The sequence below is a fragment of the Streptococcus lutetiensis genome, assembly GCF_900475675.1.
GTDB classification, from domain to species: domain Bacteria; phylum Bacillota; class Bacilli; order Lactobacillales; family Streptococcaceae; genus Streptococcus; species Streptococcus lutetiensis.
In genome coordinates, this window is sequence record NZ_LS483403.1 from 288,358 (window position 1) to 403,700 (window position 115,343).

Consider the following 115,343-nt stretch of genomic DNA (forward strand, 5'->3'; position numbering starts at 1 on the left):
AACGGAGATAATGCGCATGCCGTTTTCTGTAGAAGTCGCAACAAATGAAGCACCAGCAAGTTCAGTTGTACCAGTTTTTAGACCATCAATACCATCACGTTCGTAAGGCATTCCTTTGAGCATGTAGTTGTAAGTGTTCATTGTAGAACCATCAAAGTCAGCAGTTGCTTGGTTACTAATTTTAAGAACATCTGGGTATTCAGTGATTAAGTGTAGGGCAATGATGGCAACATCACGAGCACTTAGAGTATTTTCATCAGTTGAACTAGAACCTGGGTAAATGTTATCACCTAGGTAACTATTGTTAAGACCAGAAGCATTAAATAATTTAGCATCATTGATTCCCCATTCTTGGAGTTGAGCTTGCATCATATCAACAAACTTACTTTCGGTACCACCAATTTGTTCTGCAAGGGCAATTGCAGCACTATTAGCACTAGCTACCATGGCAGCATTAACTAATTGTTCTACAGTATATTCACGTGCTTCCATAGGAACGTTACTAGCATCCGAATTAGCTGTTAAATCATAAGCATAATCAGATATAGGAACTTTAGTATCCCAACTTAGATTCCCTTTGTCGATTTCTTTGTAAGTTAAATAAACCGTTAATATTTTTGTCATTGAAGCAATACCATCAGGTGTAGTTGCATCTTTTTCATATAATACTTTACCAGTAGAAGCTTCAACAGCGATAGCGTGTTTAGCTGCTACATCAAAGGTATCATCAGCAGCAACTTTGTTTCCAATGAAGGCCAAGAGTAGGGCCAAAACAGCAAAAACTTTCTTCATTGTTCCATCCTTTGTTAAAAAATTAGATAATACGATTATATCATATTAATCGCTTACTTTCAGTGTGTCAGAAAACCTGACAAAAAATTCAGAAAAAACTATTCTCTTCAGAAAAAACTATTTTCTTTAAGGAAACTTTATGCTATAATTTTATTTGTCAAATAATATAATTTAGAGAGAACAACTAGGAGGGCGTCACATGTCACTAAATGGTAAAACATGGAAACGCGTCGGTCTTGGGGCTGTAGCCTTAGTCTCAACAGCTGTTTTGGCAGCTTGTGGAGGTAAAAGCTCATCAACTTCTTCAAAAACTGATGAGATCAATTGGTACACTCCGACTGAAATTAGCACTTTGGACATTTCGAAAGTTACAGATAGTTATTCTTCAATTGCTATCGGTAACTCAGGTAGTAACTTACTTCGTCGTAACGAAGATGGCGAATTAAAACCTGATTTGGCTGAGAAAGTAGAAGTATCTGAAGATGGTTTAACATATATTGCCACATTACGTGATGGACTTAAATGGTCTGACGGTAGTGATTTAACGGCAGATGACTTTGTTTATACATGGCAACGTATTGTTGATCCAGCAACTGCTTCAGAGTATGCTTACCTTGCATCAGATGCGCATGTTTTAAATGCTGCAGAAGTTATCAATGGTACTAAGAGCGTTGATGAATTGGGAGTTAAAGCAGACGGTAATAAAGTAATCTTTACATTATCTAGCCCATCTCCACAGTTTATGAGCCTTTTGACATTTGCTAACTTCGTTCCTCAAAACAAAGCCTTTGTGGAAAAAGCGGGAAGTGACTACGCTACAACTTCTGAAAAAGCACTTTACTCAGGTCCCTATACAGTTAAAAATTGGAATGGTTCTAATGGTTCATTCACACTTGTGAAAAATAAATACTATTGGGACGCTAAAAACGTTAAATTGAAAAAAGTTAACGTCCAAGCTGTTAAAAAGCCTGATACTGCCGTGCAAATGTACAAAGATGGTGAGCTTGATACAGCAAACATCTCTGGTACAGAAGCAATTTATAAAGCAAATAAAAGCAACAAAGATGTTGTGGATGTACCAGAAGCAACATCTGCATATCTCGTTTACAACGAAACAGGTTCTGTTAAAGCTTTAGCTAATACTAAGATTCGTCAAGCACTTAACCTTGCAACAAATCGTGAAGGTGTTGTTAAAGCAGCTATTGATACAGGTTCAAAAGCAGCAACTGCTCTTGTTCCAACAGGACTAGAAACCTTAGAAGATGGTACTGACTTATCTAAATACGTATCACAAGATTACACTTATGATGCAAAACAAGCAGCAAAACTTTTCAAAGAAGGTCTTGCTGAAATCGGTGAAAAATCAATTAAATTGACAATTACAGCTGATTCTGACACACCAGTTGCCAAAGCATCAGTAGACTACATCAAACAAACATGGGAAGATGTTCTTCCAGGATTAAAAGTAGAAGAAAAATTCGTAACATTCAAACAACGATTGCAAGATTCTAAAACACAAAACTTTGATGTTGTTCTATCACTTTGGGGTGGTGACTATCCAGAAGGATCTACATTCTATGGATTGTTTACATCAGATTCAGCTTACAACTACGGTAAGTTTAGTGATGCGACATATGATGCAGCCTACCAAAAAGCATTGACTACAGATGCTTTGGATCCAGTAGCTGCTGCAGATGATTATAAAGCTGCTGAAAAAGCACTTCATGATAATGCACACTATAACCCACTTTACTTCCGTAACACAAAAGCACTTCAAAATCCATCAATCAAAGGTCTTGTTCGTAACTCAACTGGTTTGCAAGTTGACTTTACATATGCCTATAAAGACAAATAATCTTTAATAAGTATGAATAATGGGCAAGAATTGGTTGCGGCCAATTCTTGCTTTTGTTGATAGGTAAAACTTTTCCCCTGCCAACAAAAGCAAATACAGAGAAGGAAATATTATGGTAAAATACATTCTTAAACGTGTTGCTATTCTTCTTGTAACACTCTGGGTAGTTGTTACCCTGTCGTTTTTCCTCATGCAAGTTATGCCTGGGACACCTTATAATAACCCAAAATTAACTGATGAGATGATTGCTTTAATGAACAAACAGTATGGTTTGGATAAACCAGTTTGGCAACAATACCTTACTTACCTATGGAATATTCTTCATGGTGATTTCGGTACAAGTTACCAATCTATTAACCAACCTGTTGGACGTTTGATTTCTCAACGTTTGGGTGTATCGATTCAATTGGGTGTTCAAGCTTTAATTGTTGGATTTCTTTCAGGTATTGTTGTTGGTGCGGCTTCAGCGCGTAACAAAAATAACTGGATTGATGGTGTACTTAGTGTTATTTCTACACTTGGTATTTCAGTACCATCATTTATTATCGGTCTTTTCTTATTGGTTACTCTTGGTTTCAAATGGAGCTTGTTCCCACTTGCAGGATGGGGTTCATTTGAACAAACCATTATGCCATCTATTGCCTTGGCAATCCCAGTCTTTGCTCAAGTTACACGTTTCTTCCGTGGACAAATGATTGAAACATTGAGTTCAGATTACATTCAATTAGCAACTGCTAAAGGTTTGAACAAACGTCAAGTTACACGTAAACACGCGTACCGTAACTCAATGATTCCAGTTTTGACTTTGGTTGGTCCTATGGCAGCAAACTTGCTAACAGGTTCAGCTTTGATTGAACAAATTTTCTCAATTCCAGGAATTGGTCAACAATTTGTAACATCAATCCCAGCTAAAGATTATCCAGTAATTATGGGAACAACAATCGTTTATGCAATGATGTTAATGGTTGCTATCTTGGTAACAGATATTGCAACAAGTATTGTTGATCCACGTGTACGCTTGCAATAAGGAGACTATTCATGGCAGAAAAAACAAGAGAATTTAAGCTTGTTGGTGTTGGTTCAGCCAGCTCACAAGAAAAAATTGAAAAGCCTGCTCTTTCTTTTATGCAAGATGCATGGCGCCGTTTGAAGAAAAATAAATTAGCTGTTATTTCAATGTGGTTCCTTGGAATTTTACTTGTATTCTCAATGATTTCAGTAGTTTTGGTACCACGTGATGATGCTAATGCCTTCAATACAAAAGAAGTTACAACTTACCGTAACCTTCCACCAAAACTTAGTGACAACCTTCCATTCTGGAACGGTAAAATTACTTATTCTGGTAATACTGAAGCTAACGATCCTTATGCAGACCAAGGTGTTCCAAAAGGTAAAAAATTTATCCTTGGTACTGATAACCTTGGTCGTAGTGTTGCTAAACGTATCATCGTAGGTGTGCGGATCTCACTTCTTATTGCTATCGTTGCAACATTGATTGACCTTTTGATTGGGGTAACTTATGGTTTGATTTCAGGTTATGTTGGTGGACGTGTCGACATGGTTATGCAACGTATTATCGAAGTTATTTCATCAATTCCTAACTTGGTTATCGTTACAATGCTTGGCCTTTTGCTTGGTAATGGTGTCACATCAATCATTATTTCAATTGCTATCGTTGGATGGACATCAATGGCTCGTCAAGTACGTAACTTAACACTTTCTTACCGCGAACAAGAGTTTGTTCTTGCTGCTCGTTCATTGGGTGAAAGTGCTCCTAAAATCGCATTTAAACATATCCTTCCAAATATTTCAGGGATTATTATTGTTCAAATCATGATGACAGTTCCAAGTGCCATTATGTACGAAGCTGTGCTTTCAGCTATTAACCTTGGGGTAAAACCACCAACAGCATCACTTGGTTCATTGATTACTGATGCTCAAGAGTACTTACAATACTACCCTTATCAAGTAACTCTACCAGCTCTTGCTTTGGTATTAATCTCACTTGCTTTCATCTTGTTAGGTGACGGTCTTCGTGATGCATTTGATCCAAAATCTGGTGATCGTTAGGAGGAAAAAATATGAGTGAAGAAACAATTTTACAAGTTAAAAACCTCCATGTAGATTTCCAAACCTACGCTGGAGAAATAAAAGCCATTCGCGACGTCAACTTTGACTTGAAGAAAGGCGAAACACTTGCTATCGTAGGTGAATCTGGATCAGGTAAATCTGTAACAACTAAAACATTAATGGGGTTATCTGCTTCAAATGCTACTATTACAGGTGACATTGACTTTAAAGGTAAAAAACTTACTGAATTAAAAGAAGACGAATGGATTAAAGTTCGTGGAAATGAAATCGCAATGATTTTCCAAGATCCAATGACGAGTCTTGATCCAACAATGAAAATTGGTCAACAAATTGCCGAACCAATCATGATCCACAAAAAAGTTTCAAAACAAGAAGCTTGGGATCGTGCACTTGATTTAATGAAGAACGTTGGTATTCCAAATGCAGAAGAACATATCAACGATTACCCACACCAATGGTCTGGTGGTATGCGTCAACGTGCTGTTATTGCAATCGCGCTTGCTGCTAACCCGGATGTCTTGATTGCTGACGAACCAACAACTGCCTTGGATGTTACTATTCAAGCTCAAATTCTTAACTTGATGAAAAAAATTCAAAAAGAACGAGGTTCATCAATCATCTTTATCACCCACGACCTTGGTGTTGTTGCTGGTATGGCTGATCGTGTAGCAGTTATGTATGCTGGTAAAGTTATTGAATATGGAACAGTTGACGAAGTCTTCTACAACCCACAACACCCATATACTTGGGGGTTGTTGAACTCAATGCCAACAACTGATACAGAAGCTGGTAGCTTACAATCAATTCCAGGTACACCACCAGATCTTCTTAACCCGCCAAAAGGTGATGCTTTTGCACCACGTAACGAATTTGCTTTGGATATCGATTACGAAGAAGAACCACCAATGTTTAAAGTTAGTGACACACACTATGCTGCAACTTGGTTGTTAGACGAACGTGCACCTAAAGTAACACCACCATTACCAATTCAAAAACGTTGGGCAAAATGGAAAGAACTTGAAGGGAGAAAAGCTTAATGACTGAAAATAGAAAAAAGCTTGTTGAACTTAAAAATGTCTCTTTGACTTTCAACGAAGGCAAAAAGAATGAAGTAAAAGCTATCAACAACGTCAGCTTCGATATCTATGAAGGTGAAGTCTTTGGTCTAGTTGGTGAATCAGGTTCTGGTAAAACAACTGTTGGACGTGCTATTTTAAAACTTTACGATATTAGTGGTGGTGAAATCGACTTTAACGGAGAAACGGTTTCTAACCTTAAAGGTAAAAAACTACATGAATTCCGTAAAAATGTCCAAATGATTTTCCAAGATCCACAAGCCAGTCTTAATGCACGTATGAAAATCCGTGATATCGTTGCTGAAGGTCTTGATATTCACAAACTTGTTAATAGTAAAGAAGAACGTGATGAAAAAGTTCAAGAATTGCTTTCTCTAGTAGGTTTGAACAAAGATCACATGACTCGTTACCCACACGAATTTTCTGGTGGTCAACGTCAACGTATTGGTATTGCACGTGCTCTTGCTGTACAACCAAAATTCATTATTGCTGATGAACCAATTTCTGCGCTTGACGTGTCTATTCAAGCTCAAGTTGTTAATTTGATGCAAAAACTTCAACGCGAAAAAGGCTTAACTTACCTCTTCATCGCTCACGATTTGTCAATGGTTAAATACATTTCAGATCGTATTGGAGTTATGCACTGGGGTAAAATGCTTGAAATTGGAACATCTGAAGATGTTTACAACAATCCAATTCATCCATATACTAAAAGTCTGTTGTCTGCAATTCCAGAACCAGATCCAGAATCTGAACGTGAACGTGTACACCAAGCTTATGATCCGAGTGCAGAACTTGATGGTCAAGAACGTGAAATGCGTGAAATCACACCAGGACATTTTGTACTTTCTACAGAAGCAGAAGCAGAAGAATACAAAAAAGCATTATCATAATTATAAAGAGGGCAAAGAACCCTCTTTTTTGCGCTCAAAGACTCCTAGAAGTTATTTTAGTTGCATTATAAGGGGATAAGTATTAGAATGTACACGTAGTCAATTTGTTGCTGGAAAAACCGACTTTAAAGGGCTCTGATAGCAAAGCCAAATTTCAAGTTCAAATTAGCCAGCCTGTAAAAACTCTTTAGGAGATTTATAATTGAATAGTTTCTTTGGATAGTTGTTAATCCAGTTTTCAATAAATGCGACTTGTTGTTGAGTCGCATTTTTGCTTCCCTTAGGCAACCAACGCCGGATGAGTCTATTATGATTCTCATTAGTACCACGCTCCCAAGAAGAATACGGGTGGGCATAATAGATATGAGTAGGGTCAAAAACTTCCGCTAAACGACTGAACTTAGCCCCGTTATCAGCTGTGATAGAGTTCATTTGATAATCCTTGAGGATTGCTTTCAGAGCTTGATTGACTGAAACCGCGGACTTATCGGGAATGAGTCGAATGATTTGATAACGACTCTTTCTATCGGTTAGAGTCAACAGACACTCGTTTTTTGCCCGTGTTTGAATAACCGTATCAATTTCAAAATCACCGATATTCTCACGCTTATTAATGCTTTCTGGTCGTTCCTCAATAGACTTTCCAGCTGGCTTAAAATTGGGACTAGCATGCTTTTTCTTAGCTTTCTCTTGTCGAGGATAAAGCATATCAGCCTTGGTCAATCCTAAGTGTCCATGATGAATCCAGTAGTAAATGGTGGAGATGGGAACAGGTATCCCTTTTGACTTTACCATCATCTCGGGAGAGTATTTCTGTTCGATGTAGTGAGTTATCTTTCCTTTGAGTCCCTTGGTTAGGGAGACTTGTTTAACAGAACGTTTGCGATTGTTTTGATAGGCTTTTTGAGCAAAATCAGCTGAGTAGATCACTTCAAATTTTCCTTTACGCACTTGTTGTCTAACCTGACCACGTTTGACTTCGTTGTGAATGGTTTGAGGAGCTTTAGCTAATCTCCTAGCGATTTCACGATTTGAGAGCCCTTCTTGAAGCCAACGTTCAATCATTCTACGTTCAGTTAGTGTTAAATGTTTACTTTTTGGTGTATAATAGTTTTGCATCTCAGAGTCTTTCTAATTGTTGTTGTGGTGATTACAATTATATCTCTCTGAGATGTTTTTTGATACCCTTAGGTGGCTAACTTCATTTTAGAACTTTCCGTGCTCATTAGAAAGGTCATTTTTTTTTTTTTTGAAATCGCTTGCAATTTACGGATAATAGTTTTAAAATAAAGATGACTAATTTAGTCGTTGATAAATTTATTGACACTATTAAATGAAAAAGAAAGGAGTGTAGAGAATATGGCAAAAATCATACTTGCATCGCATGGAGGATTATCTAAAGGGATGAAAGATTCAGTTTCTATGATTGTTGGAGATTTAGCTAGGGATATAGAAACATATAGCTTGCTTCCTGGACAAAATCCTGAAGACTTTTATCAAGAAGTTTTGAAAGAAGCAAAAAAGTGTGAAGAACAAATCTTAATCTTGTGTGATATTAAAGGTGGAAGTGTTCACACAGCATTATCTAAACTTGCAATATTAGATAATGTACTGGTCTTTTCAGGAATGAACATGGGACTAGTATTAGATGCAGTAATGAAAGGCTTGAACGGAAAACTTGAACTAGCAGAAGCGAACGATTTGATCGAAGCAGCTAAAGATGGAATGACTGTTATGAATGGAATGACAAGCGAAGATGATGAAGATTTCTAATAGGAGGAGAAAAAAATGATCAGATTATTAAGAGTGGATCACAGATTATTACATGGTCAAGTTGCTTTTTCTTGGAAGAATGCAGTTGAAGCAGATTGTATCTTAATTGCGTGCGACGCAGTTATGAAAGATGATTTAAGAAAAACATCAATTAAGTTGGCAAAACCAAGTGGTGTTAAATTAGTTATTAAAAATATGGATGATGCAGTGAATGCGATCAACAGTGGTGTTACAGACAAATACAAATTATTGGTTGTCGTTGAATCTATTAAGGACGCTGAAAGATTGTGTAAAGAGTGCAACATCAACAAATTAAATCTTGGTGGTACTAAGGCTACTGCGGAAACTCGTAATATTTCTAAAGCAATGAATATTACACCAGTAGAAGAAACAATTTTAAAAGGATTATGTGAAACAGGTGTGGATGTAACAATTCAGATGGTGCCAGAAGATAATCCAGTAAATGTAGAAAAAGTTTTATAAGAGGAGAAATATGTTACTACAAGCAATTTTACTTGGCTTGGTAGCAATGCTTGGAAATGCTGAGTATTTGTTCGGTACAAGTTTACTGTCAAGACCATTGGTTATGGGTACTTTAACAGGTATTGTACTTGGTGATGTTCAAACAGGTGTTACTTTAGGTGCAACATTAGAATTAGCGTTTATGGGAGCTTTCTCAATCGGTGCTAGTATTCCACCTGAAATGATTTCAGGAACTGTATTAGGAACAGCTTTCACAATTACAACAGGAGCTGGACCAGAAACTGCATTAACTGTAGGTTTACCAGTTGCTTCACTAGTATTAATCGCAAAGAACGTTGGAATGGTATTCATCTTACCTCCATTTGTTCACAAAGCAGATAAATATGCAGCTGAAGGAAACATGGCTGGAGTTGCTAGAATGCACTTATTAGGTGGATTCTTCGGTGTTAACTTAATTATCGGTGTAATTGTAGCATGTGGTTACTATGCTGGTGGACCTGCTGTACAGGCTTTATTAAATGTCATTCCTACATGGATTTCAAATGGTTTACAGATCACAATGGGCTTATTACCTGCAATTGGGTTCGGTTTATTATTAATGATGATTATGGACAAAAACGTTGCATGTTTCTTCTTCTTAGGATTCGCATTAAGCGTATACTTAAAGATTCCAGTAACAGCGATTGCAATCTTTGGAGCTATCATTGCTATCGTATTAACTCAGTTACGTAGTAATTCAGCTCTAACAGCTATAGAAGGAGGAATGGATGAAGATGACGACTTCTAATAAATTAACTAAAAAAGAATTAAATCAAGTATTCTGGCGTTCATTCGGTTTGGAATGGTCTTGGAACTATGAAAGACAGATGAATATGTCATACTGCTATAGTATGTTACCAGTTATCAAAAAATTATATCCAAATAAAGAAGACCAGGTTGTAGCTATGAAGCGTCACTTGGAATTCTTCAACACAACTCCACAATTGGCAACATTAATCTTAGGTATTAGTGCTGCTATGGAAGAAAGTAATGCAAATGATCCTGAATTTGATACAGAAAGTATCAACAGTGTAAAAGTTTCATTAATGGGACCTTTAGCTGGTATTGGTGATTCATTCATCTGGGGAACATTACGTATTATCGCTACTGGTGTGGGTCTATCATTAGCAAATCAAGGAAATATCTTAGGACCCATCTTATTCTTATTAATTTTCAACCTTCCAGCTCAGGGATTACGTTATTATTTAATGAATGCTGGTTATAAATTAGGTAGTGGATTCTTGGCTAAGATCCAGCAGAATGGATTAATGGCAAAACTTACTTATGCAGCAAGTGTTTTAGGATTGATGGTTGTTGGTGGTATGACTGCTGAAAACGTATCAATCAGTTTCCCATTGAAGTTTGGTTCTGGTAATGAAGCAACTACATTAAATGATGTATTCAATAATATCATGCCTGGTTTAATGCCGTTATTATTCACATTACTAGTTTACTACTTATTGAAAAAGAAAAATGTTAAGACAACTACATTGTTGTTAATCTGTGTTGTGATCGGAATGTTCGGAGCATTCTTTGGTATCTTAGGTTGTTAATAAATTTAAAATAAATGGAGGAAAATAAAATGGAAATGATTAAATTTAATGAACAGGAAAAAATCGATAGCGTAAATGGCGCATTAGCTCTACGCCCTCAGATCAACGAAATCGTTGATGAAATTTGCGAACGTGGATATTCAAACATCTGCTGGTTAGGTGTTGGTGGTACTTGGGCAAGTGCTATGCAGGCTACAGTACATATGAAAGAAATGAGTGCTATTGAAACTTGGGCAGAAAATGCTGCTGAATACTTAACTACAGGAAACAAACGTATTACTAAAGATACAGTTGTTATTATCTCTTCTGTAACTGGAAACACTAAAGAAGTAGTTGATGCTATCAAAAAGATCAAAACTGAAGTTGGTTCTACAGTTATCTCATTTGTAGATGCTAAAGAAGCTATCTTATTAGATTTAGGAGACTACAAGATCTCTTACCCACTTAACGAACAGTTAAAGTTCTTCATGGTTGCAGACCGTTTCATGTTCAACAATGGTGAATTAGAAGACTACGAAGATATGTATGCTGAATTTGACAAATACTTAGCAGAAGCTTTAGTAGAAGTTGAAAAGAAAGCTGAACCATTTGCTGTTGAATTCGCTAAAAAACATTGGAATGATGAAATGCACTACTTTGTAGGTGCTGGAAATCAGTGGGGTGCTACTTACTCATATGCAATGTGCTATTGGGAAGAACAGTTATGGTTAAAAACTAAATCAATCACATCAAATGAATTCTTCCACGGTATGTTTGAAATCGTAACTAAAGAAACTCCAGTTACTATCTATATTGGTGAAGATGCTCAGCGTCCATTATCTGAACGTGTAGCTAACTTTATTCCAAGAATTTGTGAAAACTACACAATCATCGACTCTAAAGATTACGAATTAAAGGGAATTAGTGAAAAATATCGTAAACACTTATCTCACCATGTAATGCATGCTGTAAACAACAGAATCGATGTTCATATGGAAATCGAAACTCGTCACCCTATGGAAATCCGTCGTTACTACAGAAGATTAGAATACTAAAATATAAGGGGTGGATTCATTCCACCTTTTATATTTTAAGAATTGGGGGATATTATGAATAAATTAACAATGTTTGATTATGTTAAAGAAACACCAGACGTATTAAGAACAAATATTGAACAATATACTACACTAGTTGATCCATTGATGAAAGAAGTGCAACAAAAAGAAATAAAACGTATTTTACTTGTTGCTTCTGGATCAAGTTATAATGCTTGTTATTGTGCGAGAAGTTTTGTGGAAAAAGTAAGTAGTTTAGAAGTAAGAATCATCACGCCATATACATTTACGTATTATGAAAATAACATTAAGGAGAACGACTTAGTTTTAGTGCTTACACAGAGTGGGTTAAGTACAAATGCAATAGAAGCATTAAAAATCATAAAGAAAAAAGAATGTAGAGCTATTTGTTTAACAGGAAATAAAAACAGCGATGTAAAAGATGTTGCGGATATTGTGATTGAATATGGTGTTGGTGAAGAATTAGTTGGCTATGTCACAAAGGGTGTTTCTTCACTTGCGTTATTCTTAGATTTGTTCGCAATTGCGTATTCTGGAAAGACGGAGTATTTGGATGAATTAAAGAAAGCAGCTGATTTAAATGAAGAAATGATTGATCAGGCTACAAACTTTATTCAGCAACATTATAAGAATTTCTCATCTATGTCCTGGGTTTACAGTTGTGGAGCGGGTGCTAATTATGGAACAGCACTTGAAAGTGCATTAAAAATGGGTGAAACCATTCATATTCCAAGTTGCTGCTATGAAATTGAAGAGTATATCCATGGACCAAACCTTCAATTAACGCCACAATACAATGTGATTTTCTTTGATGGAAACGATGGTGCAAGTCGACGTGTAGAACAAGTATATAAGGCTACACGAAAAGTCACAAATCGAGTTTATTTGATTTCAAACAACCCTCAATTATCGAGTGATGAGCATGTTTTAAGTTTGAGTGATACGGTATCAAGTGAATTAAGTCCACTTGTATATCTACCATTTGTACAATTATTAAGTTATATTGTTTCAAATGACTTACACTCTATTTATCAACATCCATTATTAAAAGAATTTAAGGCTATCGCAGCTGCAAAAACGGAGAATTTTGTAAATTATGATGGAGACGATTAAAACGATAATTTTTGATATGGATGGTGTCATCTTTGATAGTGAAACCATGTATATAAATGATTTAATAAGATTTTTTAAACAGCATGATATAGAAATACAAGTAAGTGATTGTATTCCTCTTATTGGTATTGATAGTAAATTATATTATGAACAAGCATACACAATGTGGAACAACAAAACAGATTTCATTACATTTAAAAATATGCTTCAAGAATATTTTCGTTCATTTGATTGTGATTATAAAGCAGTCGTTAGACCACAGATCTATTCTGTTTTAGAAAGCTTAAGTGAACATTATAAAATTGCGTTAGCGTCCTCTTCAAGTTTAAATACTATTAATACTGCATTAGATCAAGCTGATTTAAGAAAGTATTTCACACTTATAGTAAGTGGTGAACAATTCAAAGAAAGTAAACCCAATCCAGAAATATATTTACATACAATCAAAGAATTGAATGTGAATAAAGATGAAGGTATTATTATTGAGGATTCACCTAAAGGAATATTAGCTGCCAATAGAGCTGGTATTAAGGTATTGGCTTTAAAAGATGATAAGTTTGGCTTGGATCAAAGCCAAGCAGATATAATTATTGATGAATTAAATGATATTATAAAGTTGATTGAGAAAGGGGCATAAAAGTATGAATGCTATGTTAGTTGCTGTTATAGTGATTGCTGTTATTGGAATTATTCCAGTGATCATCAGGAAGAAACTCCTAAAAATCTGTCTTGCATTACTCCAAAACAATGATGTTAAGGCAATAGAAGACTTAATAGCAACTAAACTAGCTAAGATATGTATTCCTCCATTTAATAGAGAATACTTACTTTTAAATGTTTATCTAAAACTAAATGATGATAAACAAATAGGTACTCAAGAGCTACTTGATTGAGAGAGTAACCATCAATCAGAACTTTATCAATCATTTCCTGCTTGAGTTCTGGAGGATAATAGGTGTTCTTCCCTTTCTGGATAATGTTTATTCCGTATCGGTCAATCAATCGAATCATATATTTTACGCTGGATTCTGCGATAGCAAACTGCTTTGACAAGGACTTGATAGACTGACCACTTTGCCGTAGTTCATAAATCTTGATTTTATCTTCATAACTTAATTTCATAAAAATAACACCCCAAAAGTTAGATTTTTTCGGTTCTTTGTCAACTGTAGTGGGTTGACTTATAATCACATGCGAGAGAGGACTTTGGTCCTCTCTTTTTTGCTGTTCAAAGTGATAAGTATTTTTGTTTTGAAGTTGTCGAAATTTCTGAATCCAAAGGCTTGTCGTTTGATGTCTTTAATGAGTTTGTTAGTGGCTTCTAGTCTAGCGTTGGAATAAGGCATTTCTAAAGCATTGGTGATGTAGTCTTTATATCTGATGAAGGTCTGGAAAACCTTCTTAAACGCTGGATTGACATAGTGTTTATGCTCTTGTATGAGTGAGAAAAAGTGGTCACGATTCTTTTCTTGGAAATGAAATAAGAGTAGCTGGTAAAGTTCGTAGTAGTAGCTTAGTTCATCTGAGAATGCCAGTGCATTCTCGATGATTTCTTTAGGAGTTCTAGTTTCCCTGAGCGTTCTAGCGTAAAAACGCTTGTCAGAAAGTTTTTGACTATCCTTATGTAAGATTCTCCAGTGATTCTTCATAATCCGATAGGGCAGCTCATGCTTGTCAACCTGCTTCATGATAGCGATTCTAGTAGCCATCATGGCCCGATTAAGGTGCTGGATAATGTGGAAGCGGTCAAGGACAATCTTGGCATTTGGAAAGAGTTGCTTGATAATTGGGATGTAAGCTCCGGACATATCGCAAGTGACGACTTTGACTGCCTCCCTCGCCTTTCTAGAGTATTGGTAGAAATAGTTTTTGATCGTCGTTTGGCGATTATTTTCCAAGATTGTGATGATTTTTCTAGTCTGATAATCTTGAGCAATGAAGGCGAGTTTCCCTTTGTTTCTTGCGAATTCATCCCAAGATAAGGCTTCTGGTAAGCTGTTATAGTTCTCTTTGAAAGTGAACTGGACTAGTTTTCTTTGCACGGTTGAGATAGAAACATGAACTAAATCAGCGATAGCAGAATTGGTCATACTTTTGGTATGGGACTCGGTAATTTTTTTCCAAATAGGCTCAGAGATTTGATGATTTTTCTTAACCAGTGGGATTTCAGAGACAGTCACCCGTTTACAAGCTTTGCACTGGAAGCGTCGCTTTTTGAGTAGGAGTACCGTAGGCATAAAGGCAGTGTCTGGGATAAGGATTTTAGAAGGCTTTTGGAAATCATATTTAATCATTGTCCCTTGGCAATGAGGGCACAAGGGAGGCGTATAATCTAGTTCAGCGTAGATTTCACAGTGGCTGCCACCATCAAGAGCCTTTTGAATGGTAATATTATTGTCTTTAATTCCGATGAGTTCTGTGGTATTATTAATCTGTTCCATAAGATACTTTCTAATGATGGTTTGATCGCTTTTCATTATAAGTCTTATGGGACTTTTTTGATACTCAAAAAAGCCCTATAATCTCCAAAGTGGCATTACCCACTACAGAAATTATAGAGCCAAAAAAACTACGCTTTTCCGACAGTTTAGAGGAATGAAATTTGATGAAGTGACTAGTCTATTTTATGGTGTTAATTGGTGTTAATGCTATCCATTTTTATGGATTTTAAAGGGTTTGGGAGAAGCATTTTTTTATTAAATGTTGATATAAAGGGATTTGTTTGGTGCTGCTCTCCATAAAAAATTAAAGTTTTGTTCTCAAAACGTTAATCCGTTTTTCAGATTTGCACAAAAGAACACTCTTTGGGGTGTTCTTTTGTGCTTTTAAAAAATTTATTGGAGTAGAATTTTAGAGAAGGGACTCAAAATACAGTCATGTGCCTCTTAAAATGCCTGAAAGAGTCTTAGTGTCCTATAAGAGGGAAAAGTAATAGAAGGTGATTTGATGCTTAAATAGAGCCTGTGAGAGAGTCTACTAGAATAAATCAAAAAAACTTAAAAAACATATTGACAGTGTAGATGAAGTTTAGTATACTAAATAAGCTGTTGTTCGAGAGGGCGACAGAAACAAGTTTGAAAAGAGTTTGAAACTTTCTTGAAAAAAGATGTTGACAACGCGCTTCAAATTTGATAGAATATAGAAGTTGTCTCGAGTAAGACAAAGACCTTTGAAAACTGAACAATACGAACCAAACGTGCGGGTTACGGAAGTAACCTGTCAAAAAAAACGATAAATCTGTCAGTGACAGAATGAGAACAAGATTAAATGAGAGTTTGATCCTGGCTCAGGACGAACGCTGGCGGCGTGCCTAATACATGCAAGTAGAACGCTGAAGACTTTAGCTTGCTAAAGTTGGAAGAGTTGCGAACGGGTGAGTAACGCGTAGGTAACCTGCCTACTAGCGGGGGATAACTATTGGAAACGATAGCTAATACCGCATAACAGCATTTAACCCATGTTAGATGCTTGAAAGGAGCAATTGCTTCACTAGTAGATGGACCTGCGTTGTATTAGCTAGTTGGTGAGGTAACGGCTCACCAAGGCGACGATACATAGCCGACCTGAGAGGGTGATCGGCCACACTGGGACTGAGACACGGCCCAGACTCCTACGGGAGGCAGCAGTAGGGAATCTTCGGCAATGGGGGCAACCCTGACCGAGCAACGCCGCGTGAGTGAAGAAGGTTTTCGGATCGTAAAGCTCTGTTGTAAGAGAAGAACGTGTGTGAGAGTGGAAAGTTCACACAGTGACGGTAACTTACCAGAAAGGGACGGCTAACTACGTGCCAGCAGCCGCGGTAATACGTAGGTCCCGAGCGTTGTCCGGATTTATTGGGCGTAAAGCGAGCGCAGGCGGTTTAATAAGTCTGAAGTTAAAGGCAGTGGCTTAACCATTGTTCGCTTTGGAAACTGTTAGACTTGAGTGCAGAAGGGGAGAGTGGAATTCCATGTGTAGCGGTGAAATGCGTAGATATATGGAGGAACACCGGTGGCGAAAGCGGCTCTCTGGTCTGTAACTGACGCTGAGGCTCGAAAGCGTGGGGAGCAAACAGGATTAGATACCCTGGTAGTCCACGCCGTAAACGATGAGTGCTAGGTGTTAGGCCCTTTCCGGGGCTTAGTGCCGCAGCTAACGCATTAAGCACTCCGCCTGGGGAGTACGACCGCAAGGTTGAAACTCAAAGGAATTGACGGGGGCCCGCACAAGCGGTGGAGCATGTGGTTTAATTCGAAGCAACGCGAAGAACCTTACCAGGTCTTGACATCCCGATGCTATTCCTAGAGATAGGAAGTTTCTTCGGAACATCGGTGACAGGTGGTGCATGGTTGTCGTCAGCTCGTGTCGTGAGATGTTGGGTTAAGTCCCGCAACGAGCGCAACCCCTATTGTTAGTTGCCATCATTAAGTTGGGCACTCTAGCGAGACTGCCGGTAATAAACCGGAGGAAGGTGGGGATGACGTCAAATCATCATGCCCCTTATGACCTGGGCTACACACGTGCTACAATGGTTGGTACAACGAGTCGCGAGTCGGTGACGGCAAGCAAATCTCTTAAAGCCAATCTCAGTTCGGATTGTAGGCTGCAACTCGCCTACATGAAGTCGGAATCGCTAGTAATCGCGGATCAGCACGCCGCGGTGAATACGTTCCCGGGCCTTGTACACACCGCCCGTCACACCACGAGAGTTTGTAACACCCGAAGTCGGTGAGGTAACCTTTTAGGAGCCAGCCGCCTAAGGTGGGATAGATGATTGGGGTGAAGTCGTAACAAGGTAGCCGTATCGGAAGGTGCGGCTGGATCACCTCCTTTCTAAGGATAAACGGAAGCACGTTTGGGTATTGTTTAGTTTTGAGAGGTCTTGTGGGGCCTTAGCTCAGCTGGGAGAGCGCCTGCTTTGCACGCAGGAGGTCAGCGGTTCGATCCCGCTAGGCTCCATTGAATCGAAAGATTCAAAAGATTGTCCATTGAAAATTGAATATCTATATCAAATTCCACGATTCAAGAAATTGAATTGTAGATAGTAACAAGAAATAAACCGAAACGCTGTGATTTAATGAGTTTAAGGTCAACAGACCAAAATAAGGTTAAGTTAATAAGGGCGCACGGTGGATGCCTTGGCACTAGAAGCCGATGAAGGACGTGACTAACGACGAAATGCTTTGGGGAGTTGTAAGTAAACATTGATCCAGAGATGTCCGAATGGGGGAACCCGGCATGTAATGCATGTCACTCATTACTGTTAAGGTAATGAAGAGGAAGACGCAGTGAACTGAAACATCTAAGTAGCTGCAGGAAGAGAAAGCAAACGCGATTGCCTTAGTAGCGGCGAGCGAAATGGCAAGAGGGCAAACCGATGTGTTTACACATCGGGGTTGTAGGACTGCGACGTGGGACGACAAGATTATAGAAGAATTACCTGGGAAGGTAAGCCAAAGAGAGTAACAGCCTCGTATTCGAAATAGTCTTTAACCCTAGCAGTATCCTGAGTACGGCGAGACACGAGAAATCTCGTCGGAATCTGGGAGGACCATCTCCTAACCCTAAATACTCTCTAGTGACCGATAGTGAACCAGTACCGTGAGGGAAAGGTGAAAAGCACCCCGGGAGGGGAGTGAAATAGAACCTGAAACCGTGTGCCTACAACAAGTTCGAGCCCGTTAATGGGTGAGAGCGTGCCTTTTGTAGAATGAACCGGCGAGTTACGATATGATGCGAGGTTAAGTTGAAGAGACGGAGCCGTAGGGAAACCGAGTCTTAATAGGGCGCATTAGTATCATGTCGTAGACCCGAAACCATGTGACCTACCCATGAGCAGGGTGAAGGTGAGGTAAAACTCACTGGAGGCCCGAACCAGGGCACGTTGAAAAGTGCTTGGATGACTTGTGGGTAGCGGAGAAATTCCAAACGAACTTGGAGATAGCTGGTTCTCTCCGAAATAGCTTTAGGGCTAGCGTCGATGTTAAGTCTCTTGGAGGTAGAGCACTGTTTGATTGAGGGGTCCATCCCGGATTACCAATATCAGATAAACTCCGAATGCCAATGAGATATAATCGGCAGTCAGACTGCGAGTGCTAAGATCCGTAGTCGAAAGGGAAACAGCCCAGACCACCAGCTAAGGTCCCAAAATATATGTTAAGTGGAAAAGGATGTGGGGTTGCACAGACAACTAGGATGTTAGCTTAGAAGCAGCTATTCATTCAAAGAGTGCGTAATAGCTCACTAGTCGAGTGACCCTGCGCCGAAAATGTACCGGGGCTAAAACATATTACCGAAGCTGTGGATACCTTTTAGGTATGGTAGGAGAGCGTTCTATGTGTGAAGAAGGTGTACCGTGAGGAGCGCTGGAACGCATAGAAGTGAGAATGCCGGTATGAGTAGCGAAAGACAGGTGAGAATCCTGTCCACCGTATGACTAAGGTTTCCAGGGGAAGGCTCGTCCTCCCTGGGTTAGTCGGGACCTAAGGAGAGACCGAAAGGTGTATCCGATGGACAACAGGTTGATATTCCTGTACTAGAGTATATAGTGATGGAGGGACGCAGTAGGCTAACTAAAGCGTGCGATTGGAAGTGCACGTCTAAGCAGTGAGGTGTGATATGAGTCAAATGCTTATATCTCTAACATTGAGCTGTGATGGGGAGCGAAGTTAAGTAGCGAAGTTAGTGATGTCACACTGCCAAGAAAAGCTTCTAGCGTTAATTATACTCTACCCGTACCGCAAACCGACACAGGTAGTCGAGGCGAGTAGCCTCAGGTGAGCGAGAGAACTCTCGTTAAGGAACTCGGCAAAATGGCCCCGTAACTTCGGGAGAAGGGGCGCTGGCTTTAAGTCAGCCGCAGTGAATAGGCCCAAGCAACTGTTTATCAAAAACACAGCTCTCTGCTAAATCGTAAGATGATGTATAGGGGGTGACGCCTGCCCGGTGCTGGAAGGTTAAGAGGAGCGCTTAGCATTAGCGAAGGTGTGAATTGAAGCCCCAGTAAACGGCGGCCGTAACTATAACGGTCCTAAGGTAGCGAAATTCCTTGTCGGGTAAGTTCCGACCCGCACGAAAGGCGTAATGATTTGGGCACTGTCTCAACGAGAGACTCGGTGAAATTTTAGTACCTGTGAAGATGCAGGTTACCCGCGACAGGACGGAAAGACCCCATGGAGCTTTACTGCAGTTTGATATTGAGTATCTGTACCACATGTACAGGATAGGTAGGAGCCTATGAAATCGGGACGCTAGTTTCGGTGGAGGCGTTGTTGGGATACTACCCTTGTGTTATGGCTACTCTAACCTAGATAGGCTATCCCTATCGGAGACAGTGTCTGACGGGCAGTTTGACTGGGGCGGTCGCCTCCTAAAAGGTAACGGAGGCGCCCAAAGGTTCCCTCAGAATGGTTGGAAATCATTCGCAGAGTGTAAAGGTATAAGGGAGCTTGACTGCGAGAGCTACAACTCGAGCAGGGACGAAAGTCGGGCTTAGTGATCCGGTGGTTCCGCATGGAAGGGCCATCGCTCAACGGATAAAAGCTACCCTGGGGATAACAGGCTTATCTCCCCCAAGAGTTCACATCGACGGGGAGGTTTGGCACCTCGATGTCGGCTCGTCGCATCCTGGGGCTGTAGTCGGTCCCAAGGGTTGGGCTGTTCGCCCATTAAAGCGGCACGCGAGCTGGGTTCAGAACGTCGTGAGACAGTTCGGTCCCTATCCGTCGCGGGCGTAGGAAATTTGAGAGGATCTGCTCCTAGTACGAGAGGACCAGAGTGGACTTACCGCTGGTGTACCAGTTGTCTTGCCAAAGGCATCGCTGGGTAGCTATGTAGGGAAGGGATAAACGCTGAAAGCATCTAAGTGTGAAGCCCACCTCAAGATGAGATTTCCCATGATTTTATATCAGTAAGAGCCCTGAGAGATGATCAGGTAGATAGGTTAGAAGTGTAAGTGTGGTGACACATGTAGCGGACTAATACTAATAGCTCGAGGACTTATCCAAAAAAGAAACGAGTCAATATTGACAGCGCGTAGGTTTCTTGTTAGAATATATAGGTATTCAATTTTGATTGGATAATCAATCATAGTTAAGTGACGATAGCCTAGGAGATACACCTGTTCCCATGCCGAACACAGAAGTTAAGCCCTAGCACGCCTGATGTAGTTGGGGGTTGCCCCCTGTTAGATATGGTAGTCGCTTAGCATTTATCCGCCATAGCTCAGTTGGTAGTAGCGCATGACTGTTAATCATGATGTCGTAGGTTCGAGTCCTACTGGCGGAGTTTAAAAGCGGTAGACGGAGAGCAACTCATTGAGTTGCTTTTTTTCTGCTCTCATTTGGACATTTTTGTCATGTTCCTTTTTCCTAAATCTTTTTATAATAAGATTACTTTAAAAATAAAAGGGAAAAAGGAGATAGAAACAGTGGATTTTGAACGCTATTTTCAAACGGTTAAACCAATTATTTTAAAATTACGCCGTTATTATTTTGTCAAACTCTGGGATTATGAGGATTGGATTCAAGAGGGACGTATTATTTTCTTTGAACTTGTAGAGGAACATCCTGATCTCTTAATTAATGAAGGCAAACGTTATAGCTACTTTAAAACAAAATTTTCTAACCATGTTAAAGATATTATCCGCCATCAGGAATCCTTTAAACGAAAATTTAATCATATGCCTTATGAAGAAATTGGTGATATTAGTCACTGTGTACCCCAGGTATCTTTCTTTGAAGTCGCAGATTACGTGGCTTATCAGGATAGCTTAGCACGTTTACGAAGAACATTGGGAAGAGAAGATAGACTGAAGTTGGAAAAAGTGATTCGTGGGGAACGTTTTGAAGGGAAGAAAGACTTCTTAAAAAGCATTGAACCGTATTTCTCAGATTTTAGACCATAAGAAAAGACCAGAGGATTCTGGCCTTTTCTTACTCTTCTGATCGGAAGAAGGATTTGTATAGGGCACGAACTGCCTCTTTTTCGTGTTCTGTTTGAGTAACGAACATAACAGATACTTCACTTGATCCTTGTGAAATCATTTCCAAGTTAATGTGTTTATCTGAAAGTGCTTTGGTTGCTGTTGCGGTTACACCAGTATGGTTTTTCATATCTTCACCCACAATCATGATGATTGAAAGGTTGTGTTCGATATCAACTTCATCAACGCCAAGTTCACGAGTTAAGTATGATGTGATTTCTTGTTCTTTGATTGGTGTAAGTTCACGTTCGCGAACAATGACAGACATGTCATCGATACCTGTTGGAATGTGTTCCCAACGGATGTTTAAGTCTTCAAGAATTTGAAGGACTTTGCGACCAAAACCGACTTCACGGTTCATAAGGTATTTAGACAAGTTGATACTTGCAAATTCGTCATCAGCAGCGATACCAATAACAGGAACTGTAGGCCCACTGTGTTTTAATGTAATACGTGTTCCTGGGTGTTTGGGGTTGTTTGTATTTTTGATGACGAGAGGAATTTTACCTCGGTAAGCAGGAATAAGTGCTTCATCGTGGAGCACTGAAAATCCAGCATAAGCAAGTTCACGCATTTCACGGTATGTTAATTCTTGGATTGTGTGAGGTTTGTGAACCACTCCAGGGTGAGCTGCGAAGATACCATCAACATCGGTAAAGTTTTCATACAAGTCTGCTTTGACACCTGCAGCAACGATAGAACCTGAAATATCTGAACCACCACGTGAGAAAGTACAGATTTGGCCATCAACTGTAACTCCAAAGAAGCCTGGGATAACAAGGATTTCTTCTGAGTCACGCAATTCTTCAAGCTTATCATAGCTTGATGGAAGAATGCGTGCATTTCCTGGTTCACTTGAAACAATGATACCTGCTTCTTTAGGGTGAACATAGCGTGCATTGAGTCCGTTTTTACGGAAAAATTCTGCCACAAGCTTAGCATTATTATCTTCACCTGCTGCAAGAAATGTGTCATAAAGGAATTCGTTACATTCAATTGGGAGTGTCGCAAGATTTGTAATCGTACCTGCAATTTTGCTCATAATTGATGAACTGAGTCCAAGCTCATCTGCAATGGCTTGGTAACGGTTGATAATCCATTCTTGTGCAGCAGTGACATCATCACCTGAGGTGTAGTCCTTGTAATACTTAATAAGAGCATCGGTTACCTTAGTATCTTCTGAGTTACGCTTTCCGGGTGCTGATACAACAACAAAACGTCGTTCGTTATCAGATTTCACAATATTCAAAACTTTTTTTAGTTGGTCAGCCGAAGCCAGTGAACTACCACCAAATTTGATTACTTTCATGACCTTCTCCACTTTTCTAAAATTTGTATACAATTATAACAAAATTCTGAAAATTTGTCAGTAGTTTTTCAAATAAAAAGATAGTATAATAGAGGAATGGAAAAATTTAAAGCAATTATTTTTGATATGGATGGTGTCTTATTCGATACTGAAACGTTTTATTATCGCCGTCGTGAGAAGTTTTTGGCTGACAAAGGGATCAGTATAAAGCACTTACCGCCTAGTTCTTTTATTGGTGGCAATATGAAACAAATTTGGCCAGACATTTTGCGTGACAATTTGGACAAATGGGATACTGATCAGCTACAAAAAGAGTATTCTATTTACAAAAAAACGTATCCGCTTCCTTACAAAAACTTGATTTTTGAAGATACTTTTAAAGTGGTCAAAGGACTTTTTGAAAAGGGGTACCGTTTAGGGCTTGCTTCTAGTTCAACTAAACATGATATTTTGAAAGCTCTTGAAGAAACTCAGTTGTTAGCGTATTTTTCAGTGATTTTATCAGGTGAGGAATTTGAAAAAGGAAAACCACATCCTGCGATTTATCAAGAAGCACGAAAACAACTTGGCTTTAACAGTGACGAAACGCTAGTTATTGAAGACAGCGAAAAAGGTATTCAGGCTGGTGTTTCTGCCGATTTAGAGGTTTGGGCAATTGAAGATCAGTTATTTGATATGAACCAAAGTAAGGCAAGTCGTCTGGTGAATAATCTAACACAAGTTATTGAAGAATTAAGCAAATAATATGATGAAAGTAGGTGTAATTCTACTTTTTTTAAACAATAGTTTGATAGTTTAAATATTAAAAAATCAAACTAAATTAATCAAAATGTGATTTTTTTCTTGATTTATCGAGGAATAGTATGCTAGAATAGCTGGTGCTAAATAGTTTAATAACCAAACTATTTTTATCACATCTGATGGAGGTAGATAGATGTCTTTCGATAATATGATTTATGAAAAGGGAGAAGTTGCAACTTTGACCTTGAATCGCCCAGATATTTCGAATGGTTTTAATATTCCAACTTGTCAAGAAATTCTTGAGGTTTTAGACTTAGTGAAAGCAGATGATTCTGTGAAAATTTTGGTCATTCAAGCAGTTGGTAAAATCTTTTCAATTGGTGGGGATTTGGCTGAGATGCAACGTGCAGTTGAATCAGATAATGTCGAATCGCTAGTTGAAATTGCAAGTTTAGTTAATAAAATTTCCTTTGCCATGAAAAAATTACCAAAACCAGTGATTATGAGCGTAGATGGTGCGGTTGCTGGTGCAGCAGCAAATATGGCTGTTGCGGCGGATTTTGTGGTCGCAAGTGAAAAAGCCAAATTTATTCAAGCCTTTGTTGGTGTTGGTCTTGCTCCAGATGCTGGAGGAATTTTCTTGATGAGTCGCGCTATCGGAACAACACGTGCGGTTCAGTTAGCTATGACTGGTGAAGGGGTAAATGCAGAAAAAGCCTTTGAATATGGCATTGTTTATCGTCTTTGTGAATCTGAAAAACTAGAAAGAACGACAAATCAGTTAACGAAACGTCTGCTTCGCGGTTCAATTAATTCATACCGTGCCATCAAAGAAATGTCGTGGAAATCCCAATATGAAGGCTGGGAAGACTATACAAAACTTGAATTGCAACTTCAAAAAGAATTAGCTTTTAAGGAAGATTTCAAAGAAGGTGTTCGTGCTTTTGCTGAAAAACGCCGTCCGAAATTTTCAGGAAAGTAATGTAAATAATAGTTTGGTTTTCAACTTATTTTTCCAGTTTGACCAAAAATACCTTGCAAAATATTTTGATGTTTGATATACTTTGATTGTCAAAGTTTATTTAGGAGGTGAAATCTTGGATTATAATAGAATTAATGAATATTTGGTTGATATTTTTAATCGTGTTCAGGTTATTGAAGAGACTAGTTTGCGAACAAGTCAATTCAATGATGTTTCATTAAAGGAAATGCATACCATTGAGATTATTGGTAAGAATTCTAATGTGACTCCAAGTGATATTGCACGTGAGTTGATGTTGACCCTCGGTACAATAACCACTAGTTTAAATAAGCTTGAGGCAAAAGGTTATATTGAAAGACGACGTTCGAAATTGGACCGTCGTGTGGTTCATTTAACTTTGACAAAAAAAGGAAGATTATTAGATAGGCTTCATCATAAATTCCACAAAAATATGGTTTCTCATATTGCGGAAGATATGAATGAAGAAGAACTAGAAGCACTTTTGAGAGGGCTTAAAAATCTTCACAAGTTTCTTGAGGAGTTAATGTAATAATGGTATTTGCAAGAATTGCTCAGGCAGCAGCCTATGCCCCTGAACAAGTGATTACAAACGATGATTTGTCTGAAATCATGGACACCAGCGATGAATGGATTTCATCACGTACGGGAATTAGAAGACGACATATCACTCGAGATGAAACAACTAGTGATTTAGGGACGCAAGTTGTCAAGCAACTACTTTCAAAAGCTGGTTTATCAGCTGTAGATATTGATTTCATCATTGTTGCAACAATTACCCCTGATAGTCTGATGCCGTCAACAGCAGCTCGTATTCAAGGAAATATCGGTGCTGTAAATGCTTTTGCCATGGATGTGACAGCGGCATGTAGTGGCTTTGTGTTTGCTCTTTCGACTGCGGATAAATTTATTCAATCGGGTATCTATAAGCGCGGTATTGTTATTGGTGCTGAAACATTGTCAAAAACACTAGACTGGTCAGACAGAAGTACTTCTGTTTTATTTGGCGATGGTGCTGGTGGTGTTTTGCTTGAAGCAACAGAAACAAAACATTTCTTAGCAGAGTCTTTAAATACTGATGGAAGTCGTGGTCTTAGCTTGACATCCGCCAAAGTTGGCTTGTCTTCACCATTTTCTGAAAAAGAAGAGGATGATAAGTTCTTGAAAATGGATGGTAGGGCTATCTTTGATTTTGCAATCAGAGATGTGGCTAAGAGTATCAAGGCACTTATTGAAACTTCTGAAGTTTCAGCTGAAGATCTTGATTACTTGCTTTTGCATCAAGCTAATATTCGTATCTTGGATAAAGTGGCGCGAAAAATGTCTATTGACCGAGATAAATTTTTAGCAAATATAATGGAATATGGTAATACTAGTGCGGCAAGTATTCCAATTCTCTTATCAGAATCAGTGGGTAAGGGACTTATCAAATTAGACGGTTCTCAAACAATTCTTCTATCAGGATTTGGTGGAGGTTTGACATGGGGAAGCCTAATTGTTAAAATCTAGTTACAAACTTGTGCATTATAGCATGAGGTATTATATATATTTATTAAGGAGAAATTAATCATGGCAGTATTTGAAAAAGTACAAGAAATTATCGTTGAAGAACTTGGTAAAGAAGCAGAAGAAGTGAAATTGGAAACTACTTTCGATGAACTTGATGCTGACTCACTTGATGTTTTCCAAGTAGTTTCTGAAATCGAAGATGCATTTGATATCCAAATCGAAACTGAAGAAGGTCTTAACACTGTAGGTGACTTGGTTGCTTACGTTGAAGAAAAAACAAAATAATGACATGGCTGGAGTTGGGATTAAAAACTAACTCCACTATATATTTAGTAGAAAGGGCTGTGGGATAGGTTGCTAGTAAGCGAAAACTTATCTTACTCCCTCTCTTCTTATTATGATAGTTTGACTATCAAATTATTGTTTGGTAAAGACTAAGAAGGTTTAACATGAAAACACGTATTACAGAATTATTAAATATCAAATATCCAATTTTTCAAGGTGGTATGGCTTGGGTTGCCGATGGTGACTTGGCTGGTGCAGTTTCATTCGCTGGTGGCTTAGGTATTATCGGTGGTGGTAATGCCCCTAAAGAAGTTGTTAAAGCAAATATTGATAAGGTTAAACAAATTACTGATAAACCTTTTGGTGTTAATATTATGCTTTTGTCACCATTTGTTGATGAAATTGTTGATCTTGTGATTGAAGAAGGGGTTAAAGTTGTTACAACTGGTGCTGGTAACCCTGGTAAATACATGGAACGTTTCCACGAAGCTGGTATTACTGTTATTCCAGTTGTTCCTAGTGTTGCGCTTGCAAAACGTATGGAAAAACTTGGAGCAGATGCGGTTATCGCTGAAGGTATGGAAGCTGGTGGTCACATCGGTAAATTGACTACAATGACACTTGTTCGTCAAGTTGTTGATGCGGTTAATATTCCAGTTATTGGTGCTGGTGGTGTCGGTGATGGACGTGGTGCAGCAGCTGTCTTTATGCTTGGTGCTGAAGCTGTTCAAGTGGGAACTCGCTTTGCTGTTGCCAAAGAATCTAATGCTCACCAAAACTTCAAAGATAAAATCTTAAAAGCAAAAGATATTGATACGGTTATTTCTGCGTCTGTCGTTGGACATCCAGTACGTGCCGTTAAAAATAAATTGACAACATCATATACTCACGCAGAGAAAGATTTCTTGGCAGGTCGTAAGACAAAAGAAGACATCGAAGTATTGGGAGCAGGTGCTTTGCGTAATGCTGTTGTCGATGGTGATGTTGTGACTGGTTCAGTCATGGCAGGTCAAATTGCAGGTTTGATTCGTAAAGAAGAAACATGTGAAGAAATCTTGAAAGATCTCTACTATGGAGCTCAAGAAGTTATCTTAGAAGAAGCTAAACGTTGGGCTGATATTGAGAAAGATTAATATTTCTATTTAAATAAAAAATCAAATTCCGTTTGGGAGGATTTAATGACGAAAACTGCCTTTTTATTTGCTGGCCAAGGGGCTCAAAAACTTGGAATGGCAAGTGATTTATACGAAAAATATCCTATAGTAAGGGAGACCTTTGATCAAGCTAGTTCTATTCTTGGCTATAATCTTCGTGATTTAATTGATAAGGAAGAAGATAAATTAAATCAAACACGTTATACACAACCAGCTATTTTGACAACTTCAGTTGCAATTTATCGATTGCTTCAGGAAAAAGGATTTAAAGCTGACATGGTTGCTGGACTTTCATTAGGGGAGTATTCAGCTTTAGTAGCATCAAGGACGTTGAGCTTTGAGGATGCTGTTGCTTTGGTAGCTAAACGTGGTGAATTTATGGAGACTGCAGCTCCAGCAGGAACTGGGAAAATGGTTGCTGTCATGAATACGGAAGCATCTCTTATTGAAGAGATTTGTCAAAAAGCTTCAATTAAAGGTGTTGTGACACCAGCTAACTATAACACACCAGCACAGATTGTGATTGGTGGTGAGACTGAAGCTGTGAACTATGCTGTAGAATTACTTAAGCAAGCCGGTGTGAAACGCTTGATTCCTTTGAAAGTTTCAGGACCTTTCCACACTGCTTTATTGGCACCTGCTAGCAAACGCTTGTCAGAAGTACTTGATAAAGTGACTTTTTCGGATTTTGAAATTCCTTTGATTGGAAATACAGAGGCTAAAGTCATGCAGTACGACGATATCAAAGCTTTGCTTGCTAGACAAGTGAAAGAACCAGTTCGTTTTTATGATTCTATCGAGACCATGCGTAAGCTTGGCATGACAGAAGTTATTGAAATTGGTCCAAGTAAAGTTTTGAGTGGCTTCCTTCGTAAAATTGATAGAAGTATTCCAACAGCAAGTGTTGAAGACGAAGCAAGCTTAAGTGTTTTGCTAAAAAATAGGAGATAGTCATGGATATCAAAAATAAGAATGTTTTTGTAACTGGGTCAAGCCGCGGAATTGGTTTAGCTATTGCCCACCGTTTTGCAAGCCTTGGGGCTAATGTAGTGCTTAACGGTCGTTCAGAAATTTCAGTAGAATTGCTTGATAGCTTTAAAGATTATCAAGTGAAAGTTGCTGCCATTTCTGGTGATGTGTCACAATTTGATGATGCTAAACGCATGGTTGATGAAGCAATCGCGAAACTTGGTTCTGTTGATATTTTGGTTAACAATGCTGGTATCACACATGATAAACTGATGTTGAAAATGACTGAAGCTGATTTCGAATCAGTGCTTAAAGTGAATTTGACAGGTGCTTTCAACATGACACAATCAGTCTTGAAACCGATGACGAGAGCGCGTCAGGGTGCTATTATTAATTTATCTAGCGTTGTTGGTTTGACAGGAAATGTAGGTCAAGCAAACTATGCAGCTTCAAAAGCTGGTTTGATTGGTTTTACAAAATCAGTTGCGCGTGAAGTTGCCGCACGTGGTGTTCGAGTCAATGCTATTGCTCCTGGATTTATCGAGTCAGATATGACAGATGTGATTCCCGAAAAAATGCAAGAAGCTATTTTAGCAGGTATTCCGATGAAACGTATCGGTAAAGCTGAAGAAGTGGCAACAGTAGCAAGCTTCTTAGCTGAGCAAGAATACTTGACTGGACAAGTCATTGCAATTGATGGTGGTATGGCAATGTAAACTATTGTTTGCTTTGCTGTAATAGTTTAAAATTAGAAGTATAATTTCTCTTAAAAGGAGACAAAAATGACATTAAATAGAGTTGTCGTAACAGGTTACGGTTTAACATCCCCTATCGGAAATACACCAGAAGAATTCTGGAACAATCTTCATGATGGTAAAATTGGTATCGGACCAATTACTAAATTTGATAATTCTGAAATCCCAGTTCATAATGCTGGGGAAATCCATGATTTTCCTTTTGATAAATATTTTGTTCGTAAAGATAAAAATCGCATGGATCAATACTCACTTTATGCGATTTATGCGACTTTAGAAGCTCTTGAAAATGCAAAACTTGATATGGATACAGTTGATCGTGACCGTACTGGTGTCATCGTATCATCAGGTATTGGTGGTTTGCAAGAAATGCAAGAACAAATCATTCGTATGCACGAAAAAGGTATCAAACGTATTCAACCAATGTTTATCCCTAAAGCTTTGTCAAACATGGCTGCTGGTAACATTGCTCTTCGTATTGGTGCGCGTGGTGTATGTAAATCAATCACAACTGCTTGTGCCTCATCTAACGATGCTATCGGTGAAGCTTTCCGTGAAATCAAATTCGGCTACCATGATGTAATTCTTGCTGGTGGTGCTGAATCTACTATTAATGAAATTGGTATCGGTGGTTTCAATGCTTTGACTGCCCTTGCTACAACAGAAGACCCAGCTCGCTCTGCTATTCCATTTGATAAAGATCGTAATGGTTTTGTTATGGGGGAAGGTGCGGCTGTGCTTGTCCTTGAAAGTCTTGAACATGCTCAAAAACGTGGTGCAACAATCCTTGCTGAAGTTGTTGGTTATGGTAGCAACTGTGATGCTTACCACCAAACAACACCAACTCCTGATGGCTCAGGTGCAGCAAAAGCTATTGAATTGGCAATCAAAGAAGCTGGTATTTCACCAGAAGATGTGGACTATGTCAACGCACATGGTACATCAACTCAAGCTAATGAAAAAGGTGAAAGTAAAGCTATCGTAACTGTCCTTGGTAAAGATGTTCCAGTATCTTCAACAAAATCATTCACTGGACACCTTCTTGGTGCTGCAGGTGCTGTTGAAGCTGTCGCAACTATCGAAGCAATTCGCCACAACTACATTCCAATGACTGCTGGTACTCGTGAATTGTCAGAAGATATCGAAGCAAATGTAGTTTACGGACAAGGTCAAGAAGCAGAATTAGAATATGCCATTTCAAATACATTCGGATTTGGCGGACACAATGCTGTTCTAGCATTTAAACGTTGGGAGGCTTAAGCGTGAATATTTCTGAAGTAAAAGACTTGATGGTTCAATTTGACCAGTCAAGCCTACGTGAATTCTCATTTAAAACAGATGAGTCTGAATTAACATTTAGTAAAAATGAATACACTGCGCCTGTAGCACCAGTTACTACAGCTGCACCTGTTTCAGCTCCTGTTGAAGTGGCTGCGGCACAAGCACCGCAAGCAGCACCTGCTGAGGCTGAAGTAGCAGCTGATACTGATATTTTTGCTGAAGGTGAAGAAGTACCAAGCCCACTTGTTGGGGTAGCTTACCTTGCACCAACTCCAGATAAACCAGCCTTTGTATCAGTTGGTGATGCTGTTAAAAAAGGTCAAACATTGTTAATCATTGAAGCTATGAAGGTCATGAATGAAATTCCAGCTCCAAAAGATGGTATCGTGACAGAAGTGATGGTAAATAACGAAGACGTTGTTGAATTTGGACAAGGATTGGTACGTATTAAATGATTGATATTAAACAAATTCGTGAAGCTTTACCACACCGTTACCCAATGCTTTTGGTTGACCGTGTGCTTGAAGTGAGTGATGATGAAATTGTTGCTGTTAAAAATGTGACAATCAATGAACCATTTTTTAACGGTCACTTTCCAGAATACCCTGTGATGCCAGGGGTTCTCATCATGGAAGCTCTTGCTCAAACAGCAGGTGTTCTAGAACTTTCAAAAGAAGAAAATAAAGGGAAATTGGTCTTTTATGCTGGAATGGATAAAGTGCGTTTCAAGAAACAAGTTGTTCCAGGTGACCAATTGGTGATGACAGCAAAATTTGTTAAACGTCGTGCTACAATTGCCGTAGTTGATGCAAAAGCGGAAGTTGACGGGAAATTAGCAGCTTCTGGCACATTGACATTTGCTATTGGCAGTTAAGAAGAATAGTAGTTTAACGTAAACTGTGACAAAAAAAGAATTTTGACTGGAATGCTAATACATTCCAAATAGGAGGAAAAAGCAGACGTATGTTTAAAAAGATATTAATTGCCAATCGTGGAGAAATTGCGGTGCGTATTATTCGTGCGGCACGTGAATTGGGAATCAATACGGTAGCTGTCTATTCTGAAGCTGATAAAAATTCTTTGCATACGATTTTGGCTGATGAAGCAATTTGTATCGGTCCAGCTCGTTCGACAGACTCTTATCTTAATATGAATGCCGTCTTGTCAGCTGCTATTGTAACAGGTGCTGAAGCCATTCACCCTGGATTTGGTTTTTTGAGTGAAAACTCAAAATTTGCAACCATGTGTGAAGAAATGCATATCAAATTTATCGGTCCTAGTGCTGAAATCATGGATAAAATGGGTGATAAAATCAATGCTCGTGCTGAAATGATTGCTGCAAACGTACCTGCTATTCCTGGTTCTGATGGTGAGGTATTTACTGCAGAGGAAGCACTTGAAGTGGCTGATAGACTTGGTTATCCTGTTATGCTAAAAGCTTCTGCTGGTGGCGGTGGTAAAGGAATTCGAAAAGTCGAATCTGCAGAAGAACTTGTACCTGCCTTTGAATCAGCTTCACAAGAAGCTTTGGCGGCTTTCGGTAACGGTGCCATGTACATCGAAAAAGTCATCTATCCAGCTCGACACATCGAAGTTCAAATTTTAGGTGATTCTCATGACAATGTCGTTCATCTTGGTGAACGTGACTGCTCTCTTCAGCGTAATAACCAAAAAGTTTTAGAAGAAAGTCCATCAGTTGCTATTGGTAAAACCTTGCGTGCTCAAATTGGCGATGCCGCCATTCGTGCCGCAAAAGCAGTTCACTATGAAAATGCAGGTACGATTGAATTCTTGCTTGACGAGAAAACCTCAGAATTTTACTTTATGGAAATGAACACACGTGTTCAGGTAGAACACCCTGTCACTGAGTTTGTTACTGGTGTTGATATTATTAAGGAACAAATTCGTATTGCAGCAGGTCAACCATTATCTGTAACACAAGATGATATTACAATCACAGGTCATGCGATTGAATGTCGTATTAACGCTGAAAATCCGAAATTCAATTTTGCACCAAGTCCTGGTAAAATTACAGATTTGTATTTACCAAGTGGTGGTGTTGGACTGCGTGTCGATTCAGCTGTTTACAATGGCTACACCATTCCACCATATTACGATAGTATGATTGCAAAAATCATTGTTCATGGTGAAAATCGGTTTGATGCTTTGATGAAAATGCAACGTGCGCTTTATGAATTGGAAATTGAAGGTGTGACAACAAACGTTGAATTCCAAATGGATTTGATTTGTGATGAGCATGTGATTGCAGGGGATTATGATACTTCATTCTTGATGGAGACATTCTTACCAAACTACAATAAGGAAAATGATTAGGAGATTTCATGGCTTTATTTAGTAAAAAAGATAAGTACATCCGAATTACTCCCAATAACTCTATAAAACAAGCGGAACCTCGTGAAGTTCCTGAGGTTCCTGATGAATTATTTGCTAAGTGTCCAGCTTGTAAGCACATGATTTATCAAAAAGATTTAGGGGTTGTAAAGATTTGTCCAGCTTGTTCTTATAACTTCCGTATTTCTGCTAAAGAACGTTTGGCGATTACTGTAGATGAAGGTAGTTTTGAAGAACTTTTTACTGGGCTTGAAACAAGTGACCCACTTAAGTTCCCTGGTTATCAGGAAAAATTGGTTAAAATGCGTGAAAAGACTGGTCTTGAAGAGGCTGTCGTGACCGGTAAAGCTTTGATTAAAGGGGAAAAAGTAGCGCTTGCTATCATGGATTCTAACTTTATCATGGCTTCAATGGGAACAGTTGTCGGCGAAAAAATCACGCGTTTATTTGAAATGGCGACTGCTGAAAAATTACCTGTTGTCATCTTTACAGCATCAGGCGGTGCTCGTATGCAAGAAGGTATCATGAGTTTGATGCAAATGGCAAAAATTTCAGCTGCCGTTAAACGTCACTCTGAAGCTGGTTTATTCTATTTGACAATCTTGACTGACCCTACAACAGGAGGAGTGACAGCAAGCTTTGCCATGGAAGGTGACATTATCCTAGCAGAACCGCAAGCTTTGGTTGGTTTTGCCGGTCGTCGTGTTATTGAGACAACGGTGCGCGAAAACTTACCTGAAGATTTCCAAAGAGCAGAGTTTCTTTTGGAACATGGTTTTGTGGATGCCATTGTCAAACGTACAGAAATGCCAGACACTATTGCTAAACTAGTTGCGTTTCATGGAGGTGCTAAATGAGTAGCGACGTATCAAGAATTTTGAAAGAAGCGCGTGATCAAGGGCGTTTGACAACCTTGGAATATGCTAATTTGATTTTTGATGACTTTATGGAACTTCATGGAGATCGTCATTTTGCTGATGATGGAGCAATCGTTGGGGGAATTGCTCGACTTGCAGGTCGTCCTGTGACAGTTATTGGTATTCAAAAAGGGAAAAACTTACAGGAGAATGTAAAACGCAATTTCGGTCAACCAAATCCAGAAGGGTACCGCAAGGCGCTTCGTTTGATGAAACAAGCTGAGAAATTTGGTCGTCCAGTAGTTACCTTTATTAACACTGCAGGAGCTTATCCTGGTGTTGGTGCAGAAGAACGTGGACAAGGTGAAGCAATCGCGCGCAACTTGCTTGAGATGAGTGACCTCAAAGTGCCAATTATTGCTATTATCATTGGAGAAGGTGGCTCTGGTGGTGCTTTAGCGCTCGCTGTAGCTGACAAGGTTTGGATGCTTGAACACAGCATGTATGCGATTTTGAGTCCAGAAGGCTTTGCCTCAATCCTTTGGAAAGATGGTTCGCGTGCAACCGAAGCAGCAGAATTAATGAAAATAACAGCTGGAGAACTTTACAATATGGGAGTTATTGATAAAGTGATTCCAGAACATGGTTATTTCTCAAGTGAAATCGTTGAGATGATTAAGACAAATCTTATTTCTGAATTAGAGGAGCTTAGCAAACTTCCTTTAGACCAATTAATTGAAAATCGTTATCAACGCTTTAGAAAATTTTAAAAATCCCACATTGTACTAGCCTCAATTCATAGAAATCATTTTCTTGATTTTGAGAATGGTTCAAAGGGGATTTTTTCTTATACAAAAAACACCTGCTAATCAAGTGATTAGTAGGTGTTTTAGGTTTATTATTTAGGTGAGATAACTTCAGCTCCACTCATGTATGGACGAAGTACTTCTGGAATTGTTACAGAACCATCTTCGTTTTGGTAGTTTTCAAGGATAGCAGCAACTGTACGTCCAACTGCAAGACCTGAACCGTTAAGAGTGTGAAGAAGTTTAACTTTACCATCAGCTTCATCACGGTAGCGGATTTGTGCACGACGTGCTTGGAAATCTTCAGTATTTGAACAGCTTGAGATTTCACGGTAAGTGTTTTGAGCTGGAATCCAAACTTCTAGGTCGTAAGTTTTAGCAGCTGAGAATCCCATGTCTCCAGTACATAGTGTGATAACGCGGTATGGCAAACCAAGTTTTTGAAGAATGTTTTCAGCGTTAGCAACCATTTTTTCCAATTCATCGTATGAAGTTTCTGGTTTAGAGAATTTAACCATTTCAACTTTGTGGAATTGGTGAAGACGAATCAAACCACGTGTGTCACGACCAGCTGAACCAGCTTCTGAACGGAATGATGGGCTCATCGCTGTGAAGTAAACTGGAAGTTCTTTACCATCAAGGATTTCACCACGGTAGTAGTTTGTAAGTGGGACTTCAGCAGTTGGGATAAGAACATAGTCAGAATCAGCCAATTCAAATGTGTCTTCTTTGAATTTTGGATATTGACCAGTACCAAACATAGAGTCGTGGTTTACCATGTATGGAGGAATAACTTCTGTGTAGCCTTCTTTAGCGTGTTCATCCAACATGAAGTTGTAGATAGCGCGTTCTAGGCGAGCTCCAAGACCTTTGTAGAATAGGAAACGAGAACCAGTAACTTTTGCACCACGTTCCCAGTCAAGGATGTCAAGGTCTTCACCAAGATCCCAGTGAGCTTTGATATCAAAGTCAAATTCACGAGGTGTTCCCCAACGACGAACTTCAACGTTTTCGTCTTCGTCAGCACCGACAGGAACATCAGCAGCTGGGATGTTTGGAAGTGTAGCTGTGAATTCAGATAATTTTTCATCGATTTCAGCTAGTTCAGCGTCAGTAGCTTTGATGTCTGCTGACAATTTTTGCATTGCAGTGATTTGTTCAGAAGCGTCTTCTTTGTTGCGTTTTGCTTGAGCGATAGCTGCAGAAGCTGTGTTACGTTCAGCTTTAGCTGATTCAGATTTAACAAGCAATTCACGACGTTTGTCGTCGAGTTCTTTAAGTTCAGAAAGTTTTTCAGCAGCAACGCCACGTGTAGCCAATTTTTTAGCGACTTCGTCGAAATCGTTACGAATACGTTTGATATCTAACATAAGTTTCCTCCAGTTTTTTTAGCGCTCATAGGGGTTAGCTGTGCCCAGATGAACAAAAAGCACAGCATGTTAACTGCTGGAGCGCAATCGCGCGGTTCCATCCAGCTTCACATCCTGTGCACTTAATTTCTATTCTTAATTGATATAACGGTAGAATTTCAGACCTGTCGCTCTATCTGCTCACAGCAACCGCAGACTTTCTGAAAGAGCTCCACTCTTACTTATCCGTACTATTTATTATACTAGATTTATTTCTTTTTGACAAATCCTGTTAGTTTTTTCATAAGGACTTGAACAAGTGTAAGCATACGAACAACTTTATCGTTTCCGATATGTTGGCGAGCCACTTTTAAGATTTTTCCTGAGTCTTTTGAGGCAAAAAGAAATTTTCCTTTATCTGTAAAGACTTCAAAGTGACGGCTGACTTTGTTACGAGAAACGTTAGCGCCGATTTTTTCGATGTTTTCCCAAGGAATTTGGATATAATCCTCGACGTTAGCATCGCTATAAAATTCAAGACCTTTATTACCGAGAAGGAATTTCCCTACTTTTCCCCCCATGCCAAGATAAGAAACACCGGTAGTCGTTAATTCCACGGTAGAGTTAAGTGATTGTGCCATGTAATCTCCTCTGAATTAGCTTTTACTCTATTATAACATAATAAAAAAAGAAGGACCGAAATCCTTCCTTTCTTTTATTACATGATTCCGAAGAAACGAGCGGCGATACCAACGATGAACAATCCGATGATGATTGTGATTGGAGAAACTTTTTTCTTAAGCAACCACATGCAAAGAAATGTAAGGGCAAGTCCCATCAAACCAGGAATCAATGAGTTCAATTGACCTTGAAGTGTATTAGCTTTTTCTGGTGAAAGGCTAAGTCCATCAGCCACTTTACCAAGAATACCTTGAAGTTCAGTACCAGTTACGTTTCCTTTAGGAAATTCGATGTAAGCACCTTCTGAAAGTTTAGTTGAAGGAAGATTAACAGTGAAGTTAATTGATACCCAACGTTCAACCAAGACAGCCAAGATGAACATACCAAGGATTGAAGCACCTTTAGTGATTTTTTGGATGATACCACCTGAAAGGTCTTTAGTGATTTCAGAACCAGCTTTGTAACCAAGTTCTTGAGTGTACCACAAGAATGCCATACGGATGATGTTCCATCCGAAGAAGAATAGAAGTGGACCAACGATGTTACCTGCCATAGCAAGTGAAGCACCAAGAGCACCAAGGATAGGACGAACTGTAAACCAGAAGACTGGGTCACCCACACCAGCAAGAGGTCCCATCATACCAATTTTAACCCCTTGGATAGCTGTGTCATCAATTTCAGCACCATTTGCGCGTTCTTCTTCAAGGGCAAGAGTTACACCGATGATTGGAGCAGCAACGTATGGGTGAGTATTGAAGAATTCCAAGTGACGTTTAAGAGCAGCAGCTCGGTCTTCTTTAGATGTATAAAGTTTTTTGATAGCAGGGATCAAAGCGTATGCCCAACCTAAGTTTTGCATACGTTCGTAGTTCCAAGAACCTTGTAGGAAAGTAGAACGCCACCAAACTTTTTGACGATCAGATTTTGATAATTGAAGTTTTTCAGCCATGTTTGTACCCCTTTCTAGTAGTCTTCCAAGATGTCGCCGATTGGGTCACCAGAACCTGAGATAGTTCCGCCACCATTTCCACCTTTTTCTGAAAGGTTAAGGTAGATGAATGCAAGAGCAACACCAATTGTACCAAGGGCGATAAGAGTAAGGTCAGATACAGCGGCAACGGCAAAACCGATAGCGAAGAAAGGCCATACTTCGCTTGTAGCCATCATGTTGATAACCATAGCGTAACCTACGGCAACAACCATACCACCACCGACAGCCATACCACCTGACAACCAGTCTGGCATAGCGTTAAGGATAGATTGTACTGCTGAAGTTGGTACTGCAAGAAGAAGAGCAGCAGGAACAGCAATACGAAGACCTTGAAGGAATAGAGCTACTAAGTGAGTACGTTCAACTGCAGCGATGTTACCTTCTTTAGCGGCAGCGTCAGCACCGTGAACAAGGGCAACAGAAGCAGTACGAACAAGCATAGTAAGGAAAAGACCTGCAACGGCAAGAGGGATAGCTGTTGCTGTTGCAACGGCGATACCTTTAGAAGTGAAGTCTCCACCTTTAACCATGATGATAGCAGCGGCTATAGAAGCAAGGGCAGCATCTGGCGCAACAGCGGCACCAATGTTAGCCCAACCAAGAGCGATCATTTGTAGAGAACCGCCAAGGATGATACCTGCTTCAAGGTTACCAGTAACAAGACCGATAAGTGTGCAGGCAACTAGTGGTTGGTGGAATTGGAATTCGTCAAGGATACCTTCAAGACCAGCGAAGAAGGCAACTACAACGACTAAAATCATAGAAATAACTGACATTATTCTAGTTCCTTTCGTTTATAAAAGTTTTCAATGTGCAATTGTAAGCCAGAAACCAAGGCTTACGTGTTTTGGATAAAAACAGGAAAGTTTGATTCAAAAATTATTGAACATTTGCTTTTTTGATTAGATCAAACAAGTCTTTTTTAGAATCATTAGGGACTTTACGAACATCGAATGTTACGCCAAGGTCACGTAATTTTTCAAATGTAGCAACGTCATCTTTGTCCATTGACAATACGTTGTTAACCATTGTTTTACCTGTTGAGTGAGCCATTGAACCAACGTTAAGTTCTTTAATTGGCACACCGCCTTCGATAGCTTCAAGAGCTTCTTGAGGTGTTTCAAACAAGATAAGTGCGTGTGTGTTACCAAAACGAGGGTCTTTAGAAGCTTCAATCAATTTCTTGATTGGAACAACGTTTGCTTTAACACCGTTTGGTGCTGCTTGTTTGATCAAGCTTTTACGTAATTCATCTTTAGATACAGTGTCAGATGCAATGATGATACGATCAGCTTTAGAAGCAGGTGTCCAGTTTGTTGCAACTTGTCCGTGAAGAAGACGTGTGTCAATACGAGCGAGGTTGATTTTAAGTTTACCATCACCGATGACAGTTCCTTCAGGGATAGCACCTTGAGGAGCAGCTTGTGCGGCAGGCGCTGCAGCAGCTGTTTCAGCTGGGTTGAGTTCTTCAGGAAGTGCTTTAACACCGTCTTTAGACTCTTTAATGATATTTGCGGCAACTTGTTCAACACCTGCATTTGCGTCCATCATACGCTCAGTGTAGGCTTGGATAAGCATTGGCAAATTAAGACCTGTAATGATAGCCATCTTGCGATCTGGATTTTCACCCATTACGCGACTAGCTTGGTTAAATGGAGAACCACTCCAAAGGTCAGCTAGTACGAGGATTTCATCATCAGCATCAAATTGTGCGATAGCATCGTTGAAGTGTGCATATAAATCATCAGGTCCTTCGCTTGGCATGAAAGTTACAATTTGAACTTTCTCTTGGTCACCAAAGATCATAGAACCTGATTGATGAATACCTTCAGCAAATTTACCATGGCTGGCAATAATAATACCGATACCCATTCTTGTTCTTCCTCCTTATGATTATTTTTCGTTGAAACAAAAAAGAATAATCTCCTTTCGGACAAGTCCGACAATTCTTTTCCGTTCCAAGGAAATTTTAAGAACGATATTATTGTAAAACGTTTTCACAAAAAATGCAATAGCTTTTTGAAAAAAAATAACAGAAATCATGAAAAATTTTCAGAAACCCGCAAAATAAAGCGATTAAATTGTATAATTCGCAAAATAATGTTCGGTAAAAATGCTATGTTTTTTGAAAGAATCATGAAAAGGTTTTTAAAACGATGAAAAAACTTCCTAAAAAGAAGTTTTTCAGAAATTTATAGAAAAATTTTCGCCAATTCTTTCGCAACACCGTCTTCTTCGTTGGTAAAGTCTGTTTGTTTGTCAGCAAATGGTAGGAGTACGTTGCTAGCATTTTTCATGGCGTATCCTGTACCGGCGAAGGTCAACATTTCGGTATCGTTGTGTTCATCACCAAAGGCAATCAAGTCTTCTCGGTTCATGTTTAGGGTTTTTAGTAAGTACTTGAGAGCATAGGCTTTGTTGATGCCCTTAGGTGAGAATTCCAAGATATTAAGCGGTCCGCCCCATGAATCAATTTCGATTTCGTGGTTGAAGTATTTGCGCATTTCATCGGCAAGACTATATTTGTCTTCGTGATGAGTTTGCATCAAAAGACCATTTGGATTTTCAGTAATTTTTGTTACATCAAGTGTCATTTTATCGGTGATTTTATCGACACCAAAAAGCTGTGGATTGATGATGTCGTGATTATCGGCACTGATGAAGAATTTTTTACGGTATTCACTAGCGATAAAGTCTGCTTGGATACTTTTTTGGATGTCTAGGACATCTAAAAGGTATTGTTTATCAATAGTGACGCTGTGTTCAAAGTCCCATTTTTTTTCAGGAAGATGTGTCAAGGAACCGTTAAAGGTAATCATAGGTGTTTCAAGTTGTAAGCGACGGTAGTGTTCAAGAGCCATACGGTATGGACGACCTGTCGCAATAACGACCTTGTGACCTTTTTCTTGTATTTTTTTAATAGTATCAACAGTATAATCTGAGATGGTATTGTCACTGCGCAGCAGCGTACCATCCAAATCAAGAGCAATCATTTTTTTCTTTGTCATAGGTGTTATTATAACAAAAAAGGGTAGCAAAGAAAAAGAAAAGTAGGTATGATATAATGGTTTTAATAAAAAATGAGGTTACGCTAATGTATAAAATTTTTTGGAGTCATGTGTTTGCTTTAGGGATTATTTTAAGCATTACTTTCTTTCATGCAGACAGCAATGGGTTGATGAATGATGTGCTATTTTCCTTGTTAACAGTAGAAATGGGATTTTTCGTTTTTTATTTTAAAAACATTGTTCTACGAGTGGCAGCATTTGTCTTGTGGTGTTTTTTCTATCCAAACAACTTAAATGTTTTGTTTAGTGTGGCAGACAGATCATGGGCAACATCTGTTTTATGGTCAACTGATGGGATGACATCATTTATGATTTATCTGGCAGTTCTTGTGTTTTCACTAGTTGCAGGGACACTTAGTTTACGGATGATTTTAAAACCATTGAAATTAAATCAGTATATTCAAGTATTCTTTGTAATGGGGGTGTCCTTCTTTGCTAGCTTGCTTTTTCAGGTACTCCGAACATTAGGAATTACGTGGAAGGTGATTATTAACCAACACTTAAATATCTTTGAAGAAGCGGCGAAAGCTTTATTGACGATTAATATACCTTTTATTCTCGGGTTGGTGATCGTTCAAGTCATGATGTTTGTTGTTCTTGATAATGATTAAATAGAAAAATGGAGGCGAGTTATTCTCGTCTCCATTATTTGTTTTAAAGGGTAATTTTAGGACTTTTTTGCTATAATAAGCCTTAAGGAAGGGGAAGAAAATATGGCTAAAAAGAACGTATTGATTCATGTCTTTTTTGGAATCATTTCGTTTGGCATTTATTACTACCATTTGCGAGGTCCAGATTTGGTATGGAACATGTTTTTGGCGCTGCTAGCTCTTGATTTTTCACTTCTTTCCTACTGTATAAAGCAAAAAGTGGTGAGATGGTCAAGTGGTCTCTTATGGTTGTTTTTTTATCCGAACACCTTTTATATGCTAACCGATATTGTTCATATGAATTTTACTGATTCGGTTTTATGGAATAAAACTAGCTTGATTTTGTACATGTTGTACGTGTCTAGTATCTTATTTGGGGTTCTATGTGGTATTGAAAGTGTGAAGAATATAGTGGTGACTTTTAAGTTGAAAAATTATTATATCCGGATGCTTTTCGTTATAATTCTGTCTTTTGTTTCGAGTTTCGCGATTCATATTGGACGTTATGCAAGGTTAAATTCTTGGGATATTTTCACTAGACCTGGTCTTGTTATTGATGAAATTTTGAATGTAATTAGCTGGAATGCTATTCATTTCGTGCTTGGTTTCACTTTTTTGCAGGTTTTATGTCTTATTTTTTTAGACCGTGAAAATTTTAAATAAAGTTATTGAAAACTGAACAATCTTTTGGTAGACTATATAAGTCGTTCGGAAATAGAAGAAAAAACGACTATTATTAACCTTATTAAAGGAGAAACCATTTAAAAATGGAAAAGTTTTTTAAACTTAAAGAACATGGTACAGATGTTCGTACAGAAGTAACTGCTGGTTTAACAACATTCTTTGCAATGTCATATGTATTGTTCGTTAACCCATCAATCCTTTCACAAGCTGGAATGCCTACACAAGGTGTGTTCCTTGCTACAATTATCGGTGCTGTTGTAGGTACATTGATGATGGCCTTCTACGCTAATCTTCCATATGCACAAGCACCAGGTATGGGACTTAACGCCTTTTTCACATATACAGTTGTCTTTTCATTGGGTTACTCTTGGCAAGAAGCTCTTGCGATGGTATTCATCTGTGGTCTCATTTCACTATTTATCACAGTAACTAAAATTCGTAAATTGATTATTGAATCAATTCCAGCAGCATTGAAATCAGCTATTTCAGCTGGTATTGGTATTTTCCTTGCTTATGTCGGAATTAAAAATGCAGGTTTCTTGAAATTCTCTATTGATGCTGGTACATACACAGTAGCTGGTACTGGAGCTGATAAAGGTCTTGCTTCAATTACAGCTAACGCATCAGCTACACCAGGATTGGTCGCTTTTAACAACCCAGGTGTTATTCTTGCATTGATTGGTCTTGCTATCTCAATCTTCTTTATCGTTAAAGGAATTCGTGGTGGTGTTATCCTTTCAATTGCTGCAACTACAGTTGTTGGTATTTTGATTGGTGTTGTTGATCTTGGTTCAGTTAACTGGGCTGCAACTAACTTGTCAGCTTCGATCAATGATTTGAAAGAAATCTTTGGTGTAGCTCTCGGTAGTCAAGGTCTTGGTTCATTGTTCTCAGATGCTTCACGTATCCCAGGTGTCTTGATGGCAATCCTTGCTTTCTCATTGACAGATATCTTTGATACAATCGGTACACTTGTTGGTACTGGTGAAAAAGTTGGTATCATCGCATCAACTGGTGAAAACAAAGAATCTAAAGCTCTTGACCGTGCTCTTTACTCTGACTTAGTTGGTACAACATTAGGTGCCATCGCAGGTACTTCAAACGTTACAACTTACGTTGAATCTGCTGCAGGTATTGGTGCTGGTGGTCGTACTGGTTTGACTGCTCTTACAGTTGCCGTACTATTTGCTATCTCAAGCTTCTTTAGCCCGCTTGTTTCAATCGTTCCTACACAAGCAACAGCTCCAATTCTTATTATCGTTGGTGTTATGATGCTTTCAAATCTTAAAAACGTTAAATGGGACGATCTTGGCGAAGCAGTTCCAGCATTCTTCACATCAATCTTTATGGGATTCAGCTACAGCATTACTTACGGTATCGCTGCTGGATTCATCACTTACACATTAGTTAAAATTGTAAAAGGTCAAGCAAAAGAAGTTCACGCTGTTATGTGGGTTCTTGACTTATTATTCATTCTTAATTTCGTTAGCTTGGCTATTTTATAAAATATAGTTTTTGACAAAAAGCTGAAGGTACGTTCTCTCACCTTCGGCTTTTTTTGTATGGTGAAAGTGGAGAAAGCTTGTCATTAGTGAATTTAATAGTCTATTGGATAAAATCTACCGATGAAAAAACTGGCGAGACTTGGAAGGTAAGCAGAATTTTGATATAATGGACTCATGTTTTATAGTCATAATGAAGATGAGTTGATGACTTATGGTTATCAGCTCGGTCGAAAATTACAAGCAGGAGATGTTCTGGTTTTAACTGGAAATCTTGGTGCCGGTAAGACGACATTAACCAAAGGAATCGCAAAGGGACTTGATATCGATCAGATGATTAAGAGCCCGACCTATACGATTGTTCGGGAATACGAGGGGCGTTTACCACTCTATCATTTAGATGTTTACCGTATTGGAAATGACCCAGACTCTATTGATTTGGATGATTTCTTGTATGGTGATGGTGTTGCTGTTATCGAATGGGGTGAACTTTTAGAAGAAGATTTGCTTGGCGATTACTTAGAAATCATTATCACTCCTTCAGGAGATGGTCGTGACATTGAGTTACAATCTAATGGCCCACGAAGTAAGGAACTTTCGGAGGCTATAGAACGTGGCTGAACAAGAGGTAATCGTTGAAGAAGCCCAGCTCTCTGATGTCAAAACCTTGGTTGATTTGCTTAGTCAGGTTAGCCAAGAGACAGATTTTGTGGTTGCAGAGACGATTTTGTCGCAAGAAGATATGGAGATTTTCTTGGCGCGACATCTCGAGTCTGTTAATGAAATTTGCTTGGTCGTAAGAGTTGGTAAAAAGTTGGCTGGTGTTTTAAATGTATCCAGCACTAGCTCACCACAAACTAATCATATCGGTGATATTTTCATTGCTGTGCAAGAAAAATACTGGGGGTATGGTCTCGGTTCACTTCTTATGGAAGTTGCTCTTGATTGGGCTTACCACACGCCAGTGATTCGTCGTTTGGAGCTGACAGTTCAGGCTAGAAATAGCAGAGCTGTTCACCTTTATGAAAAGTTCGATTTTAAGATTGAAGCTACAAAAGAACGTGGCGCAAAAACTAAAGATGGAGAATTTCTTGACGTCTACTTGATGAGTAGGTTGATAGACTAAAAGTAAACAAATGAAACTCGGAAAAAAAATTCTGCTTATGATAGCAGCAATCGTTGTGACAACAGTTGTTGCATTAGGTGTTTATATTACAAGTGCTTACAATTTCTCAACAAGTGAGCTCTCAAAAACGTTTAAGGATTACAAGACGTCTGGTTCAAGTAGCAATGCTATTAAACAGACAAAACCTTTCTCAATTCTCTTGATGGGGGTTGATACAGGGGATTCTGAACGTCATTCAACTTGGGAAGGTAACAGTGACTCAATGATTTTGGTAACTGTTAACCCTAAGACGAAGACAACAACAATGACAAGTCTTGAACGTGATATTCTTATTGAATTAACAGGACCTGAAGATAATGATATGAATGGTGCTCAAGCTAAATTGAATGCTGCTTATGCTTCAGGCGGAGCTCAAATGGCTATTATGACCATTCAAGATTTGCTAGATATTAAAATTGATTACTACATGCAAATCAACATGCAAGGTTTGGTCGACTTAGTTGATGCCGTAGGTGGTATCACAGTCACAAATAATTTTGATTTCCCAATCTCAATTGAAGAAACAGAGCCTAAGTATACGTCATCAATCGAACCTGGAACTCACAAAATTAATGGTGATCAAGCTTTGGTATACGCACGTATGCGTCACCAAGATCCAAAAGGTGACTACGGTCGTCAACAACGTCAACGTGAAGTTATTCAAAAAGTGCTTAAGAAAATTTTAGCTCTTGATAGCGTGTCATCTTACAAGAAAATTCTATCTGCTGTAAGTAAGAACATGCAAACAAACGTTGAAATTTCATCACGTACCATTCCAAGTCTTCTTGGTTATGCGGATTCTCTAAAAAATATTGAAACGTATCAGTTAGAGGGTGAAGGACAAACGATTAATGAAATTTCTTACGAAATCGTAAGTTCTGATCATTTGCTTGAGGTGCAAAACCGTATTAAGAAACAACTTGGTTTAGAAGAAAGCACAGAATTAAAAACAACAGCAGTTCTTTCTGAGAATCTTTACGGTACTTCATCTTATTATAGTAGCGATTATAGCAGTTATGATAGTGGCTATAGCACAGGTTATGACACTGGTTATAGTGATTATAGCAACAGTGGCTACAGTGATTACTCAACCGATACTTATTCACAAGATGCAAGTGCTTATGCATATTAACATAAAAAAGTCGACTATTTGGTCGGCTTTTCATTTTAGATTTGAGAGGCGTACAAAAAGTACTGGAATTTTCCAGTACTTTTTGTTATTGTTCTAATTCTTGGTATTTTGAAAGTGTCGTTTTGATTTGTTCAAGTCGGCTTTTGCTTTCTTGTTCAAATAAGCGACGTTTGTAGTCCAATTCTTGGCTAATGCTTTCAAGTTTTGGTAATTGTTGGTTGATATTATCAATCGCTTTGCTGATTTTTGTAATATCACTGGCAATTTTGTCACTGATGTCGTTAGCATCAGCGATATCGTCTTTAATCTCTTCGCGTTTTTGGTAAGCTTGGTAGGCTGTAAATCCAGCGCAGCCAGCTAGGCCTAAGGCGATAAAAGAGCTTAATTTCATGCTTCCACCTCTTTAGTAATTTGCTCTGCTAATTTTCCAAGAGTTTCAAAATCTAGTTCGTGTTCTGTAAAGTTAAGTGAGAATTCGTCGTCGCTAGCATAACGTGGAATGAGATGAACGTGAGCGTGGAAAACGGTTTGTCCAGCGACTTCTTCGTTATTGTTGACAATGTTCATGCCAACAGCACCAGTTGCTTTTTGAACGGCACGCGTAATTTTTGGCAAGCGCGCAAAGAGTTCTTGTGAAGTTTCTTCAGACATAGCAAGGACGTTACGAACGTGTTCTTTTGGAATGAGAAGAGTGTGTCCTTTAGTGGTTTGTGAAATGTCTAAGAAAGCTAAGACTTTATCGTCTTCATAAACTTTTGATGACGGAATGTCACCTGCGATAATTTTACAAAAGATGCAATTTTCCATTTGAATCACCTATAATCCTTTGATTTTGTTATAATTATTATATCAAAAAAATGTGGGTAGCTTATGTTAAAAATTGAAAATGTCACAGGTGGATACATTAATATCCCTGTTTTAAAAAATATTTCTTTTGAAGTTGGTGACGGTGAGTTGGTCGGCTTGATTGGGCTAAATGGTGCTGGGAAGTCAACGACGATTAATGAAGTTATCGGACTTTTGACGCCTTATCAAGGAAAGATTACGCTTGACGGCTTGACTTTGGCTGATAACCAAGCAGAGTATCGCAAAAAGATTGGCTTTATTCCTGAAACGCCAAGCTTGTATGAAGAGTTAACTTTACGTGAGCATTTAGAGACGGTTGCTATGGCTTATGACCTTGATTTTGATCAAGCGATGGCGCGTGCTAAGGAATTGCTAAAACTTTTCCGTCTGTCTGATAAGCTTGAATGGTTCCCGATTAATTTTTCAAAAGGGATGAAGCAAAAGGTTATGATTGTGTGCGCCTTTATGATTGATCCTTATTTGTTTATCGTTGATGAGCCATTTTTGGGACTAGATCCTTTGGCGATTTCTGATTTAACGGATTTGCTAGCGCAGGAAAAAGCAAAAGGCAAAGCTATTTTGATGTCAACACACGTGTTAGATGCTGCTGAAAAAATGTGTGATCGATTTGTGATTTTGCATCATGGTCAAGTGCGTGCAATGGGAAATCTAGCTGAATTGCGTCAAGCTTTTGGTCAAGAAGATGCTAGTTTGAACGATATTTACATAGCTTCAACTAAAGAGGGATAGAAATGAAAGAAGTTTTTCGAAAACGACGCAGCCTCTTTTTAGGGCAATGTCTGAAATACTTACGTTATGTATTGAATGATCACTTTGTCTTGGTCTTGCTTTTCTTATCAGGTTTTTTGATGGTTCAATACGGAGAACTATTGAAGCATTTTCCAAAGCGGCATTGGTGGCTTGAGGCTATTCTAGTTATTGTGACAGTTGCCCTGCTTAGTCTTGGAAAAATTGCGACTTATATTGAGGCACCAGATAAACTATTTTATTTGCCAAAGGAAGAAGAAGTGGTGGCTTGGATTCATCAAGCGAGAGTGCGTTCTTTTGGTGTTTGGGCAGTTTTGCAAACGGCTGTTTTCTTGTTGTTAGCACCCATTTTCTTTAAATTAGGTTTCTCAATTCCTGTATTTTCGGTACTTTTGCTAATTTTGCTTGGTATCAAGTGGGTGATTATGGCAAGAAAAGAAAAAGTCTTTTTTAGAGATGATCATTTTTCTTGGGAAGCTGCCATTACTTATGAAACTAAGCGTCGTCAATCTATTTTGAAATTCTTTGCTCTCTTTACAACGGTTAAAGGAATTTCAGCAAGCGTCAAACGTCGTGCTTACTTAGATAAGCTTCTTGTTTTGGTTAAGAAAGGTCACGATAAAACATGGTCAAACCTTTATCTTAGGGCTTTTCTTCGCAGTTCAGATTATCTAGCTTTGACCTTGCGTTTAGTTTTGTTAAGTGTTCTTGCTTTGCTATTTATTCCAAATCATTTGGTAGCAGTTGGACTTGCTTTGATTTTGAATTATCTTTTACTGTTTCAGTTGTTAGGACTTGCCCAACATTTTGAGTATCAATATTTAACACGCTTATACCCTATTTCAGAAATACAGAAACTGGCTAATTTAAAGGCTTTGTTGAAGACTTTGTCTTATGTTATTTGCTTGATTGAGCTTCTGCTATGTTTTTCTTTGAAGGCTGCAGGGCTTCTGATTTTGATTACTGTAATTGTTACAGAATGGTATCTTCCTTACAAAATTGCGAAGATGATTGACTAGGGGCTGTAAAACAAGTAAAATAAAGGTGAAGAAAAGTATTAACGTATTATATATGAAAGAAAAGGAGGGCAGACAGGTGACAACAGTATCAGATCAGGAATTGACAATGACACCACTTCGAGGAAAAAGTGGGAAAGCCTTTATTGGTCAATATCCGAATGGTGAAAAAATCTTTATCAAGTTTAACACAACACCAATTTTACCAGCTCTTGCTAAAGAGCAGATTGCGCCACAATTGTTGTGGGTACGTCGCACTGGTAATGGCGATACAATGAGTGCACAAGAATGGCTTGATGGAAGAATTTTGACTAAAGAGGATATGGGTAGTAAACAAATTGTCCATATTCTTTTACGTTTACACAAGTCACGACCATTGGTTAACCAATTGTTACAGTTAAACTATAAGATTGAAAATCCATATGATTTGTTGGTTGACTGGGAAAAAAATGCACCCTTGCAAATTCGTGAAAATACGTATTTGCAAGGGATTGTAAAAGAACTAAAACGTAGCTTACCAGAATTTCGTTCTGAAGTTGCGACTATTGTACATGGGGATATCAAACACAGTAACTGGGTTATTACAACAAGTGGTATGATTTACCTTGTTGACTGGGATTCAGTTCGTTTGACAGATCGAATGTACGACGTAGCCTTTCTTTTGAGTCACTACATTCCTTACACACGTTGGGGTGAGTGGTTGAATTCTTATGGCTATAAAGACAATGAAAAAGTACGCAGTAAAGTTGCTTGGTATGGGCAATTTTCATATCTATCACAGATTTTGAAATGTTTTGACAAACGTGATATGGAACACGTCAACCAAGAAATTTACGGCTTACGAAAATTTAGGGAGTTAGTTAGTAAAAAGAAATAATGCGAGTTAGAAAACGTAAGGGTGCTGAGGAGCACTTAGAAAATAACCCACACTATGTTATCTTAAATCCAGAAGAAGCAAAAGGACATTGGCGTGAAGTCTTTGGTAATGATAACCCAATCCACATCGAAGTTGGTTCAGGAAAAGGGGCATTCATTACTGGAATGGCTTTGCAAAATCCAGATATTAACTATATCGGAATTGACATTCAAGTATCAGTGCTTAGCTATGCTTTGGATAAAGTTCTAGATAGTCAAGCACCAAATGTTCGTTTGTTGCTAGTTGATGGTTCTGATTTGACAAATTATTTTGCGGATAGCGAAATTAATTTGATGTATTTGAATTTCTCAGATCCATGGCCTAAGAAACGTCACGAAAAACGTCGTTTGACTTACAAAACATTCTTAGATACTTACCGTCAAATCTTACCTGAACAAGGTGAAATTCATTTCAAAACGGATAACCGTGGTTTGTTTGAATACAGTTTGGTAAGTTTCTCACAATATGGCATGATTTTAAAACAAGTTTGGTTAGACTTACATGCTAGTGATTTTGAGGGAAATGTCATGACTGAATATGAGGAAAAATTTTCTCAAAAAGGACAAGTCATTTACCGTGTTGAAGCACAATTTCAGTAATTAGTGGACTGGTTAAAGAAGTAGTTATCTAAGCTTCTTTCGGAGAGGTCGCATAGTGGCCGAGTGCGCGTGTAGTCCAATTGGATTCGGGGGTTCAAATCCCCTCCTCTCCTTACACAATTGAATAGTAAAAGATGCCCTTTACTTTATAAATAATGATTAAAAAATTAGGGTATTTTTTATTTTTAATTTTTTTGCTATAATTTACTATAAAATGAGGGTCAGATGATTCTATAGTTATGGGGTTATGAATGGGAAAAACTCTTACCAGAGTTAAGAAATCTTTAAAAATTAGTAACTACAGTTTGATTGTTTGGGAGCAAGCTGCTGGTAGTATGACTACCTAGAAAATGGTAAGGCTGAAATGATTTTAGGAAAAGTAAGTGATTTTTTAATCAAGCACCAAAGATTGTTAACGTACTCGAGTATTTTTGCTGCGTTAATGTTATTAACGCACTTAGTGTATGATGCTTGGATTGATCATGATAATCCTACCATTTTGGTAACCTTGGTCGTGATACTCGTCCTCTGTACCGTAGCTTCTTACCTTAATCGAAGACAACATATATTATCCCACTTTATTTTAGAGAGTGCGAAGCTTATTAATGTCTATGCTGTGGACTTAGATTATCGTTTTATTGCGGTCAATAAGAACGATATTCGGCTTATGGAAGAAGTTTTTCATTTCACTCCCAAAATTGGTGATTTTCCAATGAATTATCTTGATAGTGAAGAGGCTGCGCGTTTAAAAGTGAGTGTTGATCGTGCGAAGAAGGGTGAAACGTTTACATTTATAGATACTATTAAGGCAGGTGATAAAACGCTTTACTGGCAAAACATGTATTCTCCCATTTATAACAATCGCCAAAAGGTGATTGGCGTTTTTTGTTGTGTTCTTGATGTTACAGAGCAGAGAGTTCATGAACTTGAAATACAGAAGATGGCATACGAAGATGTTTTAACACGGGTTCATAATCGACGATATATTGAGCTTGCTTTTGAGGAATGTCTGATGCGTAAAGAAGAAAGGATTACGGTTATTATATCTGATTTGGATAAATTCAAAGAAGCCAATGATACCTTTGGACATGCTACGGGAGATAAAATTCTTATTGAGTTTGGTGATATTTTAACGAAGATAATGCCTGAAAGTGCTGTAATAGCAAGGTTAGGTGGAGATGAATTTGCCATTTTACTCCCTGGAGTTTCTGAAAATCAAGCTGAATTTTTAATAAAACTTGTTCAAGCAGAAATGACTCTCAAAGATGCGGGGGTTACAGCATCTTTAGGTGTTTATACGGACTCTTATCAATCACATAAAAACTTCGTTGATTTTTGTGCAATAGCTGATAAGAAAATGTACGAAAATAAAAGTCAGAAAGGAGAACGTCGATGATGTTTCAAGATGTTGTTATTGTCATTCCTGCCTATGAACCTGATGACCGTTTGTTGGAACTTTTGAAAAATATTCGGGATAAGGAAAATCAAATGTTTGACATTATTTTAGTCGATGACGGTAGTGGAGCTGATTTTGCATCGTTATTTGCAATAGCGCAGAGTAACTATGCTTGTCACTTGCAAAAACACGCTGAGAATAAAGGAAAAGGTCGTGCTTTAAAAACGGCTTTTTCATATATTTTGGATAATTTTCCTAATGCCAAAGGAATTGTGACGATTGATTCTGATGGTCAACATACCTACGAAGACATGATGAAATGTTTGGCTGAATTTTTGCAACATCCTGATAGTTTGGTGCTGGGTGTTAGAACATTTGAAAAATCTGTTCCTTTACGTAGTAAATTGGGAAATTTATTGACAAGAGACGTCTTGGGGGCTATGACAGGTATGAACGTTTCTGATACGCAAACAGGGCTTCGTGTGATTCCTATGTCATGGCTACCAAAACTCTTAACCGTGGAGGGTGAACGGTATGAATTTGAGATGAATATGTTACTTGAGGCAAAAGAGGACAATATTTCAATTTGTGAAGTTGGCATTGCAACGATTTATTTAGAGGAAAATCAGTCATCACATTTTGATGTGATTCGTGACTCGATTAGAATTTACAAGGTTTTCTTCAAGTACATTTTTTCATCATTGTTTTCCTTCTTGGTTGATATTGTTGCTTTTACGATTTTAATTTCTTTGTTTAATGGATTGAGTTTTAGTGCGGTGACGTTAGCTTCGGTTTTAGCGCGTGCGATATCATCTGTTGTTAATTTCACCTTGAATCATAAAGTGGTTTTTAAACAAGGTCAATCAAATAGTGCGATAAAATACTTCACTTTGGTGGTAGTACAGATTGTTTTGTCAAGTTTATTGGTAACAGTTCTAGGAAATACCTTGACGATGCTGCCAATTTCATTGGTGAAGATTTTAGTTGATGGTACACTTTTCTTTGTCAGTTATTTTGTGCAAAAACATTTGATTTTTAGTGGAGGCGAGAATGAAGACCAGTAAGAGGGTACTCTATTTCGTTGCATTTGTAACGACTGCCTTTTATTTAACTTGGCGTTTGGTGGCGACTATTCCGTGGCATGATTCATGGTTTGCGCTAATCTTTGGGATTTTATTGTGGGGAAGTGAGGTAGTTTCAGCCATTACAGGTTACATTCTCATTTGGAATAAGCAAAAGGACTTTGAGCTTGAAAAGCCTGAGATCGCTAAGGAGCGTTACCCAGATGTGGATGTTTTGATTGCAACGCATAATGAGGATCCAGAGTTGCTTTATAAGACGATTAATGCCTGCACTTTTATGGAATATCCTGATAAGTCTAAGGTGCATATCTACGTCTGTGATGATACCAATCGTCTAGAAGTTTCCAAATTGGCTGATGAGCTTGGTGTTGGTTATTTTGGTTTGGCGGATAATAAAGATGCCAAATCAGGAAACTACAATAATGCTTTACATCAGACGTCATCACCTTTGGTGGCGACATTTGATGCTGATATGATTCCTTATCGTAAATTCCTGTTGGAGACTGTGCCCTATTTTGTTGAACAAGTTGAGGCTTATGAAAATGGTGACGATTATGATAAGTCAAAAGTTGGTTTGATTCAAACGCCACAAAGTTTTTACAATGCTGATATTTTCCAATTTAACTTGTTTTCAGAATCAACCTTACCAAACGAACAAGATATCTTTTCCAAAGAAATTAATATTTTCAATAATTCGCACGGTGCAGCGGTTTATACGGGATCTAATACGGTTATTTTCCGCAAGGCGATTGAAGATGTTGGTGGTTTTCCGACAGATACCATTACGGAGGATTTCGAGCTAGGTGTTCGGATGAATGTGGCTGGCTATGTAAATTATTCGACGAAAAGTCCAATGGCTAGTGGGTTAACGCCAACAGATTTGAAGAGTGTCATCAAACAGCGCGTGCGCTGGGGACGTGGCGTTATTCGCAGTAGCTACAATATGAATATCTTCTTTAATCCCAAATTGACAAAGGGGCAAAGAATTGTTTATATTAATAGCTATCTTTATTGGTGGTCTTTCTTTAGACGGTTGTTGTATATCTTGGCGCCGATTTTATATACGGTTTTCCATGTGCGTGTGGTGGTGTCAAATATCTGGCTACTGTTCCTATTCTGGTTGCCAAGTTACGCCTTGACACGCTTGTCAATGCGAGAAGTCTCAAAACAATACCGAACACAGGTTTGGGGAGAAATTGTGGAAACGATTTTTGCTCCGTATTTGTTTATTCCCATGATGTTGGAGTCCTTTGGCATTAGCGAGAAAAAATTTAAGGTGACACGTAAGGGAAATGATACGTCGTGGACGTTGTACCTTTATGCGCTTCCTTATCTTGTTTTGTGGGGATTAGCCGTTTATGGTTTGGTGATTTTTAACTATGGAAAATTTGGTTCAGAGCTTTTTTATGGAAGTATTATCAGTTTTTGGTTAATTTATCATATTATCAATTTGACCTTTGCGATTTTCTGTGCGTTTGGTCGTCCGATTTATCGCTCAAGTGAGCGTTTTACTGTTGATGAAGCTATGGTTGTTGAGGTTGATGATGATTCTTACCAAGTGAGAGTCTGTGATATTTCAGAAACGGGGATTTCATTCTATACGAATTTACCATTGTATTTGCCGAAAGAAAAAGAACTGACGCTTAATTTGCAATCACGTGATTATCATGCGAGGGTAAAAGGTCATGTTATTCGTGTTTTTGCGATTGATAATGGCTGGCGCTACGGCGTTCAATTTTCAGAAGTTCCTGAAGCTGATAAGCGTGAATTTTATCAGTACATTTATGACCGCGTTAATCACAATCTTCCGAAGGAAAAAGACCCTTGGATGACAACATGGGATGATTTATTTGAGAACTTTAGTCAACGTTTCCAAAGTAATGAACGTCCTATTTCAGCCTATGACCAAGTAGCTTTTCCGAAAGTCCGAGTCAATGAAGAGGTTCAAGTTGCTGGAAAAAAACGCCAGCTTAGAAAGACAGATTATTATTACATGACATTTTCTGGAAAATTGACCAATCCTAAAAAAGAACCGAATGTCGCATTTACCTACAAAGATTTACCAATTCAGTTGACTTTTGTGTCCTATGATATTGATAGAGGCGAATCGCTTTATCAAGTTACCAATTTAGCGGATTTGGATAGCTTACCTGCTTTTAAAGCCTTAGCCAATGAGTGGAGAGGGAGAGCATGATTAGTATTGCTAGATTACTGTTGTTCTTTGTAATTACTATAGGGTATGATGCTTTTTTCCGTAATACTGTGAAGATGAATCGTCGTTTGACATGGGTGTTTACATTTTCGGTCATTACATTGGCATTGTACCTTGGTAGTTTGTTAGGCTTTATGTTACAGACTGTGTATGCCATTTCTGTTTTAGGCTGTCTTTTGAGTCTTTATTATCTTTGGGCGGTATGGAAAAAGAAATATCGCTTTAGGAGACTTGATTATATTGCGCTTGGAATGATGGCTTATTTGCTTTTGTTTGGAATAACGCTCTGGTATTCACCGCTTTTACATTATGATAATTTTACGCATTGGGCAACGATTGTAAAATTTTTCCATATCAATAATGCTTTGCCAACACAGCAGGATACGATTATTAGTTATTATACCTATCCTGTTGGAAGTTCACTTTTCATTTATTTTTTCACGACTATCGTAGGCTTTTCAGAAGGCAGTATGTTGATCGGGCAATTCTTCTTGATTGCTTCATCTCTTTATGCCATGTTTGCAGCACTTCGTGATGATCGACGTGTCTTAATGGTTAGCATGATTTTTGCTTCGTTTGCTGTTTTTAATACGTTCAACATTGCTATTCGATTAAATAATTTGCTGGTTGATTTTCTGCTTCCAGCCTTGGCTTTGGCAGCCATAGCAGGTTGTTTTGCCTATCGTAATCGTTTCTGGTTTTTGTCGCTAAATACGGCGGTAATTCTTGGATTATTAAGTATCGTCAAAGTAAGTGGACTTTTCTTTGTCGCTCTCGTTTTAGTAGCTTATGTGGTTTGTATTGTGCGTTTACTTGTTCGTAAAAGAGCACGTTTAAAGGCACTAGTGCTGCTCATAATGACCTTACTAGTCAGCTTTCTTCCTTTTGTTATTTGGCAAAAGCATGTGACGGATAACTTTCCAAATGCCTCAAGTGCCAAGCATGCGGTGTCCATGTCAGAACTTGGTCAGGTATTGACGGGAAATCTGTCAGGCGACCCACAAAAAATTATCACTCTTTTTGTCAAATCGGTGTTTACGTTTGACAGTTTGGCAAGCAATGGAATTTTGATAATCAATCTGATTATGCTGATTGCCTTTGTTGTGATTGGCATTCGTTTGAAATATAAGAAATTTGTCTTGTTGACATGGGGATTTGTTGATATTTCGATTGTGACTTACTATATTGGTATTTTGCTCATGTATCTGACAGCAATGCCGACTGATGAAGCGTTAGAATTAGCAGGATTTGAGCGCTATGCTTCGAGCATCGTTATCTTTGCTTTTGGTTGTTTGACCATGTCTTTAGCATGGGTAATGGACAAGTGTCTGTATGAAAAAATCATTAGTAAACGTAATGCTAGGTCTTACAAGAGCTTATTTAATAAACGCTTGTACCAATACGCAAGCCTTGTTTTGACAGTTTATGCCATTGGAATGTTCTTGTCAGAAAATAATAGCATTGTTTACAATAACAATCAGGAAACAAACGAGGTCGCAAAAGAAATTCATCAGCTTACTGGAAGTCAGAGTGATTCGTCAACGGATAGAATTTTGGTTGTAACAGCAGACAAGGAGAATGTAGATAGTTATTTTGTCCAATATACTAGTAGTTATTACCTCTGGAATGAAAATGTCGATACTAGAGATGATTTCAATTTAACAGACGATGACTCTATTGCACTCTTAAAAACATATGACGAAGTCTTGATTTTAGATGACCATTATACGTTTAATGCCTTGACGAAAAAGCTTTTCGGTCGGACATATTCCCCAGGATTGTATAAAGTATCAGATATTCTTGCTGGAAAAGGGTAAGTTTTCTAGCTTTATCAAGCATAAGTCTTGATATTTCAAATAAAATATGCTACTATAATAGAAAATATGTAGAAGGAGGCGGAGTTTGTGACTTCGCCTCTTGTGGTGCTTAAATCTCATTTTAGCCTAAAAGGCTAGTGATTACACGAGATTAAGAGCAAAGTTCTACGATGAGACGCTACAAATCTACTTTCTAGAAGTGAATGAGCGTAGTGAACTTTCTATTTTTGATTTTGAAAGATAAAGGAGGGGATTCTTATCGCAAACGCAAATACAATCATTGATGTCGTTACAGAAGTGGTTGCACCAGCTATTAAAGAGCCGTTTGAATTGGTTGATGTCGAGTATGGGAAAATGGGTAGCGATTATGTGCTTAGCATTTTAATTGACAAACCAGAAGGGATTACCGTAAATGATACAGCTGATTTGACTGAAATCATCAGCCCTTTGCTTGATGCGATTAAACCAGACCCATTTCCAGAGCAATATATGTTGGAAGTGTCTAGCCCTGGTTTAGAACGCCCGTTAAAAACGAAAGAAGCTCTTGAAAAAGCTGTAGGTTCTTATGTCAATGTTAGTCTTTACAAAGCTATTGATAAAGTTAAGGTGTTCCAAGGAGACCTTGTAGCTTTTGATGGTGAAACATTGACCATTGATTATTTGGACAAAACACGCAAGAAAACCGTTGAAATTCCATATTCAACAGTTGCAAAAGCGCGTTTGGCAGTGAAATTGTAGTCAAACTACTACAACAAACTACAATCTGATTTTACTTAGATATAAACGAAAGGATTACATCCTGCTTATCCATGCAGGGCAATGAAAAAAATGAGCAAAGAAATGCTAGAAGCCTTCCGTATTTTGGAAGAAGAAAAACACATTAACAAAGACGATATCATCGACGCTGTCAAGGAATCTTTGAAATCAGCTTATAAACGTCGTTATGGTCAATCTGAATCATGTGTTATTGAATTCGACGACAAAAAAGGTGACTTTAAAGTCTACACAGTTCGTGAAGTTGTTGAAGAAGTTTTTGATAGCCGTCTAGAAATCAGCTTGTCAGATGCATTGAAAATTAGCTCAGCTTACGAATTAGGTGACAAAATTCGCTTTGAAGAATCTGTTGCTGAATTTGGTCGTGTGGCTGCTCAATCAGCTAAACAAACAATCATGGAAAAAATGCATCGTCAAATTCGTGAAGTGACTTACAACGAGTACAAACAACACGAAGGCGAAATCATGACTGGTACTGTTGAACGCTTCGACCAACGTTTCATCTATGTTAACCTTGGTTCTCTTGAAGCACAATTGTCACACCAAGACCAAATTCCTGGTGAAACATGGAAATCACACGACCGTATAGAAGTTTACGTTTACAAAGTTGAAAACAATCCAAAAGGTGTTAACGTCTTTGTAAGCCGTAGCCACCCTCAATTCATCAAACGTATCATGGAACAAGAAATTCCTGAAGTATTTGACGGAACTGTTGAAATCATGAGCGTTTCACGTGAGGCTGGAGATCGTACAAAAGTTGCTGTTCGTAGCCACAATCCAAACGTTGATGCTATCGGTACAATCGTTGGTCGTGGTGGAAGCAACATCAAAAAAGTTATCAGCAAATTCCATCCAAAACGTTACGATGCTAAAGCTGGCGTAGAAGTTCCTGTTGAAGAAAATATTGATGTTATCCAATGGGTTGAAGATCCAGCTGAATTCATCTACAACGCTATCGCACCAGCTGAAGTTGATATGGTTCTTTTCGACGAAGAAGACAGCAAACGTGCAACTGTTGTTGTTCCTGACAACAAATTGTCACTTGCTATCGGTCGTCGTGGACAAAACGTTCGTTTGGCCGCACATTTGACTGGCTACCGTATCGACATCAAATCTGCTTCAGAATATGAAGCACTTGAAGCTGAACGTGCAGAACAAGCAGCTGCTCCAGCTGAAGAAGTTGCTGAAACTGCTGAAACAGAAGTTGTAGCAAACGACGCAGAATAAGAAAGATAGAGGTGTTTCATGGCTAAAACACGTAAAATACCTTTAAGAAAATCAGTTGTTTCAGGTGAAGTTATTGATAAGCGTGATTTACTTCGCATTGTTAAGAACAAAGAAGGTGAGATTTTTATCGATCCAACTGGTAAGCAAAACGGACGTGGTGCTTACATCAAACTTGACAATGCAGAAGCTCTTCAAGCCAAAGAAAAACGCGTCTTTAACCGTAGCTTTTCAATGGAAGTTCCTGAATCATTTTATGATGAATTGATTGCTTACGTAGATCACAAAGTCAAAAGAAGAGAGTTAGGTCTTGAATAACCACCAAAGATTGTCAAATTTAATTGGCCTAGCACAACGTGCAGGAAAAGTTATTTCTGGAGAAGAATTAGTTATTAAGGCTATCCAATCTGGCAAAGCAAAATTTGTTTTTCTGGCAAATGATGCTGGTGATAATTTGACAAAGAAAACAACTGATAAAAGTCATTATTACAAAGTAGAAGTCTCCACAGTGTTTAACACACTGGAATTAAGTGCTGCGCTTGGTAAACCACGTAAAGTGGTTGCCATAGCAGACGCTGGATTTTCAAAGAAAATGAGGACTCTTATGAACTAACAGAATAGGAGGACATCAATTGTCAAAGAAAAGATTATATGAAATCGCTAAAGAACTGGGCAAATCAAGCAAAGAAGTTGTTGACTATGCTCAAGAGCTAGGACTTGATGTGAAGAGCCATTCTTCTAGCGTTGACGAATCTGATGCCAAACGAATTGTGGCGAAATTCTCAGGGAATGCCAAACCAGCTGCGGCAAAAGCCAAAGTTGAAAAAGTAGCTGAGAAAATAGTTGCAGAAGCTCCTAAAGTAGCTCCTGCTAAACCTCAGAGCCGTAATTTCAAGGCGGAACGTGAAGCGCGTGCTAAAGCTGAAGCTGAAAAACGAGCTAAAGGCGGCGATAAAAAGCGCAATAACAATAAAGGACGCGACAATCGTTCTAATCGTGACAGGCAAGAGAATGCCCGAAATAATCGCAAACAACGCGATCGCAATTCTCAAAATCATAATCGAAGAGATCAACAGCGTGATAATCACCAAAGAGATCAACGAAACGATCGAAATCAAGCAGCAAAACCACGTATCGATTTCAAGGCACGTGCCGCTGCTTTGAAAGCAGAACAAAATGCTGAGTATTCTCGCCAAAGCGAAAATCGCATTCACGAAAAAGAAGCTGCTAAGCGTAAAGCAAAAGCAACTAAAGAACAAGAGCACAAAGCTCATGTGGAAGCGAAAGCTAAGGCTGAAGAACACAAAGCAAAAGCAGCAAAACCTGCAACTTCTGCGTCAAAATATGTGGCTGCAGAACAAGCAGCACCTGCTGTAGATAAACGTCGTAAGAAACAAGCTCGTCCTGAAAAATCACGTGATTATGAACGTGATAATGAAGATAGACTACGCAAGAATAGAAAAAATTGGAATAATCATAACCAAGTGAGAAATCAAAGAAATAGTAACTGGAATAATAATAAGAAAAACAAAAAAGGTAAACATAACAATCGTAACAACGCTCCAAAACCTGTAACAGAGCGTAAGTTCCACGAATTACCTAAAGAATTTGAATATACTGAAGGCATGACTGTTGCTGAAATCGCAAAACGTATCAAACGCGAACCAGCAGAAATCGTTAAGAAACTCTTCTTGATGGGTGTTATGGCCACTCAAAACCAATCCCTCGACAGTGATACAATCGAATTGTTGATGGTTGATTATGGTATTGAAGCACACAAAAAAGTCGAAGTTGATGAAGCTGATATCGAACGCTTCTTTGCTGACGAAGGCTACCTCAACCCAGACGAAATGGTTGAACGTGCTCCTGTCGTAACTATCATGGGACACGTTGACCACGGTAAAACAACCCTTCTTGATACCCTTCGTAATTCACGTGTCGCTACAGGCGAAGCTGGTGGTATCACTCAACACATCGGTGCTTACCAAATCGTTGAAAATGGTAAGAAAATTACCTTCCTTGATACACCAGGTCACGCGGCCTTTACATCAATGCGTGCGCGTGGTGCCTCAATCACAGATATCACTATCTTGATTGTTGCCGCTGATGACGGTGTTATGCCTCAAACAATCGAAGCTATTAACCACTCTAAAGCCGCTGGTGTCCCAATCATCGTTGCTATCAACAAGATTGATAAACCAGGTGCTAACCCAGAACGTGTTATCGGTGAATTGGCAGAACACGGAATCATCTCATCTGCTTGGGGTGGTGACTGTGAATTCGTTGAAATTTCAGCTAAATTTGGTAAAAACATTGATGAATTGTTAGAAACAGTTCTTCTTGTTGCTGAAATGGAAGAATTGAAAGCTGACCCAACAGTTCGCGCTATCGGTACTGTTATCGAAGCTCGTCTTGATAAAGGTAAAGGACCTGTGGCAACACTTCTTGTCCAACAAGGTACTCTTCATGTTCAAGACCCAATCGTTGTTGGTAACACATTCGGTCGTGTTCGTGCTATGGTTAATGACCTTGGACGCCGTGTTAAAGTGGCAGAACCATCAACACCAGTATCAATCACTGGTTTGAATGATGTGCCTATGGCAGGTGACCACTTTGCGGTTTACGAAGATGAAAAAGCTGCGCGTGCAGCCGGTGAAGAACGTGCTAAACGTGCTTTGTTGAAACAACGTCAAGTTACTCAACGTGTTAGTCTTGAAAACCTCTTTGATACCCTTAAAGCAGGTCAAGTTAAGACTGTTAACGTCATCATCAAAGCTGACGTACAAGGTTCTGTTGAAGCCCTTGCTGCCTCACTTCTTAAAATCGATGTTGAAGGCGTAAAAGTTTCAGTTGTTCACTCAGCCGTAGGTGCTATCAACGAATCAGACGTTACTCTTGCTGAAGCATCAAATGCCTTCATCATTGGATTTAACGTCCGCCCTACACCACAAGCTCGCGAACAAGCAGAAGCTGATGAAGTAGATATTCGTCTTCACTCAATCATCTACAAAGTTATCGAAGAAGTTGAAGATGCTATGAAAGGTATGCTTGACCCTGAATACAAAGAAAAAATCATCGGTGAAGCTCTTATCCGTGAAACATTTAAAGTATCTAAAGTTGGTACAATCGGTGGATTCATGGTTACAAATGGTAAAATTACGCGTGATGCTAGCGCACGTGTCATCCGTGACGGTGTCGTTATCTTCGACGGTAAACTTGCCAGCCTTAAACACTTCAAAGATGACGTTAAAGAAATCGGAAACGGCCAAGAAGGTGGTTTGATGATTGAAAACTACAACGATATCAAAGTTGATGACGTTATCGAAGCTTACGTTATGGAAGAAATTAAACGTTAATTCCCATTGAGACTGAAGTTTCTAATGGGAATACGGCAAGCACTATGGTGCCTTGCCTAAACGTTACACTAGTCTAAAACTTTCAGTATAATCGACTGAAAGTTTTAGACGTCGAAACGCTCCATTTTCTAAGAAACTAAAATCTCTAATGAGAATATGGCAATCCCTATGTAGCTTTTCTTAAACGTTACAGTTATAAATGAATAAAAGCTAGGCTTGCTTAGCCTAGCTTTTTCAAAAAGATTAGAAAGGAAATAACTATGGCTAATCATCGTGTCGACCGTGTTGGTATGGAAATCAAACGTGAAGTCAATGAAATTTTGCATAAAAAAGTTCGCGACCCACGTGTTCAAGATGTGACAATTACTGATGTTCAAATGCTTGGAGACCTTTCAATGGCTAAAGTGTATTACACAATTCACTCTGAACTTGCATCAGATAACCAAAAAGCCCAAATTGGTCTTGAAAAAGCTAAAGGTACAATCAAACGCGAACTCGGTCGCAACTTGACAATGTACAAAATCCCAGATTTGATATTTATCAAAGATGAATCAATCGAATACGGAAATAAAATCGATCAATTGCTTCGTGATTTGGAAGTTAAAAAATAAATTTTAGTTAACTAGAATTTTATATGAGAAAGGTCTGCCACTTGGCAGGCCTTTTTTGGGTGTGATATAATGAAAGTGGTTTAGCGAGGAATATTGTGAAGATGAAAATTACGGTTTATTTGGGGTCAAGTTTTGGCAATGACCCGATTTATAAGGAAAATATCATTGAATTAGGTCATTGGTTAGCCAAACAGAAGCATCAATTAATCTATGGTGGCAGTAAAGATGGTCTAATGGGCATTTTGGCAGATACGGTTTTAGCTGATGGCGGAGAGGTTTATGGTATTATTCCGCTTGATTTTAAAAAGCGTGAAAAAGCTCATTTGCATTTAACAGAGCTCACTGTGGTAGCTGATATGGATGAGCGTAAGCGACTCTTAATGGATAATGGGGAGCTTTTTTTGGCTTTTCCAGGTGGTCCTGGAACTCTTGAGGAAATTGTCCAAGCTTTTTCTTGGGCACGCATTGGGCTCCATCATAAACCGTGTCTTTTTCTTAATTTGAATGGTTATTATAACCCTCTCAAAGCCCTTTTTGACCAAATGGTGACTACGGAATTTTTGAGACAAGAAGATCGTGATAAGGCCATTTTTGTAGATGATTTAAAGGCTCTGCAAGAATTTGTAAAAGCTTATCAAAGAGAGGAAAATGATAGATTTCAAAGCTTTATTTGCAAGCGATAAAGAGTTGATAGCGATTTTAACTATAATAGCTGAGCTTGAGCTGCCAGATGCTTGGCTTGCTGCGGGGGCACTTCGTAATTACGTTTGGATGTCTTATCAGGAAAGCCAGGTTTGTTGGATACAAGTGACATTGATGTTGTCTTTTTTGCCCCTGAGATTACTTATGAGAAGACTTAAGCTATTCAAGAACAGCTTCAAGTGGCCTACCCTAGTTATCAATGGGAAGTCAAAAATCAGGTCTTTATGCATGGTCACAGTCCGCACACAGCCCCTTATCAAAATGCTAGAGGTGCTATCAGTAAATATCCAGAACGCTGTACAGCTATAGCAGCACGTTTAAAAGATGGTGATTTAGAATTATTTTTGCCTTACGGTGATGATATTGTTAATTTTATTGTGCAACTGACACCACATTTCTTAGCAGATGAAGAGCGTATGGCAGTCTACCGTGAGCGCTTGAAAAAGAAAGATTGGCAAAAGAGATGGCCGCGCTTGCAAATTCTAGCGTAAAGAACTAGGATGAAGGTGTAAACTCTTCTAAATTACTCAGAGCACAAAGTTATTTGTGTTTAAAGTTCGAAATATTAAATTTCGGACTATTTTTTGCAGTTATAGTTGACAAATGTAGACCATAGAAATATAATGAATTTACAAACGTAAACCAAAAAAAGATATTTAGAAAGGAATGCTATGTCAATTTCAAAATCAGAATGGGAGATCATACGCGTGATTTGGACTAAAGATGCGGCGACGAGTGGTCAGATTCTTGATGTTCTAGGTGAAAAAAATAGCTGGACAGCCTCAACGGTTAAGACTTTGTTGAAACGTTTAGTTGATAAAGGTTACTTGACAAGAAAGAGGTCTGGCAAAGCTTTTCTCTATTCAAGTCTCTTGTCTGAGCAAGAAGCTATGAACCAGCAGGCTGATGACTTATTTGATAAATTTTGTCAGCGTAAGCACAAGACTATTCTTGAACATCTGTTGAAAGAAACGCCAATGAGACTTTCTGACATTGCTGATTTACAAGCTCTGCTATCATCCAAAGAAAAAGAAGCTTTGGATGAAGTACCGTGTAATTGTATTCCTGGACAATGTCGTTGTAAAGAACACCTTGGTCTTTAATGGTTGATTTGTCAGATTTCTGATAGGAAGGTATCTTATGGAAAAAGAAGAAGTCTTTGTCATTGACGGTATGACTTGTGCGGCTTGTGCTTTAACCGTCGAGAATGCTGTCAATAAAATAGATCATGTCGATTCAGCGGTTGTTAATCTGACAACAGAGAAGATGACTGTACGCTATAATCCTGACTTAGTCAGTGAAGCTGAGATTGAAAAAGCTGTTGTGGATGCTGGGTATGGCGCTTGTGTCTTTAACCCAACAACAGCTAAAAGCCAATCAGAACGCCAGAGCGAAGCCACTCATAATATGTGGCATAAGTTTTTGTGGTCTGCGACTTTTGCGATTCCCTTGCTTTATCTCTCGATGGGCAGTATGATGGGCATGTGGGTGCCAAAAGTTGTTAGCATGAGTGAGCATCCTTTGATTTTTGCGCTGGTTCAGCTTGCATTGACTTTACCAGTCATGTACTTTGGGCGCCGTTTTTATGTTAATGGTTTTCGTGCTTTGTTAAAAGTACATCCTAATATGGATTCCTTAGTAGCTTTGGCAACAACCGCAGCATTTCTTTATAGTCTTTACAGCACTTACCACATCATTCTTGGGCATGTTCATCACGTGCATATGCTGTACTTTGAATCAGTTGCGGTGATTTTGACCTTGATTACCTTGGGAAAATATTTTGAAACCTTGTCGAAAGGCCGAACATCCGATGCCATCCAAAAGCTCTTAACCTTGTCTGCTAAAGAAGCAATGGTTATCCGAGATGGTGTTGAGCAGAAAATCCCAATTGATCAGGTTCAAGTAGGTGACCTTATCATGGTCAAACCAGGTGAAAAAATTCCTGTTGATGGTTATGTGGTGTCAGGACATTCGGCTATTGATGAATCAATGCTGACGGGTGAAAGTATCCCAGTGGAAAAAGTAGCAGATGATAAGGTGTTTGGAGCTTCAATCAATGGACAAGGTTCCCTAACCATTCGTGCTGAAAAAGTCGGTGATGAAACTCTTTTAGCCCAAATCATTAAACTGGTTGAAGATGCCCAACAAACCAAAGCACCGATTGCTAAGATTGCTGATAAGGTTGCTGGTGTTTTTGTGCCAGCAGTTATGACTATCGCTTTGATTACTTTCTTATTCTGGTATTTTGCCAAGGGTGAAAGTTTTGTTTTTGCTCTCCAAGTCGCTATCGCTATTCTGGTGATTGCTTGTCCATGTGCTCTTGGACTTGCCACACCAACAGCCATCATGGTCGGAACTGGTCGAGGCGCTGAAAACGGGATTCTTTACAAACGTGGTGACGTCCTTGAAAATGCTCATCACATTGATACCATGGTCTTTGATAAGACAGGAACTATTACACAAGGAAAACCACAAGTGGTTGATGTTATCGCCTATCACGGTGATGAAAAGAGCCTGCTTGTTCAGGTCGCTTCCGTTGAAAAGTATTCAGAGCATCCACTTAGTCAGGCTATTGTAGAAAAAGCTAGCGCTGACAAACTAACTTTGGAAGAAGTTGAGAATTTCACTTCTTTGACAGGACGAGGTTTACAAGCTGATCTTGCAGGGAAGACCGTTTACGTCGGTAACCGCAGATTGATGGAAGAGTTACAAGTTGATTTGACCGCGAGTGAAACAGCTGTGCTGGCTGCGACACAAAAAGGTCAAACACCGATTTACATCTCGGCTAATGAGCAACTGATAGGAGTAATTACCGTAGCGGATTTGTTAAAAGCAGATAGTAAAGATACCGTCGCTAAATTACAAAATCAAGGCATTGATGTTGTTTTACTAACAGGAGATAACAGCAATACCGCGCAAGCTATTGCCAAACAAGCCGGCATTAAGACTGTGATTAGCGAAGTCTTGCCTGACCAAAAATCACAAGCTATTAAGGACTTGCAGCGTCAAGGAAAAATGGTTGCCATGGTCGGTGACGGGATTAATGATGCGCCAGCGTTAGCAGTAGCAGATATTGGGATTGCGGTAGGTTCAGGAACTGACATTGCCATTGAGTCAGCGGATATTATCCTAATGAAACCAGAAATTTCAGATGTCCTCAGAGCTTTAAGCATCAGTTGTTTGACGATTAAAGTGGTTAAGGAAAATCTCTTCTGGGCATTCATCTACAATATTCTAGCGATTCCAGTTGCGATGGGAGTTTTGTATCTCTTTGGTGGACCTTTGCTTAATCCCATGATTGCAGGACTTGCTATGGGCTTTAGTTCAGTGTCAGTGGTTCTAAATGCCCTTCGCTTAAAATACATGACATTAAAATAAAGGAGTTTCTCATGGAAAAAACATATGAAGTAACAGGCATGAAATGCCAAGGTTGTGTCACAAAAGTGACTGAAAAATTATCAGCTGTTTCTGGCGTGAAAGCAGTTAATGTTGATTTAGAGAAAAAACAAGCGACTATCACAGGACGTCCATTTAAGTTCTTTTTAAAACGTGCGCTTAAAGGAACAAAATTTAGCCTCGGAAAAGAAATTAAGTAAAATTTAGAAAAACAGAGCTTGCTCTGTTTTTTTACTTCTTTAAAAATGATAAACTAGTCTAGTAAGAAAAAATATAGTTTGGAATCAAAATGACGATGAATGTTTGGGATTTATTAAGTATCATTGGTTCTATCGCCTTTGCTTTATCTGGAGCAATCGTCGCGATGGAAGAAGATTTTGACATACTTGGGATTTTTATCCTAGGTTTTGTGACTGCCTTTGGTGGTGGAGCTATTCGTAATCTTTTGATTGGTTTGCCGATTAGCGCCCTCTGGTCTCAGAGTCAGTGTTTTTATTTTGCCTTGGCAGCCATGTTATTTATCATGGTATTTCCAAATATCATTACTCACAAAGGTTGGCGAAAAGCAGAAGTCTTGACGGATGCTATTGGTCTTGCAGCTTTTAGTGTTCAAGGAGCTATGTATGCTGTTAAACTTCATCAACCTTTAAGTGCGGTGATTGTTGCCGCTGTTTTGACTGGTGCAGGTGGTGGTATTGTCCGAGATATCTTAGCTGGTCGAAAACCAAGTGTGCTTAGAAGTGAAGTTTACGCTGGTTGGGCAATTTTAGCGGCGCTTGCGATTTATTTTAAAATCGTTCATAACGATCCAGGCTATTATGTATTAGTTTTAATTCTGACAATCTTACGTATGATAGGCTACTGGCGTCAGTGGCATTTGCCAAAAATTAAACGGAAGGTCACTAAAAATGATTAAATTAATTGCAATCGATTTAGATGGAACATTACTTAATTCAGATAAAAAAATTCCTGAAGAAAATGTCAAAGCAATCCAAAAAGCGGCACAAGCCGGGGTAAAAATTGTTCTTTGTACAGGACGTCCAAAATCAGGAATTCTTCCATTTTTTGAAAAATTGGGCTTGGACGATGAAGAATACATCATCATGAATAATGGTTGCACCATTTACAATACCAAAAATTGGGAACTTGTTTTTTATGCTCAAGTCACAAATGAAGAGCTAGATAAATTGAACGAAGCTGTTGCTGATTATCCAGATGTTTGCTTAACCTTGACAGGTGAAAAACATTATTACGCTGTAGCTGAAGAAGTTCCAGAACTTGTCCAATACGATGCTGGTCTTGTCTTTGATATCGCTCATGCAGTCACACTTGATGAGATGAAGGCGACAGACGAAATCATCTTCCAAGCTATGTACATGGCAAAAGCGCCACAATTAAATCCATTTCAAGAAGCAAAAGAAACAGCTTTGGCTAAAGATTTTAGTGTGGTTCGTAGCCAAGAATATATCTTTGAAGCTATGCCAAAAGGCTACACGAAAGCAACAGCTCTTAAAGCTTTGTCAGAAAAACTTGGCTTCTCACCAGAGCAAGTCATGGCACTTGGTGATGCTGCCAACGACCTTGAAATGCTTGAATTTGCTTATCATAGCGTTGCTATGGGAAATGCGACAGACGAAGTCAAATCTATTTGCCGCTACGAAACAACAACTAATGACAATGCCGGAGTAGCTCAGGCTATTTACGATTATGTTTTGAAATAATAAAAATACCGACCTAATTGTGGTCGGTATTTTCTTCTTATAAGAAAAGTGGCAAGCCGATTGCAGCTACTTCCTCAGCAGGGATACGCATGTCATCAGCTACCCAGTTTGAAAGAACTGAGATAATGGCGTTACTCCAGAAAGAATTCGTGTAGTGTGAATCATGTTTTTTATTGAACCTTTGGTAAGCTTTTAATCGTTTAGAGACGATGCTCGTCAAGAGTTTTTCTAGGTGTTGTTCAAAAATGAAGCCAAGAACTTGTGCCTCTTTTTTGGCTTCATTCAGAATGAAAAGCCATGCTTGGGAGAGCTGATTTTTCAAATCAAATGCTTTGAGACCACGAAAAATACGACGAACGATTTGGGTTAGAATAGACTCTAAAATAGCTTCTTTAGACTTATAATTACGGTAGAAAGCGTTGCGTGAGACACCAGCTTTAGCAACGAGTTCTGAAATCGTAATTTGGCTCAAGGTTTTCTTTTCAAGAAGGAGCAAAAGTGCAGTTTCTAGCGCTTCACGTGTCAATTTTCGTGATTCTTTATTAGAAACTTTTAAATTTTGTAAGGACTTTTTTGAAATTATCTTTTCCGTCATGACAAAACCCTCTTACTTGTGACATCTGATTGTTTTTAATACTAAGATAAAGACATTAATGATATAATTTTAGGTGAAAATAGTTTGTTTGTCAAATGAATTTAAATTTCGAATGAATTGGAGGAAATAGATATGACTTGGAAAATTGTGACTGATTCAGGTTGTGACCTTCGACATATTGAAGGGCTTGCAGAACACACAGAATTTCAAAATGTCCCACTAACAATTCAAATTGGTTCAGAAATTTTTGTGGATGATGAAGGATTAGACGTTGCTAATATGATGACAACCATGTACGCAAGTCCTGTTTCATCAAAATCAAGTTGCCCTAGCCCAGATGCCTTCTTACAAGCTTACCAAGGTGCTGAAAATGTTATTGCTATCACGATTACAGGTAATCTTTCAGGAAGTCACAATAGTGCGCAGGTTGCAAAACACATGCTTTTGGAGGAACATCCAAATGTCAATGTTCACGTTATTGACTCTTTGTCTGCAGGTGGTGAGATTGATTTAATCGTCGAAGAATTAAATCGTCTGATTGCTAAAGGCTTAAGCTTTGATGAAGTGGTCGAAGCTATCACGGCTTATCAAGAAAAGACAAAATTGCTATTTGTTTTGGCACGTGTGGATAACCTTGTCAAAAATGGACGTTTGAGCAAGCTAGTCGGGAAAGTTGTTGGCCTTTTTAATATCCGCATGGTTGGTAAAGCTAGTGACGAAGGAAAATTGGAACTCCTTCACAAAGTGCGTGGTCAAAAGAAAGCTGTTCAAGCAACCGTTGAGGAAATGTTCAAAGAAGGTTACCAAGGTGGCAAGGTTATGATTGCTCACGCAAATAACGAAAAAACTTGTCAACAATTGAGTGACAAAATCAAAGAAAAATACCCACAAGCTGATGTTCGCTTTATCCCAGCATCAGGTCTTTGCAGCTTTTACGGTGAAGATGGTGGTATTTTATTAGGATATGAAACAGTGTAAGTCAATATAAAACTGCATGAGTATGACTCATGTAGTTTTTGCATATTAAAAAAACGTCTTAACTAAAATCAATTTCATGTCATTATTGCCACAACTTGATTTTAGGACTATTTGCGAGTGAAACGAGCAACAAAAAAAGATACTTTCACCACGGCAGAAAGTATCAGAAAATGAGTTTATTTCTAGTTGAGTCTTGATGAAAAATCAAGATTTATTTTTCTTATGACTAAGTGAACTGTATTTTGAAATAGCTATTAAGGTCGTTAATGTGATAACAACTTCCATAACTAAAGTAGGGTAAGCTTTGATGGTGAAATCGTAAAAAGACTACAGTAGCATATTTTCAACAGTAACCCAGCGCAGCCATTGAACTTTGCTAGTCATAAAGGTGATGATGGTATAAGACACAGATGAAATCAAGGGAAGAAAGCCAATCAAACCAAGGTTGTTAAAGTAAGTTCCTGCAGAAACTTGGATAATCACTAAAATAACGGTTGTGTAGATGGAATCCCAGTGTTTAATCATTAACGTGTTATGAATGATAGACACGCTAATCGAAATAGCGCCAGTGTAACCACCGAGTAAAAAATTAGCAATCATCGTAAAGAAATAATCCGATAATTGCCAAGTTAACATAGTTTTTTCGTTTTAGCAAATGATGAAATGGCTAAGCAAGTTGCACCAATTGCCGAGAAGATAAATCCAATTGAGATCATTAATAGCTATAATAAGTATAAGTACCATCATTTGTAACTGATGTAGGAGTGCGAGAGGTGTTATTTGGGTCAACAGTAGACTCAGTTGTGTCGTCAGAAGATGTAGCAGTATTTGTAGTTGTAGTTGCTGTATTGGCAGCAGCAATAGCGTTAGAAACAGCGTCAAGACGTGCTTGAAGTTGATCTTTAGTAGCTTGGTTAGTTAGCACATCAATCGCAGCTTGAGCAGCAGTGACATTGTCGCTAGTTTGATTGTCTTCAGCAGTTTTGACAGCATTTTCAGCATTTGTTTGATTTGTTACTTCAGCAGAAACAGCATCTAGTTGAGACTGGAAATCTGTTTTCTTAGCTTCATCAGAGATTTTGTTGATAGCCGCTTGTGCATTTGTCACAGCTTCAGCAGACGGATTAGCTTGAGCAGCAGATAATAATTCTTGGGCTTTAGCTTCTAGGTCAGCTTGACTAAAAGAGGAAGAACTGATTGAGCTTTTTGGTTGTGAACTTGACGTATTAGTCTTTGTATTACCAAAGAAAAGGTAAATACCACCAGCAAAGGCAATTAAAATGATACTTAGAATAAAATAAGTAACTTCACTTTTTGAGGCTTTCATGAAAACTCCTTCTATAATAAAATAAATGCGATGTGACAAAGAAGTTGTTATCACATTTTTTGATAATAAACGTATTTAGTAGCATTCTGTGGCAAGCACAGCGCCCTTAACTATTATAACATATAAATGACAGCGCATTAATTTTTTCTAAAAACCTCCCTCAAATTTTAGTCTTTTTATCATTTATGTTTAGAAATAGCTACTAAAAAGGGGAAAATGACCGCTTATCTTAAAAGAGTAGCATTTTTCAGTTAGTTATCAATTTAGAAAAAGCTTAAAAAACACTTGTTTGTTTTCTTTGAATACATTAAAATGGAAACATCGGGTTTTTCCGGTAAAATTATAATATTTGAGGATAAGACTGTGTCAGTAAATTGGCAAGAAATTGCTTTTGGTTTTTTTGGAGGTCTAGGACTCTTTCTCTTCAGTATTAAATATATGGGAGACGGTCTACAACAGGCTGCAGGAGACAGACTTCGTTTTTATATCGACAAATATACGAGTAATCCTTTTTTAGGAATTCTTGTTGGTTTAGCCATGTCAGCCCTAATCCAATCAAGTTCAGGGGTAACAGTTATCACTGTTGGCCTTGTGTCAGCAGGACTTTTAACCTTGCAACAAGCGATTGGTATTGTCATGGGAGCCAATATCGGGACGACTGTAACGTCCTTTCTGATTGGTTTTAATTTAGGTGACTATGCACTCCCAATGATTTTTATTGGTGCTGCTTTGTTATTCTTCACGTCAAACCGACGTTTGAATAATATCGGACGTATCATCTTTGGTGTAGGAGGAATTTTCTTCTCGCTTAATATCATGGGTGATGCTATGGGACCATTAAAAACTGTTCCAGCCTTTCAGGATTATTTAGCAACCTTAGGTGACAAACCGATTATGGGTGTTTTGATTGGGACTGGCTTGACCATGCTTATCCAATCATCAGCTGCCATCATTGGTATTTTACAAGGGTTATACGCAGGTCATTTACTTGATCTTCAAGGCTCAATTCCTATTCTTTTAGGAAGTAATATCGGTACTTGTATCACAGCCGTGTTAGCAGCGATTGGTTCAAATATCGCAGCCAAACGTGTGGCTGGAGCTCACGTTCTCTTCAACGTTGTCGGAACAGTGCTCTTTATGATTCTTTTGGTACCATTTACTAACTTGATGCAATGGATGGAAGTTCACTTTAAATTGACACCAGCCATGACGGTTGCCTTTGCCCATGGAACATTTAACATTACAAATACCATCTTGCTCTTCCCATTCATTGGAACATTGGCATTTGTTGTGACAAAATTAATTCCTGGTGAAGATGAAGCTGCTAAATACAAAGCTGTTTACCTTGATAAGATTATTCTAAAACAAGCGCCAGCTATTGCCCTTGGTAATGCTAAAAAAGAATTGATTCACTTGGGTGCCTTTGCCACACAAGCCTTTGAAGCAGCATTCTTATTTGTTGAAACATGTAATGAAAAATACGCTGATAAGACACAAAAATTTGAAGATACTATCAATAATGTCGATGAAGAATTGACTAAATATTTGATTGATCTTTCAAGTGAACAATTGAATCGACACGAAAGTGAAATTTTATCAAGTATCTTAGATTCATCACGTGACTTGGAACGTATCGGTGACCACAGTATCAGTTTGGTTCACTTGATGGAGCACAATATTTCAAAAGATATTACTTTCTCACCAGCTTCCGTTCAAGAAATTGATCAACTTTACCATGAAACACATCGCATGATTTTGGATTCATTGAAAGTTGTTATCGATAACGACCTACCTTTGGCAAATGAGTTGGTAGATCGTCATAAAGATATCGCTCATTTGGAACGCCGCATCCGTAAGAACCATATCAAACGCATGAACAACGGTGAATGTACACCACTTGCAGGGGTTAACTTCATCGATCTGATTACGCCATGTACACGTATCACAGATCACGCTCTAAACTTGGTCGAAAAAGTACTTGAAAATCAAATTTAATCATACATTTAACACCTTTGAACTTTTGCTGGTTTGAAGGTGTTTTTTGTCGTTTTTATTAGATAAGCACTTGACTTGGAGTTTAGTCTAAGGTGTAGGATGGTGCTATCAAGAGATGATAAAGAGATTGATTTGAAAACACTTATTAAGAATCAGACTTACGACGAGGAGTGAACTTTATATGCTAGCTCCGATATTTTAGTGGATACTTGTCAATTTACGGGACCAGCAGGTGGTGAAAGTGCCTTAAAAGGAAGTAAGAATATCGAAGTAAGAGACTTTTATTTTAATTTACGCTATCCATTTTGGCATGACAAAGGATTGGTGATAACTGACTCAGAAATGACGGAAAATTGTAGAGCTGCTCTCTGGTATTCAGACAATATTGGGATTAGTTATTCGAAACTACACGGGATTAAGGCTTTACGCGAATATTCAAATGTTGCCATTTCTGACAGTGAGATTATCTAACCTGAATTTGGTTGGTCGGTGAAAGATATTGCGATGACGGATACTGTTGTCACTAGCGAGTATTTTATGTTGCATTCGGATAGACTTCATTTTCATCAAGTAACTTTGAATGGAAAATATTCTTTTCAGTACATTTCTGATTCTATTTTTGAGGATTGTGAGTTTAATACCAAAGATGCTTTTTGGCATGCTAAAAATGTTGTCGTTAAAAATAGTATTGTTAAAGGTGAATATCTCGCTTGGTATAGCGAAAATGTGACCTTTGAAAATTGTACCATCATTGGAACGCAACCTTTTTGTTATTGTAAAAACCTAACATTGATTAATTGTAAAATGCTTGATGCAGATTTAGCTTTTGAAAAGTTAGAAGTTACAGCCGGTATCACAACACCAGTGATTAGTATCAAAAATCCTTTAAGTGGAGTGATTACAGTTTCTGATCTTGGTGAGTTGATAATGGATGATGCTACGGCTAAAGGAAAAGTTATTATCTGTAATCAATAGAAAGGTCTGTTAATAAAAATTGGTCTAATTTTGGTATATACCATTTACAAAAAAGCGCTTTTATTTTATAATATAAGCATGGAGGCGATTCAAATGACAAAATATATCAAAGCAGATGAATTTTACTATCCTTACCATGTTAAGGGTGCAGGTTACCTTGCTATCGAAGGTGACTCTTTTGGCGATTGGCAAGCAGAAGCACCGCATGATGCAGACATTATAGATTATACAGGTTTTAGTGTGGCACCTGGTTTAGTAGACACACATATCCATGGTTTTGCTGGTGTTGATGTCATGGACAATCATCAAGAGGTTTTTGAGACAATGAGTAAGGCTCTTTTGGGAGCTGGTGTCACAAGTTTTTTACCAACAGCTTTGACGGCATCATTTGAGATCTTAGATGATATTTGTCGTACGGCAGCTGATTTTGCTGGTAAAGAAAGCGGTGCGCGGATCCAAGGACTTTTCTTTGAAGGACCTTATTTTACAGAAAAATACAAAGGGGCTCAAAACCCGTCTTATATGAAAAATCCTTCAACAGCTGAACTTGATCAATGGCTTAAAAGTTCAAAAGGATTATTGAAAAAAATTGCTTTAGCACCTGAACGAGACGAAGTCGAAGACTTTATTGATTATGCGACTCGTAAAAATGTGATTGTAGCTCTTGGACATTCAGATGCTACTTACCAGCAAGCAGCGCAAGCAGTCGAAGCAGGGGCTTCTGTTTGGGTTCATGCTTATAATGGTATGCGTGGTCTTAATCATCGTGAGCCAGGTATGGTCGGTGCAGTTTATGAACTACCAAATACCTATGCTGAGTTGATTTGTGATGGGCATCATGTGCATCCATCAGCATGTGATATTTTGATGCATCAAAAAGACCACGAACATGTTGTCCTGATTACGGATTGCATGAGTGCTGGTGGTCTTGAAGATGGCGATTATATGCTTGGAGAATTTCCTGTTATCGTTGAAAAAGGAACAGCACGTTTGAAATCAAATGGCGCTCTAGCAGGTTCTATTCTTCAGTTGAAGGATGCTGTTAAAAATGTAGTCAATTGGGGAATCGCCTCAAAAGCGCAAGCCATTAGTATGGCAAGTCTCACAGCAGCAATTTCTGTTGGGATTGACGATAGATGCGGTCAAATCAAAAAAGGTTACAAAGCTGATTTTATCGTTCTAGACAAGGACCTTGACTTACGAGCAACATATCTAGGCGGACAAGAAGCCTGGAAAGCGTAATAGACTAAAAGTTGAATTTACAGTAGTAGATTCAGCTTTTTTGATATTTACTAGACACTCAATTACATTTGTGCTAAAATAGCTGGTAAAGAGAGAAATCCTCATGGTGTTTCTTAGCGAGTCCGAGGTGGTGGAAGTCGGATGAAACTGAAATGAGTTGCTGGCGCTTTCACTTAGCTAGGCTAAGTTAAAATCAAATAAATGAAGTAATAAAATAGGGTGGAACCGCGTTTTAACGCCCCTTATGAGGTATCATATAGGTGTGTTGGCGGTTTTTTATATTGTAAAAAAGCTGATTTCCTTAGATACTTCGCAAAAACTAAGTTAACAAAATAAGGAGTAGATGTATGTCTAAAAAATTGACTTTTCAAGAAATTATTTTGACTTTGCAACAATTTTGGAACGACCAAGGTTGTATGTTAATGCAAGCTTACGATAATGAAAAAGGTGCTGGTACAATGAGCCCTTACACATTCCTTCGTGCCATCGGTCCAGAACCATGGAATGCAGCTTATGTAGAACCATCACGTCGTCCTGCAGATGGTCGTTACGGTGAAAACCCTAACCGTCTTTATCAACACCACCAATTCCAAGTTGTTATGAAACCATCTCCATCTAACATTCAAGAACTTTACCTTGAATCATTGGAACGTTTGGGAATCAACACTTTGGAACACGACATCCGTTTCGTTGAAGATAACTGGGAAAATCCATCAACTGGTTCAGCTGGTCTTGGATGGGAAGTTTGGCTTGACGGTATGGAAATCACTCAATTTACTTACTTCCAACAAGTTGGTGGTTTGCAAACTGGTCCTGTAACTTCAGAAGTTACTTATGGTCTTGAACGTTTGGCATCATATATCCAAGAAGTAGATTCAGTTTATGATATCGAATGGGCTCCAGGTGTTAAATATGGTGAAATCTTCCTTCAACCAGAATTTGAACACTCAAAATACTCATTTGAAATTTCTAACCAAGACATGCTTCTTGAAAACTTTGAAAAATTTGAAACAGAAGCTAAACGTTGCTTGGAAGAAAACTTAGTTCACCCAGCTTACGATTACGTTTTGAAATGTTCACACACATTCAACTTGCTTGATGCGCGTGGAGCTGTTTCTGTAACAGAACGTGCTGGTTACATCGCTCGTATCCGTAACTTGGCTCGTGTCGTTGCTAAAACATTTGTTGCGGAACGTAAACGTCTTGGTTACCCATTGCTTGATGAAGCAACACGTGAAAAACTTTTGAAGGAGGATGCTGAATAATGGCTAAAAATTTACTTGTAGAACTTGGTTTAGAAGAATTACCAGCTTATGTTGTTACTCCAAGTGAAAAACAACTTGGCGACCGCATGGCAGCATTTTTAAAAGAAAAACGTTTGGCTTTTGAAGGCATTCAAACCTTCTCAACACCACGTCGTTTGGCTGTTCGTGTTCTTGGTCTTGCAGATACTCAAACTGATTTAATAGAAGACTTCAAAGGTCCTTCTAAAAAAATTGCTTTGGATGCTGATGGTAACTTTACAAAAGCTGCTCAAGGTTTTGTTCGTGGTAAAGGTTTGACAACTGATGACATCGAATTCCGCGAAGTCAAAGGTGAAGAATATGTCTACGTTACAAAACACGAAGCAGGAAAAGCTGCTAAAGAAGTCCTTGTTGGCATTCCAGAAATTTTGTTAGCTATGACTTTCCCAGTAAACATGCACTGGGCAAACAACACATTCGAATACATCCGTCCAGTTCACACATTGACTGTACTTCTTGATGACGAAGCACTTGACCTTGACTTTTTGGATATCCACTCGGGTCGTGTGAGCCGTGGTCACCGTTTTCTTGGTCACGAAACAGAAATTGCAACTGCTGATTCATACGAAGAAGATTTGCGTAAAGTTTTTGTTATCGCTGACGCAAAAGAACGTCAAGACATGATTGTTAACCAAATCAAAGCTATCGAAAAAGCTCAAAACGTTCGCGTTGAAATCGATGACGAATTGCTTAATGAAGTGCTTAACTTGGTTGAATACCCGACTGCTTTCATGGGAAGCTTCGATACTAAATACCTTGAAGTTCCAGAAGAAGTGCTTGTGACATCAATGAAAAACCACCAACGTTACTTCGTTGTTCGTGACCTTGATGGTAATTTGATGCCAAACTTCATCTCAGTTCGTAACGGTAATGAAAACCACATCGAAAACGTTATTAAAGGTAACGAAAAAGTTCTTGTTGCTCGTTTGGAAGATGGTGAATTCTTCTGGCGTGAAGACCAAAAACTTAAAATCGCTGACCTTGTAGCTAAGCTTGATAACGTAACATTCCACGAAAAAATTGGTTCACTTTCAGAACACATGAAACGTAGCAAGGTGATTGCTGCTTACCTTGCTGAAAAAGCTGGCGCTTCTGCAGAAGAAAGCAAAGCACTTGCACGCGCTGCTGAAATCTACAAATTTGACCTATTGACTGGTATGGTTGGTGAATTTGACGAATTGCAAGGTATTATGGGTGAAAAATATGCTCTTCTTGCTGGTGAAGATGCCGCAGTAGCAGCAGCTATTCGCGAACACTACCTTCCAAACTCAGCTGATGGTGACCTTCCAGAAACTAAAGTTGGTGCACTTTTGGCACTTGCTGATAAATTGGATACTATCTTGTCATTCTTCTCAGTTGGTTTGATTCCATCAGGTTCAAACGACCCATACGCTCTTCGTCGTGCGACGGCTGGTGTGGTTCGTATCATGGATGCCTTTGGCTTGAAAATTCCAATGGATGAATTGGTTGACAACCTTTATGCTTTGTCATTTGATAGTTTGACTTACGAACACAAAGCAGAAGTGATGGACTTCACTCGTGCACGTGTTGAAAAAATGATGAACAAATCAGTTTCTAAAGACATTAAAGAAGCTGTTCTTGCTGGTTCAAACTTTGTTGTGGCTGAAATGCTTGAAGCTGCTGACGCTCTTGTTGAAGCAAGCAAAGCAGAAGGTTACAAAGCCGCTGTTGAAAGTCTTTCACGTGTCTTCAACCTTGCTGAAAAAGCACAAGCAGGTGTAGCAGTTGATGCTAATTTGTTTGAAAATGATGAAGAAAAATCTTTGGCACAAGCCGCAGCTGACTTAAACTTGGCTGGTTCTGCTAGCGATAAATTGGCACAATTGTTTGCTCTAAGTTCAGTTATCGACAAATTCTTTGACAATACAATGGTTATGGTAGATAATGAAGCTGTTAAAAATAACCGCTTAGCTATTCTTACTGAATTGACAGCAAAAGCAAGCAGCGTTGCCGCATTTAACAAATTGAATACCAAATAAGCTTAAGAAATCTACTCTTTGAGTAGATTTCTGGTGTATATCAGACCTCTTAGTTTAGAGGTTTTGGTAAATTATAGAAAGGAAATAACGTTTAAACATAATTTAGACGTTAGGTGAGTTTTAGTCATGAATGAAAAAAAGATTCAACGCATTAATGAACTTGCACGCAAGAAAAAAACAGTTGGTTTGACTGGTCCTGAAAAAGTTGAACAAGCTAAATTGCGTAAAGAGTATATTGACGGTTACCGTCATTCATTTCTTCACCACATCGCTGGTATTAAAATCGTCGATGAAGATGGAAATGATGTGACACCAGAAAAACTTCGTCAATTACAACGTGAACGTGGTTTGCACGGTCGTAGTCTTGACGATCCAAATTCATAAGAAAATCGCTCAGCTGTGTTTAGCTGGGCTTTTTTAGAAATTACTTACAAGAAAGCAAATGACAATTTAATTTAAAAAGTCAAGTATTTTATGTTATAATAGAATCCGAACAATAATACTTTAAGTCCTTAAAAACAGAAAGGTTTCACTCATGACATTTGATGCTATTGATCAGTTGGCAGTAAACACTGTCCGTACGCTCTCAATTGATGCCATTCAGGCAGCCAATTCAGGTCACCCAGGCCTTCCAATGGGAGCTGCACCTATGGCTTATGTTCTTTGGAATCATGTAATGAATGTTAATCCAAAGACAAGTCGTTCTTGGTCTAACCGCGACCGTTTCGTATTGTCTGCAGGTCACGGTTCTGCTCTTTTGTATAGCCTACTTCACTTATCAGGCTACGATGTAACAATCGATGACTTGAAGAACTTCCGTCAATGGGGTTCAAAAACACCGGGTCACCCAGAAGTTAACCACACTGATGGTGTAGAAGCAACTACAGGACCTCTTGGTCAAGGTATCGCTAACGCTGTTGGTATGGCAATGGCAGAAGCTCACTTAGCTGCTAAATTTAACAAACCTGGTTTTGATATTGTAGACCACTACACTTATGCTTTGCATGGTGATGGATGCTTGATGGAAGGTGTCAGCCAAGAAGCTGTTAGTCTTGCAGGTCACTTAAAACTTGGTAAATTAGTCCTTCTTTATGATTCAAACGACATCTCACTTGATGGTCCAACATCAAAAGCCTTTACAGAAGATATTAAAGGTAAATTCGAAGCTTACGGTTGGCAACATATCTTGGTAAAAGATGGTAACGACCTTGAAGCTATTGCTAAAGCTATCGAAGAAGCTAAAGCTGAAACAGAAAAACCATCTATCATCGAAGTGAAAACAATCATTGGTTTTGGTGCCGAAAAACAAGGTACATCAGCTGTCCACGGTGCACCTCTTGGTGTTGACGGAATTGCTTACGCTAAAAAAACTTATGGTTGGGAATATCCAGAATTCACAGTTCCAGAAGAAGTTGCAAAACGTTTCGAAGTTGGTATTAAATTCCGTGGTGAAGCTGCTCAAAACGCATGGGAAACTAAATTCCATGAATACGAAGCTGCTTACCCAGACTTAGCTGCTGAATACAAAGCTGCATTTGCTAACAAACCAGTTGACGTAAAACTTGAAGACTTTGAAATCGGAACTAGCCTTGCTAGCCGTTCATCAAGTCAACAAGCTATCCAACAAATCTCAGCACAAGTTCCATCATTCTGGGGTGGTTCAGCTGACCTTTCTGCATCAAATAATACAATGGTCAAAGTAGAATCTGATTTCCAATCAGATAACTATCTTGGTCGCAACATCTGGTTTGGTGTGCGTGAATTTGCCATGGCAGCTGCTATGAATGGTATTGCCCTTCATGGTGGTACTCGTGTTTACGGTGGTACATTCTTCGTATTCTCTAACTACCTACTTCCAGCTGTTCGTATGGCAGCTCTTCAACAATTACCAACTGTTTATGTCATGACTCACGACTCAATCGCCGTTGGTGAAGATGGTCCAACTCACGAACCAGTTGAACAATTGGCTAGTGTTCGTTCTATGCCAAACCTGAACGTTATTCGTCCAGCTGATGGTAACGAAACAAACGCTGCATGGAAACGTGCTCTTGCTGAAACAAACCGTCCAACAATGCTTGTCTTGACTCGTCAAAATCTTCCTGTTCTTGAAGGAACAAAAGAATTGGCAGAAGATGGTGTGAACAAAGGTGCTTACATCCTTTCAGAAGCTAAAGGTGACCTTGACGGTATCCTTATTGCTACTGGTTCTGAAGTGAAATTAGCTCTTGATACTCAAGCTGCTTTGGAAGCTAAAGGTGTTCATGTTCGTGTGGTTTCAATGCCAGCACAAAACATCTTTGACGAACAAGATGCAGCTTACAAAGAAAGCATTCTTCCAGCTAACGTTACAAAACGTTTGGCAATTGAAGCTGGCTCAAGCTTTGGTTGGGGCAAATACGTTGGTCTCCAAGGTAAAACTCTTACAATCGATACTTGGGGAGCTTCTGCACCAGGTGCTAAAATCTTTGAAGAATATGGATTCACAGTTGATAACGCTGTTAGCCTTTTCGAATCTTTATAATCAATTATAAATAATCTAAAATGCCCTTGCTCAGCAAGGGCATTTTTGTTATTTGTTGACAAAAAATGAGATAAACGGTAAGATATTGTAAAAGGTAATTGTGTTAATTTAATAGTACAAAATTAAGGAGAAGGTGAGGTTCGATGGAAGAGCGATGTGGTAAATTGTATAAGGCAATAAAAGTAGCTTTTGAAGATATGAGTGTGCGTCAGAATGTTGAATTGTCTAAAATTTTACTGTCTGCCTCTAATGAAATCATTAAAAGTAATGATGCTGGATTGTCTGCCATGCACTTAGAGCATGAACTAAATCTTTTTTATACTCACAATGATTTTCAATTACCTCGAGGTGTTTTGAATTTGAAAGATTTAACTCACAAATGGGCAGCGGACTATTATGAAAAAAAGGAAGTTTCAAAGTGGATAAAGCCACTTTGAGGATATTTAGGGGGGAAATAAAATGATTCGTTTTGAGCATGTTTCAAAATTATATGGAGATAAGGAAGCACTTAGTGACCTTAATGTAACTATTGAGAACGGTGAGATTTTTGGTCTTATTGGTCACAATGGTGCCGGGAAAACAACGGCTATTAGTATTTTAACCTCAATTATTGAGGCTACTTACGGTGAGGTTTTTGTAGATGATTTGGCTTTGTCAGAACATCATGATGAGATTAAAAAACGTATTGGTTATGTTCCTGACTCACCAGATTTATTTTTGAATTTGACGGCGAGTGAGTACTGGCATTTCTTAGCAAAAATTTATGGTGTGGATGAAGCAAAAGTTGAAGAACGCATTAACCGTCTATCGCACTTATTTGATATTGCTGGGTATGTTGATGAATTGATTGAAAGTTTTTCACATGGTATGCGTCAAAAAGTGATTGTAATCGGAGCTTTGATTTCAAATCCAGATATTTGGATTTTGGATGAACCATTGACAGGACTTGACCCACAAGCAGCTTTTGATTTGAAAAAGATGATGAAAGAGCATGTGCGCAGTGGCAATACAGTGCTTTTCTCAACACATGTTTTGGCAGTTGCTGAACAATTGTGTGACCGCATTGGCATCTTGAAAGAAGGAAAATTGATTTTTGTTGGTTCATTAGAAGAGTTGAAAGCAAATCATCCTGATAAAGATTTAGAAACGATTTACCTAGAACTTGCTAGACGCAAGGTGGAAGAGGGGTGAGTGTATGAACTGGTCAACTGTTAGGGAACTCGTTAAGATTAATATTCTTTACTCAAATCCCCAAACTGTAACGGCGGTTAAACGTAAGCAAGAAAAGAATCCGAGAAAAAATTTTTCAACTTATAAAAGTGTGATTCGTCAGCAAATATTTTTAAGTTTGTTCTTTGCGGTGATTTACATTTTTATGTATGCTAATCTTAATTTTAAGCATTATCCTGGTTACTTTTCTTTTTACACAGCGATTTTCTTTATCATGGCAACCTTGAATGCTTTCTCAGCCATGTATAGTATTTTTTACGAAAGCGATGATGTGAAACTTTATGCTCACTTACCGATTAAATCCAGTGAGCTATATTTAGCAAAAGTGATTTCAAGTTTTGGTATGGGCGTGACGTTTTTGATGCCTTTGTTATCATTATTTTTTATAGCCTATTGGCAAATGGCGGGGCTATTTGTGGCGATTATTGCTACCGTGATTGTTTTTGGGATTCTCTTTACAGCTTCGACAGTATTAGCACTTTATGTGAATAGCTTGGTTGGTGGGGTGATTGTTCGCAGCAATCATCGTAAATTGATTTCAACAGTCTTGATGTCTCTTTCGACGATTGGCGCTGTCGGAACGATTCTTTATATGAATGTTGTCAACAGTAAAAATATAGGAAGTGACAGCTTGACGATTCCTGATCGTCCAATCATTCCTTATTTTAGAGGTTTTTATGACGTGGTTAATGTGCCGTTTAGCTTGGCTGCATTGTTAAACTTCTATTTACCTTTAGTCGTTCTTTTAGGCTTAATGATTGGTTTGGTTAAATGGGCAATGCCAAATTATTACCAAAGTACTTTGTATGCTAGTCCTAAAAAAGCTAAAGCTAAGAAGCAGACGAAAAAAACGTCAAAGAGCTCAGCTTCTTTAACAAATATGATGCTTCATCATCACCTTTCAACGCTTCAAAATGCAACTTTGATCAGTCAGACTTATCTCATGTCACTGATTTATGTGGTGATTTTCTTAACACCAGTTTTGGTAAATGGCATCAATCTTTCTAATATACCAAACGATTATTTCGGAATTTCAATGCTTGTTGGGGTTATTTTGGGAAGTAACTGTGCTACACCATCAACGTTTCTTGGTGTAGGAATTTCACTTGAAAAAGAGAACTATCACTTTATTAAATCACTTCCTTATCCTTTCAAGAAGTTTTTAACTCAGAAATTTCTTGTTTTGGCAGCTCTTCAAGCCTTTGTCCCTGCGATGGTTTATTTGATTGTTGGCGCCTTTCTTTTGAAACTTAAACCACTTTTGATATTTGGCTTTTTACTTGGTTTGCTTATGATGATTAGTATCCAAGGGCAACTGATTTACTGGCGTGATTATAAAAATCTTAATTTGCTTTGGCAAGATGTGACACAACTTTTTAATCGACATTCAGGTCAGTGGCTTGCTTTTGCGATTATGATGGTAGCTTATCTTCTTGGTGGTGGCTTAGCAGTAGGTTTAGTTACTCTTGGTAATATCACACAGCAAATTCTACTGATTAACATGACGCTGGCAATTGTTCTTTTGATTTTAGCAATTGTTGGTCAAGTTTTGATTAGCCACAAATTTTGGAAGAAAATCTCACATTAATTTCTAAAATCTCCTGAAATTAAGATGAGTATTAAGGGTGGTTAAAAAGCTACCGTTTTCTTGATAAAAGATGATAAAAAACAGTTCCTCGGACTGTTTTTTTAGTGTATAATAAGCATATGACACGTAATTTTGAATCAGTAAAACGAATTGTTATAAAAATCGGGACAAGTTCGCTTGTCATGCCAAATGGCAAAATTAATCTTGAAAAAATCGATCAGCTAGCTTTTGTCATCTCTAGTTTGATGAACAAGGGATTAGAAGTTGTTTTGGTATCATCTGGTGCCATGGGATTTGGTCTTAATGTCTTAAACATGGACAAACGTCCGACAGAAATTGCACGACAACAGGCTGTATCAAGTGTCGGTCAGGTGGCCATGATGAGCCTTTATTCGCAAATCTTTTCACACTATCAGACAGAAGTTAGTCAGCTTTTGATTACACGTGATGTTATTGAGTATCCAGAAAGTTTGGCAAACTTCACCAACGCTTTTGAAACTCTTCTTTCAATGGGAATTGTTCCAATCGTTAATGAAAATGATGCTATCAGTGTTGATGAAATGGATCATGCCACAAAATTCGGAGATAATGACCGTTTGTCAGCCATTGTAGCTAAAGTGACTAAAGCTGATTTGCTAATCATGTTGTCAGATATTGATGGCCTTTATGATAAAAATCCAAATGTTTATGAAGATGCTAAACTTCGTGAACATGTTAGTGAAATCACTGATGAAATCATTAAGTCAGCTGGCGGTGCTGGTAGCAAATTTGGTACAGGTGGCATGCTTAGCAAGATTAAGAGTGCCCAAATGATTTTTGACAATAATAGTCAAATGATTTTGATGAATGGAGCTAATCCACGAGATATTTTATGTGCCCTTGAAGGAGCTAATATTGGAACGTGGTTTTCACAATCTAAGTAATAAAGGAGGTCTTGAAATGGGCTATATTGATGAACTAGGGAAAAATGCAAAAATCGCTTCTCAAAGTTTGGTAAAACTTGGAACAGCAGAGAAAAATCGAATCTTGAATCTAGTTGCTAAGGCTTTACTAGACGAAACAGATTTTATCTTGCAAGAAAATGTGCGAGATGTTGAAAAAGCACAAGAAAATGGCATTTCACCGGTTATGCTTGACCGTTTGCGTCTCGATGCAAAACGCATTGAAGGCATTGTGGAAGGAGTTCGTCAAGTAGCTGATTTACAAGACCCGATTGGTCAAGTCGTTCGTGGATACACTAATCTTGATGGTCTAAAAATTGTGCAAAAGCGTGTGCCTCTCGGTGTGATTGCTATGATTTTTGAAAGTCGTCCAAATGTTTCAGTCGATGCTTTCAGCTTAGCTTTTAAAACAAGTAATGCCATTATTTTACGTGGTGGGCGCGATGCAATTCATTCAAATACTGCGCTTGTAACAGTTATTCGTAAGGCTCTTGCTAAAGCAGGTCTTAATAAAAATGTTGTTCAGCTTGTTGAGGATATAAGCCATGCGGTTGCTGAAGAATTGATGCAGGCTGTTGATTATGTCGATGTTCTTATCCCACGCGGAGGAGCTCGTCTTATTCAGACTGTCAAAGAAAAATCTAAAGTTCCAGTCATTGAAACTGGTGTTGGTAATTGTCATATTTTTGTTGACGAAACAGCTGATTTGGAGATGGCGACTAAGATTGTCATCAATGCCAAAACACAACGTCCAAGTGTGTGTAATGCAGCTGAGAGTCTTGTAGTTCATGAAAAAATTGCAGAGCAGTTCTTACCTCAATTAGAAGCAGCTATTAACAAGGTTCATCCAGTGGAATTCCGTGCAGACCAAAAAGCGCTAGCTATTTTTAAAGATGCAAAAGCAGCAAGTGAGAAAGACTTTGCGACTGAATACAACGATTACATCATGTCTGTTAATATGGTATCTTCACTTGATGAAGCTATTGATTGGGTAAATCGTTATACAACGCATCATTCTGAAGCAATTGTGACAAAAGACCTTGAGCATGCCGAACGCTTCCAAGATGAAGTGGATGCAGCAGCGGTTTATGTGAATGCCTCAACACGATTTACAGATGGATTTGTCTTTGGCTTGGGAGCAGAAATTGGAATTTCTACCCAAAAAATGCATGCGCGTGGTCCAATGGGCTTAGAAGCATTAACAAGTACAAAATTTTACATTAATGGTAAAGGACAAATCAGAGAATAATATTTTTCAGATGAGTAAGTACCAAGTGTCTCAAATACGGGATGTTTGGTTTTTCTTTTTATCTCCATCTTTTAAGGAAGAATCTTTCTATTTGTGTTATAATGAAAGGTATGACAAAAGACTTTCATCACATTACTGTACTTCTACACGAAACCGTTGATATGCTTGATATCAAGCCAGATGGAATCTATGTAGATGCAACGCTTGGAGGAGCAGGACACAGTGAATATCTTCTCTCTAAGCTTGGGCCGAATGGTCACCTTTACGCTTTTGATCAAGACCAAACGGCTATTGATAATGCACAAATTAGATTAAAAGATTATATTGAAAAAGGACAAGTCACTTTTATCAAGGACAATTTCCGTAATCTTGCTTCAAATTTAGCTATGCATGGAGTGACTGAGATTGACGGTATTTTATACGACCTTGGGGTGTCTAGTCCGCAGTTAGATGAGCGCGAACGTGGATTTTCATATAAGAAAGACGCGCCGCTCGATATGCGTATGAATCGTGAGCAAGATTTGACAGCTTATGATGTGGTAAATACATACGACTACCATGATTTAGTGCGCATTTTTTACAAATACGGTGAGGACAAATTTTCTAAGCAAATTGCTCGCAAAATTGAGCAGGCTAGACAAGTTAAACCGATTGAAACAACAGCTGAATTAGCAGAAATTATTAAATCAGCTAAGCCTGCTAAAGAACTTAAGAAGAAAGGTCATCCAGCTAAGCAGATTTTCCAAGCTATTCGAATCGAAGTTAATGACGAGCTTGGGGCAGCTGATGAGTCTATCCAACAAGCTATTGATTTGTTAGCAGTGGATGGTCGTATTTCTGTAATTACCTTCCATTCTCTTGAGGATCGTTTGACAAAACAATTGTTCAAAGAAGCGTCAACAGTTGAGGTTCCAAAAGGTTTGCCATTTATTCCAGATGACATGCAACCAAAACTTGCTTTAGTCAATCGCAAACCAATTTTGCCTAGTCAAGAAGAATTAGAAGCCAACAATCGTTCACATTCTGCCAAGCTACGTGTGGCTAGAAAGGTTCGTAAGTAATGACTGAAAAACACCGTAATGAAGCCATTGCTAATGCTTTAAAACGTCGTATTCGAGAATTTTCGCGCGTTGAAAAAGCTTTTTATGGCTCAATTATCATAACGGCTATTACCATGGCTGTTAGTATTATTTATCTGCAAAGTCGAAATCTTCAAGTACAGCAGCAAATTACCGACTTAAATAGTCAAATTACTGAGGTACAGACAGATTATGACAACGCTAAACAAGAGGTCAATGAGCTTTCAAGCCGTGACCGTGTTGAGCAAATCGCACAGAATGCAGGCTTAACAAGTCAGCAAGATAATATTAAACAGGTGGAGTAGTCTATGAAAAAATTAATGAATCGTTTTTTAGACTATGTAGTGAAGGACAGACGCACACCCGATAAGAATCGCGAGCGTGTTGGTCAGAATCTTATGATTCTGGCAGTCTTCCTTTTCTTTGTGTTTATTATCAATTTTGCTATTATTGTTGGGACAGATACAAAATTTGGTCATAATTTATCAAGCGAAGCATCAGATGTTTATCAGCAAACTGTGACTGTACAAGCAAAGCGTGGAACGATTTATGACCGAAATGGAGTTGCTCTTGCTGAAGATTCAACAACATATAGTGTTTATGCTATTATTTCGAAATCTTATGTGTCAACAACTGGTGAAAAACTCTACGTTAAAAAATCTCAATATGATAAAGTTGCTGAGATTTTGAATGCCCAAATCGGTATTGATAAAGACGAAGTCTTAAAACAATTGAATCAAAGTGGGCTTTTCCAAGTGTCATTTGGAAGTTCAGGGTCTGGTTTATCATACAGTAAGAAATCAGAAATTGAAACAGCTATGAAGGACGCTGGAATTAAAGGAATTGGATTTGAATCAACACCTGGACGTATGTATCCAAATGGTGTCTTTGCTTCGCAATTCTTAGGACTTGCCCAACTAAAAGAAAATAAAGATGGTAAAACATCAAGTCTTGTCGGGACATCAGGTTTAGAAGCCTCATTAAATGATGTCCTATCAGGGACAGACGGAAAAGTAACATACCAAAAAGATAAAAATGGTAACTTGTTACTCGGTACAGAAACAACTGTTAAACGAGCTATTGACGGAAAAGATGTCTACACAACACTTTCTGAACCATTGCAATCTTATCTTGAGTCACAAATGGATATTTTCCAAAATGATGCTCAAGGTAAATACGCTAGTGCGACAGTGATTAATGCTAAAACAGGTGAAATCTTAGCAACCACACAACGTCCAACTTACAATGCACAGACAATGGAAGGTTACAATGAAGATAACCTTAAAACATGGAATACCCTTCTATATCAAAGTTATTATGAACCAGGATCAACCATGAAAGTAATGACACTTGCCTCAGCTATCGATGATGGTGTTTTTACGCCAAATGAAGTGATTTCAACAATCAATGGTATTACAGTTGCTGATACGAAAATCAATGACTGGAACGTCAATGAGGGTAATACTTCGGTTCAGTATATGACGTACGCTCAAGGGTTTGCTTGGTCAAGTAACGTTGCCATGACAAGTCTTGAACAAAAGATGGGTAACGATAAGTGGCTAAACTACTTGTCTAAGTTTAAATTTGGTTATCCAACACGTTTTGGAATGGTCAATGAAGGTAGCGGTTTGTTGCCATCAGACAATGAAGTAACCATTGCTATGAGTGCTTTCGGTCAAGGTATTGGTGTGACACAAATTCAAATGCTTCGTGCTTTTTCTGCGATTTCTAATAAAGGGGTTATGCTTGAACCACAATTTATTAGTCAAATCTACGACCCAAATAATAATACAGCCCGTAAAGCATCAGCTGAAGTCTCTGGTAAACCGGTCTCAGAAAATGCTGCCAACCAAACACTTGATTACATGGTAACGGTTGGTACAGATTCACAGTATGGTACCTTGTATGATAGCACAGAAGGGGCACCGGTTATTCAAGTCGGTGATTATTCAGTTGCTGTCAAATCTGGTACAGCCCAAATTGCCGCATCTGCGGAAGAGGGCGGAGGATATTTGACTGGTGATAATGACTATATCAACTCAGTTGTTGCTATGGTGCCATCAGATGATCCTGACTTTATCATGTATGTTACCCTTCAACAACCAACAACGACTTTCAAACGTTCTTTCTGGAAAGACGTGGTTAATCCTGTTCTTGAACGTGCTATGATGATTAAGGATACTTTGGCAAGTACAGCCGTGACTGGTACAGATACAGAAACTAAATACCAATTGAAAGATTACATCGGAAAAACACCTGGTGACACTGCTCAGGAACTTCGTAATAATCTTGTTCAACCAGTTGTTGTTGGGTCAGGTAGCAAAATCAAGAAAATGTCTAAAAAAGTCGGTAGTAACCTTTCACAAAATGAACAAGTGCTACTTTGGACAGGAAAATTAAAAACAATGCCAGATATGTATGGCTGGACGAAAGAAAATGTTGAAAAATTTGCGAAGTGGACTGGAATCGAAGTAACCATTAAAGGCTCTGGTTCAAAAGTCACTAAGCAAAGTGTTGATACCGGAAAAGATATTGACAAAGTCAAAAAAATTAAAATTACTCTAGGAGACTAAACTAAAATGTTTTTAAGTTTAATTGCAGGTATTGTCGCCTTTGCCTTGACAGTATTTGCTATGCCGCATTTTATTCGTATTTATCAATTGAAAAAAATCGGTGGGCAACAAATGCACGAGGATGTCAAACAACATTTGACTAAAGCTGGAACACCAACAATGGGTGGGACAGTCTTTCTAACAGTTGCCATTCTTGTTAGTCTTGTCTTTAGTTTCTTTATCGAAAGACAAGCTGGTGCTTCAATGGGAGCAACTGTAGGAATTTTAATGGTTCTTTTGATTTATGGAATTGTTGGATTCCTTGATGATTTCTTGAAAATCTTTAAACAGATCAATGAAGGTTTGACACCTTGGCAAAAAATGAGTTTGCAAATTATTGGTGGTTTGATTTTCTATTTTGTTCACGTGCGTCCAAGTGGAACAGATGATTTGAATGTCTTTGGATTTGATTTACATCTAGGTGTTTTTTATGTTCTCTTTGTTCTTTTCTGGATTGTTGGATTTTCAAATGCAGTTAACTTGACTGATGGGATTGATGGTTTAGCTTCAATCTCAGTAGCTATTAGTTTAGCAGCTTATGGCGTTATCGCAATTGTTCAAAAACAATTTGATGTACTTTTGATTATTGTCACTATGATTGGTGCTTTGTTTGGTTTCTTTGTTTTCAATCACAAACCAGCTAAGATCTTCATGGGTGATGTGGGAAGCTTGGCATTGGGTGCGATGCTTGCTGCAATTTCAATTGCCCTTCGTCAAGAATGGACATTGCTAATCATTGGATTTGTTTACGTTTTTGAAACAGCTTCAGTAATGCTTCAAGTATCTTACTTCAAATACACTAAGAAAAAATATGGTGAAGGTCGTCGTATCTTCCGTATGACACCATTCCATCATCATTTGGAGCTTGGTGGTTTGTCTGGAAAATCAGAAAAATGGTCTGAATGGAAAGTTGATGCTTTCTTGTGGAGCGTTGGGGCTATCGCAAGCATCCTCACATTGATTTTCCTTTATGTCTTATAATAAGGAAAGCGAGTTGAGAAATTCTCAGCTCGTTTTTTTAGTTGTTAAAGCGCATAGTGCTTTGCTTTAATCCCCCTTTTAATGATATAATAAAAAGGAATGAAAAAATTCGCCTAGCTATGTTAGCTAGGGATGAAACGATAAACAGATATAGAGAAATTTCAAGTGAAACTTGATGAGATAAGAAATTGAGGTAAAACATGTCTTTTAACGATTTTAATTTTAAGCCCTACATCCGTGAGGCACTCGCAGAGCTTAAATTCAAAAATCCGACAGAAGTGCAACAAAAATTAATTCCCGTTGTACGTTCAGGTCGTGATCTGGTAGGTGAATCAAAAACTGGTTCAGGGAAAACACACACTTTCTTGCTACCAATCTTTGAAAAATTGGATGAAACAAGCGACAACGTCCAAGTTGTTATCACAGCACCAAGCCGTGAATTGGTAACACAAATCTATCAAGCTACAAAACAAATTGCAGATAAATCTGAAACAGAAATTCGTGTAGCAAATTATGTTGGTGGGACAGATAAACTTCGTCAAATTGAAAAACTAAAATCATCTCAACCACATATCGTCATCGGAACACCTGGTCGTATCTATGATTTGGTTAAATCTGGCAACCTTGAAATCCACAAGGCACACACTTTTGTAGTTGATGAAGCTGACATGACGCTTGATATGGGATTTCTTGATACGGTTGATAAGATTGCTAGCACATTGCCAAAAGATGTTCAAATTTTGGTCTTCTCAGCAACTATTCCACAAAAATTGCAACCGTTCTTGAAGAAATATTTGGCAAATCCTGTCATGGAAAAAATCAAGACAACAACAGTTATCGCAGATACCATCGATAACTGGTTGGTATCCACTAAGGGCCGTGATAAAAATGCTCAAATTTTGGAAATCACAAAAGCTCTTAACCCATATCTTGCTATGATTTTTGTGAACACCAAAGAACGTGCAGATGAATTGCACAGCTATCTTGTGTCAAATGGTTTGAAAGTCGCTAAAATCCATGGTGGTATTCCACCACGTGAACGTAAACGTACGATGAATCAAATCAAAAAATTGTCTTACGAATACATCGTGGCAACAGATTTGGCAGCGCGTGGGATTGATATTGAAGGGGTTAGTCACGTTATCAACGATGCGATTCCGCAAGATTTGTCATTCTTTGTTCACCGTGTTGGGCGTACAGGTCGTAATGGTTTGAATGGTATTGCCATCACGCTTTACCAACCAAGTGATGATTCAGATATTCGTGAACTTGAAAAATTGGGTATCAAATTCGTACCGAAAATGCTCAAAAATGGTGAATTCCAAGATACTTACGATCGTGATCGTCGTGCCAATCGTGAAAAATCATATCAAAAACTTGATACTGAGATGATTGGTTTGGTTAAGAAGAAAAAGAAAAAAATCAAACCTGGTTACAAGAAAAAAATTCAATGGAAAGTTGACGAAAAACGTAAACGTGAACGCCGTGCCGCTAATCGTGCTAAAGGCCGTGCAGAACGTAAAGCAAGAAAACAAACTTTCTAATATCAAAAGTAGTCTGAAATAAAAGTTTCAGGCTTTTTTTAGGTCCAAATAAAATGCATAGAATACTGTGTCAAGAATTTAGCCTGGTTTCCTGATAGTTTTTCCCTATCAGGACTATAGAAAATATATATTAGGCAGGCGCCTTTAAGTTTGGTAGACTGTAACAAAGATGATTAGAAAAGAGGAAGAGAGATGAAAAAGACAAATATTTTGACAGTAGCCTTTTTAGCGGTAGTTACTTTGGTGCTTTCGGCTTGCTCAACTCAAACGCAATCTGGTGTTAAAAAGGTCATTAAAGTGGCGACTGATTCAGACACAGCACCATTTACTTATAAGGAAAATAAAGCCTTTAAAGGTTATGATATCGGTGTGGTAAAAGCTATTTTCAAGGACTCAAAGGAATACAAAGTGGAGTTTGTGACAACAGCTTTTGATTCTATTTTGACGGGTGTGGATGCAGACCGCTATCAAATTGCGGCAAATGATTTTAATTACAATGAAGAGCGTTCACAAAAATACCTTTTCTCAGATCCAATTTCACACTCAAATTATGCGATTACGAGTGCTAAAGGGACAAGCTATGATAGTTTAGATGATTTATCAGGTAAAAAAACAGAAGTCATTTCAGGGTCAAATTACGCGCAAGTTTTGGAAAAATGGAACAAGAATAATCCAGATAAAGAACCGATTGAAATCAAGTATGCTGCAAGCTCAACTGGTTTAACGACACGTGTTCAACACATTGAAAATGGAACGATTGATTTTATTCTTTACGATGCCATTTCATCAAATTATTTGATTGAAGACCAAGGCTTTAATTTAACAGTAACTAATGTTAAAGGTAAAGTTGGTGGTGAAAATGATGGGTTAGAATACCTTTTGTTTGCTGATACTAGTGATGGTAAAGCATTACAAAAATTTGTTAATAAGCGTTTAAAAAGCTTAAAAGAAGACGGAACATTAGCTGAATTAAGTCAAACTTACTTTGGTGGAGATTTTGTCTCATCTGTTAAATCTTAAAAGAAGGAGTATTCATGTCTTTTACAATACTTGCAACTGGCTTATCTTGGTATGATAAGTTAGTTGAAAAAATACCTGAGGGTCGGCTCTTTAGCTGGCGTGCGGTTTTTGATGCCATTCCTGATTTGCTGGAACATTTGCCGACAACTCTTGGATTGACTTTAGCAGGTGCTTTCTTTGGTTTGATTTTAGCTTTAGTCTTTGCTATTGTGAAAATCAATCGTCCTAAAGTTTTGTATCCTATTCAAGCTGTTTTTGTCAGTTTTTTACGTGGAACACCGATTTTGGTTCAGTTGATGCTGACTTATTACGGCATTCCACTCTTTTTAAAATTTCTTAAACTAAAATACGGATTTGACTTGAATATTAATGCCATTCCTGCCTCAGTCTTTGCAGTGACAGCTTTTGCTTTTAATGAAGCTGCCTACACCAGTGAGACCATTCGTGCGGCCATTCAAGCTGTAAATGTTGGCGAAATCGAAGCTGCGCGTAGTCTTGGAATGACTTCGTTTCAAGTTTATCGCCGTGTGATTATTCCAAATGCTGCAGTGATTGCCACACCAACTTTGATTAATAGTTTAATTGGCTTAACAAAAGGAACATCACTAGCCTTTAATGCTGGAATTGTTGAAATGTTTGCCCAAGCACAGATTTTAGGTGGGTCAGATTATCGTTACTTTGAACGATATATTTCGGTCGCTCTAGTTTACTGGATTATCAGTATTATTATCGAACAAATTGGACGTTTAATTGAAAAGAAAATGGCTATTGAAACTCCCAAAATAAGCCAAGATACGATAACAGGAGACATTCGCTAATGATTAAGATTACAAATTTAACAAAAGCATTCTCTGGTCAAAAGGTTCTAGATGGTTTAAATGTGACTATTAAAAAGGGTGAAGTCTTAGCTCTTGTTGGGGCATCTGGAGCGGGAAAATCAACGTTTTTACGTAGCTTGAATTATTTAGAGCAATCAGATTATGGTAGCATTGCTATCGATAATTTCAAAGTTGATTTTCAAAATATCACTAAAGAAGAAGTGCTTGAACTCCGTCGAAAACTGGCCATGGTTTTTCAGCAATTTAACCTTTTTGAACGCCGTACCGCACTTGAAAATGTCAAAGAAGGCTTAAAGATTGTCAAAAAACTATCAGATGAAGAGGCGACTAAGATTGCTAAAGAAGAATTAGCTAAAGTTGGCTTGTCTGATCGTGAGAATCATTATCCAAAACATTTATCTGGGGGTCAAAAACAGCGTGTAGCCTTAGCGCGAGCTCTTGCCATGAAACCTGATATTCTTCTTTTAGATGAACCTACTTCTGCCCTTGATCCAGAGTTGGTTGGAGAAGTGGAAAAATCAATTGCAGATGCTGCAAAAGCAGGACAAACCATGATTTTGGTGAGCCATGATATGAATTTTGTTTATCAAGTGGCTGATAAAGTTCTCTTTTTGGACAAGGGACGCATTCTTGAAGCTGGTCGACCGGAAGAGATTTTTAAACATCCCAAAGAAGCAAGAACCAAAGAATTCTTTGCAAATTATGCAAAAACGTATATTTAAAGACACAGATTTGATATAATAAGAGCTGAAAGTTTTTTTCAGCTTTTTTAGAGCAAAATAGAATACGAGTGCAAGGTGAAATATGTTTTTAGAAATTTTTAGTCTCTATATTCAGGGATTATTTTTATCAATTATCAGTATTTTTTTAGTTGGTGTTTTTTGGAATTTTTGGCGAGCTAGACGCAAATATGATAAAACAGCCAAAGAACGCCAAGCTTTTTTGTATGATATTTTGATGATATCTATTATGGTTATTCCAGTTCTTTCTTTTGCTTTTATGGCCATTTTATTGATGTTTAAAGCATAATAATTGTGTTTTAGAGATGAGCTTGATAGAATAGAAAAATAATTGATAAAACGAGGTAAAAAATACATGTACGATACATTAATTATTGGTTCAGGTCCTGCAGGGATGACTGCTGGGCTTTATGCCGCACGTGCTAACTTGAAAGTTGGTATTATTGAACAAGGTGCTCCTGGTGGGCAAATGAATAATACATCAGAAATTGAAAACTACCCAGGTTACGATCACATTTCTGGACCAGAATTGTCGATGAAAATGCACGCACCGCTTGAAAAATTTGGTGTTGAAAATATTTATGGTATCGTCAAAAGCATTGAAGATGCTGGCGATGTTAAACGCGTCATCACTGAAGATGCTACTTATGAAGCTAAGACAATTATTTTGGCGACTGGTGCTAAGAACCGTGCCCTTGGCGTAGCTGGTGAAGAAGAGTATACAAGCCGCGGGGTGTCATACTGTGCAGTTTGTGATGGAGCTTTCTTCCGTAACCAAGACTTATTAGTTATCGGTGGTGGTGACTCAGCTGTTGAAGAAGCTGGTTATCTAACACAATTTGCAAAATCAGTAACAATTATTCACCGTCGTGATGAATTGCGCGCTCAAAAGATTTTGCAAGACCGTGCCTTTGCTAACGAGAAAATCAATTTCATCTGGGATTCTGTTGTAAAAGAAATCAAAGGAAATGATATCAAGGTTTCAGGTGTTGTTGTGGAAAATGTTAAAACTGGTGAAATCAGTGAACATGAGTTTGGTGGTATTTTCATCTACGTTGGTGTTGACCCAGTTTCAAAAATGATTGAAGGACTTGGTATTACAGATGAGGCTGGTTGGGTTATTACAGATGACCACATGAAGACAGCTATTCCAGGTATCTTTGCTATCGGTGATGTGCGTAAGAAAGAACTCCGTCAAATCACAACAGCAGTTGGTGATGGCGCTATTGCTGGACAAGGTGTTTACCAATATATCGAAAATATGAAATAACAGAAAACCGAGATTCCCTCTCGGTTTTTTAGTGGCTAAAAAGGTAGAAAAATTGTGAAAAAACTTTTCTGAAAGTCAGATTTTTTTCAAATCTTTGCGCAAAACCTCACAAAGTTTTAGCCAGTCTCTCGTAATTGTGCTATAATATGGGGGATAATTAATCTTTTGACAGATGCTAGCAAAGGTTGGTAAAACCAGATGTGATAAGACTAGTATTGGGTCGATACTTTTAAAAAGGGGATACCACATGTATCAAGATGATAGTTTAACTCTCCACACAGATTTGTATCAAATTAACATGATGCAGGTTTATTTCGATAAAGGCATTCACAACCGCAAAGCGGTCTTTGAAGTCTTTTTCCGTAAAGAACCATTTTCAAATGGCTATGCTGTTTTTGCTGGTTTGCAACGTATGGTTGAATACCTTAAAAACCTTCGTTTTACAGAAACAGATATTACTTACTTAGAAGATTTAGGTTATCCAGCTGACTTCATCGCTTATTTGAAAGATTTTAAATTAGAATTAACCATTCGTTCAGCTCAAGAAGGTGACCTTGTTTTCGCTAATGAACCAATCGTCCAAGTGGAAGGACCTTTGGCACAATGTCAATTGGTTGAAACAGCTTTGCTTAACATCGTAAACTTCCAAACATTGATTGCCACAAAAGCTGCTCGTATCCGCTCAGTTATTAATGATGAACCATTGCTAGAATTTGGTAGCCGTCGTGCCCAAGAAATGGATGCAGCAATTTGGGGAACACGTGCTGCTGTAATCGGTGGTGCTAATGCTACATCAAATGTTCGTGCTGGTAAAATGTTTGATATTCCAGTGTCAGGAACACATGCACACGCTCTTGTTCAAGCTTACGGTGATGACTACGAAGCATTCATGGCTTACGCAGGCACTCACAAAGATTGCGTCTTTTTGGTTGATACTTATGATACACTTCGTTTGGGTGTTCCAGCAGCTATTCGTGTAGCCAATGAACTTGGTGACAAGATTAACTTTCTTGGAGTTCGTATTGACTCTGGTGATATGGCTTACTTGTCTAAAAAAATCCGCGAACAATTGGATGCTGCAGGTTACCCAGATGCTAAAATCTACGCTTCAAATGATTTGGATGAAAATACCATTCTTAACCTTAAGATGCAAAAAGCCAAAATTGACGTTTGGGGTGTTGGTACAAAACTTATCACAGCTTATGACCAACCAGCTCTTGGTGCTGTTTACAAAATTGTCTCAATCGAAGATGAAAATGGTGTGATGCAAGATACAATCAAGTTGTCAAATAACGCTGAAAAAGTGTCTACACCAGGTAAAAAACAAGTTTGGCGCATCACAAGTCGCGAAAGAAATAAAACAGAAGGTGATTACATCACTTTCACTGATACAGACGTTAACCAACTTGATGAAGTTTACATGTTCCACCCAACATACACTTACATCAATAAAACAGTAAAAGATTTTGAAGCTGTTCCTCTTCTTGTTGATATCTTTGATAAAGGTGAATTGGTTTACCATTTACCAACACTTGCTGAAATCCAAGATTATGCCCGCAAAGAATACGACAAACTTTGGGACGAATACAAACGTCTACTTAACCCACAAGATTATCCAGTTGATTTGTCACAAGAAGTTTGGCAAAACAAAATGGATCTTATCGACCGTATTCGCAAAGAAGCTCAACAAAAAGGAGAAGTGAAGTAATGACATTACAAGAAAAAATCATTGCAGAATTAGGTGTTAAACCAAGTATTGATCCTAAAGAAGAAATTCGTGTATCTGTTGATTTCTTAAAAGCTTACATGAAAAAACACTATTTCTTGAAATCTTATGTGCTTGGTATTTCTGGTGGTCAAGATTCAAGCTTGGCAGGACGTTTAGCACAAATCGCTATGGAAGAATTGCGTGTTGAAACTGGTGATGACAGCTACAAATTCATCGCAGTTCGTTTGCCATACGGTGTTCAAGCTGATGAAGAAGATGCACAACGTGCACTTAAATTCATCAAACCAGATGTTAGCATTGCTGTAAACATCAAAGAAGCGGTTGATGGCCAAGTTCATGAACTTGAAAAAGCTGGTATTGACGTTTCTGACTTTAACAAAGGTAACATCAAAGCTCGTCAACGTATGATTACTCAATATGCTGTAGCAGGTGCAAATAGCGGTGCTGTTATCGGTACTGACCATGCTGCAGAAAATATCACTGGATTCTTTACAAAATTTGGTGATGGTGGTGCTGACGTAATTCCACTTTACCGCCTTAACAAACGTCAAGGTAAACAATTATTGGCAGAACTTGGTGCTGATCCAGCTATCTACGAAAAAATTCCAACAGCTGACTTAGAAGAAAACCGTCCAGGTATCGCTGATGAAGTAGCACTAGGTGTTACTTACAACGATATCGATGATTATCTTGAAGGTAAAACAGTTTCAGCAGAAGCACAAGCTAAAATCGAAAACTGGTGGAATAAAACAGAACACAAACGTCACTTGCCAATCACAGTATTTGACGATTTCTGGAAATAAATTTCAAAATCAAAAGCCCTATTTGGGCTTTTTTGTTTGGTTTTGGTATTACTGTTTGAAAATTCTGACACGTATTATTATGAAAGTTTACATATTTTTTTGAAAGTTTCAAAAAGTTCTACAATTTCTCTTGAAAAATGCTTAATAAGCGCTATAATGGTTATTAGTTAAGTTAAGTTAAGTTAGGTTAAGTCAGAAAATATTACATGAAAACTTAGCCACATTATAGGAGGAATTATGTCAGAATTATCATCAACATTTACTGATAAGCTATTTGCTGATTTTCAAGCTGATAGCAAATTATGTGCTGTTGAAAATGCTGTAACTCACAATGGATTGTTAAAATCACTTGAAACACGTCAAAGTGAAATGGAAAATGGCCATGCTTTTTCAATTGATTTAACAAAAGATAAAGTTGCCAACCAAAAAGCATCAGGTCGTTGCTGGATGTTCGCAGCTCTTAACACTTTCCGTCATAAAATGATTTCAGACCTTAACTTGGAAGACTTTGAGCTTTCTCAAGCACACACATTTTTCTGGGATAAATACGAAAAATCAAACTGGTTCTTAGAACAAGTGATTGCGACTGCTGACCAAGAACTTGGTAGCCGTAAAGTAAAATTCTTACTTGATGTTCCACAACAAGACGGTGGTCAATGGGATATGGTTGTTGCACTTTTTGAAAAATACGGTGTTGTACCAAAAGTAGCATACCCAGAATCAATTTCATCAAGCAATAGCCGTGAATTGAATCAATACCTTAACAAACTATTGCGTCAAGATGCTCAAATTTTGCGTGAAGCTATTGCAGCGGGTGCAGATGAAAAAGCTGTTCAAGCTAAAAAAGAAGAACTTCTTCAAGAAGTCTTCAATTTCTTAGCTATTAATCTTGGATTGCCACCACGTACATTTGATTTTGCTTACCGTGATAAAGATAATAGCTATCATTCAGATAAAAATATCACACCACAAGAATTCTTCAAAAAATACGTTGGTTTAGATCTTTCTGAATACGTATCAGTTATCAATGCTCCAACAGCTGATAAACCTTATGGTAAATCATATACAGTTGAAATGCTTGGTAACGTTGTTGGTAGCCGTGACGTTCGCTACATCAACCTTGATATGGAACGTTTCAAAGAATTGGCTATCGCCCAAATGCAAGCTGGTGAAACAGTTTGGTTTGGTTCTGATGTTGGTCAGATTTCAGATCGTCAAAAAGGTATCATGGCAACAAATGTTTATGATTTTGATACTGCAATGGATATCAATTTCATACAAGACAAAGCTGGACGTCTTGATTACAGCGAAAGCTTGATGACACATGCTATGGTTCTTACAGGTGTTGACTTGGATGAAAACGGCAAATCTCTTAAATGGAAAGTCGAAAATTCATGGGGAGATAAAGTTGGTAATAAAGGTTACTTTGTTGCTTCTGATGCTTGGATGGATGAATTCACATACCAAATCGTGGTACGTAAAGAATTCTTGACAGCAGAAGAACGTGCAGCTTATGAAGCTGAACCAATCATTCTTGCACCATGGGATCCAATGGGAGCACTTGCAAGTAAATAAAACAAAAAGTATCAGTAGTTTTAGCTATTGATACTTTTTTTAGAGATAAGAAAACTCCTCTGATTATTCAGAGGAGTTTTTAATTTAAGGACTAGTTACTAGTTTCAGTGCTGCTTGAGTCAGCGTTATTTTCTGTAGCTGTTTCTGTTTCAGAAGTTTGACTTTCTTGTGATGAAGAACTTTCTTGTGATGAAGAACTTTCTTGTGATGAAGAACTTTCTTGTGATGAAGAACTTTCTTCACTAGATGATTGGCTAGATGAAGATTCTTCTGAAGAGCTTGAACCGTAGATGTTGCTGTAGACTGAAGTTGATGATGGTGAGTAAGTGTATTTGCTTGAGCCACTTAGGTAAGCATAGCCACCACTTGTATAAACACCTTTGGGAACTTCAAAGTCTTCGCTACCACTACCATATTGTTCATTAAGATAGCTTTGCATAGCTTTGTAGACATCAGCTGCAACATTCAAACCATTGCCGTAGATTGGAGTCATGCGGTTTTTATAACCTGTCCAAACGGCCATTGAATATTGAGAAGTGTAACCAACAAACATTTCATCAGGTGCCATTGTACCAACAACACTATTGTAAATACCAGTTGATTCTTCGATTTCAGCAAGTTCATCGTCTGAGTAGTTTGAAGTACCAGTCTTACCAGCTTGATAAACACCTGAGATAGCAGCTTCAGTACCAGTACCATAAGTTAGTACTGTTTTAAGCATTGATGTCATCAAATATGCTGTTGTTTCTTTCATTGCACGGCTACCAGATGTATCAAATGTTTTGCTTGTGCCGTCGTTGAATTCAACTTTGTTGACATATTGAGGTTCGTAGTAAATTCCTCCGTTAGCGAATGCGGCATAAGCAGAAGCCATTTTCTCGCTGCTTGCTCCGTATTTCTCATCGGAATCACTTGTTGAACTTGAGATAGCATTTGAGTAGTAAAGTTGTGGGTAATAAATACCAAGACCTTCTAAGAATGATTTAGCTTTGTTTAAACCAACAGATTCGAGTGCTTTAACAGCAGGAACGTTACGTGATTGTTGGATAGCTGTTTGGATTGTCATATTGCCATAGTATTTTCGGTCCCAGTTATAAATTTGGGTAGAAGTACCAGGCCAATAAGCTTTACTATCGCTAGTAATGTCAGAAGTGCTTGTATAAATACCGTGTTCAATGGCTGGAGCATAATCTGTGATAGGTTTCATTGTAGAACCCCAGTCGCGGTCTGTAAGAACTGCTTGGTTAGTTCCGAGTGAAACAGTTGTGTCTTGATTACGTGAACCAAGTTGGGCGATAACTTTACCTGTTTGAACATCAACGATTGTTGAGGCGACTTGTAAATCAGAGTCAGGATATGTTACGTAATAGTCTGTGTTGTAGACATCCCATAGATATTTTTGAACATCAGTATCTACGTTTGTGTAAACTTTTAGACCAGCTGAGTAGATGTTTTGACCTGTCTTATCGCTAACTTCTTGGATGACTTCTTTAATGTAGTTATCAAGGTAAGGTGCGTAGCTTGTAGACTCTGTAAGAGTTTGTAGACCATCTGTAACCGGTGTGGCAACAGCAGTATCATATTCAGATTTAGTAATGTTACCATCTTCGTACATTTCAGAAAGAACTGTGTCACGACGGTTTTGTGCAGCTTCTGGATTTGTGTAAGGGTCGTATTGACTAGGAGCTTGAGGAATACCTGCAAGTAAAGCCAATTGAGCGATAGACAAATCTTTCAAGTCTTTACCGTAGTATGACTTAGCTGCTGTTAGCATTCCGTAGTTACCATTACCCATGTACACTTTATTGATGTAGAAAGTTAAAATTTCTTCTTTAGTGTACTTACGTTCCATTTGGAGTGCAAGCCAGGCTTCTTGAGCTTTACGTTTCAAAGTTTGGTCTGATTCATTTGTTGAGAAGTAAGCCAATTTGATTAGCTGTTGGTCAAGTGTTGATCCACCTTGAGTGCTCGAACTTGTAAAGTTATTTAACGCAGCACCTAGAATACGGTAAACATCGATACCACGGTGCTTGAAGAAACGTTTATCTTCGATTGATGTAATGGCATTAACCAAGTTTAGTGGAATACTGTTTGCTGAGACGCTTTCGCGTTTTTCAGAACCTAAATCAGCGATTAGTGAGCCGTTAGAATCATAAATCAAACTTGAGTTGGTAGATGATAGTTTGCTAGCTGTTAGCTTAGGAGTGCTGCTAACATAAAAAGCAAAAACTAATCCACCAATGACAAAACCAGCAACAATTAATGACATTATAGTGATTAAGGCATATCTAAGTACCTTAATAGCTGCCTTGTTGGATGTGGGTTTATTTGATCGTTTGTGTTTTGTTGTTTTCTTTTTAATTGTGATCACCGCCTAAAATTTTTTGATCGATAATATCCAAATAAGGAACCTGAGGGAGTGAACTTGTCGTCACCATATATCCATTTTTTCTGATATAATCAAGTGGCATGGATTTGGTGCCGAGATTAATTTGGTAAAAGTCCACTAAAGCACTAGCAGGTAAATAATAAGTTTCCTTAATTGTTGAAAAATGAAGTAATACAAAGCAAATCCCATCTTGCTTTAAGACATGTTCCATGTGCTCAATCTGGTGGGCATGAAAATTTTTAAGTGGCATAGATGTCTTTTGCCGAGTTTCTTTAGCTTCAAAGTCAATATAGCGACCTTTATAAACGCCAGAATAATCGGTTGTTGATGCTTGACGAAAGTAAGCTTCTACAATTTTTGCACGGCTTCTTTTAGGATAATCAACTTTTACAATTTGAATTGGGGTTGGTTTTTTGTGAATAACAGCAATATCTCGAGATAAGTAGTAATTATTAGTTTCATTGATTGCTGCTTCAAAACTCATCCCACGATTAGCAAAGTTAATCGTTGATTTTGTGTTCTTCCTAGAAGCTGGGGCTGCTTGTTTTCGAATAAGATGATGAGGGTAATTAACCATAAAACTCCTAACATTCATGCTTAAGTCAATATAAGCACTACTATTATAACATATTTTTAGAAAGGAAACAGAATATGACTGCAATTCTCGTCACGGGCTATAAGAGTTTTGAACTTGGTATTTTTCAAGAAAAAGACCAACGAATCGAGATTATCAAGAAGGCGATTAGGCATGATTTGATTCGTTATTTTGATGAAGGAGTTGATTGGTTAATCTTTATGGGAAATCTTGGATTTGAATATTGGGCGTTGCAGGTTGCAAAAGAGCTCCAAGAGGAGTATGATTTTGGTATTGCTACTATTTTTACTTTTGAAAATCATGGTCATAATTGGAACGAAGCCAATCAAGTCAAATTGAGTGAGTTCAAACAGGTGGATTTTGTGAAGTATTCTTATAAAGAGTATGAAAATCCAAGTCAGTTTCGAAACTACAATCAATTTTTAGTAGATAATACGAATGGCACTTACCTTTTTTATGATCCTGAAAATGAAACAAATTTGAAATATCTGGTAGAAGTCATGCGAGAAAAAGGTGACTATCCTATCCAGTATTTAACCTTTGATCGCCTTAATGAATTTCTTGAAGATTGGTAATGAATTTTTAATAATGATTTAAAGGTAAATGCTTGATTTTTCACTAAATTTTCTGTAACATATATCTTGATATGACGTTTTTCATATTCTAAGGTTAACTAGAATAGTTTTGTTTGGAGAGAGATAGAATGGCAAGTATTATTTTTAGTCCTAAGGACATTTTTGAACAAGAATTCAAAACCAGTATGCGTGGTTACGATAAAAAAGAAGTAGATGAGTTCCTTGATGATGTTATCAAAGATTACGAATCTTATATTTCTCAAATTCAAGAACTACGAGCTGAAAATGAAAAATTAAAACAAGAATTGGCTGCTAAACCAAAAGCAGCACCAGCAACTTCTTATGTTGTTCCACAGGCTGAGCATGCACGTGTTGCTCAAACTGCAACAAACTTCGATATTTTGAAACGTATTAGTCGTTTGGAAAAAGAAGTTTTTGGTAAACAAATCACTGAATAATAACTTTTTAGTCGGTTTCGACAAAGTTATTAAATGAATTTGTATGTGACTTATCTTCCTTTACGAAGGTAAGAAAGATAAATTGCAATTTTTGGATAATCGCGTGGTATTCTAATACCATGAGGAAAGTCCATGCTAGCACTGGCTGTGATGCCGGTAGTGTTTGTGCTAGGTGAATTAATAAGCCTAGGGACATCTTTTGATGTTACGGCGAGTGAAATGGCTAAGTCTTTGATATGCCTAAATAGCTCTGAAAAGTGCCACAGTGACGTAGTTCTTGAGGAAACTCGGGAAGTGGAACGCGGTAAACCCCTCAAGCTAGCAACCCAAACTTTGGTAGGGGCACGGGATAGTAGGAATCCGAACGATCTATCCTGACTGGAAACAGTAGACAGATGATTATCGAAGGAGATAAGACCTAGTTATCTCTGGAACAGAACATGGCTTATAGAAAATTGCATATAGGTATCTAGCTAGCTTAGGCTAGCTTTTATTTTTGTATTTTAATACTAAATCGAAGCTTGATTTGGTATTTGAAAATTAATTGATTTTTACTAGCTATAAGCCAGTAAAACGTGTTAAACTTATAGATAAGTATTTTGATGAAATAGGAATGTGTGAATGAAAAAAACATTTAATTTAGTGGCAACTGCAGCTGCAGGGCTTGAAGCTGTTGTTGGGCGCGAAATCCGTGATTTAGGGATTGATTGCCAAGTTGAAAATGGTAAAGTACGTTTTCAAGGGGATATTAGAACGATTATTACAACAAACCTTTGGCTCCGTGCGGCAGACCGTGTCAAAATTGTTGTTGGGGAATTTCCAGCACGTACCTTTGAAGAATTATTCCAAGGAGTTTACAAATTAGATTGGGAAAATTATTTGCCTTTAGGTGCTAAATTCCCAATTTCAAAAGCAAAATGTGTCAAATCAAAATTGCACAATGAGCCGAGTGTTCAAGCCATCAGTAAAAAAGCAGTTGTAAAAAAACTTCAAAAAGTTTACCACCGTCCAGATGGTGTTCCTTTGCAAGAAAATGGTGCTGAGTTCAGAATTGAAGTATTTATTTTGAAAGATAAAGTAACCGTTATGATTGATACCACTGGTGCTAGTCTCTTTAAACGTGGTTACCGTGTGGCAAAAGGTGGCGCTCCGATTAAAGAAAATATGGCAGCTGCTATTATCGAGTTGTCAAACTGGTACCCAGATAAACCATTTATCGATCCAACATGCGGTTCTGGAACATTCTGTATTGAAGCTACTATGATTGGGATGAACATCGCACCTGGTTTTAACCGTGATTTCGCCTTTGAAGAGTGGAATTGGGTAGATCCTGATTTGGTTCAAAAAGTTCGCGATGAGGCTGAAGAAAAAGCTAATTACGATATCGAGCTTGACATTTCAGGATTTGATATTGATGGTCGTATGATTGAAATTGCTAAGAAAAATGCAGAAGAAGCAGGACTTGGTGATGTCATCAAATTGAAACAAATGCGTCTTCAAGACCTGAAAACTGATAAAATCAACGGTGTTATCATTTCTAACCCACCTTACGGTGAGCGATTGCTTGATGACAAAGCAGTCGATATCTTGTATAATGAGATGGGACAGACCTTTGCACCACTTAAAACATGGAGTAAATTTATTCTGACCAGCGATGAACAGTTTGAACGAAAATACGGGACACAAGCTGATAAAAAACGTAAATTGTATAATGGTACTCTTAGAGTTGATTTGTACCAATTTTACGGTGAACGTGTTAAACGCTCTGCTATCACGCAAGCAAAAGAAAAGTAAGGAAAAGTGCGCTTAACAACATCGTTAAGCAGTTGAGATTTTATTTAGAGAGGTGACCAGAACGTGTCAGAAAAAAAAGACATGCCATCTTCTGAAGAAAAAGATGGGCTTAACTTTGAAGATGTTAAAAATCTAACCATTGAAGAAGCTGTTCGAAAAGGTTCTGAAATGAAAGCTGGAATTACTGAGTCTGATGGCGTTTTAGATAAGTATATTAAACAGCACCGAGATGAAGTAACATCGCAAAAATTTGAAACAAAATTATCTGATTTCGAAGATTTAGATACAAAAGCTTTGGATAACTTTATTAAAAAACAACGTGAAGAGCTTGTTAATAGCGGAATTGTTAGCAAGGATGTTTTTGAGGAAACTGTTGAACCTAAATCAGAAGATGTAGTTGAACCAGTTGTTGAAGCGGCTGAAGTTAAAGAGGTTGAGACTGAGCCTGAACAAGCAGAAACTGTTGACGCAGAAAAAGAAGCTGCAAAAGAAGTAGAAGCAACTACTCCGAAAGTTGAAGAAGCTGTAGCTGCTGTTGAAGAACCAAAAGAAGCCCCTGTAGCAATTCCTGCTGAAGAGGTTAAAGAAGCCGAAAAAGAAGCAACTTCGATTGCTCTTTCAGCTGATAATAAGCCAACATCTAAGAAGAAACGTGTTATCATTGGTGGTTTAGCAGTTCTTGTTGTCGCTATTTTTGGTGCAGGCTATGTGCTACACTACACTAAAGATTCAACAACTACAGTAGCTAGCTCATCAACTTCATCAAGCCAGAAAAAAACGACATCAAGTTCAAGTGCAGCTAAAAAAGCCAAAAAAGTATTTGATGATGCTTATGCAGCTTTGTTCACTGATGATACTAAAACGAAGTTGAAAAATAGTGAATTTGACAAGATTTCTGTCCTAAAAGAAAAATTGGATGACCTAAAAGGTACTGATTTTTATGATGCTGCTAAAAAACAATACGATACTGTAGCAGCTCACATTACAGCTATTAAAGCAATCAACGCTTTGTTTGAAAAAGATGTTATTGTTGATGGTAAGAAAGTTTCAGGAACGGTTAAAGCTGATGCCAAATTCGATAGCTTATCTAGTGATGTTTTGAATACAGGTGACGCTAACTTGGATAATTTATTGCAATCAGTGATTACTGATGGTAAAAATCAATTAGCAGCTAAAGCACAATCAAGTAGCCAGGCGCAAGCAGCTGCTAACTCTGCCAGCCAGACAGAAAGTAATGATAAAGCAGCTGAAGCTAAGCCAGCAGCACCAGCTTCTGATAATTCAAACCTTCAACGTGATAAAAGTCGTGTTCCTTATAACGACTCAGCGATTGCTGATTCAAATAATCCAGCTTGGACATTTAGTGATGGTGTACTTGAAAAAATCGTTTCAACATCACAAGCTCGTGGTTATTTCTCTGGAAATGATTATATTCTTGAAAAAGTTAATATTATCAATGGTAATGGTTACTACAACATGTTTAGAAAAGACGGAACTTACCTCTTCTCAATTAACTGTAAAACAGGTTATTTTGTAGGTAATGGTTCAGGTCACTCTGACGCTTTGGATTATTAATTTTTAAAGGCGATTCCTAGAAATAGGGCGCCTTTTTTGTTTGCATTTTCAAAGTAATGAAAAATTTTGTGAAAAGATTCAAAAAGTTTGACAGTGATTTTTGTAAGCGCTATAATCGATCTAACTTAAAGATTAAGGGGTGATATTTATGGTAAAAGTAGCCATTGTTACTGGTGCAGGTCAAGGAATTGGCTTTGCTATTGCAAAACGTCTTCACGCAGATGGATTTAAGATTGGAATCTTGGATTATAATCAAGAAACAGCTGAGAAAACTGTTCAAGAACTGTCGCCACAGGATGCTTATGCTGTTGTAGCAGACGTTTCTAAACGCGAAGAAGTTGCTAAGGCATTTGCACAAGTTGTTGAGCATTTCGGAGAATTGTCGGTAGTTGTTAATAACGCAGGTGTTGCGCCGACAACGCCCTTAGATACTATCACAGAAGAAGTCTTCGAACGCACTTTTGCCATTAATGTCGGTGGTACTATCTGGGGTGCTCAAGCAGCTTTAGCTGAGTTTAAAAAATTAGGTCATGGCGGTAAAATTATCAATGCTTCTTCACAAGCTGGTGTCGTTGGGAATCCAAATCTAACGATTTATGGTGGTAGCAAATTTGCTATTCGTGGTATCACACAAACCCTAGCGCGTGATTTGGCAGATTATGGTATTACAGTAAACGCCTATGCACCAGGTATTGTTAAAACACCGATGATGTTTGATATTGCTCATGAAGTTGGTAAAAATGCTGGTAAAGATGATGAATGGGGCATGCAAACTTTTGCTAAAGATATTACCCTAAAACGTTTATCTGAACCAGAAGATGTGGCTAAGGCTGTTAGCTTCCTAGCAGGACCTGATTCTGATTATATCACTGGACAAACCATTATTGTGGATGGTGGTATGCAATTCCATTAATCCATCTATAAATCAAAAAAGACAGGGAAAATCATTTCTCTGTCCTTTTTGGTGTAAAAAAGCCAGCAGATAGCTGACTTAAAAGTTTTAGATAACGTGACGTTCAAATGGATCGTCTGAGATACCATCTTTAAGAATAAGTTTTACCCATTCTTTTGCTGTAAATAGACTATGGTCTTTATAGTTACCACAAGACTCGATAGTAGTACCTGGAACGTCATCCCATGATGTTACAGTAGCGATTTCTTCTAAACTTGATTTGATAACTTTGGCAATTTCAGTGGTGTTGTGTTTGCCCCACATAATCAAGTGGAAACCAGTACGGCAGCCAAATGGTGAACAGTCAATCATTCCGTCGATACGTTCACGGATAAGTTTAGCAAGCAAGTGTTCGATTGTGTGCAGCCCAGCAGTTGGGATAGCATTTTCATTTGGTTGAACAAGACGAATATCAAAGTTTGTAATCACATCACCTTTAGGACCAACTTCTTCAGAAATAAGACGGACATAAGGTGCTTTAACAATTGTATGGTCAAGTTCGAAACTTTCTACAGTTACTTCTTTTTTAGACATAATAGACTCCTTTTTTATTCCTCTAATAATCATATCATAAATTTTAGTAAAACGCTTTACAATTTTAAATTGTGAAAAAACTCGATTTATGGTAAACTTGAAAGTAGCTTTCTATAGATGAAATCTAAAATTTTTATTGAGGTAAAAACATGGCAAATATTATTATCTTGGTTGTTTTTGCCCTCATTGGTTTGATAGTTGGTTATGCACTGATTTCCATCAGACTTAAGTCTGCGAAAGAAGCTGCAGAACTCACTCTTTTAAATGCAGAACAGGATGCTGTGAATCTACGTGGCAAGGCTGAATTAGAAGCTGAGCACATTAGAAAATCAGCTGAGCGAGAAACGAAAGCTCATCGCAAAGAATTACTGATCGAAGCAAAAGAAGAGGCTAGAAAATATCGAGAAGAGATTGAAAAAGAATTTAAATCTGAAAGACAAGAGTTAAAACAAATGGAGACTCGTTTGACAGAACGAGCGTCTTCTCTTGATCGCAAGGATGAAAATCTAACCAGCAAAGAAAAAGTGTTGGATAGTAAAGAACAAAGTCTAACCGATAAATCTAGACACATTAATGAGCGTGAAAAACAAATCGGAGAACTCGAAGAACAGAAAAAAGCTGAACTAGAACGTGTGGCTTTGATGACGATTGCAGAAGCGCGTGAAATTATTTTGACAGAAACTGAAACTAATTTAACGCATGAAATTGCTACTCGTATTAAAGATGCTGAACGTGAGGTCCGCGATAGGTCTAACAAGCTCGCTAAAAACATTCTCGCTCAAGCCATGCAACGAATGGCTGGTGAATACGTTACTGAGCAAACCATTACAACCGTTCATCTTCCTGATGATAGCATGAAAGGTCGTATTATTGGTCGTGAAGGACGTAACATTCGTACTCTTGAAAGCTTAACAGGGATTGATGTCATCATTGATGACACTCCTGAAGTGGTCGTTCTTTCAGGATTCGATCCAATCCGTCGCGAAATTGCTCGCATGACCCTAGAGGCTTTAATCCAAGATGGTCGTATTCACCCAGCACGTATTGAAGAATTGGTTGAAAAGAACCGTTTGGAAATGGATAACCGTATTCGTGAATATGGTGAAGCTGCTGCTTTTGAAATCGGTGCAGTAAACTTGCATCCTGATTTAATTAAAATTATGGGACGTTTGCAATTTAGAACGTCATATGGTCAAAATGTTCTTCGCCACTCAGTTGAAGTTGGTAAGATGGCTGGTATTCTTGCTAGTGAACTTGGCGAAAACGTTATGCTTGCTCGTCGTGCAGGATTCTTGCATGATATGGGTAAAGCCATTGATCGTGAAGTCGAAGGTAGCCACGTTGAGATTGGTGCAGAATTTGCTCGTAAGTACAAAGAAAACCCAATCGTGGTTAACACAATTGCAAGTCACCACGGCGATGTAGAACCTGAAAGTGTCATTGCTGTTATCGTGGCAGCTGCTGATGCTCTTAGCTCAGCTCGTCCAGGTGCTCGTAATGAGTCTATGGAAAACTACATCAAACGTCTACGTGATTTGGAAGAAATTGCCAAGAGCTTCGATGGCGTTCAAAACAGCTATGCCTTGCAAGCTGGACGCGAAATTCGTATCATGGTGCAACCAAATAAAATTTCCGATGATGAGGTAACAATCATCGCACACAAAGTTCGTGAAAAAATTGAAAATAACCTTGATTACCCTGGTAATATTAAAGTTACAGTTATTCGTGAACTACGTGCAGTCGATTACGCAAAATAATAAAAATAAACAAGAAGGAGTACGTTTTAGACGTGCTTCTTTTTAATGTGAAGCAGCTTGTAAATTTCCTTGAAATATAGCCTTATCTTTGATATACTAGATTGTAGTCTAATTGATAAAAAGCAAGTCTTAACTTGTAGTCTATAATAAGGAGAGTGGCATGACCGAACGTGGTTTGTTAATTGTTTTCTCAGGACCTTCTGGGGTTGGTAAGGGAACAGTTCGCCAAGAAATTTTTTCAACACCTGATCATAAATTTGAGTATTCTGTTTCTATGACAACGCGCCAAAAGCGTCCAGGAGAAGTTGATAGCGTTGATTATTTCTTTCGAACTCGTGAAGAGTTTGAAGAGCTTATTAAAAATGGTCAAATGTTGGAATATGCTGAATATGTAGGCAACTACTACGGCACACCACTGACTTACGTTAATGAAACACTCGATAAAGGAATCGACGTATTCCTTGAAATCGAAGTTCAAGGGGCTCTTCAAGTTAAGAAAAAAGTTCCAGACGGTGTCTTCATTTTCTTGACTCCACCAGATTTGGACGAATTAAAAGATCGTTTGGTTGGACGTGGTACTGATAGCGAAGAAGTTATCCGCCAACGTATCGAACGTGCTAAAGAAGAGATTGCTTTGATGCGCGAATACGATTATGCTGTTGTTAATGATGAAGTGCCTTTGGCAGCTGAACGCGTTAAACGTATCATTGAAGCAGAACATTTCCGTGTTGATCGTGTTATTGGACGGTATAATGACATGATTAAAGGTATTGACTAAAAGAGAGAAGAGAGAAAAAAGCTATGATGTTAAAACCTTCTATTGACACTTTGCTTGATAAAGTGCCATCAAAATACTCACTTTGTATTCTTCAAGCAAAACGTGCTCACGAACTTGAAGCTGGTGCAAAACCAACTCAAGAATTCAAATCAGTAAAAGCTACTTTGCAAGCTCTTGAAGAAATTGAATCTGGTAACGTTGTGATCCACCCAGATCCAGAAGCAAAACGTGCTGCTGTGCATGCTCGTATCGAGGCAGAACGCTTGGCGAAAGAAGAAGAAGAACGTAAAATCAAAGAACAAATCGCTAAAGAAAAAGAAGAAGGAGAAAAAATCTAAGGTATTTTATCTTAGATTTTTCTTGTAATAAATCATTGTGATAAAGTAAACAAGTGTTTTAAAGTTTACTTATCATGATGATTATTCTTTTTTTCGTTAGGATATTTTTTGAGTCTATTTAGAAAGGATAGTTATGACAAAAATCGCTCAGGTCATTGTTGATGTGCCATTAATGCAGACCGATAAGCCTTTCTCATATCTCGTGCCAGAAGACATGCAAAATCAAGTGATGTTAGGTTCACGGGTGCATGTTCCTTTTGGTCACGGCAATCGTCTTTTGCAGGGATTTGTTGTCGGCTTTTCTGAAAGCTTAGACAGTGATATCAGTGAGCTTAAGGCTATTAGCGAGGTATTGGATTTTGAACCAGTTTTGAATGAAGAACAGCTTACTTTAGCAGATCAAATGCGTCATACTGTTTTTTCTTATAAGATTTCAATCTTGAAATCAATGATTCCTAATTTGCTCAATTCAACATACGATAAACGTTTGATGCCGACAGATAAGCTGTCTGATGAAGAACGCTTAGCTTTATTTGGTGATAAAGATAGCAGGCTTCACTCAAATTTATCTGATGAAGAAGCTAAAAAAGTTGCCAGGTTGGTTCAAGCAGAAAAAATTTCGGTTGATTATCTTGCTAAAGATAAGAAAAATATCAAAACTGAGAAATTCTATCAGGTTGCTTCTGAACAGTTAGCTCAAGCAGAGATTTCAGCAAGAGCTAAGAAGCGTTTGATGTTACGTGATTACTTGCTTGAGCATCCTGAAACAGGAAAATTGGTAGACTTGTACCAGCTCTTTTCACGTGATGTTGTCAAATTCTTTGTGGAAAATCATCTGCTAACCATTTTAGAAAAAGAGAAGAAACGTTCGGATGCTTATTTTGACGTTGCAACGACGGATTTTCTTGAGTTAAATGCAGAACAAGCTGCTGTGGTTGAAAAGGTGACTAGTCAAATTGGCAAAGAATCTAAACCTTTTTTGTTAGAAGGAGTGACTGGCTCAGGTAAGACTGAAGTGTATTTGCACATTATTGATAAAGTCTTAAAACTTGGTAAAACAGCGATTGTTTTGGTGCCTGAGATTTCTTTGACGCCTCAGATGACTAACCGCTTTATTTCACGTTTTGGTAAGCAAGTGGCAATTATGCACTCGGCTTTGTCTGATGGTGAAAAATTTGATGAGTGGCGAAAGATAAAATCTAGTCAAGCTCGCGTTGTCGTAGGTGCTAGATCTGCTATTTTTGTTCCAATGGAAAATATTGGCGCAATTATCATCGACGAAGAGCATGAGGCAACTTACAAGCAAGAATCGAATCCGCGTTACCATGCGCGTGATGTGGCTTTGCTTCGTGCAAAATATCATAAGGCCGTTTTGTTAATGGGGTCTGCAACGCCAAGCATTGAGAGCCGTGCTCGTGCTAGTCGTAATGTTTATCAGTTCTTACAATTGACTCACCGTGCCAATCCTTTGGCTAAGATTCCAAAAGTTGATATTGTTGATTTCCGTGATTACGTTGGTCAGCAGGAAGTCAGCAACTATACCCCTTATCTACTGGAAAAAATTGCAGATCGTTTAGAAAAACGTGAGCAAGTTGTCCTTATGTTAAATCGTCGCGGCTATTCAAGTTTTGTCATGTGCCGTGATTGTGGCTATGTGGATGAGTGCCCAAATTGTGACATTTCCTTGACCCTTCATATGGATACCAAGACCATGAATTGTCATTACTGTGGTTTTGAAAAAGCTATTCCACATACTTGCCCAAATTGTCATAGTCGCAGCATCCGTTATTACGGGACTGGGACTCAGAAAGCTTATGATGAATTGTCGGAAGTTTTCCCACAAGCTCGTATCTTGCGAATGGATGTCGATACCACACGACAAAAAGGAGCGCATCAGCGAATTCTTGATAAATTTGGAAATCATGAAGCTGATATTTTGTTAGGAACACAGATGATTGCTAAGGGACTTGATTTTCCAAATGTTACCTTAGTAGGGGTTTTAAATGCTGATACATCACTAAATTTGCCAGATTTTAGATCGTCTGAGCGAACATTTCAATTGTTGACTCAGGTTGCAGGTCGTGCAGGTCGTGCAGAAAAAGAAGGTGAGGTCTTAATTCAAACCTACAATCCACAGCATTATGCCATCAAGTTAGCTCAAAAGCAAGATTATGAAGCTTTTTATTCTTATGAGATGGGGATTCGTAAGCAATTATCTTATCCACCATATTATTTTACGGTTGGCTTAACCTTGTCACATAAGGAGGAGCAGACCGTTGTGCGGAAGTCCTTTGAATTGCTTCAAATTTTGCGTCAGCAGTTATCTGACAAAATTAAAATTCTCGGTCCAACACCTAAGCCGATTGCCAGAACGCATAATCTTTATCATTATCAAATTATTGTTAAATATCGCTTCGAGGACCATTTAGAAAGTGTCTTGAATCAGATTTTAGACATGACTCAATTACCTGAAAATAAGTACTTGCGACTGGTAATAGACCATGAGCCACAAAATTTTATGTAGGCTCTCACTATGCTATAATAAAGAAAAATTTAAGTACTAAGATCCTTTGAAAGGAAGAAAAATGACAAAATTAATTTTTATGGGAACACCTGATTTTGCAGCGACTGTTCTAGAAGGTTTATTAGATGATGCCAACTATGATGTTTTAGCGGTTGTGACACAACCAGACCGCGCGGTTGGTCGTAAAAAAGAAATTAAAATGACACCTGTTAAAGAAGTTGCTTTGGCACACAATTTACCAGTTTATCAACCTGAAAAAATGTCTGGTTCAGACGAAATGGCTGAGCTTATGACTTTGGGTGCAGATGGTATCGTAACAGCCGCTTTTGGTCAATTCTTGCCAACAAAATTGCTTGATTCTGTTGATTTCGCAGTTAATGTGCATGCCTCACTTCTTCCTAAATACCGTGGTGGTGCACCAATTCACTACGCCATCATCAACGGTGATAAAGAAGCAGGTGTGACAATCATGGAAATGGTTAAGAAAATGGATGCTGGTGACATGATTGCTAAAGCATCAACGCCAATTACTGACGAAGACAATGTTGGTACAATGTTTGAAAAACTGGCTGTTAT

General features: G+C 38.3%; 105 protein-coding genes, 3 tRNA genes, 3 rRNA genes, 1 other RNA gene and 4 pseudogenes (2 of these 116 only partly in view). 97 read left to right on the plus strand and 19 right to left on the minus strand.

Annotated features, from left to right (window positions below):
* Positions 1–792, minus strand: partial view of a D-alanyl-D-alanine carboxypeptidase PBP3 gene (gene pbp3 / locus DQN23_RS01620; protein ID WP_061409243.1) — the 5' portion only. The gene continues 441 nt to the left of window position 1, outside the view; the window shows 792 of its 1,233 coding nt (coding positions 1–792); it begins with the start codon at positions 790–792; the stop codon falls past the left edge of the window.
* Positions 793–991: 199 nt separating this feature from the next.
* Here pbp3 and DQN23_RS01625 point away from each other — a divergent pair, with 199 nt between their 5' ends.
* The 5 genes from DQN23_RS01625 (at position 992) to DQN23_RS01645 (ending at position 6,707) form a co-directional block, all read left to right on the plus strand.
* The gene (locus DQN23_RS01625) at positions 992–2,647 is read left to right on the plus strand and encodes a peptide ABC transporter substrate-binding protein (protein ID WP_111712622.1); all 1,656 of its coding nucleotides are present in this window, start codon (positions 992–994) and stop codon (positions 2,645–2,647) included.
* Between the two features lie 112 nt (positions 2,648–2,759).
* Positions 2,760–3,674 carry an ABC transporter permease gene (locus tag DQN23_RS01630; RefSeq protein ID WP_020916177.1) on the plus strand — a complete coding sequence of 305 codons (915 nt, stop codon included), beginning with the start codon at positions 2,760–2,762 and terminating at the stop codon, positions 3,672–3,674.
* Between the two features lie 11 nt (positions 3,675–3,685).
* Positions 3,686–4,717 (plus strand): ABC transporter permease, encoded by a 1,032-nt coding sequence (locus DQN23_RS01635; protein WP_111712623.1) that lies wholly within the window; start codon positions 3,686–3,688, stop codon positions 4,715–4,717.
* Positions 4,718–4,728: 11 nt separating this feature from the next.
* Entirely contained in the window at positions 4,729–5,775 is a 1,047-nt protein-coding gene (locus DQN23_RS01640) for an ABC transporter ATP-binding protein (RefSeq protein WP_111712624.1), read from the plus strand.
* Entirely contained in the window at positions 5,775–6,707 is a 933-nt protein-coding gene (locus DQN23_RS01645) for an ABC transporter ATP-binding protein (protein ID WP_061409237.1), read from the plus strand. Before DQN23_RS01640 ends, DQN23_RS01645 begins: the two co-directional genes overlap by 1 nt.
* Positions 6,708–6,872: 165 nt before the next feature.
* Here the strand turns inward: DQN23_RS01645 and DQN23_RS01650 are convergent, their stop codons facing one another.
* Positions 6,873–7,826 carry an IS30 family transposase gene (locus tag DQN23_RS01650; RefSeq protein ID WP_111712625.1) on the minus strand — a complete coding sequence of 318 codons (954 nt, stop codon included), beginning with the start codon at positions 7,824–7,826 and terminating at the stop codon, positions 6,873–6,875.
* Positions 7,827–8,066: 240 nt separating this feature from the next.
* Here DQN23_RS01650 and DQN23_RS01655 point away from each other — a divergent pair, with 240 nt between their 5' ends.
* Genes DQN23_RS01655 through DQN23_RS01685 form a run of 7 tightly spaced genes read left to right on the plus strand, consistent with a single transcriptional unit; the run spans position 8,067 to position 13,360 of the window.
* A complete protein-coding gene (locus tag DQN23_RS01655; protein ID WP_058833241.1) occupies positions 8,067–8,480 on the plus strand; it encodes a PTS sugar transporter subunit IIA in 414 nt (137 codons plus the stop codon).
* 15 nt (positions 8,481–8,495) lie between these two features.
* Positions 8,496–8,963, plus strand: a complete 468-nt coding sequence (locus DQN23_RS01660; RefSeq protein ID WP_058833240.1) for a PTS sugar transporter subunit IIB — start codon at positions 8,496–8,498, stop codon at positions 8,961–8,963.
* Positions 8,964–8,973: 10 nt separating this feature from the next.
* The gene (locus DQN23_RS01665) at positions 8,974–9,750 is read left to right on the plus strand and encodes a PTS mannose/fructose/sorbose/N-acetylgalactosamine transporter subunit IIC (protein ID WP_111712626.1); all 777 of its coding nucleotides are present in this window, start codon (positions 8,974–8,976) and stop codon (positions 9,748–9,750) included.
* A complete protein-coding gene (locus tag DQN23_RS01670; RefSeq protein ID WP_434454149.1) occupies positions 9,731–10,555 on the plus strand; it encodes a PTS system mannose/fructose/sorbose family transporter subunit IID in 825 nt (274 codons plus the stop codon). Before DQN23_RS01665 ends, DQN23_RS01670 begins: the two co-directional genes overlap by 20 nt.
* A gap of 35 nt (positions 10,556–10,590) precedes the next feature.
* On the plus strand, positions 10,591–11,589 hold the full coding sequence (locus DQN23_RS01675; protein ID WP_058833338.1) for an SIS domain-containing protein: 999 nt from the start codon (positions 10,591–10,593) through the stop codon (positions 11,587–11,589).
* 54 nt (positions 11,590–11,643) lie between these two features.
* On the plus strand, positions 11,644–12,723 hold the full coding sequence (locus DQN23_RS01680) for an SIS domain-containing protein (RefSeq protein ID WP_111712627.1): 1,080 nt from the start codon (positions 11,644–11,646) through the stop codon (positions 12,721–12,723).
* Positions 12,707–13,360: an HAD family hydrolase gene (locus DQN23_RS01685; RefSeq protein WP_058692714.1), complete on the plus strand. Its 654-nt coding sequence runs from the start codon at positions 12,707–12,709 to the stop codon at positions 13,358–13,360. The genes DQN23_RS01680 and DQN23_RS01685 overlap by 17 nt, the downstream gene beginning before the upstream one ends.
* Before the next feature lie 233 nt (positions 13,361–13,593).
* On the opposite strand, the pseudogene DQN23_RS09155 reads toward DQN23_RS01685, so the two are convergent.
* Together DQN23_RS09155 and DQN23_RS01695 are read right to left on the minus strand one after the other, a co-directional pair.
* Positions 13,594–13,845: pseudogene (locus DQN23_RS09155) on the minus strand (IS3 family transposase); the annotation flags it as partial.
* 65 nt (positions 13,846–13,910) lie between these two features.
* Positions 13,911–15,164, minus strand: a complete 1,254-nt coding sequence (locus tag DQN23_RS01695; protein WP_111712628.1) for an ISL3 family transposase — start codon at positions 15,162–15,164, stop codon at positions 13,911–13,913.
* Between the two features lie 822 nt (positions 15,165–15,986).
* On the opposite strand from DQN23_RS01695, the gene DQN23_RS01700 reads away from it, so the two are divergent.
* The 6 genes from DQN23_RS01700 (at position 15,987) to DQN23_RS01725 (ending at position 21,607) form a co-directional block, all read left to right on the plus strand.
* Positions 15,987–17,535 (plus strand): 16S ribosomal RNA (locus tag DQN23_RS01700).
* A gap of 53 nt (positions 17,536–17,588) precedes the next feature.
* Positions 17,589–17,661: transfer RNA gene (locus DQN23_RS01705), tRNA-Ala, on the plus strand.
* 147 nt (positions 17,662–17,808) lie between these two features.
* Positions 17,809–20,708: ribosomal RNA gene (locus tag DQN23_RS01710) — 23S ribosomal RNA — on the plus strand.
* 85 nt (positions 20,709–20,793) lie between these two features.
* Positions 20,794–20,909: ribosomal RNA gene (gene rrf, locus DQN23_RS01715) — 5S ribosomal RNA — on the plus strand.
* Together the 16S, 23S and 5S rRNA genes with 2 tRNA genes alongside form the textbook arrangement of a ribosomal RNA operon.
* Before the next feature lie 5 nt (positions 20,910–20,914).
* Positions 20,915–20,988 (plus strand) — tRNA-Asn (locus DQN23_RS01720).
* A gap of 142 nt (positions 20,989–21,130) precedes the next feature.
* Positions 21,131–21,607: a sigma-70 RNA polymerase sigma factor region 4 domain-containing protein gene (locus tag DQN23_RS01725; protein WP_111712607.1), complete on the plus strand. Its 477-nt coding sequence runs from the start codon at positions 21,131–21,133 to the stop codon at positions 21,605–21,607.
* Between the two features lie 28 nt (positions 21,608–21,635).
* Here the strand turns inward: DQN23_RS01725 and DQN23_RS01730 are convergent, their stop codons facing one another.
* Positions 21,636–22,994, minus strand: coding sequence for an aspartate kinase (locus tag DQN23_RS01730; RefSeq protein ID WP_020916223.1), 1,359 nt, complete (start codon positions 22,992–22,994; stop codon positions 21,636–21,638).
* Positions 22,995–23,090: 96 nt separating this feature from the next.
* Here DQN23_RS01730 and DQN23_RS01735 point away from each other — a divergent pair, with 96 nt between their 5' ends.
* The 14 genes from DQN23_RS01735 (at position 23,091) to DQN23_RS01800 (ending at position 34,667) form a co-directional block, all read left to right on the plus strand.
* Positions 23,091–23,738, plus strand: a complete 648-nt coding sequence (locus DQN23_RS01735) for an HAD family hydrolase (RefSeq protein WP_111712629.1) — start codon at positions 23,091–23,093, stop codon at positions 23,736–23,738.
* 190 nt (positions 23,739–23,928) lie between these two features.
* Positions 23,929–24,717 (plus strand): enoyl-CoA hydratase, encoded by a 789-nt coding sequence (locus DQN23_RS01740; protein ID WP_111712630.1) that lies wholly within the window; start codon positions 23,929–23,931, stop codon positions 24,715–24,717.
* Between the two features lie 115 nt (positions 24,718–24,832).
* Entirely contained in the window at positions 24,833–25,267 is a 435-nt protein-coding gene (gene fabT, locus DQN23_RS01745; RefSeq protein WP_039695988.1) for a fatty acid biosynthesis transcriptional regulator FabT, read from the plus strand.
* Positions 25,268–25,269: 2 nt separating this feature from the next.
* Positions 25,270–26,244, plus strand: coding sequence for a beta-ketoacyl-ACP synthase III (locus DQN23_RS01750; RefSeq protein WP_020916226.1), 975 nt, complete (start codon positions 25,270–25,272; stop codon positions 26,242–26,244).
* Between the two features lie 60 nt (positions 26,245–26,304).
* A complete protein-coding gene (locus DQN23_RS01755; RefSeq protein ID WP_020916227.1) occupies positions 26,305–26,529 on the plus strand; it encodes an acyl carrier protein in 225 nt (74 codons plus the stop codon).
* Positions 26,530–26,693: 164 nt separating this feature from the next.
* Complete coding sequence (fabK, locus tag DQN23_RS01760) at positions 26,694–27,662, plus strand: enoyl-[acyl-carrier-protein] reductase FabK (protein WP_111712631.1); 969 nt, start codon at positions 26,694–26,696, stop codon at positions 27,660–27,662.
* 45 nt (positions 27,663–27,707) lie between these two features.
* Entirely contained in the window at positions 27,708–28,634 is a 927-nt protein-coding gene (fabD, locus tag DQN23_RS01765; protein ID WP_020916229.1) for an ACP S-malonyltransferase, read from the plus strand.
* Positions 28,635–28,636: 2 nt separating this feature from the next.
* Complete coding sequence (gene fabG / locus DQN23_RS01770; protein WP_111712632.1) at positions 28,637–29,368, plus strand: 3-oxoacyl-[acyl-carrier-protein] reductase; 732 nt, start codon at positions 28,637–28,639, stop codon at positions 29,366–29,368.
* Between the two features lie 66 nt (positions 29,369–29,434).
* Positions 29,435–30,667: a beta-ketoacyl-ACP synthase II gene (gene fabF / locus DQN23_RS01775; protein ID WP_020916231.1), complete on the plus strand. Its 1,233-nt coding sequence runs from the start codon at positions 29,435–29,437 to the stop codon at positions 30,665–30,667.
* Positions 30,668–30,669: 2 nt separating this feature from the next.
* Positions 30,670–31,143 (plus strand): acetyl-CoA carboxylase biotin carboxyl carrier protein, encoded by a 474-nt coding sequence (gene accB, locus DQN23_RS01780; RefSeq protein WP_111712633.1) that lies wholly within the window; start codon positions 30,670–30,672, stop codon positions 31,141–31,143.
* On the plus strand, positions 31,140–31,562 hold the full coding sequence (gene fabZ / locus DQN23_RS01785) for a 3-hydroxyacyl-ACP dehydratase FabZ (RefSeq protein ID WP_020916233.1): 423 nt from the start codon (positions 31,140–31,142) through the stop codon (positions 31,560–31,562). Before accB ends, fabZ begins: the two co-directional genes overlap by 4 nt.
* Before the next feature lie 89 nt (positions 31,563–31,651).
* Positions 31,652–33,022 (plus strand): acetyl-CoA carboxylase biotin carboxylase subunit, encoded by a 1,371-nt coding sequence (locus DQN23_RS01790; protein WP_020916234.1) that lies wholly within the window; start codon positions 31,652–31,654, stop codon positions 33,020–33,022.
* Between the two features lie 8 nt (positions 33,023–33,030).
* Positions 33,031–33,897: an acetyl-CoA carboxylase, carboxyltransferase subunit beta gene (gene accD, locus DQN23_RS01795; RefSeq protein WP_020916235.1), complete on the plus strand. Its 867-nt coding sequence runs from the start codon at positions 33,031–33,033 to the stop codon at positions 33,895–33,897.
* Positions 33,894–34,667, plus strand: coding sequence for an acetyl-CoA carboxylase carboxyl transferase subunit alpha (locus DQN23_RS01800; protein ID WP_020916236.1), 774 nt, complete (start codon positions 33,894–33,896; stop codon positions 34,665–34,667). The genes accD and DQN23_RS01800 overlap by 4 nt, the downstream gene beginning before the upstream one ends.
* A 128-nt stretch (positions 34,668–34,795) precedes the next feature.
* Here DQN23_RS01800 and serS read toward each other — a convergent pair whose 3' ends face one another.
* The 6 genes from serS to DQN23_RS01830 all read right to left on the minus strand — a co-directional run bounded on the left by serS (position 34,796) and on the right by DQN23_RS01830 (position 40,732).
* The gene (gene serS / locus DQN23_RS01805) at positions 34,796–36,073 is read right to left on the minus strand and encodes a serine--tRNA ligase (RefSeq protein WP_058813646.1); all 1,278 of its coding nucleotides are present in this window, start codon (positions 36,071–36,073) and stop codon (positions 34,796–34,798) included.
* 248 nt (positions 36,074–36,321) lie between these two features.
* A complete protein-coding gene (locus tag DQN23_RS01810) occupies positions 36,322–36,693 on the minus strand; it encodes a DUF956 family protein (protein ID WP_003067503.1) in 372 nt (123 codons plus the stop codon).
* 77 nt (positions 36,694–36,770) lie between these two features.
* Positions 36,771–37,682 (minus strand): PTS system mannose/fructose/sorbose family transporter subunit IID, encoded by a 912-nt coding sequence (locus tag DQN23_RS01815; RefSeq protein ID WP_020916238.1) that lies wholly within the window; start codon positions 37,680–37,682, stop codon positions 36,771–36,773.
* Between the two features lie 14 nt (positions 37,683–37,696).
* Entirely contained in the window at positions 37,697–38,500 is an 804-nt protein-coding gene (locus DQN23_RS01820) for a PTS mannose/fructose/sorbose transporter subunit IIC (RefSeq protein WP_020916239.1), read from the minus strand.
* Between the two features lie 103 nt (positions 38,501–38,603).
* Positions 38,604–39,596: a PTS sugar transporter subunit IIB gene (locus DQN23_RS01825; protein ID WP_058833232.1), complete on the minus strand. Its 993-nt coding sequence runs from the start codon at positions 39,594–39,596 to the stop codon at positions 38,604–38,606.
* A gap of 320 nt (positions 39,597–39,916) precedes the next feature.
* Positions 39,917–40,732, minus strand: a complete 816-nt coding sequence (locus DQN23_RS01830) for an HAD family hydrolase (RefSeq protein ID WP_111712634.1) — start codon at positions 40,730–40,732, stop codon at positions 39,917–39,919.
* A gap of 86 nt (positions 40,733–40,818) precedes the next feature.
* Between DQN23_RS01830 and DQN23_RS01835 the strand changes: the two genes are divergently transcribed.
* The 6 genes from DQN23_RS01835 (at position 40,819) to lytR (ending at position 45,925) form a co-directional block, all read left to right on the plus strand.
* The gene (locus DQN23_RS01835) at positions 40,819–41,403 is read left to right on the plus strand and encodes a hypothetical protein (RefSeq protein WP_111713071.1); all 585 of its coding nucleotides are present in this window, start codon (positions 40,819–40,821) and stop codon (positions 41,401–41,403) included.
* Positions 41,404–41,505: 102 nt separating this feature from the next.
* Positions 41,506–42,105: a DUF1361 domain-containing protein gene (locus tag DQN23_RS01840; RefSeq protein ID WP_020916243.1), complete on the plus strand. Its 600-nt coding sequence runs from the start codon at positions 41,506–41,508 to the stop codon at positions 42,103–42,105.
* Positions 42,106–42,209: 104 nt separating this feature from the next.
* Entirely contained in the window at positions 42,210–43,631 is a 1,422-nt protein-coding gene (locus DQN23_RS01845; protein ID WP_111712635.1) for an NCS2 family permease, read from the plus strand.
* Positions 43,632–43,805: 174 nt separating this feature from the next.
* Positions 43,806–44,249: a tRNA (adenosine(37)-N6)-threonylcarbamoyltransferase complex ATPase subunit type 1 TsaE gene (gene tsaE, locus DQN23_RS01850; protein ID WP_058813650.1), complete on the plus strand. Its 444-nt coding sequence runs from the start codon at positions 43,806–43,808 to the stop codon at positions 44,247–44,249.
* On the plus strand, positions 44,242–44,754 hold the full coding sequence (locus tag DQN23_RS01855) for a GNAT family N-acetyltransferase (RefSeq protein ID WP_111698233.1): 513 nt from the start codon (positions 44,242–44,244) through the stop codon (positions 44,752–44,754). Before tsaE ends, DQN23_RS01855 begins: the two co-directional genes overlap by 8 nt.
* Positions 44,755–44,764: 10 nt before the next feature.
* A complete protein-coding gene (gene lytR, locus DQN23_RS01860; protein WP_111712636.1) occupies positions 44,765–45,925 on the plus strand; it encodes a glycopolymer--peptidoglycan transferase LytR in 1,161 nt (386 codons plus the stop codon).
* 85 nt (positions 45,926–46,010) lie between these two features.
* On the opposite strand, the gene DQN23_RS01865 is transcribed toward lytR, so the two are convergent.
* Positions 46,011–46,316: a hypothetical protein gene (locus tag DQN23_RS01865; RefSeq protein WP_058833229.1), complete on the minus strand. Its 306-nt coding sequence runs from the start codon at positions 46,314–46,316 to the stop codon at positions 46,011–46,013.
* The gene (locus DQN23_RS01870; protein ID WP_111712637.1) at positions 46,313–46,732 is read right to left on the minus strand and encodes an HIT family protein; all 420 of its coding nucleotides are present in this window, start codon (positions 46,730–46,732) and stop codon (positions 46,313–46,315) included. The genes DQN23_RS01865 and DQN23_RS01870 overlap by 4 nt, the downstream gene beginning before the upstream one ends.
* A gap of 63 nt (positions 46,733–46,795) precedes the next feature.
* On the opposite strand from DQN23_RS01870, the gene DQN23_RS01875 reads away from it, so the two are divergent.
* The 22 genes and pseudogenes from DQN23_RS01875 (at position 46,796) to DQN23_RS01980 (ending at position 68,361) form a co-directional block, all read left to right on the plus strand.
* Complete coding sequence (locus DQN23_RS01875; RefSeq protein ID WP_111712638.1) at positions 46,796–47,521, plus strand: ABC transporter ATP-binding protein; 726 nt, start codon at positions 46,796–46,798, stop codon at positions 47,519–47,521.
* A gap of 2 nt (positions 47,522–47,523) precedes the next feature.
* Entirely contained in the window at positions 47,524–48,558 is a 1,035-nt protein-coding gene (locus tag DQN23_RS01880) for an ABC transporter permease (protein WP_111712639.1), read from the plus strand.
* A 52-nt stretch (positions 48,559–48,610) separates the two neighbouring features.
* Positions 48,611–49,432 carry a cell cycle regulator CcrZ gene (gene ccrZ, locus DQN23_RS01885; RefSeq protein WP_043894957.1) on the plus strand — a complete coding sequence of 274 codons (822 nt, stop codon included), beginning with the start codon at positions 48,611–48,613 and terminating at the stop codon, positions 49,430–49,432.
* Positions 49,432–50,070 carry a tRNA (guanosine(46)-N7)-methyltransferase TrmB gene (trmB, locus tag DQN23_RS01890; RefSeq protein ID WP_111712640.1) on the plus strand — a complete coding sequence of 213 codons (639 nt, stop codon included), beginning with the start codon at positions 49,432–49,434 and terminating at the stop codon, positions 50,068–50,070. The genes ccrZ and trmB overlap by 1 nt, the downstream gene beginning before the upstream one ends.
* A gap of 41 nt (positions 50,071–50,111) precedes the next feature.
* Positions 50,112–50,183, plus strand: a tRNA-Trp gene (locus tag DQN23_RS01895).
* Between the two features lie 251 nt (positions 50,184–50,434).
* The gene (locus DQN23_RS01900; RefSeq protein ID WP_111712641.1) at positions 50,435–51,466 is read left to right on the plus strand and encodes a sensor domain-containing diguanylate cyclase; all 1,032 of its coding nucleotides are present in this window, start codon (positions 50,435–50,437) and stop codon (positions 51,464–51,466) included.
* Positions 51,463–52,530, plus strand: a complete 1,068-nt coding sequence (locus DQN23_RS01905; RefSeq protein WP_043894959.1) for a bifunctional glycosyltransferase family 2/GtrA family protein — start codon at positions 51,463–51,465, stop codon at positions 52,528–52,530. Before DQN23_RS01900 ends, DQN23_RS01905 begins: the two co-directional genes overlap by 4 nt.
* Complete coding sequence (locus tag DQN23_RS01910) at positions 52,517–54,742, plus strand: glycosyltransferase family 2 protein (RefSeq protein ID WP_020916256.1); 2,226 nt, start codon at positions 52,517–52,519, stop codon at positions 54,740–54,742. Before DQN23_RS01905 ends, DQN23_RS01910 begins: the two co-directional genes overlap by 14 nt.
* A complete protein-coding gene (locus DQN23_RS01915; protein WP_043894961.1) occupies positions 54,739–56,577 on the plus strand; it encodes a hypothetical protein in 1,839 nt (612 codons plus the stop codon). Before DQN23_RS01910 ends, DQN23_RS01915 begins: the two co-directional genes overlap by 4 nt.
* Before the next feature lie 252 nt (positions 56,578–56,829).
* Entirely contained in the window at positions 56,830–57,315 is a 486-nt protein-coding gene (gene rimP, locus DQN23_RS01920; protein WP_171009917.1) for a ribosome maturation factor RimP, read from the plus strand.
* 90 nt (positions 57,316–57,405) lie between these two features.
* On the plus strand, positions 57,406–58,578 hold the full coding sequence (gene nusA, locus DQN23_RS01925) for a transcription termination factor NusA (protein WP_043895187.1): 1,173 nt from the start codon (positions 57,406–57,408) through the stop codon (positions 58,576–58,578).
* An 18-nt stretch (positions 58,579–58,596) separates the two neighbouring features.
* Entirely contained in the window at positions 58,597–58,893 is a 297-nt protein-coding gene (rnpM, locus tag DQN23_RS01930; RefSeq protein WP_006531117.1) for an RNase P modulator RnpM, read from the plus strand.
* Complete coding sequence (locus DQN23_RS01935; RefSeq protein WP_020916261.1) at positions 58,886–59,188, plus strand: YlxQ-related RNA-binding protein; 303 nt, start codon at positions 58,886–58,888, stop codon at positions 59,186–59,188. Before rnpM ends, DQN23_RS01935 begins: the two co-directional genes overlap by 8 nt.
* Positions 59,189–59,207: 19 nt before the next feature.
* The gene (infB, locus tag DQN23_RS01940; RefSeq protein ID WP_111712642.1) at positions 59,208–61,931 is read left to right on the plus strand and encodes a translation initiation factor IF-2; all 2,724 of its coding nucleotides are present in this window, start codon (positions 59,208–59,210) and stop codon (positions 61,929–61,931) included.
* A 260-nt stretch (positions 61,932–62,191) separates the two neighbouring features.
* A complete protein-coding gene (rbfA, locus tag DQN23_RS01945) occupies positions 62,192–62,542 on the plus strand; it encodes a 30S ribosome-binding factor RbfA (RefSeq protein WP_058813660.1) in 351 nt (116 codons plus the stop codon).
* A 101-nt stretch (positions 62,543–62,643) separates the two neighbouring features.
* On the plus strand, positions 62,644–63,225 hold the full coding sequence (locus DQN23_RS01950; protein WP_058813661.1) for an LOG family protein: 582 nt from the start codon (positions 62,644–62,646) through the stop codon (positions 63,223–63,225).
* Positions 63,191–63,735, plus strand: a pseudogene (locus DQN23_RS01955) (nucleotidyltransferase family protein). Before DQN23_RS01950 ends, DQN23_RS01955 begins: the two are co-directional and overlap by 35 nt.
* Positions 63,736–63,915: 180 nt before the next feature.
* A complete protein-coding gene (locus DQN23_RS01960) occupies positions 63,916–64,347 on the plus strand; it encodes a CopY/TcrY family copper transport repressor (protein ID WP_058813662.1) in 432 nt (143 codons plus the stop codon).
* Between the two features lie 37 nt (positions 64,348–64,384).
* Positions 64,385–66,622: a heavy metal translocating P-type ATPase gene (locus DQN23_RS01965; RefSeq protein WP_058813663.1), complete on the plus strand. Its 2,238-nt coding sequence runs from the start codon at positions 64,385–64,387 to the stop codon at positions 66,620–66,622.
* A gap of 11 nt (positions 66,623–66,633) precedes the next feature.
* Positions 66,634–66,840, plus strand: a complete 207-nt coding sequence (locus DQN23_RS01970; RefSeq protein ID WP_058813664.1) for a heavy-metal-associated domain-containing protein — start codon at positions 66,634–66,636, stop codon at positions 66,838–66,840.
* Positions 66,841–66,929: 89 nt separating this feature from the next.
* Positions 66,930–67,556 carry a trimeric intracellular cation channel family protein gene (locus DQN23_RS01975; protein ID WP_039695927.1) on the plus strand — a complete coding sequence of 209 codons (627 nt, stop codon included), beginning with the start codon at positions 66,930–66,932 and terminating at the stop codon, positions 67,554–67,556.
* Positions 67,549–68,361 (plus strand): Cof-type HAD-IIB family hydrolase, encoded by an 813-nt coding sequence (locus DQN23_RS01980; RefSeq protein ID WP_111712643.1) that lies wholly within the window; start codon positions 67,549–67,551, stop codon positions 68,359–68,361. The genes DQN23_RS01975 and DQN23_RS01980 overlap by 8 nt, the downstream gene beginning before the upstream one ends.
* A 37-nt stretch (positions 68,362–68,398) precedes the next feature.
* On the opposite strand, the gene DQN23_RS01985 is transcribed toward DQN23_RS01980, so the two are convergent.
* Complete coding sequence (locus tag DQN23_RS01985; protein ID WP_020916270.1) at positions 68,399–68,956, minus strand: TetR/AcrR family transcriptional regulator; 558 nt, start codon at positions 68,954–68,956, stop codon at positions 68,399–68,401.
* A gap of 132 nt (positions 68,957–69,088) precedes the next feature.
* Here DQN23_RS01985 and DQN23_RS01990 point away from each other — a divergent pair, with 132 nt between their 5' ends.
* Positions 69,089–69,934: a DegV family protein gene (locus DQN23_RS01990; protein ID WP_020916271.1), complete on the plus strand. Its 846-nt coding sequence runs from the start codon at positions 69,089–69,091 to the stop codon at positions 69,932–69,934.
* 204 nt (positions 69,935–70,138) lie between these two features.
* Here DQN23_RS01990 and DQN23_RS01995 read toward each other — a convergent pair.
* Together DQN23_RS01995 and DQN23_RS02000 are read right to left on the minus strand one after the other, a co-directional pair.
* Positions 70,139–70,647 (minus strand): annotated as a pseudogene (locus tag DQN23_RS01995) (YgjV family protein).
* Positions 70,648–70,649: 2 nt separating this feature from the next.
* Positions 70,650–71,261, minus strand: a complete 612-nt coding sequence (locus tag DQN23_RS02000; protein WP_020916272.1) for a hypothetical protein — start codon at positions 71,259–71,261, stop codon at positions 70,650–70,652.
* A 363-nt stretch (positions 71,262–71,624) separates the two neighbouring features.
* Between DQN23_RS02000 and DQN23_RS02005 the strand changes: the two genes are divergently transcribed.
* The 25 genes and pseudogenes from DQN23_RS02005 (at position 71,625) to pepC (ending at position 100,498) form a co-directional block, all read left to right on the plus strand.
* Positions 71,625–73,256: a Na/Pi cotransporter family protein gene (locus tag DQN23_RS02005; protein WP_058813666.1), complete on the plus strand. Its 1,632-nt coding sequence runs from the start codon at positions 71,625–71,627 to the stop codon at positions 73,254–73,256.
* Between the two features lie 189 nt (positions 73,257–73,445).
* Positions 73,446–74,231: pseudogene (locus DQN23_RS09165) on the plus strand (DUF3737 family protein); the annotation flags it as partial.
* A 93-nt stretch (positions 74,232–74,324) separates the two neighbouring features.
* Positions 74,325–75,473: an N-acetylglucosamine-6-phosphate deacetylase gene (nagA, locus tag DQN23_RS02015; protein ID WP_043894965.1), complete on the plus strand. Its 1,149-nt coding sequence runs from the start codon at positions 74,325–74,327 to the stop codon at positions 75,471–75,473.
* 347 nt (positions 75,474–75,820) lie between these two features.
* Positions 75,821–76,738: a glycine--tRNA ligase subunit alpha gene (gene glyQ / locus DQN23_RS02020; protein ID WP_006531137.1), complete on the plus strand. Its 918-nt coding sequence runs from the start codon at positions 75,821–75,823 to the stop codon at positions 76,736–76,738.
* The gene (gene glyS / locus DQN23_RS02025) at positions 76,738–78,777 is read left to right on the plus strand and encodes a glycine--tRNA ligase subunit beta (RefSeq protein ID WP_111712644.1); all 2,040 of its coding nucleotides are present in this window, start codon (positions 76,738–76,740) and stop codon (positions 78,775–78,777) included. Before glyQ ends, glyS begins: the two co-directional genes overlap by 1 nt.
* 126 nt (positions 78,778–78,903) lie before the next feature.
* Complete coding sequence (locus DQN23_RS02030; RefSeq protein ID WP_020916277.1) at positions 78,904–79,161, plus strand: DUF896 family protein; 258 nt, start codon at positions 78,904–78,906, stop codon at positions 79,159–79,161.
* A gap of 151 nt (positions 79,162–79,312) precedes the next feature.
* The gene (gene tkt / locus DQN23_RS02035) at positions 79,313–81,298 is read left to right on the plus strand and encodes a transketolase (protein ID WP_111712645.1); all 1,986 of its coding nucleotides are present in this window, start codon (positions 79,313–79,315) and stop codon (positions 81,296–81,298) included.
* A gap of 143 nt (positions 81,299–81,441) precedes the next feature.
* On the plus strand, positions 81,442–81,735 hold the full coding sequence (locus tag DQN23_RS02040; protein WP_058813668.1) for a bacteriocin immunity protein: 294 nt from the start codon (positions 81,442–81,444) through the stop codon (positions 81,733–81,735).
* 22 nt (positions 81,736–81,757) lie between these two features.
* Positions 81,758–82,489, plus strand: a complete 732-nt coding sequence (locus DQN23_RS02045; protein ID WP_111698281.1) for an ABC transporter ATP-binding protein — start codon at positions 81,758–81,760, stop codon at positions 82,487–82,489.
* 4 nt (positions 82,490–82,493) lie between these two features.
* The gene (locus tag DQN23_RS02050) at positions 82,494–84,116 is read left to right on the plus strand and encodes an ABC transporter permease (protein WP_111712646.1); all 1,623 of its coding nucleotides are present in this window, start codon (positions 82,494–82,496) and stop codon (positions 84,114–84,116) included.
* A gap of 119 nt (positions 84,117–84,235) precedes the next feature.
* A complete protein-coding gene (gene proB / locus DQN23_RS02055; RefSeq protein ID WP_020916282.1) occupies positions 84,236–85,039 on the plus strand; it encodes a glutamate 5-kinase in 804 nt (267 codons plus the stop codon).
* A gap of 16 nt (positions 85,040–85,055) precedes the next feature.
* Positions 85,056–86,306, plus strand: coding sequence for a glutamate-5-semialdehyde dehydrogenase (locus DQN23_RS02060; protein WP_020916283.1), 1,251 nt, complete (start codon positions 85,056–85,058; stop codon positions 86,304–86,306).
* Positions 86,307–86,416: 110 nt separating this feature from the next.
* Positions 86,417–87,367: a 16S rRNA (cytosine(1402)-N(4))-methyltransferase RsmH gene (rsmH, locus tag DQN23_RS02065; protein ID WP_043895188.1), complete on the plus strand. Its 951-nt coding sequence runs from the start codon at positions 86,417–86,419 to the stop codon at positions 87,365–87,367.
* Positions 87,367–87,690 (plus strand): cell division protein FtsL, encoded by a 324-nt coding sequence (gene ftsL, locus DQN23_RS02070; RefSeq protein ID WP_020916285.1) that lies wholly within the window; start codon positions 87,367–87,369, stop codon positions 87,688–87,690. The genes rsmH and ftsL overlap by 1 nt, the downstream gene beginning before the upstream one ends.
* Before the next feature lie 3 nt (positions 87,691–87,693).
* A complete protein-coding gene (gene pbp2x, locus DQN23_RS02075; protein ID WP_020916286.1) occupies positions 87,694–89,958 on the plus strand; it encodes a penicillin-binding protein PBP2X in 2,265 nt (754 codons plus the stop codon).
* Positions 89,959–89,964: 6 nt separating this feature from the next.
* Entirely contained in the window at positions 89,965–90,978 is a 1,014-nt protein-coding gene (gene mraY, locus DQN23_RS02080) for a phospho-N-acetylmuramoyl-pentapeptide-transferase (protein WP_020916287.1), read from the plus strand.
* Between the two features lie 200 nt (positions 90,979–91,178).
* Positions 91,179–92,522, plus strand: a complete 1,344-nt coding sequence (locus DQN23_RS02085; protein ID WP_020916288.1) for a DEAD/DEAH box helicase — start codon at positions 91,179–91,181, stop codon at positions 92,520–92,522.
* Positions 92,523–92,714: 192 nt separating this feature from the next.
* On the plus strand, positions 92,715–93,542 hold the full coding sequence (locus tag DQN23_RS02090; RefSeq protein ID WP_020916289.1) for a transporter substrate-binding domain-containing protein: 828 nt from the start codon (positions 92,715–92,717) through the stop codon (positions 93,540–93,542).
* Between the two features lie 14 nt (positions 93,543–93,556).
* A complete protein-coding gene (locus DQN23_RS02095; RefSeq protein WP_058813673.1) occupies positions 93,557–94,360 on the plus strand; it encodes an amino acid ABC transporter permease in 804 nt (267 codons plus the stop codon).
* The gene (locus DQN23_RS02100) at positions 94,360–95,103 is read left to right on the plus strand and encodes an amino acid ABC transporter ATP-binding protein (RefSeq protein ID WP_058813674.1); all 744 of its coding nucleotides are present in this window, start codon (positions 94,360–94,362) and stop codon (positions 95,101–95,103) included. The genes DQN23_RS02095 and DQN23_RS02100 overlap by 1 nt, the downstream gene beginning before the upstream one ends.
* Before the next feature lie 82 nt (positions 95,104–95,185).
* Positions 95,186–95,410, plus strand: coding sequence for a DUF4059 family protein (locus DQN23_RS02105; protein WP_020916292.1), 225 nt, complete (start codon positions 95,186–95,188; stop codon positions 95,408–95,410).
* Between the two features lie 66 nt (positions 95,411–95,476).
* Positions 95,477–96,391, plus strand: a complete 915-nt coding sequence (gene trxB, locus DQN23_RS02110) for a thioredoxin-disulfide reductase (protein WP_020916293.1) — start codon at positions 95,477–95,479, stop codon at positions 96,389–96,391.
* A gap of 247 nt (positions 96,392–96,638) precedes the next feature.
* Positions 96,639–98,099 (plus strand): nicotinate phosphoribosyltransferase, encoded by a 1,461-nt coding sequence (locus tag DQN23_RS02115; RefSeq protein ID WP_043894966.1) that lies wholly within the window; start codon positions 96,639–96,641, stop codon positions 98,097–98,099.
* Positions 98,099–98,923, plus strand: coding sequence for an ammonia-dependent NAD(+) synthetase (gene nadE, locus DQN23_RS02120; protein ID WP_058813675.1), 825 nt, complete (start codon positions 98,099–98,101; stop codon positions 98,921–98,923). The genes DQN23_RS02115 and nadE overlap by 1 nt, the downstream gene beginning before the upstream one ends.
* Positions 98,924–99,160: 237 nt before the next feature.
* Positions 99,161–100,498, plus strand: a complete 1,338-nt coding sequence (pepC, locus tag DQN23_RS02125) for an aminopeptidase C (RefSeq protein ID WP_020916296.1) — start codon at positions 99,161–99,163, stop codon at positions 100,496–100,498.
* Positions 100,499–100,589: 91 nt separating this feature from the next.
* On the opposite strand, the gene pbp1a is transcribed toward pepC, so the two are convergent.
* Both pbp1a and recU read right to left on the minus strand, forming a co-directional pair.
* The gene (gene pbp1a, locus DQN23_RS02130) at positions 100,590–102,869 is read right to left on the minus strand and encodes a penicillin-binding protein PBP1A (protein WP_111712647.1); all 2,280 of its coding nucleotides are present in this window, start codon (positions 102,867–102,869) and stop codon (positions 100,590–100,592) included.
* Positions 102,856–103,464 (minus strand): Holliday junction resolvase RecU, encoded by a 609-nt coding sequence (gene recU, locus DQN23_RS02135; protein WP_043894968.1) that lies wholly within the window; start codon positions 103,462–103,464, stop codon positions 102,856–102,858. The genes pbp1a and recU overlap by 14 nt, the downstream gene beginning before the upstream one ends.
* Before the next feature lie 74 nt (positions 103,465–103,538).
* On the opposite strand from recU, the gene DQN23_RS02140 reads away from it, so the two are divergent.
* The 6 genes from DQN23_RS02140 (at position 103,539) to DQN23_RS02165 (ending at position 108,797) form a co-directional block, all read left to right on the plus strand.
* Positions 103,539–104,057, plus strand: a complete 519-nt coding sequence (locus DQN23_RS02140) for a DUF1273 domain-containing protein (protein WP_111712648.1) — start codon at positions 103,539–103,541, stop codon at positions 104,055–104,057.
* A 128-nt stretch (positions 104,058–104,185) separates the two neighbouring features.
* Positions 104,186–104,515 (plus strand): cell division regulator GpsB, encoded by a 330-nt coding sequence (gene gpsB / locus DQN23_RS02145; protein ID WP_061409227.1) that lies wholly within the window; start codon positions 104,186–104,188, stop codon positions 104,513–104,515.
* A gap of 87 nt (positions 104,516–104,602) precedes the next feature.
* Positions 104,603–104,968, plus strand: an RNA gene (rnpB, locus tag DQN23_RS02150) — RNase P RNA component class B.
* Between the two features lie 168 nt (positions 104,969–105,136).
* Positions 105,137–106,309, plus strand: a complete 1,173-nt coding sequence (locus DQN23_RS02155; protein WP_020916301.1) for a THUMP domain-containing class I SAM-dependent RNA methyltransferase — start codon at positions 105,137–105,139, stop codon at positions 106,307–106,309.
* Between the two features lie 63 nt (positions 106,310–106,372).
* A complete protein-coding gene (locus DQN23_RS02160; protein WP_111712649.1) occupies positions 106,373–107,884 on the plus strand; it encodes a cell division site-positioning protein MapZ family protein in 1,512 nt (503 codons plus the stop codon).
* A gap of 148 nt (positions 107,885–108,032) precedes the next feature.
* Positions 108,033–108,797: a (S)-acetoin forming diacetyl reductase gene (locus DQN23_RS02165; RefSeq protein ID WP_020916303.1), complete on the plus strand. Its 765-nt coding sequence runs from the start codon at positions 108,033–108,035 to the stop codon at positions 108,795–108,797.
* A gap of 87 nt (positions 108,798–108,884) precedes the next feature.
* Here DQN23_RS02165 and DQN23_RS02170 read toward each other — a convergent pair whose 3' ends face one another.
* Positions 108,885–109,370: an S-ribosylhomocysteine lyase gene (locus DQN23_RS02170; protein ID WP_043894971.1), complete on the minus strand. Its 486-nt coding sequence runs from the start codon at positions 109,368–109,370 to the stop codon at positions 108,885–108,887.
* 149 nt (positions 109,371–109,519) lie between these two features.
* On the opposite strand from DQN23_RS02170, the gene DQN23_RS02175 reads away from it, so the two are divergent.
* The 5 genes from DQN23_RS02175 to fmt all read left to right on the plus strand — a co-directional run.
* Positions 109,520–111,127 carry a ribonuclease Y gene (locus tag DQN23_RS02175; protein ID WP_058833214.1) on the plus strand — a complete coding sequence of 536 codons (1,608 nt, stop codon included), beginning with the start codon at positions 109,520–109,522 and terminating at the stop codon, positions 111,125–111,127.
* Between the two features lie 160 nt (positions 111,128–111,287).
* Entirely contained in the window at positions 111,288–111,905 is a 618-nt protein-coding gene (gmk, locus tag DQN23_RS02180) for a guanylate kinase (protein ID WP_020916306.1), read from the plus strand.
* A 23-nt stretch (positions 111,906–111,928) separates the two neighbouring features.
* Entirely contained in the window at positions 111,929–112,243 is a 315-nt protein-coding gene (gene rpoZ / locus DQN23_RS02185; RefSeq protein ID WP_014334364.1) for a DNA-directed RNA polymerase subunit omega, read from the plus strand.
* 133 nt (positions 112,244–112,376) lie between these two features.
* Positions 112,377–114,767 carry a primosomal protein N' gene (locus tag DQN23_RS02190; RefSeq protein WP_111712650.1) on the plus strand — a complete coding sequence of 797 codons (2,391 nt, stop codon included), beginning with the start codon at positions 112,377–112,379 and terminating at the stop codon, positions 114,765–114,767.
* Positions 114,768–114,828: 61 nt separating this feature from the next.
* Positions 114,829–115,343, plus strand: partial view of a methionyl-tRNA formyltransferase gene (fmt, locus tag DQN23_RS02195; protein ID WP_020916308.1) — the 5' portion only. The gene runs 421 nt beyond the window's last position; 515 of the gene's 936 nt are visible here — the first part of the coding sequence; the start codon lies at positions 114,829–114,831; the stop codon falls past the right edge of the window.

What these genes read in the sequence shown, in the direction of transcription:
- DQN23_RS01625 (WP_111712622.1), top strand. Translation starts at nt 992, where the DNA reads ATGTCACTAAATGGTAAAACATGGAAACGCGTCGGTCTTGGGGCTGTA.
- DQN23_RS01630 (WP_020916177.1), top strand. Translation starts at nt 2,760, where the DNA reads ATGGTAAAATACATTCTTAAACGTGTTGCTATTCTTCTTGTAACACTC.
- DQN23_RS01635 (WP_111712623.1), top strand. Translation starts at nt 3,686, where the DNA reads ATGGCAGAAAAAACAAGAGAATTTAAGCTTGTTGGTGTTGGTTCAGCC.
- DQN23_RS01640 (WP_111712624.1), top strand. Translation starts at nt 4,729, where the DNA reads ATGAGTGAAGAAACAATTTTACAAGTTAAAAACCTCCATGTAGATTTC.
- DQN23_RS01645 (WP_061409237.1), top strand. Translation starts at nt 5,775, where the DNA reads ATGACTGAAAATAGAAAAAAGCTTGTTGAACTTAAAAATGTCTCTTTG.
- DQN23_RS01650 (WP_111712625.1), bottom strand. Translation starts at nt 7,826, where the DNA reads ATGCAAAACTATTATACACCAAAAAGTAAACATTTAACACTAACTGAA.
- DQN23_RS01655 (WP_058833241.1), top strand. Translation starts at nt 8,067, where the DNA reads ATGGCAAAAATCATACTTGCATCGCATGGAGGATTATCTAAAGGGATG.
- DQN23_RS01660 (WP_058833240.1), top strand. Translation starts at nt 8,496, where the DNA reads ATGATCAGATTATTAAGAGTGGATCACAGATTATTACATGGTCAAGTT.
- DQN23_RS01665 (WP_111712626.1), top strand. Translation starts at nt 8,974, where the DNA reads ATGTTACTACAAGCAATTTTACTTGGCTTGGTAGCAATGCTTGGAAAT.
- DQN23_RS01670 (WP_434454149.1), top strand. Translation starts at nt 9,731, where the DNA reads ATGAAGATGACGACTTCTAATAAATTAACTAAAAAAGAATTAAATCAA.
- DQN23_RS01675 (WP_058833338.1), top strand. Translation starts at nt 10,591, where the DNA reads ATGATTAAATTTAATGAACAGGAAAAAATCGATAGCGTAAATGGCGCA.
- DQN23_RS01680 (WP_111712627.1), top strand. Translation starts at nt 11,644, where the DNA reads ATGAATAAATTAACAATGTTTGATTATGTTAAAGAAACACCAGACGTA.
- DQN23_RS01685 (WP_058692714.1), top strand. Translation starts at nt 12,707, where the DNA reads ATGATGGAGACGATTAAAACGATAATTTTTGATATGGATGGTGTCATC.
- DQN23_RS01695 (WP_111712628.1), bottom strand. Translation starts at nt 15,164, where the DNA reads ATGGAACAGATTAATAATACCACAGAACTCATCGGAATTAAAGACAAT.
- DQN23_RS01730 (WP_020916223.1), bottom strand. Translation starts at nt 22,994, where the DNA reads ATGAAAGTAATCAAATTTGGTGGTAGTTCACTGGCTTCGGCTGACCAA.
- DQN23_RS01735 (WP_111712629.1), top strand. Translation starts at nt 23,091, where the DNA reads ATGGAAAAATTTAAAGCAATTATTTTTGATATGGATGGTGTCTTATTC.
- DQN23_RS01740 (WP_111712630.1), top strand. Translation starts at nt 23,929, where the DNA reads ATGTCTTTCGATAATATGATTTATGAAAAGGGAGAAGTTGCAACTTTG.
- DQN23_RS01750 (WP_020916226.1), top strand. Translation starts at nt 25,270, where the DNA reads ATGGTATTTGCAAGAATTGCTCAGGCAGCAGCCTATGCCCCTGAACAA.
- DQN23_RS01755 (WP_020916227.1), top strand. Translation starts at nt 26,305, where the DNA reads ATGGCAGTATTTGAAAAAGTACAAGAAATTATCGTTGAAGAACTTGGT.
- fabK (WP_111712631.1), top strand. Translation starts at nt 26,694, where the DNA reads ATGAAAACACGTATTACAGAATTATTAAATATCAAATATCCAATTTTT.
- fabD (WP_020916229.1), top strand. Translation starts at nt 27,708, where the DNA reads ATGACGAAAACTGCCTTTTTATTTGCTGGCCAAGGGGCTCAAAAACTT.
- fabG (WP_111712632.1), top strand. Translation starts at nt 28,637, where the DNA reads ATGGATATCAAAAATAAGAATGTTTTTGTAACTGGGTCAAGCCGCGGA.
- fabF (WP_020916231.1), top strand. Translation starts at nt 29,435, where the DNA reads ATGACATTAAATAGAGTTGTCGTAACAGGTTACGGTTTAACATCCCCT.
- fabZ (WP_020916233.1), top strand. Translation starts at nt 31,140, where the DNA reads ATGATTGATATTAAACAAATTCGTGAAGCTTTACCACACCGTTACCCA.
- DQN23_RS01790 (WP_020916234.1), top strand. Translation starts at nt 31,652, where the DNA reads ATGTTTAAAAAGATATTAATTGCCAATCGTGGAGAAATTGCGGTGCGT.
- accD (WP_020916235.1), top strand. Translation starts at nt 33,031, where the DNA reads ATGGCTTTATTTAGTAAAAAAGATAAGTACATCCGAATTACTCCCAAT.
- DQN23_RS01800 (WP_020916236.1), top strand. Translation starts at nt 33,894, where the DNA reads ATGAGTAGCGACGTATCAAGAATTTTGAAAGAAGCGCGTGATCAAGGG.
- serS (WP_058813646.1), bottom strand. Translation starts at nt 36,073, where the DNA reads ATGTTAGATATCAAACGTATTCGTAACGATTTCGACGAAGTCGCTAAA.
- DQN23_RS01810 (WP_003067503.1), bottom strand. Translation starts at nt 36,693, where the DNA reads ATGGCACAATCACTTAACTCTACCGTGGAATTAACGACTACCGGTGTT.
- DQN23_RS01815 (WP_020916238.1), bottom strand. Translation starts at nt 37,682, where the DNA reads ATGGCTGAAAAACTTCAATTATCAAAATCTGATCGTCAAAAAGTTTGG.
- DQN23_RS01820 (WP_020916239.1), bottom strand. Translation starts at nt 38,500, where the DNA reads ATGTCAGTTATTTCTATGATTTTAGTCGTTGTAGTTGCCTTCTTCGCT.
- DQN23_RS01825 (WP_058833232.1), bottom strand. Translation starts at nt 39,596, where the DNA reads ATGGGTATCGGTATTATTATTGCCAGCCATGGTAAATTTGCTGAAGGT.
- DQN23_RS01830 (WP_111712634.1), bottom strand. Translation starts at nt 40,732, where the DNA reads ATGACAAAGAAAAAAATGATTGCTCTTGATTTGGATGGTACGCTGCTG.
- DQN23_RS01835 (WP_111713071.1), top strand. Translation starts at nt 40,819, where the DNA reads ATGTATAAAATTTTTTGGAGTCATGTGTTTGCTTTAGGGATTATTTTA.
- DQN23_RS01840 (WP_020916243.1), top strand. Translation starts at nt 41,506, where the DNA reads ATGGCTAAAAAGAACGTATTGATTCATGTCTTTTTTGGAATCATTTCG.
- DQN23_RS01845 (WP_111712635.1), top strand. Translation starts at nt 42,210, where the DNA reads ATGGAAAAGTTTTTTAAACTTAAAGAACATGGTACAGATGTTCGTACA.
- tsaE (WP_058813650.1), top strand. Translation starts at nt 43,806, where the DNA reads ATGTTTTATAGTCATAATGAAGATGAGTTGATGACTTATGGTTATCAG.
- lytR (WP_111712636.1), top strand. Translation starts at nt 44,765, where the DNA reads ATGAAACTCGGAAAAAAAATTCTGCTTATGATAGCAGCAATCGTTGTG.
- DQN23_RS01865 (WP_058833229.1), bottom strand. Translation starts at nt 46,316, where the DNA reads ATGAAATTAAGCTCTTTTATCGCCTTAGGCCTAGCTGGCTGCGCTGGA.
- DQN23_RS01870 (WP_111712637.1), bottom strand. Translation starts at nt 46,732, where the DNA reads ATGGAAAATTGCATCTTTTGTAAAATTATCGCAGGTGACATTCCGTCA.
- DQN23_RS01875 (WP_111712638.1), top strand. Translation starts at nt 46,796, where the DNA reads ATGTTAAAAATTGAAAATGTCACAGGTGGATACATTAATATCCCTGTT.
- DQN23_RS01880 (WP_111712639.1), top strand. Translation starts at nt 47,524, where the DNA reads ATGAAAGAAGTTTTTCGAAAACGACGCAGCCTCTTTTTAGGGCAATGT.
- ccrZ (WP_043894957.1), top strand. Translation starts at nt 48,611, where the DNA reads ATGAAAGAAAAGGAGGGCAGACAGGTGACAACAGTATCAGATCAGGAA.
- trmB (WP_111712640.1), top strand. Translation starts at nt 49,432, where the DNA reads ATGCGAGTTAGAAAACGTAAGGGTGCTGAGGAGCACTTAGAAAATAAC.
- DQN23_RS01900 (WP_111712641.1), top strand. Translation starts at nt 50,435, where the DNA reads ATGATTTTAGGAAAAGTAAGTGATTTTTTAATCAAGCACCAAAGATTG.
- DQN23_RS01905 (WP_043894959.1), top strand. Translation starts at nt 51,463, where the DNA reads ATGATGTTTCAAGATGTTGTTATTGTCATTCCTGCCTATGAACCTGAT.
- DQN23_RS01910 (WP_020916256.1), top strand. Translation starts at nt 52,517, where the DNA reads ATGAAGACCAGTAAGAGGGTACTCTATTTCGTTGCATTTGTAACGACT.
- DQN23_RS01915 (WP_043894961.1), top strand. Translation starts at nt 54,739, where the DNA reads ATGATTAGTATTGCTAGATTACTGTTGTTCTTTGTAATTACTATAGGG.
- nusA (WP_043895187.1), top strand. Translation starts at nt 57,406, where the DNA reads ATGAGCAAAGAAATGCTAGAAGCCTTCCGTATTTTGGAAGAAGAAAAA.
- rnpM (WP_006531117.1), top strand. Translation starts at nt 58,597, where the DNA reads ATGGCTAAAACACGTAAAATACCTTTAAGAAAATCAGTTGTTTCAGGT.
- rbfA (WP_058813660.1), top strand. Translation starts at nt 62,192, where the DNA reads ATGGCTAATCATCGTGTCGACCGTGTTGGTATGGAAATCAAACGTGAA.
- DQN23_RS01950 (WP_058813661.1), top strand. Translation starts at nt 62,644, where the DNA reads ATGAAAATTACGGTTTATTTGGGGTCAAGTTTTGGCAATGACCCGATT.
- DQN23_RS01960 (WP_058813662.1), top strand. Translation starts at nt 63,916, where the DNA reads ATGTCAATTTCAAAATCAGAATGGGAGATCATACGCGTGATTTGGACT.
- DQN23_RS01965 (WP_058813663.1), top strand. Translation starts at nt 64,385, where the DNA reads ATGGAAAAAGAAGAAGTCTTTGTCATTGACGGTATGACTTGTGCGGCT.
- DQN23_RS01970 (WP_058813664.1), top strand. Translation starts at nt 66,634, where the DNA reads ATGGAAAAAACATATGAAGTAACAGGCATGAAATGCCAAGGTTGTGTC.
- DQN23_RS01975 (WP_039695927.1), top strand. Translation starts at nt 66,930, where the DNA reads ATGACGATGAATGTTTGGGATTTATTAAGTATCATTGGTTCTATCGCC.
- DQN23_RS01980 (WP_111712643.1), top strand. Translation starts at nt 67,549, where the DNA reads ATGATTAAATTAATTGCAATCGATTTAGATGGAACATTACTTAATTCA.
- DQN23_RS01985 (WP_020916270.1), bottom strand. Translation starts at nt 68,956, where the DNA reads ATGACGGAAAAGATAATTTCAAAAAAGTCCTTACAAAATTTAAAAGTT.
- DQN23_RS01990 (WP_020916271.1), top strand. Translation starts at nt 69,089, where the DNA reads ATGACTTGGAAAATTGTGACTGATTCAGGTTGTGACCTTCGACATATT.
- DQN23_RS02000 (WP_020916272.1), bottom strand. Translation starts at nt 71,261, where the DNA reads ATGAAAGCCTCAAAAAGTGAAGTTACTTATTTTATTCTAAGTATCATT.
- nagA (WP_043894965.1), top strand. Translation starts at nt 74,325, where the DNA reads ATGACAAAATATATCAAAGCAGATGAATTTTACTATCCTTACCATGTT.
- glyQ (WP_006531137.1), top strand. Translation starts at nt 75,821, where the DNA reads ATGTCTAAAAAATTGACTTTTCAAGAAATTATTTTGACTTTGCAACAA.
- glyS (WP_111712644.1), top strand. Translation starts at nt 76,738, where the DNA reads ATGGCTAAAAATTTACTTGTAGAACTTGGTTTAGAAGAATTACCAGCT.
- DQN23_RS02030 (WP_020916277.1), top strand. Translation starts at nt 78,904, where the DNA reads ATGAATGAAAAAAAGATTCAACGCATTAATGAACTTGCACGCAAGAAA.
- tkt (WP_111712645.1), top strand. Translation starts at nt 79,313, where the DNA reads ATGACATTTGATGCTATTGATCAGTTGGCAGTAAACACTGTCCGTACG.
- DQN23_RS02040 (WP_058813668.1), top strand. Translation starts at nt 81,442, where the DNA reads ATGGAAGAGCGATGTGGTAAATTGTATAAGGCAATAAAAGTAGCTTTT.
- DQN23_RS02045 (WP_111698281.1), top strand. Translation starts at nt 81,758, where the DNA reads ATGATTCGTTTTGAGCATGTTTCAAAATTATATGGAGATAAGGAAGCA.
- DQN23_RS02050 (WP_111712646.1), top strand. Translation starts at nt 82,494, where the DNA reads ATGAACTGGTCAACTGTTAGGGAACTCGTTAAGATTAATATTCTTTAC.
- proB (WP_020916282.1), top strand. Translation starts at nt 84,236, where the DNA reads ATGACACGTAATTTTGAATCAGTAAAACGAATTGTTATAAAAATCGGG.
- DQN23_RS02060 (WP_020916283.1), top strand. Translation starts at nt 85,056, where the DNA reads ATGGGCTATATTGATGAACTAGGGAAAAATGCAAAAATCGCTTCTCAA.
- rsmH (WP_043895188.1), top strand. Translation starts at nt 86,417, where the DNA reads ATGACAAAAGACTTTCATCACATTACTGTACTTCTACACGAAACCGTT.
- ftsL (WP_020916285.1), top strand. Translation starts at nt 87,367, where the DNA reads ATGACTGAAAAACACCGTAATGAAGCCATTGCTAATGCTTTAAAACGT.
- pbp2x (WP_020916286.1), top strand. Translation starts at nt 87,694, where the DNA reads ATGAAAAAATTAATGAATCGTTTTTTAGACTATGTAGTGAAGGACAGA.
- mraY (WP_020916287.1), top strand. Translation starts at nt 89,965, where the DNA reads ATGTTTTTAAGTTTAATTGCAGGTATTGTCGCCTTTGCCTTGACAGTA.
- DQN23_RS02085 (WP_020916288.1), top strand. Translation starts at nt 91,179, where the DNA reads ATGTCTTTTAACGATTTTAATTTTAAGCCCTACATCCGTGAGGCACTC.
- DQN23_RS02090 (WP_020916289.1), top strand. Translation starts at nt 92,715, where the DNA reads ATGAAAAAGACAAATATTTTGACAGTAGCCTTTTTAGCGGTAGTTACT.
- DQN23_RS02095 (WP_058813673.1), top strand. Translation starts at nt 93,557, where the DNA reads ATGTCTTTTACAATACTTGCAACTGGCTTATCTTGGTATGATAAGTTA.
- DQN23_RS02100 (WP_058813674.1), top strand. Translation starts at nt 94,360, where the DNA reads ATGATTAAGATTACAAATTTAACAAAAGCATTCTCTGGTCAAAAGGTT.
- DQN23_RS02105 (WP_020916292.1), top strand. Translation starts at nt 95,186, where the DNA reads ATGTTTTTAGAAATTTTTAGTCTCTATATTCAGGGATTATTTTTATCA.
- trxB (WP_020916293.1), top strand. Translation starts at nt 95,477, where the DNA reads ATGTACGATACATTAATTATTGGTTCAGGTCCTGCAGGGATGACTGCT.
- DQN23_RS02115 (WP_043894966.1), top strand. Translation starts at nt 96,639, where the DNA reads ATGTATCAAGATGATAGTTTAACTCTCCACACAGATTTGTATCAAATT.
- nadE (WP_058813675.1), top strand. Translation starts at nt 98,099, where the DNA reads ATGACATTACAAGAAAAAATCATTGCAGAATTAGGTGTTAAACCAAGT.
- pepC (WP_020916296.1), top strand. Translation starts at nt 99,161, where the DNA reads ATGTCAGAATTATCATCAACATTTACTGATAAGCTATTTGCTGATTTT.
- recU (WP_043894968.1), bottom strand. Translation starts at nt 103,464, where the DNA reads ATGGTTAATTACCCTCATCATCTTATTCGAAAACAAGCAGCCCCAGCT.
- DQN23_RS02140 (WP_111712648.1), top strand. Translation starts at nt 103,539, where the DNA reads ATGACTGCAATTCTCGTCACGGGCTATAAGAGTTTTGAACTTGGTATT.
- gpsB (WP_061409227.1), top strand. Translation starts at nt 104,186, where the DNA reads ATGGCAAGTATTATTTTTAGTCCTAAGGACATTTTTGAACAAGAATTC.
- DQN23_RS02155 (WP_020916301.1), top strand. Translation starts at nt 105,137, where the DNA reads ATGAAAAAAACATTTAATTTAGTGGCAACTGCAGCTGCAGGGCTTGAA.
- DQN23_RS02165 (WP_020916303.1), top strand. Translation starts at nt 108,033, where the DNA reads ATGGTAAAAGTAGCCATTGTTACTGGTGCAGGTCAAGGAATTGGCTTT.
- DQN23_RS02170 (WP_043894971.1), bottom strand. Translation starts at nt 109,370, where the DNA reads ATGTCTAAAAAAGAAGTAACTGTAGAAAGTTTCGAACTTGACCATACA.
- DQN23_RS02175 (WP_058833214.1), top strand. Translation starts at nt 109,520, where the DNA reads ATGGCAAATATTATTATCTTGGTTGTTTTTGCCCTCATTGGTTTGATA.
- gmk (WP_020916306.1), top strand. Translation starts at nt 111,288, where the DNA reads ATGACCGAACGTGGTTTGTTAATTGTTTTCTCAGGACCTTCTGGGGTT.
- rpoZ (WP_014334364.1), top strand. Translation starts at nt 111,929, where the DNA reads ATGATGTTAAAACCTTCTATTGACACTTTGCTTGATAAAGTGCCATCA.
- DQN23_RS02190 (WP_111712650.1), top strand. Translation starts at nt 112,377, where the DNA reads ATGACAAAAATCGCTCAGGTCATTGTTGATGTGCCATTAATGCAGACC.